We start from the raw sequence: 113,674 nt of genomic DNA, 5'->3' as shown, positions 1-113,674 counted from the left end.
TTTTCCACGAGGAAAGGTTAGCTGAGTTGTTTAATGCGGCGAGTTTAAGCGAAATGAAAAAAGGAAAAGCTCCGGTAGTAAGGGAGAGTGATTCTGTGGGAGCAAGAGTGAAGTACGAACTGCATCATAAGATGGGGTTGGCAGAGGGTGGGGATTTATATAATGCTGACAATATAAGTATTGTCACCCCTAAGGCGCATATTGAAATTCATAAAGGGCTTTGATGTGAAATCGATACAGGAAATGAGTGAAGAAAGTTTTCTTGAGTTTGTCAGAAAAATCTATAACTCAGGGTTTCGTACAGAAAAACAGCAAATTGCTGCCATTCTTGAGTTTAAGCGGCTGGTTGACCATCCTTCTGGCTCAGATTTGATCTACTACCCGGAAGAAGGTAAGGATGGGCCTGAGAAAGTTATAGTCGAGGTGAAGAAGTGGCGCTCCGCTAACGGTAAACCTGGTTTCAAAGATCAATAGAAACTCCCCCCCTATTGGCACTACCAGCCAATAGGGGCACGCTCAGGTTCAGTTTTCCTTCTTGTGCTCCGCGCCCGGCGTAATCACCTGCACACTCATCCGCGGCGTCGCCAGATCCAGTCCAGCTTCGTCCAGATGACGCTTGAGCGACAGGTTGAACGCCCGCGAAACTTCCCACTGTTTGATCGGCGCAGTCTTGAACCGCGCGCGAAGAATCGCGCTGCCGGACTCGAAGCTTTCCACGCCCTGGATCTCCAGCGGCGACCAGATGTTGCGCCGCTGCAGCGGGTCGGTGCGCATTTTCTGGCCGACTTCGCGCATCAGTTTGATCGCGTCGTCGATTTCCATGTTGTACGGCACCGCCACGCGGAAGATCGCGTAGCCGAATTCCCGCGAGTAGTTCTTGATGCTTTTGATTTCGCTGAACGGGATGGTGTGGACGATGCCGTCGATGTCGCGCAGGCGCACGGTGCGGATGGTCAGGCCTTCGACGGTGCCGAGGTGGCCGCCGACGTCGACGTAATCGTCGATGGCCAGTGAGTCTTCGATGATGATGAACAGGCCGGTGATCAGGTCCGCCACCAGCGACTGTGCACCGAAACCGATGGCCAGACCGATCACACCGGCACCGGCCAGCAGCGGGGTGACGTTCATGCCCATGTTCGCCAGGGCGACGATCAGCGCAATGATGAAAATCGCCACGAACAGCACGTTGCGGATCAGCGGCATCATCGTTTGTGCGCGGGCATTGGCCAGGCCTTTGCGCGAGCGGGTCAGGGCGTGATGCACGGCGGTGTCGGCGAGGATCCAGATCAGCCAGGAGAAAATCAGTGTGCCGATCAGGCTGAACAGTTTGACGCTGACGTCATGCCCTTCGCCCTCGGCAAAACCGATCAGCGACTTGCCCCACACGCGCAGGCCGAGTTCGATGAAGGTCAGCCACACCAACAGGTGGGCGAGGGTGTAGAAGAAGCTTTTCAGGCGTTCCGAATACAGCGCATGACGCTTCGGCCCGCGCTGCGGTTTGAGCGAGTGACGGCGGACGAGGCCGTTGATCACCATGCACATCACCAGCAGCACCGTGCAGATCAGCGACTGACGCAGGGCGGTGCTGGTGTCGCCGGCGGAGACGAAGGTGGCGAACAGCGAGATCTCGACCAGTACCAGCGCCGGCACGTACCAGAAGGTGCCGAGGATATCGATGGTGTCGCTGAGGGCGCGGCGGGTCAGGCGGCGGGACAACGGCTGGTTGCGGATCAGATGTGCGATCGGCCGGCGGAAACGCAGGATGAACAGACCGGTGAACAGCGCCGCGAGGACATTGGTGATGGTTGCGGTGGTGTGCGCCAGGTGCACGCCGAGGCCTTCGACCAGGCGCGGGTCACTCAGTGCTTCACCGAATGCGGCGAAGCTGCCGATCAGCCACAACGGACGGAACGCCTGATGCCGCAGGATGTACAGCGCCCGATGCCGGTGCGGGCCGTCGAGCAGCGAGAAGGCGATCACGCAGATCGCCGAGAAACAGGTGCCGACCACCAGCGCATAAGCCAGCACCATCGCCAGGCTCTTGCCCAATGACGAGGGCAGCGCATAGCTCATGTAAACGGTGATGACCAATGCGATCAGCCATGGGCCGAGCTTGCGCAGGGCGAAGCGCAGCATGTCGAGGGCCTTGGGGTGTTGCGGCAGTTCTTCGGTCAGGCCAAAGCGCATGCGCACCCGGTGACCGAGCCAGATCAGCGCGGCGGCGAGCAGGCTCCAGACCATCAGGATCACCGCGAAGCCGAAGATGATCGGCAGCCATTCGCTGGCCGGCAGCATCAGGGCGTCGAGTTCGTCCTTGGCCAGATCGAATTCATTGGACCAGCGGGTGAGCGGGCTGTCGGCACCGGAGAACTGCTGTTCGAAACTGGCCAGGGTGCCGCCGATCAGCCCCAGCACACCTTCTTCCGGTGAGGCCTGGGCTTTCTTGGTGACGTCGCGCAGCTTTTTCAGATCGGTCAGCAACTGGGCGCGTTGCTTGTCGTTTTCCAGCGACTTGATGACTTCATCCAGCGACTGCCCCAGCGGCTCTTGCGCCTCGGGCTGGGTCTTGGTGGTGTTGAGCAGGCCCGGCAAACCGGCCGCATGGGCAGGGGCCAGCGGCAGCAGCGTCATCAGGCAGACAAGGAACAGGCAGGGCAGAGCAAACAGACGAGCGAACACTAGGCGGTCAACCTCGCAAAGGGGCGAATTGAGCGAGTGTACGAGGCGGCCAGAATCAATGCGAGCCGGGCGCGGATTTATTCGTTGAGTTTGGCGAGGATCTTGTAGACCACGGTGGCCAGGATCATCAGCATGCCGACCCACATGGCAAAGACGCCGGCGTTCTTGTCGCGGAAGTTGAAGCCGATCGCCAGCAGGATCATCCCGCTCAGGATCGGAATGAGCATGGCGTGGAAGGAGGACATCGAAATCATGGAGACTGCCTTGTCGAAATGAATGATGTAAGTCTAGGTCGCTTTTGGCGGAGCGGTTCTGATGTGTATCAGAATTGAGTCAGTCCAATGATGAAATTGTGTTGTCTGGACTGCCGCTTTCGCGAGCAGGCTCGCTCCCACAGGTTGAAATGCATTCCAATGTGGGAGCGGGCTTGCTCGCGAAGCTTTTCAGCTTTTACGGCAATTCGCGACTGGCGTAGAACGCGCTCAGCACTTTGACCAGGTGCGCCAGGTCGTGGCTGCCGCACAGTTCGCGGATCGAGTGCATGGCGAAGGTCGGCAGGCCGATATCCACGGTGCGCACGCCCAGGTGGCTGGCGGTGATCGGGCCGATGGTCGAGCCGCAGCCCATGTCACTGCGCACCACGAAGCTCTGCACCGGTACTTCTTCGGCCATGCACAGGTGGCGGAAGAACCCGGCGGTTTCGCTGTTGGTGGCGTAGCGCTGGTTGCTGTTGACCTTGATCACCGGGCCGGCGTTGAGTTTCGGGCCGTGGTTGGCGTCGTGCTTCTCGGCGTAGTTCGGATGCACGCCGTGAGCGTTGTCGGCCGAGACCAGCAGCGATTTCTGGATGGTGCGGACGAACTCGTCACCTTCGGGCAGCAGACGACGCAGGGTCTGTTCGAGCATCGGGCCGTCGGCACCGCAGGCCGAGCAGGAGCCGACTTCTTCGTGGTCGTTGCACACCAGCACGCAGGTTTCTTCGGTGTCGGCGGTGAGCAGGGCTTGCAGGCCGGCGTAACACGACAGCAGGTTGTCCAGGCGCGCACCGGCGATGAAGTCGCCGTGCAGGCCGATGATCGCAGCGCTTTGGGTGTCGTAGAAGCTCAGTTCGTAATCCAGCACCACGTCGGCGTTCAGGCCATGTTCGCGGGCCAGTTGATCGGTCAGTACGGCGCGGAAGTCGACGCGCTCGTCACCGGCGAACTGCGCGAGGATCGGTGGCAGCTCGGTCTGCGCGTTGATTGCCCAACCCTGATTGGCTTCACGGTTGAGGTGAATCGCCAGGTTGGGAATGATCGCGATCGGTGCCTTGAAGTCGATCAGCTGGCTTTCGACCTTGCCGTCGCGACGGAAGGTGACGCGGCCGGCCAGCGACAGGTCGCGGTCGAACCACGGCGCGAGCAGCGCGCCGCCGTAGACTTCAACGCCCAGTTGCCAGAAACCCTGACGTTGCAGTTCCGGTTGAGGCTTGACCCGCAGGCAGGGGCTGTCGGTGTGGGCGCCGACCAGACGGATTCCGTCGTGCAGCGGCGAGTTGCGGCCCATTTTGATTGCGACGATCGAGGAGTCGTTACGGGTGACGTAGTAGCGGCCGTTGGCCTCGGTAGTCCACGGCTCGCGCTCGTCGAGGCGCACATAACCGGCGGCCTCCAGACGCTGGACAAGGCTGGCAGTGGCGTGGAACGGGGTAGGGGAGGCCTTGAGAAAGTCGATCAGGCCTTGGTTCAACTCTTCGCGCATAAGAAGCTCCAGACAGCAATGGGCGCGAGTTTAACGCATCGGCCCGGGAATTGAATCTGGACAGGATCGGGGTGGGAGCGGGCTTGCTCGCGAAAGCGGTGGGTCAGATGCAGATTTTTTGGATGACACACCGCTTTCGCGAGCAAGCCCGCTCCCACAGGGAGTGATGTGGATCAGCGGGCGGCTACGCGTTTTTTCAAATAGTTCATGATGACTTTTTCATCTTCCGGTTTATCCGGACGCGGCAACTGTTGCGGCCAAGACTTCTGGCTCAGCAGTTTTTTCTGCTGGCTCTCGTCCCAGCGCAGAATTTCCCGCGAGGCGCATTCCCACCATTCGTGCCGGCAAACGCTGTAGTACGGATCTTCCGGCGCAGCGCTGCCGTACAGCAGATCGCGACCGACCTTGCGCAACGCACCTTTTTGATTGCGCAGCTTCCATTTGATTTTCAATCGGCGCCAGGCCGACGGGAACGGTTTGACCCGTGGCACGTCGGTACACAGATCCACCAAGCGCTGGCTGAACTGCTCGCCGTGCTGGGAGAAGAAGTACGTCTGCATCGCGTGGAAGAAGCGTTTTTCCGCGAAGTAGTGGTAAACGTGTTTGCGCGCCTCTATCACCTGACGCTCGCGCATGGCGTACGACAGGGCGATCTGTTCGATGGTGTGGATTTCGAAGCCGCCGAGTGTCCATTCATCGATCAGCCGGATCGATTCCTCGAATAGAGCAGAATCACTGTCGGTCACGCCGCACAAGCCGCTGTTGTAGAGCTTGAAACCGTTATCCGGCGTCACACCATGCATGCGCAGATCGCGGCCGAGTTTCTGATAGTCGCTGCGCTGGTGCACATCTTTCCAGTTGTACTCGAAGCGATCCATCACCGAGCGGTTCGGCTCGATGAATTTGAACAGTTGGCTCGGGTGACGGGTGAACAGGGTGTCGGTGTCGACGAACAAGGTCTTTTCCGCCCACTGCATGCCGGCGGCGATGGCGCAGGCCTTGCGTCGGTGGTGATAGCCATGAGTGCCTTGCCAGCGGGTCTGGGTCGCTTCGTCCAGCAACACCGTGTCGACCGGCCAGCCGGCGTAGTCCTCGGGGCGATCGGTGAGAATCCTGATGGCCGGCCGGTCGCCGTTTTTGGCTTGGGACAGCGCGGTCAGGATGCTGAACTTGGCTTCGCGCCGGTATACATCCTGATTGCCGTAAACCAGGTAAAGCAGCTGATGACGAACTTTCTTGGGGGGTGTTACCAGGGAATCAATACAACTCATCCGAAAACAAAATCCTTGTACAAAAAAAAGCGCTGCCGCTCAGGCAACGCTTAAAACGGTGCCGGGCATTCGAAGCGCAGACGCTCGCCGGTTTGCGGGTGGGTGAAGCTCAGCATGCTCGCGTGCAGACACAGGCGAGGCCACGCCGCCAGGGCCTGTTCGTGGGCGTAGAGGCCGTCGCCCAGCAGCGGGTGACCGATGGACAGCATGTGTACGCGCAACTGGTGCGAGCGACCGGTAATCGGCGTCAGTTCCACGCGGCACCAATCGCCACAACGCTCAAGCACGCGCCAGAAGGTCAGTGCATGCTTGCCGAATTCGTGGTCGACCACGTGCCGCGGTTTGGTCGGCGGATCGTAGCGCAGCGGCAGGTCAATGCTGCCGCTGTCCAGTTCCGGCTGACCCCAGGCGAGGGCGGTGTAGGCTTTTTCGGTTTCACGATCATGAAACTGGCGGGACAGTTCGCGATGGGTATCGGGGTCCCGGGCCAACAGAATGATGCCGGAGGTTTCCCAGTCCAGGCGATGGACGATGCGCGCTTCGGGGTAGCCGTTTTCCTGCAGGCGAGTGATCAGGCAGTCCTTGTTGTCGTCGGCGCGACCGGGCACCGAGAGCAGCAACGTCGGTTTGTCGACCACCAGTACGGCGGCGTCCTGATGAATGATGCGGATGTTGGACAGCGGCATTAAAACAGCCTCGTAACAAATGCCAACGGCGGCTCAGGGCCATTCCGCAAGGGGAATGGCCCTGAGCCGCCGCCGTTCCTGCCGGATCGACTCAGCGATCTGGCAGGGTGATGTTGAGTTCCAGAATCGAGCAACTGCCCTGGCTTTCCAGTGCAACATGTACGTCGTCGTTACCGATGTTGACGTACTTGCGGATCACGTCGACCAGTTCCTTCTGCAAGGCTGGCAAGTAATCCGGCGTGCTGCGCTGGCCGCGCTCATGCGCCACGATGATCTGTAGACGCTCTTTCGCTACCGAGGCGGTACTTGGCTTTTTGTTGGCACGAAAGAAGTCAAAAAGGTTCATTACCTACCTCCAAACAGGCGCTCGAAGAATCCCTTCTTCGTAACATCGAGGAAACGATGTTCTTTTTCTTTGCCCAGCAGACGATCAACGGCATCGCTGTACGCCTGACCGGCATCGCTCTGGTCGTCGAGAATCACCGGGACGCCCGAGTTGGAAGCTTTCAGGACCGCTTGCGACTCAGGGATGACGCCCAGCAGGGTCACGGCCAGAATTTCCTTCACGTCTTCGACGCCCAGCATCTCGCCATCGCTGACGCGCTGCGGATTGTAACGGGTCAGCAGGAGGTGTTCCTTGATCGGCTCTTCGCCGTTTTCGGCGCGACGCGATTTGCTGGCCAACAGGCCCAGCATGCGGTCGGAGTCACGTACCGAGGACACTTCCGGGTTGGTCACGATGATCGCTTCGTCGGCGAAGTACATGGCCAGGTGCGCACCTTTCTCGATGCCCGCCGGGGAGTCGCAGACCACGAAGTCGAAGTCTTCCTTGAGCGCCATCAGGACTTTTTCCACGCCTTCGACGGTCAGCGCGTCTTTGTCGCGGGTCTGGCTGGCGGCCAGCACGTAGAGGTTTTCCAGGCGCTTGTCTTTGATCAGGGCCTGCTGCAGGTTGGCTTCGCCGTTGACCACGTTGACGAAGTCGTACACCACGCGACGCTCGCAACCCATGATCAGGTCGAGGTTACGCAAGCCCACGTCGAAGTCGACGATCACTGTTTTGTGGCCGCGCAGAGCGAGGCCGGTACCGATAGCGGCGCTGGTGGTGGTCTTACCCACACCACCCTTGCCGGATGTAACCACGAGAATCTTGGCCAAGGTGTTTCACCCCTAAGGAAGAAGGACTTTTTAGCCCCTGAAAAACATCTCTTGAAAACTACTGCAGTCGGACAGCCTTGGCTGGAGTTCGGCGCAAGTCGCACTTGCCGGGGGCAAACGCTCCTTGATCCTTTTTCCTACTTCGTTTGAGCCGTTTTCGCTACGTTTTAGAGATGCTTGGAAAATGCGGCAGTATCCGTTAAAGCCGAATGATGTTCAACACGTCGGCCGACAGGCTGACCTGTACACCGGAGCCCCACAGTGGATCGCGGCGCAAATCTTCGGAAACCTTGTAATGCCCGGCGATGGAGATCAGTTCAGCGCTCAATTGCTGACAGAAAATCCGCGCCTTGGTGTCGCCCTTGACACCGGCCAGCGCACGACCGCGCATCGGGCCGTATACATGGATGTTGCCATCGGCAAGAAGTTCCGCCCCCGGACTGACCGAGGAAACCACGACCAAATCGCCACCCTGGGCGTATATCTGTTGGCCACCACGTACTGGCGTGGTGATTACACGGGTCGGTTTGACGGTCGGCTCCGGCGGCTTTTCCGGCTTCTTTTTGACTTCCGGTTCCGGGGCTTCCAGCGGTCGTTCACGGGCGCCGGACGGCGGCAGCACCGGGATGTCGATGGCGATGGCGGCGGCGATGTCTTCGATGCGACTGGCGCGGATCGCCAGGGTACGCAGGCCATGCTGGCGGCACACGCGCATCAGACCGGGCAGATCGACCGCGCCTTCGCCCGGCGGCAGTTTGTCCAGCGCCAGGACCAGCGGGGCATTGCTGAAGAAGTTCGGGGCCTGGGCGACTTTGGCGGCCAGTTGCCGATCGAGGCTGTCGAGGTCGTTACGGGACAACTCCAGCACCGTAATGGCCAGCATGCTGCCCTTCAACTGGAACACAGGATCTTGATCTGGCGATTCGTTTTGGCTCATATCGGCATACAACGGCTTGTCACTAAAAGTGCCGAGACTTATAACGAGAACGCCCGCGAGCCGCAAGCCGGGTCGAACAATGTAGAATGCGCGGCCACTGAATTTACGGAAGCTTTAATGGATCGCCCGCGTTTTCGAAGAGCCTTTCTTTCTCCCCGCTTCTGGCCGCTCTGGTGCGGTCTGGGGTTGTTGTGGCTGGTCGTGCAGTTGCCGTATGCGGTTTTACTGACGATCGGTCGTATTCTGGGCGCATTGATGTATCGCGTGGCCGGCGACCGGCGGCGCATCGCCAAGCGCAATCTTGAACTGTGCTTCCCGGAAAAATCCGCCGCCGAGCGCAAACGCCTGCTCAAGGAAAACTTCGCCTCCACCGGCATTGCGTTTTTTGAAATGGCGATGAGTTGGTGGTGGTCGCGTGAGCGTCTGGCGAAGCTGGCCCACGTCGAAGGCCTGGAGCATCTGCAACAGGCCCAGCGTGAAGGCAAAGGCGTGATCCTCATGGCCGCGCACTTCACTACCCTGGAAATCGGTGCGGCGCTGCTCGGTCAGCAGCACACCATCGACGGCATGTACCGCGAGCACAAGAACCCGTTGTTCGACTTCGTCCAGCGTCGTGGCCGCGAACGGCACAACCTCGATTCGCTGGCGGTGGAGCGTGACGATGTGCGCGGCATGCTCAAGCTGCTGCGTTCGGGCCGGGCGATCTGGTACGCACCGGATCAGGACTACGGCGCCAAACAAAGCATCTTCGTGCCGTTGTTCGGCATTCAGGCGGCGACCGTGACCGCCACCACCAAGTTTGCCCGGCTGGGCAAGGCGCTGGTGGTGCCGTTCACTCAGGAACGTCTGGCCGACGGCAGCGGTTACAAACTGGTGATTCATCCGCCGCTGGAAGACTTCCCAGGTGAAACCGAAGAGGCCGACTGCATCCGCATCAACCAGTGGGTGGAAAGTGCGTTGCGCGCCTGCCCTGAGCAATACTTGTGGGCGCATCGCCGGTTCAAGAGCCGTCCACCGGGTGAGCCGAAGCTTTACCCTAAACGGCGCGGCTGATTCACTCACCCTTTCAAGCACCATGGAGCGTTGCGATGAGCCCAGCTGAACCGGTCACAGGTTTGATTCTTTCCGGCGGCGGGGCTCGGGCGGCGTATCAGGTGGGGGTGCTGGCGGCGATTGCCGAATTGCTGCCACTGGGTGCGGACAATCCGTTTCCGGTGATCGTCGGCACTTCGGCCGGGGCGATCAACGCGGTCAGCCTGGCCAGTGGCGCCACCGATTTTCGCGCGGCCATCGAACGCCTGACGCTGTTCTGGCAGGGCTTTCGCAGCCATCGGGTGCTGCGCAGCGACTGGCCGGGGGTGATCCGTCAGGCCAGCCGTTTCGTCAGTCACAGCCTGCTGGGTATGGGCCGCCACCTGCCGGTGGCGCTGCTCAACAGCTCGCCCTTACGCGATTTACTCAACGAAAAACTGCACATGTCCGGCATTGCCGAATCCATTGCCTGCGAGCAGTTGCATGCGGTGGCGGTGACCGCGTTCGGTTATGAGTCGGGGCAAGCCGTCACGTTCTATCAGGGCGGCGGCAAGATCGATGCATGGTTGCGGCATCGCCGTATCGGTGTGCCGACGCAGTTGTCGGTGGACCACTTGCTGGCCAGTTCAGCAATCCCGCTGTTGTTCGCCCCGGTGAAAATCGGCGAGGAATATTTCGGTGACGGCGCAGTCCGCCAATCGCCGCCGATCAGCCCGGCGCTGCACCTGGGCGCGAGCCGGGTGCTGGTGGTGGGCGTCAGCGGCAACCCGCGCGGTTTCGATCCTCAGCAACCGCTGGAGCGCTCCTACACCGGTCAGCAGCCCACTCTGGCGCAGATTGGCGGGCACCTGCTCAACAGCACGTTCATCGACAGCCTGGAGAGCGACATCGAGTTGCTGCAGCGTCTGAACCAGTTCAGTCACCTGATGCCCGAGGGCGTACCGACTCGTGAGTTGGGCGTGGCGCCGGTGGAGGTGCTGGTGATTGCGCCGAGTCAGCCGATCGATGAAATCGCGGCGCGGCATCGCCAGGAGTTGCCGGCGGCGTTGCGCCTGTTCCTGCGCGGCCCGGGTGCGACCAAGACCAGTGGGGCGGGGGTGTTGAGCTATCTGCTGTTCGAGGCGGGGTATTGCAGCGAGCTGATCGACCTGGGACGGCGCGATGCGTTGGCCAAGCGTGAAGAGTTGTGCCGGTTTCTGGGTATCAGCGAAGCGGTGGTGCCGGCCTGAGATTTGCGGTGCGGCCATTCGCGAGCAAGCCCGCTCCCACATTGGTTCTGTGTCGGTCACAAAACCAGTGTGGGAGCGGGCTTGCTCGCGAAGGCGTCCTTGCAGACGCCACTGATACCAGGATCAGAAGTGGAACTTCACCAGGAAGCTGGTCACGTTCTGATTGGTGGTAAAGCCACGGGAGTCTTCGATCCCGTACTTGTCTTTCCAGTAGTCGTACTCAACACCGACGTACAGCTGCTTCTCGCCAAAATGCAGGGCCTTGCCCAGGTCGTATTTGACCTGCGGGTTGAAGTGCAGGTTGGCGTGATACTCGCCCTTGTTGTTGACGTCGTTGTCGACCACCCAGTCCATGTAGCCGTCGATCAGCACGTTCGAGCTGCCGACCGGAATGGTGTAGGACCAGACCGGAGTGATCTGCCAGACGTTGTCACCCGGACGCGAGCTGTCGGTGTGGCGCTGGTAGAAGTTCAACTGGAAGTAGTCGAAACCCGGGATCGCCAGATCGAAACCAGGACCGATCAGGTACGACTCGACGTCGCCTTCACCGAACTCGTAAGTCATCGCCAGCAGCACGTCCTTGATCGGGCCGAATTCGATCTTCTGGTCCAGCACCTTGCCCAGCGAGATGCGTGGCTGGAACTCACCATAAGTGGTGTTCGGGCCGACGTTGGCGTCGTCCTTGCCGTTGTAGAAGATCTTGTCGACGAACAGGAAGTTATCCCCGTATTTCCAGGCGTCGGCGTGTTCGAAGGTGACGGTCTGCTGGATCGCCGGGTTGACCTTGAAGTCTTTGCCGTAGAGGTAGGTCAGGCTGTTGTTCTGCCATTGCAGCAGGCCATCGGCCATGGCCTGACCCCCGGCCAACATCGATCCCGCGAGCATCAGGCTGGTGCACATACGTTTCATTCGGTTGCTCCCAAAGTAGGTGTTCCACGTTTATTTTTTTAAGATCGGCGCTCTGGTGTGGCGCCTTTTTTCGTTGCTGCAAAAGTCATCCGATCGGTCAGCTTCGCTGGTGATAGCAAGAGCTGGGCCAAGGCTTTCAGAAAGCAAAAAAACGCCCGTTCGGCTGCTGAAAAACAGTCGATTGAGCGGGTTTTCGGGATGCCTCGGTACTGACCGGGGCCGGGATAAGTTGACTCTTCGGTCAGGAATTAAATCCGGGCTTTTTTTTAGACCGAATTCAAGAGGCCGCGGAGAATACTGACTCCTCGGCCAGGTCTCAAGTGCCCCGCAACAGAGCACCGACGACAGGTATGGGGCACGGTTGCGGGCCATCTTAGAAGTGCACCTTCACCAGCAGGCTGGCGGTGTTCTGGTTGGTGTCGAGGTTATGGCTGCTTTCGACTCCGTACTTGTTCTTCCAGTAGCTGTACTCGGTGCCGACGTACAGTTGCTTGTGGCTCCAGCCCAGGGCTTTGCCCAGGTCGTATTTGATCTGCGGATTGATGTGCAGGTTGGCGTGGTAGGTGCCGCGCGAGTTCTGGTCGTTGTCGACGACCCAGTCCAGATAGCCGTCGATCAGCAGATCGGAATTGCCCACGGGAACGCTGTACGACCAGCCCGGGGTGACCTGCCACACACCGTCTCCAGGGCGCGGGCCTTCGGTGTGGCGGCGGAAGATGTTCAGGGTCACGTAGTTGAAGCCGGGCACCTTGAGGTCGAAGCCGGGGCCGATCAGGTAGGCCTCGCTGTCGCCTTCGCCGTACTCGTAGGTCATCGCCAGCAGCACGTCCTTGATCGGGCCGAACTCGAGTTTCTGGTCGAAGATCTTGCCGAACGAGAAGCGCGGAGTGAATTCGCCGTAGTAGGTGTGCGGGCCTTTGTTGCGGTCGTCCTGGCCGTTGTAGAAGATCTTGTCGACGAACAGGAAGTTGTCGCCGTACTTCCATTTGTCAGCGTGCTCGAACGTCACCGTCTGCTGGATCGACGGGTTGATCGCGAAGTTCTTGCCGTACAGGTAGCTCAGGCTGTTGGTCTGCCACAGCAGTAAATCGCCGGCCATGGCCTGACTCGCGGCCAGCAGGCCGCCACTCAACAGAACGTTGGTTTGCGTGCGAATCATCTGTTGCTCCCTCTTGTTTTTATTTTTAAGGCGCAGAGCTGTTTGCTTGTCCCTGTGGGAGCGGGCTTGCTCGCGAAAGCGGTGTGTCATTCAACAGGGTTGGTGACTGACACGGCCTCTTCGCGAGCAAGCCCGCTCCCACAGGGTTAAATCGGTGTTGCTGTTAATGCTGATGCGCGTGGCAGTCGTTGATCGCTGCGCGTTCGGCGCCGCCGAGGATGTTGAACAGCAAGTTCAGGGTCAGCGCGCTGAGCGTGGCCATGGCGATGCCGCTATGGGTAATCGGGCTCATCCACATCGGCAAGTGCGCGAAGAACTCCGGACGCACCACCGGGATCAGGCCCATGCCGATGCTCACCGCCACCAGCAATTGATTACGACGGTCACCGATGTCGGCTTCCTGAAGAATCTTGATCCCGGTAGCCGCCACCATGCCGAACATCGCAATCGCTGCACCGCCAAGCACCGCCGGTGGAATCGACGCCACCAGGAACGCCGCTTTCGGCAGCAGGCTCAGCACGATCAGCAGACCACCGGCGACGATGGTCACCGAGCGGCAGCGCACGCCGGTCATCTGCACCAGGCCGATGTTCTGCGCGAACGAGGAGTGGGTGAAGGTGTTGAAGAACCCGGCAAAGAACGATGCAGCCGCGTCACACATCAAGCCGCGACGCAGCATGCGCGGGCAGACTTCCTGGCCGGTGATCTTGCCCAGCGCCAGGAACATGCCGGTGGACTCGACGAAGATGATCACCACCACCAGGCACATCGACAGGATCGGCGCGAGTTCGAATTTCGGCATGCCGAAGTGCAGCGGGGTGACGAACTGAACCCATGGCGCGCTGGCCATGCCGCTCAGGTCGACCATGCCGAGCGCGCCGCAAAGTACGTAGCCGAAACACATGCCGATCAGCACGGAAATATTCACCCAGAACCCGCGCATGAAGCGGTGGATCAACAGAATGGTCGCCAGCACCAGGGCGGCGATGGCCAGGTAAATCGGCGAGCCGAATTGCGCAGCGGCGGCGCCGCCACCGGCCCAGTTCACGGCCACGGGGAACAGCGACAGACCGATCGAGGTGATGACTGTGCCGGTCACTAGCGGCGGGAAGAAACGCACGACCTTGGACATGAACGGCGCGATGAGCATGCCGAAGAACCCGGCGGCGATGGTTGCACCGAAGATCCCTTGCAGACCGATACCGGGCATGCCGGCCATGGCGACCATGCTGCCGACGGCGGCGAAACTGGCGCCCATCATCACTGGCATGCGGATGCCCATCGGGCCGATACCCAGCGACTGGACGATGGTGGCGATACCGGCGACCAGCAGGTCGGCGTTGATCAGGAAGGCGATTTCTTCACGACTCAGGCCAGCGGCCTGTCCGATGATCAGCGGCACCGCGATGGCACCGCCGTACATCAGCAGAACATGTTGCAAACCGACCAGGATCAGTTGCAAAAGGGGCAAACGCTGAATGGCGGGTGCGTCGGGGATGCGCGCTTTGGACAGCTCGGACATGCAACACCTCGGATCTTTTTTATTCTTGTGATTAACAGCTGTTGGGTTGCTCACAGCTGTTTCTTTGCATCAGGTCTGTGGCGAGGGAGCTTGCTCCCGCTGGACTGCGCAGCATTCCCTGCTCTTCAGGCAAAGAGAGGGGCCGCTTCGCGACCCAGCGGGAGCAAGCTCCCTCGCCACAAAAGCCTGCTTTTACACAGGCTTTTGTCTGGCTCAGTTGGTCTGGGCTCCCTGCGCGATCCATGCACCGATCAGGTCACGTTCCTGCTGGGTCATCTGCGTGATGTTGCCCAGTGGCATGATCTGCGTGGTGATGGCTTGCGCCTGGATCCGCGCCGCGTTCTGGCGGATCTGCTCGGGGGTGTCGAACATCACACCGGCAGGTGCCGCGCTGAACAACGGGCTGGTCGGTTTGGCCGAATGGCAGACCGCGCAGCGTTCCTGGATCACGTTGTGCACCTTGTCGAACGCAGGGCCTGCGTTGGACGCTTGCGCCGGTGCCGCAGCAGGGGCTGCTGCTGGCGCTGCAGGTGCCGCCGCTTCAGCCGGTTTCGCGCCACCGCCCAGTGCCGTTTCCGGCAGTGGCTGGTACTCGATTTTCGCGGGTGCCTTGGCCACGTCCGGTGCGGTCGGCATCGGCGCAGGGCCGGTGACGTACGCCAGGGTGATCATGCCCACCGCTGCCACTGGCAGAGTCCAGGCAAACTTGTGGCTGTCGTGACGGGTGTTGAAGTAGTGACGTACCAACACCGCCAACACCGCGATCCCGGCCAGGATCAACCAGTTGTACTGGCTGCCGTAGGTGCTCGGGAAGTGGTTGCTGATCATGATGAACAGCACCGGCAGGGTGAAGTAGTTGTTGTGACGCGAACGCAGCAGGCCCTTGGCTGGCAGCGCCGGGTCCGGTGTGCGGTTCTCGGCGATGGCCGCGACCAGTGCACGTTGCGCCGGCATGATGATGCGGAACACGTTACCGACCATGATGGTGCCGATGATCGCGCCGACGTGCAGGTACGCACCACGACCGCTGAACACCTTGCTGAAGCCATACGCCGCGCCGATGATCAGCACGAACAGGATGAAGCCCAGCAGAGCAGGTTTTTTGCCCAGTGGCGAATCGCAGAGGAAGTCGTAGACGAACCAGCCAGCGATCAGCGAACCGATGCCGATGGCCACGCCTTCAGGGCCGGTCAGGCCGCTGCCGGGTGCTACAAGGTAGAGCACGGGGTTGGAGTAGAACACCACGCACAGCAGCGCGATCCCCGACATCCAGGTGAAGTAGGCTTCCCATTTGAACCAGTGCAGGTTCTCCGGCATCGACGGTGGGGCCAGTTTGTATTTTTCCAGGTGATAGATACCGCCGCCGTGGATTGCCCACAGATCACCGGCAAGACCGGTTTTCGGGTTGACGCGGTTGAGGTTGTTCTCCAGCCAGACGAAGTAGAACGACGCGCCGATCCAGGCCACGCCAGTGATCATGTGAACCCAGCGCACGCTCAGGTTCAGCCATTCCAACAGATGTGCTTCCACAGTCTTTACCTCTCGCCTGTCACCCTTGTTGTCGGGTGATCAGACCTTCTCTTATTGGTGGGGGGCGAGGATCAAACGCTCATCCTCTTTGAAAAAATGCTCATCGCAGTTATTGCCTGTGCCACTGCGATCAACCACCAGGAAGTCATCCCGCTTTTCGATCGTCAGCACCGGGTGGTGCCAGACGCCGCGATGGTAATTGATGCCCTGCCTGCCGTTGGTGACGAAGGCGCGGACCAAGCCTGATACAGGTTCATCGCCAAGTGGCGCGACCACGATCAGAAAGGGGTTGCCGAGCAGCGGAATGAAAGCCTGGCTGCCCAGCGGATGGCGTTCCAGCATGCTCACGGTCAGCGGCATGTCCTGCGCATCGGCGCGGAAGATGCTGATGATCGCGTTGTCCTCAGGCGTAGCGGTTTCGACCGTCGCCAGTTTGTGGAAGCGCATGGTCGAACCGTTGTTGATCATGAAGTGGTCGCTGCCGTCGGTTTCGATCACGTCACCGAAGGGGGCGAAGGCTTCTTTGGTCAGCGGTTCAATCGTTAGTGTGCGCATGCTGTTCTTTTCCGAATTCTGTGTTGTTCAACTTGTCAGTGCGTCTTGCGCGATCCCTGTAGGAGCTGGCGAAGCCTGCGATCTTTTGATTTGGCTTTTAAGATCAAGATCAAAAGATCGCAGCCTGCGGCAGCTCCTACAGACTCAGCATTACTTCGCGACCTTGCCCAAAACGCGCAGGCGACTCACACCACCATCCGGGAACACGTTCAGACGGATGTGGGTGATCGGGCCCAGTGCCTTGATCTGCTCGACGAAGGTGTGTTCGGCGTGCATTTCCAGCTTCTGGCTCGGCAGCAGTTCACGCCAGAACAGCGACTGGGTTTCGATCTGGCTGTCGGTGCCGCCCTTGACGAACGCGCCCTGGATCGAGCAGGTGTCCGGGTAGTTGCCCTTGAAGTGCAGGGTGTCGACGATGATTTTTTCGATCTCGCCCGGGTGGCCCAGCGCGACGATCACCCAGTCATTGCCCGGGGTACGACGACGTGCGGTTTCCCAGCCGTCGCCCATGTTGATGCCACGGCCCGGGTTGAGGATGTTGCTCATGCGGCCGAAGTGTTCGTCGGAGCAGGCGAGGGCGCGGCCACCGTTGAGGGCTGCAGCCAGGTCGACTTGCTCGTTGTCGCCAACAGCCGACCAGTCGCGGAACGGAATGCCGTACACGCGCAGACGGGCGACACCGCCGTCCGGGTAGATGTTGAAGCGCAGGTGGCTGAACGCTTGGTCGTTGCTGATTTCGTGGTAGTGGTGGCTGTTGCCTTGCAGCTCGACGGCCGACAGCACTTCAGTCCACTGGGTGTTTTCGTCCGGCTCGCCCGAGGCCAGGAAGCACGCTTCCAGCGAGGCCGATGGCGGGAAGTTGCCGGTGAAGAATGAGGTGTCGATGTCCACGCCTTTGATCGAGCCCGGTACGCCCAGACGGATCACCGCGCTGTCGTAGCCTTCAAAGCGCTTGCGACGCGATTCCCAGCCGTCCATCCACTTGCCGTTGTCGTCGAACACACCCTCCTTCCACACGGCCGGGGTCGGCTGAAACAGACGATTGGCGTCTGCGAACCAGTCATCGGTGACCGAAATGATTTTGGTGCCCAGACGGGCATCGGCCAGGTTGACGAACTTCTCGAAAGGTACGGCGTAAGCTTTCATTCTTCTTGTCTGCCTTTAATAAGTTGGCTGGGGATGCTTGCGAGGCCCTGGGCATTCTCCGCGTCTGACATGCTCGGGCCAGGCTTGCTAAAGAGTCAGTAAACGGAACAGGGCGATCTTGTTGATCTCCGCCAGCGCGCATTTGAATTCGGTGTCGACCGAGTTGTGAATGCGCGTTTCGAACGCCGCGAGGATCTGATGCCGGTTGCTGCCTTTTACCGCCATGATGAAGGGAAACTTGAACTTGGCCTTGTAGGCGTCGTTCAGCTCGGTGAAGCGCTGGAACTCTTCGGCCGTGCATTGGTGAATACCGGCGCCAGCCTGTTCATTGGTGCTGGCTTCGGTCAATTGGCCCTGGACGGCGGCTTTGCCGGCCAGGTCCGGGTGAGCGTTGATCAGTGCCAGTTGACTGGCGTGATCGGCGCTCAACAGGATGTCGCTCATGCGCTGGTGCAGGGTTTCGATCTCGTCGATCGAAGCGTCCGCGCCCAGGTCGTAGGCCTTCTCGGCCACCCATGGCGAATGTTCGTAGATGTCGGCGAAGGCTTTGACGAAGGCGTCGCGGCTCAGGGTCGACGGTTGCAGGGTTTGAAAGTGGCTCATTTGGCGGCCCCTTGGTACGGGTGGGTTGCGTGCCAGTGGCGTGCGATGTCGACGCGACGGCTGAACCACACCTGTTCATGACTTTTAGCGTATTCGATGAAGCGCTTGAGCGAGGCCAGACGCGCCGGACGGCCGATCAGGCGGCAGTGCAGACCGATCGAGAGCATCTTCGGCGCTTCGGCACCTTCGGCGTAGAGCACGTCGAATGCGTCTTTGAGGTATTCGAAGAAGTCGTCGCCCTTGTTGAAACCCTGAACTTGCGTGAAGCGCATGTCGTTGGTGTCGAGGGTGTACGGGATCACCAGGTGCGGCTTGCCGGTCGGGTTGTTCGGTTCCCAGTAGGGCAGGTCGTCGTCGTAGGTGTCACAGTCGTAGAGGAAACCACCTTCTTCCATCACCAGGCGACGGGTGTTCGGGCCGGTGCGGCCGGTGTACCAGCCCAGTGGGCGTTCGCCGGTGAGTTCGGTGAGGATGCGGATCGCTTCGAGCATGTGCTCGCGCTCCTGCGCCTCGTCCATGTACTGGTAGTCGATCCAGCGGTAGCCGTGGCTGCAGATCTCATGACCGGCTTCGACCATCGCGCGGATCACGTCCGGGTGGCGCTGGGCGGCCATGGCCACGGCGAAGATGGTCAGTGGAATGTCGAATTCCTTGAACAGTTTCAGGATCCGCCAGACGCCGGCGCGGCTGCCATACTCGTAAAGCGATTCCATGCTCATGTTGCGCGCGCCTTGCAGCGGCTGGGCAGCGACCATTTCCGAGAGGAAGGCTTCAGATTCTTTGTCGCCGTGCAGGATGTTGCGTTCGCCGCCTTCTTCGTAATTGAGCACGAACGACAGGGCGATGCGGGCATTGCCCGGCCAGTGTGGGTGAGGAGGGTTACTGCCGTAACCGATCAGGTCGCGTGGGTAGTCAGCGCTCACTGCAGTCTTCCTTCTTGTTCGTTGACAGGTTTGTGTAACGGCATGCACAGGCTGGCGTCACAGCGATGGGCTGATTGTATACAACTTTATTCTCAATTTGTAAGCCTGAATTTTCGCATTTTTCACCGACTGTCATCTTTTGCTGCTAATGGCGTAAACCTGCAAGAAACCTGCCTGATCAGTCAGCTAATGGCTGTGAGGTTCAATAGCCAGGCGCTTTAGGCGCAGATCCGCGGTAAACGCCCGAATGGCGGGGGTGATGCGAAAAATGTCGTTTTTATTGTGTACAATTTTTTTGAAAAGTGTCTTAATCAGTCGCTCGCCGCAACTTTTCGTGCTCCGAATCGGTGCGGTCTCCTTTTTACCTGACTTCGGGAGGCGCGAAGTCTGACTGCTCTTTGCGGCCAGGCGCGCAGAATCAATGGGACGTTTGACAACACACGTTTTGGACGCTGCACACGGTTGCCCGGGCAGCTCGATCAAGGTCGAGCTGTACCGCGTCGAAGGTTCGCACCTGGAATTGGTCGCCAGTGCGATAACCAACAGCGATGGCCGGGTCGATGCGCCGCTGCTGCAAGGCGATGACTACCGCACCGGGGTCTATCAGGTGCAGTTCCACGCTGGCGATTACTACCGCGCCCGTGGCGTTCAGTTGCCGGAACCGGCGTTCCTCGACGTGGTGGTGCTGCGTTTCGGCATCTCCGCCGAACAGGATCACTACCACGTACCACTGCTGATCTCGCCTTACAGCTATTCCACCTATCGGGGCAGCTGACCCCCAAGCAGCTGCCCCCACCGGGAAGCGACTGCGCATATAGCTTCTTTGGTCTTTCGCCCGCTCACACTGCGGGCTTTTTTTCGCCTGGAGGAAAGTGTTGTCTGATCTGACGCCTTCGCGAGCAAGCCCGCTCCCACATTTGCAATGCATTCCCTTGTGGGAGCGGGCTTGCTCGCGAAGCTTTTGCTGTCAGCGGCTCAACAGAGAAGCAGCCCCGGCACCGCTGAACAACCCGGCACTCACCCGATTGAACCAGCTCTGTCCCTTGCCGCTACGCAGATACTGCGCCGCACCATGCGCGCCCAACCCGTAAGCCAGTTTGCAGCACAGATCCAGCACCACCCACGTCGCAATCATGATCAGCAACTGCGGCAGGAACGGCTGTTGTGCGCTGAGGAACTGCGGCAGAAACGCGGCGAAGAACAGAATGTCTTTCGGATTGCTCGCACCCAGGACAAAGGCGCGCCCGAACAGTGTGCGAAAGCGTGGAACTGGTGCGGCTTGTGGCACTTCGGCACCGACCGCTGGCTGACGCGATTGCTGCCAGCTCTGCCAGGCGAGATAGAACAGGTACAGCGCGCCGACGATTTTCAGAGCGCTGAACAGTTGTTCCGACGCCAGCAGCAGGGCGCCCAGCCCCAGCGCCGAGGCACTGAGCAGGCAGATCGAGGCGATCACGCCGCCGAGAAATGCCGGGTAAGAGCGGCGCAAGCCGTAGTTCAGACTGTTGCTGATCATCAACAACGACAGCGGCCCCGGAATCAGGATCACCACCAATGCAGCGCCGCTGAACAGCAGCCAGGTTTCCAGACTCATCACTTTGCTCCTTTTTTTGTTGTACTCAAGAATGTGCAAAAGCCCCACCCGCGAGGGTGAGGCTGTTTTGACGCTTGAACCGCGTGACGCTTACAAGAAGATGAACTTGGCGATGAAGATCGCGCAGAGCACCCACAGGCTGACGGAAATTTCCTTGTGCTTGCCGGTGCCGGCCTTCAGCGCCACGTAGGTGATGAAGCCCAGCGCAATGCCATCGGCGACCGAGAAGGTCAGCGGCATCATGATCGCGGTGACAATCGCCGGGATGGCGTCAGTGGCCTCATCCCATTCGATGTGCGCCATGCCGCCCATCATCAGCATTGCGACATAAATCAGCGCACCGGCTGTGGCGTAAGCCGGAATCATGCCGGCCAGTGGCGCGAAAAACATCGCGGCTATAAATAGCACACCCACGGTGACTGCGGTAAGACCAGTCCGACCACCAGCTGCTACGCCAGCGGCACTTTCAACATAGCTGGTGACGGGAGGAACGCCGACCACCGCACCGAAGACGCTGGAGGCGCTGTCGGCTTTCATCGCGCGGGAAAGGTTTTCGATACGCCCGTCAGCGTTGACCAGATTGGCGCGCTGAGCCACGCCCATCAGGGTGCCGGCGGTGTCGAACATGTGTACGAAGAGGAAGGCCAGGACCACGCTGATCATGCTGACGTTGAACACACCGGCGATGTTCATCGCCATGAACGTAGGCGCCAGGCTTGGCGGGGTCGACATGATGCCCGAGTAGTGCACGATGCCCAGGCCCCAACCGGCCAGGGTCACGGTGATGATGCTGATGAGGATCGCGCCGAACACTTTGTGGTAGCTGAGGATCGCGATCATCAGGAAGCAGATCGCGGCGAGCAGCGGGCCGGGCTCGCGCAGGGAGCCGAGTTTGATCAGCGTCGCCGGGCTGTCGACGACGATGCCGGCGGTCTTCAGGCCGATCAGCCCGAGGAACAGACCGACACCGGCGCCCATCGCAAAGCGCAGGCTGACCGGGATGCTGTTGAGCAGCCATTCGCGAATCCGCGAGAAGGTCAGGATCATGAACAGCACGCCGGAGACGAATACCGCACCGAGCGCGGTTTCCCAGTTGTAGCCCATGGTGCCGACCACGGTGTAAGTGAAGAATGCGTTGAGGCCCATGCCCGGCGCCAGGCCCACCGGCCAGTTGGCGTACAGACCCATCAGCAGGCAGCCGAGCGCGGCGGCGATGCAGGTGGCGACGAAGGCTGCACCGTGATCGATCCCGGCATCGGCCATGATGTTCGGGTTGACGAAGATGATGTAGGCCATGGTGATGAAGGTTGTCAGACCGGCAATCAGCTCGGTCTTCACCGTGGTGCCATGCAAGCTGAGTTTGAAGATGCGCTCCAGCACGCCTGTGCGTAAGGGCGGCGAGAGTTCCAGCGTCGATGCTTCGGATTTGCGGCTTTCCACAGCGAGTACTCCTCAAGAGTTTTATTGTTATTTCCAGGGCCGGACCCATGAGGGGTGGCAGCAGCCCTTTGAGGCATACGCGAATTTGTTGACCATGCGGTCAGGAACTCGCACGCAGTGGATTATGCTTTTGTGTACAAATAAAGCAAATATTGTTTTTGGTTTTGTTTACGAAACGTCAGGCGATAGGGATATATCGTTTGTTCTGGCCCCTTCGGGAGCAAGCCCCCTCCCACAGTGGATCTCCAGTGGACCCCAATCATGGGTAACCAGCAGAACCCTGTGGGAGGGGGCTTGCTCCCGAAGAGGCCAGTCCAGTCAATCGAGAGGTGACTGAGTGTTCCCAAGCGCCATATTCACCGCCAGCCAGCCATTCACCGCCGCCTCCCCAGCCTCGGCAAACACCCGCTCGAGCAACTTCACTTGCTCGCGGCGCAACGCCTGCTCGAACTTCGCACCTTCCACGGTCAATTCCAGCAGACGCTTACGCTTGTCCGCCGCCGACGCCACGCTGTCCACCAGGTGCATTTCCTGCAGTTGGCGCAACGGCATGTTCAGCGCCTGTTTGCTTACGCCGAGCAATCCCAGCAACTCCTTCACACTCAAATTCGGATAACGCGCGATGAAAAATACAATCCGCTGATGCACCCGGGACAGACCGCGGCGCTCCAGCATTTCATCGGCCTTGGCGGTGAACGCCTGATAGCCGAAGAAAAACGCTTCCATCGCCTGTTGCTGGCTGGCGGGGCTTTTAAGGTCAAGCATGTTGACGTACTCGCTCAAGCTGTCGTAGTTTCGGTCAAGCAGTTTGACTCAAATCTCTCCAGCCTCGCTACCGGTGACTCCCATGGCTTTTTCCGAACGTGTCTCGCGCCTTAAAAGTTCTCTGATCCGTGAAATCCTCGCCGCCGCCCAGCGCCCGGAGGTGATGTCGTTCGCCGGTGGCCTGCCCGCCGAAGCCATGCTGCCGAATGTCGAATGGTCCGAGATGCCGCTGGCGCTGGGTCAGTACGGCATGAGCGAGGGCGAGCCGGCGCTGCGTGAAGCGCTGGCGGCGGAGGCGAGGGCCCTGGGCCTGGCGTGCGAGGCGAGTCAGGTGCTGGTGGTCAGCGGTTCCCAGCAGACCCTCGATCTGGCGGCCAAGTTGTACATCGACAAGGGCACCGAAATTCTTCTGGAGGCGCCGACCTACCTGGCCGCGCTACAGATCTTCCAGCTGTTCGGCGCCGAATGCCTGACCGTGCCGCAAGAATCCGATGGCCCCAATCTCGCTCAACTGCGCAGTCGCCTTGAGCAACATCGCCCGGCGTTCATCTACCTGATCCCGACGTTCCAGAACCCCTCCGCCGTGCGCTACAGCGAAGCCAAGCGCGCTGCCGTCGCCGCGTTGCTGGATGAATTCGGCGTGACCCTGATCGAAGACGAGCCGTACCGCGAATTGACTTTCGACGGCGGCAGCGCCAAACCGATTGCCGGGCGCCTGCACAAAGCCAGCTGGATCTACACCGGCACCGTATCGAAAACCCTGCTGCCGGGTTTGCGCGTCGGCTACCTGATCGCCAGTCCGGACCTGTTCCCGCATTTGCTCAAGCTCAAGCAATCGGCGGATCTGCACACCAACCGCATCGGCCAGTGGCAGGCGCTTCAGTGGATCGGCAGTGGAAAATATCAGCAGCACCTGAGCGAGTTGCGCGGCTTTTACCGACAGCGCCGGGATGCTTTCCAGTCAGCGCTGGAAACGCATTTCTCTGATCTGGCGCACTGGAACATGCCGCAGGGCGGGCTGTTTTTCTGGCTGACGCTAAAGCAACCGCTGGATACGCGAACGCTGCTCAACGCCGCGCTGGCCAGCGACGTAGCGTTCATGCCCGGTGAGCCGTTCTTTGCGGATCCGGACAACCATCACGGGCATCTGCGCCTGAACTTCAGCCACATCGATCCGGCGCGTCTGAATGAAGGGCTCAAGCGACTGGCGGCGGTGGTGCGCCAAGCCCAGGCAGCGTTAGCGGCGTAAGAGCGATCACTCTTTCTGCGCGGCGATGCTCGCCAACTCCTCGTTCGACCAGCCGCCACCCAGCGCCTTGATCAAGCCGACATTGGCGCTGAGCTGACGGGTCTGCACATCCAGCACACTGCTCTGCGCCTGCAGGGCGGTGGTCTGCGCCGACACCACATCCAGATAACCCACCGCCCCTTGACGATACTGGTCCAGCGCAAGGTTCTCCGACTGCTGCGCCGCGTCCGCCGCGTCGCGCTGATCCTTCAGTGCCGAGCCCAGGCCGGACACCAGCGACAGGTTGTCTTCCACTTGGGCGAACGCCGCCAGTACCACGCTGCGATAGTGCGCGCCGGCTTCGTCGGTGGCGGCCCGTGCTGCATCCAGTTCAGCCTGATGTGCGCCGCCATCGAAAATAGTGCCCAACAGCGAAGGGCCGATGACCCAGAAAAGATTGGGTGCGGAAAGCAGTTTGGCGTACTCGGCACTTTGAAAACCGGCCTGCGCGCTCAGGGTCAGGCTGGGATAGAACGCGGCCTTGGCCACGCCGATTTTCGCGTTGGCTTCAGCGGTGCGGCGCTCGGCGGCGGCGATGTCCGGGCGGCGCTGCAACAAGGTTGACGGCAACCCGACCGGCACTACCGGCAGGGTCACCGGATGAGTGCTCTCGGCGATGCTGAAGTCCGAGGCCGATGCGCCGACCAACGCGGCGATCGCATGTTCCAGCAAGGCCCGTTGCGCCTGGTTTTGCGTCAGCTGCGATTTGGTCGATGACAATTGCGTGCGGGCACGGGCCACGTCCAGTCCGGAGACGATGCCGCCGTCATGCAGGCCCTGCGTCAGGTTCAGGGCTTTCTCGAACGCCGCACCGGTTTCCTTCAGCAGGCGGGTTTGCTGATCCAGTCCGCGCAGGCGGATGTAGGTGTCGGCCAGTTGCGTCTGCAGGCTCAGGCGCGCCGAGGCCAGGTCAGCCTTCTGCGCCTGGGCTTCGTCCTTGCCGGCGGCGACCGTGTCGCGCACCCGGCCCCACAAATCCACCTCGTAATCGATCTCGGCCCCGAGCGTCACCGAGTTGTACTCATCCGGGCCGCCATTGCGCAGCGGCTTGTTGTCCGACTGGCGAATGCGCTGCGGCTGGGCATTGCCGGTGATGCTCGGAAACAGCCCGGCCTCGACCTGTTTGACGAACGCCTGCGCCTGGGCGTAATGCGCCAGCGCGGCGCTCAGGTCGGGGTTGTTGTGCAGCAATTGCTGTTGCAGCGCGTCGAGCTGCGGGTCGTTGTACATCCGCCACCAGCCATCGCGGTTCAACTGGTCGGAAGGCTGCGCCGTGGTCCACGGTGCGACCGTGTGAAACGGCGCGGCAACCGGCGTCGGTGGCACGTGGTAGGTGGGTGCCAGCGAACAGGCATTGAGCCCGAGCGCCGCGCCCAAAACCCACGCGGCGGTGCACAACGCCGAGCGCTCAGCCATTGTTTTTGTCTCCCTTGTCGGGCTGCACGATCTGCACGCTGTCATCGTCGGCGAGGCCGTCCGGCGGGGTATCGATCACTCGGTCACTGGCCAGCAGGCCGGAGCCGATCTCCACTGAATCTCCCAACTCGCGGGCAATGGTGATGGTCTTGAAGCGCACCTTGTCATTTGCATCCAGCGTCGCCACGCGCAAGCCGTGTTCGTCGTAGCGCAACGCACTGGCCGGCAGCCGCAAGGCGTTGACCTGCACCGGCAACTTGAACTCGACATTGGTGAAGCCGCCCGGGATCAGGCGTCCGCCGGGGTTATCCACCAGCAACTGAACCAGTGTCGTGCCGGAGGTGGCATTCACCGAGTCGGCGGTGGCGATGACCTTGGCCGGAAACTGCTCCTTCTGATATTCCGGCACGGTCAGATTGGCGCTGGTCCCCGCACGGACCAATGGCGAAAAATTCTGTGGTACCTGCACATAAACCCGCAAGCGGCTGACATCGGACACCACAAACAGCTCGGGACCGTTGCTGCCGCTGCCAGCGTTGATCAGCGCGCCGACATCGGTTTCGCGCGCGGTCACCACGCCATCGAACGGCGCTACCAGACGCTGAAAGCCTTTGGTTGCCACCAATCGGTCGACGTTGGCTTTTGCCGCCAGTACCTGCGCCTGCTTGGCGCTGAGGTCGCCGTTGCGTTGATCAACGTCCTGGCGCGACACCGAATCGGAGGCCAGCATCGCCTGCCAGCGCTTCGCCGTGGTCGCCGCCAGCGACTCGTTGGCCTGGGCGGTGGCGAGGTCGGCGCGGGCTTGCAGCAGTTGTTGATCAAGCTCCGGGGCATCGATTTCGGCGAGCAATTGACCGGCCTTGACCGGCGCACCGATGTCGAATTTCCATGACTTCAAATACCCGCTGACGCGGGCGAAAATCGAGGCGCGGGAGTACGCCTCCAGCCGTCCCGGCAGATTCAGCACCGGACCTTGCGGGGCGATGCTTGGCGAGATCAGCACCACGTTGGCCACGGCCTGTTTGTCGGTCCAGTCCTTGAGCGTGCGCGATTCGCTGACGCGCCAGATGATGCACGCGATGACGATCAACACCAGCACCAGCCCGGTCAATGCGATGCGCCACAGACTGTGCTTGCGCCGCTGGGGCGCAGGGGTGTCCGGGGCAATGTGCTCGTCAGTCATGTCAGGCGCCCTCCGGGGCAGGAGGCAGTGGCGCGTCAGCGGCCGGGGCCGGCTCGCGGGCGTCTCGGGCGTGAACAATGCTGAAAATGATCGGCACCAGGAACAACGTCGCCACCGTGGCAAAGGACAGCCCGCCGATCACCGCCCGACCCAGTGGCGCGTTTTGCTCGCCACCTTCTCCCAGGCTCAGGGCCATCGGGGTCATGCCAATGATCATCGCCAGCGCGGTCATCAGCACCGGGCGAAAACGGGTGAACCCGGCCTCCAGTGCCGAACTGACCGAGTCACCATGGGCATCGAGGCGCTCGCGGCAGAAACTGACCACCAGAATCGCGTTGGCGGTTGCCACCCCGATGCACATGATCGCCCCGGTCAGCGCCGGCACCGACAATGGCGTGTGGGTGAGAAACAGCATCCAGACAATCCCCGCCAGTGCCGCCGGCAACGCCATGAGAATCACGAACGGATCGAGCCACGACTGGAAGTTGACCACGATCACCAGATAGATCAGCACCACCGCGCCGAGCAAGCCGTAGAGCATGCCGTTGAACGCACTGTTCATGGTTTGCACCTGGCCTTGCAGGGCGACTTTCGAACCCTTCGGAACATCTTTGGCGTGGGCATTAATGATGTCCTGAATATCCGCCGCCACGGCGCCAAGGTCGCGGTCCTGAGTCGACGCGAAAATCTCCACCACCGGTTGCAATTCCGACTGGCTGAACACCGAATGGCTGTTGGTGCGCTCAAGCGTCGCCAGACCGCCGAGAATCTGCTGGTCATTGCCGGCGCCGGTCGGACTCAGTGGCAGGTTGTTCAGCGCTGACAGCGAGTCGAGGTTGTATTGCGGCGTCTGCATCACGATCGGATAAGAAATGCCGTTGGCGGTGTTGAGCCAGTACGTCGGCGCCACCTGACTCGAACCCGCGAGGTTGACCACCAGACTGTTGGTCACATCGCGTTCGGTGATGCCCACCAGTTGCGCGCGGGTGCGGTCGACGTTTACCTGAAAGGTTGGCAGTTGCTCGGATTGTTGCAGGCGCGCATCGGCCACTCCCGGGACTCGCCGGATCTCACGCAACAAGGTATTGGCGTAGGCGAAATTGGCGACTTGATTGCCGCCCTGGATCTGCAGGTCGATGGGCGCCGACGCACCGAAATTCAGGATCTGCCCGACGATATCCGCCGGTGGAAAGGAAAACACCAGACTGGGAAATTGCCTGGGCAGTTGCTCGCGAATCTGCCGCATATAGTCGGCGCTGGGGCGGTGACCGTCATTGAGCTTGATGTGGATGTCGCTGTCCTGCGAACCCACGGTGCCGGTGTTGTTGTAGGTGATGTTGATGCCGCTGATAGACAGGCCGATGTTGTCGACCACCGAGCCGAGATCGGCGGGTGGGATGATGCGGCGGATCGCGTTCTCGACGTCGTAAATCAGCTCGGCGGTCTTCTCTACGCGGGTGCCGACCGGCGCGCGTACATGCAGCAGGATCTGTCCCGCATCGACCGCCGGAAAAAAGTTGCGCCCCAGAAACGGCACGAGGGTAAACGACAAAAGCACGAAGCCGAAAAAGCACACAACGAAAATTCCCCGGTGGTGCAGGGTGGTTTCCAGCATCGCGTGGTAGCGATCGCGAACGGCCTCGAAGCGCTTCTCGAAACCGCGTTGAAAACGCACCAGCGGATTGCGCGAACGCTGATTGTGCGCTGCTTGTTCCTCCTTGGTGTGCGGCTTGAGCAGGTAGTTGGCCATGGTCGGCACCAGCGTCCGCGACAGCAGGAACGAAGCGATCATGGCGAACACCACCGCTTCGGCCATCGGCACGAACAGATAGCGGGCGATGCCTTCAAGGAAGAACATCGGCACGAACACGATGCAGATGCACAGCAGCGAAACGAAGGCCGGGGTGACGATTTGCGCGGCACCGTCGAGGATCGCGGTCTTCACCTCTTTACCCTGTTCCAGGTGCCAGTTGATGTTTTCGATGGTGACCGTCGCTTCATCCACCAGAATCCCCACTGCCAGGGCGAGGCCACCGAGGGTCATGATATTGAGGGTTTCGCCGAGGGCGGCGAGGGTCGCGATCGAGGCCAGAATCGACAGCGGAATCGACACGGCAATGATCATCGTCGAGCGCCAGCTGCCAAGGAACAGCAGAATCATCAGGCTGGTCAGGGCTGCCGCGATGATCCCTTCCTTGGCCACGCTGCTGATCGCCGCGCGGACGAACACTGACTGATCCTCGATGAACTCGATTTTCAGGTTGTCAGGCAGCGCAGCCTTGGAGTCGGCGAGTTTGTTGCGGATACCGTCGATCACGCCAAGGGTCGAGGCCGACCCGGTCTTGAGAATGGTCAGCAGCACCGAGCGGCTGCCGTTGACGTGAACGATGTTGGTTTGAGGGGGATTGCCGTCACGCACGGTCGCCACATCGCGAATCAGCACTGTGGTGCCGTTGGCGGTCTTGATCGGTAAATCCTGCAGGTCCTTGAAGTCCGTCGGCGCGTTGTTCAGCAGCAGCGGGTACTCATAGTCGCCGATTTTTTCGGTGCCCACCGGGGTGATCAGGTTCTGCGTGGCCAGTGCGTTGGCGACATCCTGCCCCGAGAGCCCGCGGGCCTGCATGGCGGCCGAGTCGAGGTCGATCTGGATCTGCCGGCTCTTGCCGCCGAACGGATAGGGGATGGCCGCTCCGGCGACAGTGGTCAGCATCAATCGCACGGTGTTCAGGCCGATATCGCCCAGTTGTTGTTCGCTCAGATTCTTGCCGGACAACGCCAGTTGAATGATCGGCACCGTCGAGGCGCTGTAGTTGAGGATCAGCGGCGGGGTGGTCGCCGGCGGCAACTGGCGCAGGATCGCTTGCGACACCGAAGTCACTTGCGCGTTGGCGTTGGTGATATTGACGTTGGGCTGGAAGAAAATCTTCACGATCCCGAAGCCGTTAAGCGACTGCGCCTCGATGTGGCGGATGTCGTTGACCGTGGTGGTCAATACGCGCTGGAACGGTGAGGTGATCCGTCCGGCCATTTGGTCGGGCGATAAACCGGTGAACTGCCAGATCACCGCGATCACCGGAATGCGGATCTCGGGAAAGATGTCGGTGGGCGTACGCAGCGCCGCCAGCGGACCGGCGATCAGGATCAGAATCGCCAGCACCACAAAGGTATACGGTTTTCCCAGCGCGATACGTACCAGTGCATGCATTGCGATTGTCCGGGCAACGGAGCGGACAGCGATACGAGCGAGGAACGGGCCGTGAGCGCTTGATCGACTGCCTGTCCGTGGGAGCGTGGGTGAGCCCGTATGGCAGGTGAATGCGCCTCTGGCTCTGCTTCTCGCAGAATAGACCGCCGTGACTGTGGCAGCCGGCAAATCGACCAACAGTAGATGAATATTTAGTTAGCTTGGTAAGCAATCAGGCGTGACCCGCCCCCTGTGGGAGCGAGCTTGCTCGCGAAGGCGTCGCTCAGGACACCGAAAATCATTCAGATAGCAGCAAACCGCTTATCCAGATAATCAATGATTACCTTGGACTCATACATCCAGGTCGTCTGCCCGTTCTCTTCAATGCGCAGGCACGGCACCTTGATCTTGCCACCCTGTTCCAGCAGCGTCTGGCGGTCATGCTCGTTGTTCTTCGCGTCCTTCAGTGCCACCGGCACGTTCAAGCGACGCAGGGTGCGGCGGGTTTTCACGCAGAACGGGCAGGCGTGGAACTGGTACAGCGTCAGGTCTTTGGCGGCCGAGTTGACCTGCGCCTGAACTTCGGCCGGACGCTGTTTCTTGCCCGGGCGGGTAATGAAGTCGATGAAGATGATCAGTTGGCCGAGGCCGACACGAAGCGCTTTGACGAACACGTTGAAAGCCTCACGGTGCAAAGAGAGAAGGGCGCGCAGCTTACCCGATTTTTTGCGGGCGAAAAAAAACCGGCGATGAATGCCGGTTTTCTTCGTGCCGCGAATTACTTGATCAGGCTGAGAAATTCGCTGCGGGTTGCCGCGTTTTCGCGGAACTCACCGAGCATCACCGAAGTGATCATCGACGAATTCTGTTTCTCGACACCGCGCATCATCATGCACATGTGCTTGGCCTCGATCACCACGGCCACGCCCAGCGCGCCGGTGACTTGCTGCACCGCATCGGCGATCTGGCGGCTGAGGTTTTCCTGAATCTGCAGGCGGCGGGCGTACATGTCGACGATCCGCGCGACCTTCGACAGGCCCAGCACCTTGCCGCTCGGGATATACGCAACGTGCGCCTTGCCGATGAACGGCAGCAGGTGGTGTTCGCACAACGAGTACAGCTCGATGTCCTTGACCAGCACCATTTCGCTGTTGTCGGAGCTGAACAGGGCACCGTTGGTGACCTCTTCGAGCGTCTGTTCATAACCGCGGCAGAGGTACTGCATGGCTTTGGCGGCACGCTTTGGCGTGTCGAGCAGGCCCTCGCGGGACACGTCCTCGCCCAGTTGGCCGAGAATCGCGGTGTAGTTCTGTTCCAGTGTCACAGGGGCTGATTCCATAAGGGTTTCAGAGGGGTACTGTTTCAGTCTGTACCAATTTTGTACCAATCAAGCTGTTTTCGAGTCTACCGAGTTCACCCCAATCAATGCTGGAGTTGATCCATCGGGCGTAAGTCGATAGCAACATCTGAACGCTATGACCGAGCTGAGTGGCAATAAACGCAGGGTTCATACCCGCCATGAGGCACATGGTAGCGTATGTGTGTCTGCAGTTGTATGGCCGGCGGGCGCGAATCCCCAATTCGGTCAATGCAGCCTGGAAGTATTTGTCGGGCGCGCTCGACCAGTGAATGAACTCGAAGTTCTTGATCAGTCTGCCTTTCACTGCGGTACCCAACACCGTGGGCAAGCACTGGATAGCCAGGCGTTTCACGCCTAGCGTCAGCTGTTCGGTATTGGCCACCGTTTTGCTCAGCATCAGCGACGTCATGCTATCAATGGCTGCATTTGTATCCGCCGTGATCAAGGTCGCCTGCGACTGCCTTGCCTTTGCTGATCTGCGCCTGTCAGTCCTACTCGATGCCACCGCCGGTACCGGTAACGGATCGAGGTCAGCCACCACCGTCAACGGCGGGGTGGTTCATGGCCTCGCAAGAGCCGAAATTGCCCCGACGCATGTTTGACGAATTATCGGCATCACCGATGACGGCGACCGGGGGCTCATCGCCCTCGCGGCCTGTCAGGCATACGCTAGAGAAGTCCCGTACCCGCGAACGGTCTCTAGAAGTCCAGCCAAGGCTGGTAGGGGGAGATGCACTTTTACTGTGATTTTTTGGAATGCGACCCACTTAAGTGTGATAATGACCGACCCATGCGACTTCGATGATTCATCCGCCGCACTCGGCGTCACTCGTTAATCACCACAATGGAATCTAAGTAAATGCAGAAAAACTATGTGGGCGGGATACAGGCCCTACGGTTACTTGCTTGTTTCTTTGTTCTTTTCCAGCACGTGACATTTTTTACCTGTTACTTTAAAGGAATAGACTATCAGCCGTTTCTGATGATTAACTTTGGTCGTATGGGTGTTAGTTTGTTTTTTGTGATATCTGGCTATGTCATGGGGATGTGTCTGGATCAAGGTAAGATGTTTCTTTGGAATCGAATTGCACGAGTATATCCGCCCTACTGGTTGGCCATAGTTATTAGTTGGTTGGTTTTGGTTCCGCTTGGTGTTGATTGGGCTTTTGATTTCAGGTCTGCGTTACTACTGCCTACACTGCAAGTAAATAATAGCTATAAAATTCCATACTGGACACTCTGTTATGAGATGGCGTTTTATGTGCTTGTATTTACGCTGATGCTGATGAGAGTATCTCGCAAGAATATGTTGTGGTTCTGCGCTGCTTGGCTATCTTTGATTGTCGTTGTTGATGCCTATAAGGTTATTGGTGACATCGATACCGCACAGGCTTTTGCACCGGTTGCTCAGCCGGGGTGGGGGATCCTGATAACGCCTTATCCGATCTTTTTTATCGCTGGATTGGTTGCTTCGATTGGCGGGTCTTCAAGATTTGAACGAATCCCACCTGTTTACCTGGTTTTGATTGCAATTTGCACTTGGGCAGTGAGCAATAATATGAAACTTCCCTCGCCTGGTCCGATGTTTATTATGCAGTCATTCAGCTTTGTCTGTTTGATTGCTGCTTCGAAGCAGATAAATTTCCCTTCGATCGTTACTCGGTTGGGAGATTATTCGTACGGTATTTATCTTGTTCATATGATAATCATAGGCGCTTTGATTGCCCTGTTTAAAGCCCGTAATGTGGAAATGCGATTCTCTGGGGTTTTTGCGATTTTTATGCTGTGCTCAATTATTGGTGGCTGCGCCTTTGGTTGGTTTGAGCGCAAGCTTCATACCCGTTTTATTAAACGGTTATTTAGAAACGAGCCCGTAAAGCCTGTTGCTCAATCGTTGAATGCGCAGTAGCCCCGCCATTTTTCTCGTCTGCCGTTCACCGGCAGGCGGTGAGTCGTAGATTTGGGCTTATAACTGGATTAATTCGGCGGGAGTGCTGAAAGTGTTGCCGATCTTCGCTGCGACGATAGCGCGGCATGCGGCAATCGCTCGGGTTTCGCCGGGTAGGCGCCGATACCCCCAGAGCAGATAACGTCTGCAATGGCGATCGTGAATAGGGGGGGGCGACTGGCAAATACATCCGCAACTCAGGAGGCAGTCGTGGCCGGCAAGCCAGTCGACTCCTCCCGGTTCTACCCGACCGACCCTAACGATCTGTTATGGCCTCTGGTCTACGGTTGTGCAGGGTGGGCGATCGTCCCCGACCATAGGTCGAGACTTGTCTATTGCATTCGACCTGCCCACTTACTTACATCTGATTACCGTTTGGCAAGGTCTATGGAGCGCAACAGCACGTCAATTACTTCGTTCTGCTCGTTATGTGTCAATCCCACCCATAACGGCAGACGGATGAGTCGCGCAGGTAGCGTTTCGGTGACATCCAGCGCGTCGTGCGCACGCCCCAAAGCGCGACCCGCCGGCGCCGTGTGCAGCGGCACATAGTGGAATACTGCACCGATACCATACTGCTTCATGCGTTGGAGGACTGCGTCGCGATCCACATCCGCGGCGAGAAGCACGTAGTACATATGTCCGTTATGCGTGCAAGTGTCGGGCACGATCGGGCGGCGCAGGATGCCAGCCGCCTCGGCGGCCTCCAGGCACTCATGATAATAGTGCCACGACGAGAGGCGCTCTCTCCCGATGCGGTCGGACTGCTCCAGTTGCGCCCACAAAAAAGCCGCTGTCAGTTCGCCAGGCAGAAACGACGAGCCGACCTCCTGCCATGTGTACTTGTCGACCTCGCCACGAAAAAAGCGGCTCCGGTCCGTACCCTTCTCACGGATGATCTCGGCGCGCAGTACGCTCTCCGGCTTTTTGACGAGCAGCGCACCGCCCTCGCCGGAGATCACATTTTTGGTTTCGTGAAAGCTGTACGTGCCAAAATCGCCGATACTGCCGAGTTGCTTTCCTCGATATGTAGACGTTACGCCTTGCGCCGCGTCCTCTATCACGAGGATGTTGTGACGCCGCGCGATTGCGAGGATCGAGTCCATCTCGCAACTAACGCCCGCATAGTGCACCGGCACAATCGCACGCGTGCGCGGCGTGATCGCGGCCTCAATGAGACGCTCGTCGAGATTTAGGGTATCCGCGCGAATATCGACAAACACCGGCACACCGCCGCGCAATACGAACGCATTTGCGGTCGATACGAATGTATAGGACGGCATGATGATTTCGTCGCCGGGCCTAATTCCTGCGAGTATGGCGCTCATCTCTAGCGCTGCCGTGCATGAATGCGTGAGCAGCGCTCGCGCGACGCCCGTGCGCGCTTCGAGCCATGCATGGCAGCGTTTTGTATATGCTCCATCGCCCGCGAATTGCAGATTTGCGTGCGCGTCGGAGATGTAGGCAAGTTCTTGCCCTGTCATATACGGCTTATTGAACGGGATGTGGATCATATCTTCCTTGCAATGAGAAAACGTGAACCGCCCACCGGGAGATCGAGGCCCGCGCGGATCATCCGCGCTTCGGCCACCATTGCCGCGCCGAGCAGGCGGTTCAACCACGGTGCGACACTGAGTTCTGCTCCAGCTGCTTCAGCATCGACGCCGCGACGGCTGAACCTCGACAGCATCATCAGAGGCAACAGCATTGCGACGAAAGATGTGCTACGGACGATCGAGAATCCCGCGGCGCGCACCTTCGCGTGCAGATCGGCGGCCGCGTAGCGGCGCACATGACATGCGTACTCGTCGGTGGCACTCCACAGCCACTGATGTTGAGGCACGGTCAGCAGCAGATGACCACCCGGTCTTAGCGAGGCGTATGCCTGGCTCAGCACCGTTTCGTCCTCCACGATGTGTTCGAGCACATCGAACATTCCGATCGCGCCGAACTCGCCAGAGAACGGAATGTCACGTGCGTCCATTTGCATAAAGCCAGCGCCGGGCAGACGGTTTGCTGCGAACGAAAGCCCTGCCGAAAAAATCTCGCTACCTGCGACGCGTGCTTGCGGAAAAGCCGCGGCGAGCGCGGTTAGCACATAGCCGGTGCCACAGCCCACCTCAAGAAACGAGCCAAAGTCGCGCGCATAGCGGCGTAGCGCCCAAATGATCAGCCGATTACGAGCTTCGAACCAGAAGTTACCGGCTTCGACCGCAGCGAGCTCGGCAAAGTGGCTTGCCTTGAAGCCAGGGCTTTCCGCACTCAGTGCTGGCGCATATGTCGGCAGCCCATTCTCCAGTGCCGGCTGCCAGCGGCAGGCCGGGCAGGCCATATCGCTGACTGGGTACAACGTGTCGCAACTGAGGCACCGCTTCACGGGTTGCTCCTGGTGATCGGGTCTGGACGAGGAAACACAAGAAACTTGAATGTGACGAACAAGAAGCCCGCAACCACTAGTATCGCCACGGCCTGCACAACTCGATATGGAAAGTGCAGGTGGTCAGCGAAGATCGAGAGAATCAAATAGTTCAGCAGATATCCGCATGCATGAGCGCCGAAGTACTTGACTGCCGGCCCACCGATGCGGCCGCGGTGACCGAATGTCCAGTTGCGATTGCTCCAGAATCCGACGCTCGCGCCCACAACATAAAGCACCGTCATTGCTACCTTCGGCTCCATACCGAGCCAGGTGATCAATAGAAACAGGAGATAGCCGCCTAAATTCACGGCCCCACCGACGAGGCCATAACGAAGCAACTGGGCGAGCGACGCGCGCGATTGTGATGTCATCACGTACTCACACCTGATCGCAGACGGTTACAGCTGTTGCCGGATCGAGTGTGCGTAGCCGCCGCGCCGGCGCGCCAACGTAGACGCTGAGGTCTTGCGTGTCGCGATTGATCATCGACTGGGCGCCAATCAGGGTATCGTCGCCGATGCGCCTGCCTTGCATCACCACGGCTGAGAAGCCGATGAAGTTGCGAGCACCGATCGTGACATTGCCGCCGAGCGTCGCGTTGGCGGCGATGAAATTGTGATCGCCGATTTTGCTGTCGTGGCACAGGGTGGCGTTCGACCAGATTACGTTATTCGAGCCGAGCTTCACGCCCGTCTCGATGACAGCGCCAGGCATGACAATAACGTTATCCCCGATAACCGCATCGGCGGCGATCCACGCGGTCGGATGCATTAGATTGGCAAGTGGGTAGCCGCATTGTTTGATCGAGCGATATACGCATTCCCTTGCCAACATGCTTCGATAGCCAACTGCAACGAACACCATCGCGTCAGCGGGTGCGAAGCGATTGCACACTGTTTGCCAGCCGAGTAATGGTATGCCGTCGAGCTCTAAGATTCCGTCGGGCAGATACGATTCGTCGACTGTAAATGCGTGAACCTGCATGCCGAGATCGTTTGTTGCGTAGCGGTACACCAGTTGTGCAAACGGTCCCGCGCCGAAGATGATCAATCCTGCCATTCGCGCTCCCTGTACGATTCATCACTCGCAGGTGGGGCGTGAACGCGGTTGTCATGATAAATGGCTCTAACCAGCGAAGTCGGTCGCCTCTTCACCTCGAGGAAGATCTTGGATATGTAGATTCCGACCACGCCAATCGAGAAGATAATGACGCCGCCGATCAGAAACAGCGCGGCCATTAGTGACGTCCACCCGAGAAACACATGCCCCCAGAACAGCTTTCGCGCGAGGAGGTAGAGAATCACTGTCGTCGCGATACCTGACGAAAGCAGGCCCAGGTAGAAGATCCCGGTAAGCGGCTTGCTGCTGAACGACGTGATCGCGTCGATTGCCATCGTTAACTTCTTGCGAAAGGTGTACGACGAGTTGCCATCGAATATTTTTGTCGCAACGATGCGCTTCTGTCTGAATCCCGCATCTTTCCAGACTGCGGGAAGAAACAGTTCCGTTTCACCGTACTGCAGCAGAGCGCTCACATAGCTGCGTTTCATGAGCCGCGAGACGATATCGCGATCTGATACCTGCACCGGCGAGAGCGCGTTGAACACTTTGTAAAAGAAGTCGCTGGTGAGGGCTTTTGCAAACGGAAGTGTCTTCTTCTCGAGTTCGCCTACCACCACATCGGTTTCCGGGTCCTCGTCCATCTCGTGCCAGAAGTGGCCAAGATTCTCCGGTTCTTCCTCGAGATCGACGTCGATTACGAAAACACGCTCGCCGCTTGCGTAGCGCATGCCGGTGATCAGGGCGCGATGCTGACCGACGTTGCGCGCGAGATCGATCACCCTGACGCGGGAATCAGATTTGCACAACCGGCGCGCCAATTCGAGTGAGTCGTCGGGAGATGCATCGTTGACAAACACAATCTCAAAAGACGATGTGAGTTTTTGCGCATCAGCGACAATGCGGCGATAGAACTCGTCGATGTAGCGTGCCGACCGATAAAGGCTGGTCACCACGGAGAGTTTCAACATCATCGGGTCCTCATAAAGGCTGCATGCTCGGGACCTGTATTGAAAAGCAGGTCGAGTATGCTCACGCCGTGCGCGAACGGTGGAAAGAGCTGCGTGTATTCCGGATAACCGTCATAGTGCATCCATTCCACGCGCGTACCTGCATTGGTAAACAGTGTTTCGTCGAGATAATCACTGGCGGCTGGCCCGGACAGATAAACATCCGCGCCCGCCTGCTGGCAGATGCCCACGAGCCGCTCGACGCGGTCACCTTCAAGCACATAGTCTCTGGATGAAGTAATGTGCGTTGCAATATCGAGCGTCGCGCAGATCTTGCGAATAAAAAACTCATTAATGTCCGACAGTAGCTCGAATGCACCGGCTTCGCTGTACCACGCTTCCACGATTGCAGCATGTTTTTCGAAATGACGCGCACGCGAGTAATTGCCAGCGATCGTCTTCCAGTGCCGTGCTGCCCAACGAGAATCGACTACTCGCGTCTCGCTGATCTTCTGTCCGAGTCGGTCCTGGCGGACGGGAATCGTCAGCCATTGCACGCCGGTTTGGGTTTTGATGCGATTACGATTGCGCCAGTCATTCTTTGTGTACTGTACCTCGTCGTACAGGATGAACTCGTCAACTGATCGGATCAGATCGAAGTAACCTTTCCACGGTACGTAGTTCGACTGGAGAATGGCGACTTTTTTGGTCATTGTCGTTCCGCCACTGCAGGCACGACTGGCGCACGTCGGCGCCTCCATCGCGCGAGCGCGCTACGTGCGAGCACAATAAAGTAGATCGCGTACACGACACGCAGGAGGTAGAAGTAGCGGTTCTCGACGTGTGCAATTGCCATACTGAGTGATACCGAACAGAACGCGGTGATTACCAGTACCGCGAGCCACGGCTGGCCAGACGCAATCGAGGCAAAAGACAGGATCGCAACCAGTAGAAATGCGATCACGGTGCCGGTGATCTCGGCACTTGTATAGTCGATTATCGGCGCCAATGCGTCGGCCGGCGGCTGTCCCGAGTAAACCGCCCAGTAGAATTTGGAAAGGCCGATCCAGAACTTTGTGGCGAAATATTGAATCTCTGGAACCTGCGCTGCAAGCTTCGAGAAATAAACAACCGGTGTCGGCTCCATGTACACGGCCAGTTCGACATAGGGCTGACGATTGGCTGGATCGAATACGGCCATAGCGCGCAAGTCGTATAGCCACGGCACACCTGAGTGCAGATAAACCCACAAGATTTGCACAAAACCCAGCGATGTACCGCAACAAAAACAGATGAGTGGTGGAAGTGCGGATTTAATATCGCGCCTGCTGATCAGGGCAAGCCATAGTGGCACGATCAACACCGCGCTTACTGCGAAATTCTGCTTCATCAGGATCGAGGCGCCAAGCAGTATCCCTGCCACGAGCGCCTTGCCTTTCGTTGGGTTAAGTCCATCAGCGCTTAAAAAACAAAATGACAGCAGAAATAGCGTCAGACTTTGAAGGTCGGACAGACGCACTGAGATGTAGCCGATTGAGAACAGTGTGATCAGAATCACCAGCGAAACATCGCCGATAAGTGGTCGTCTCTGTACATCCGGCGGCAAAGCGCCGTTCTCGAAGTTGGAGAATCGCCGCAGAAGCGTGAGGCCAGCGTAGATCAGCAGCACAAAGAACAGCAGATTCTGGAACAGAGTGATATAGCTCACCAGAATTGGATCATTCGTGAACAGCAACGGGATGGCGTAGTAAAGCACAATGCCGATGGGGCGATAGGCGTGATAACAGGTAGCGCCTGGGTCATCGCTGCCTAGGAGGAAATGCGCACACCCGGTAGCCACTTCAAGATACTGGGGTGCATCCCCGATTGAAGGAAAATCCATGCTCAGCTCTGATACGGGGCGAATCCGCGAGGTTAATCTAAAGTGTTGAAATTTACAACAAATGCCAACGGCGTCTCGGGGTGGCCAGGGAGCTAATCAGGGAAAGACTATCAAAATCAAAATCGTGGCTTGAACTGGCGTAAGTCGCCTAGGTAATGGGCAGTTCATCCGTTGAATGTCATCGTTCCAGATGACCGTGTGCAGGTCTGGATACAAGTGACCGTTACTGCCCCGCATCGTTGTGGGCGGTGTGACTCCGCGTGCGGGACAGCGAAGCAAGATCGCGCAACAATTTTCGTATCAAGAACCGTGTTTGGCCATGATTGGACAGGCACTGTTTTTGTCCCGGTTCTTGATTTTATTGTTCCTGATAACTAATTGGATACCTCGAAATCTCGGTGTAATTCTGTTCCAGGGACATGAAACTACCTGTGGGGATTTTCGCAAAGGGCAAGGGTACGGTGGCGGACACGACCCTGCAAGTTCGGTGTAACGCGATTATTCGTCGCGGCCTTCCATCATGGTGCGTTTGAGCATCACGTAAACCGCACCGGCACCGCCATGTTTCGCCTGGCACGAGGTGAAACCAAGCACTTGCGGATGCTGGCGCAGCCAGGTGTTGACGTGGCTTTTGATCATCGGCCGCTTGCCGTCCAGGCGCACGGCCTTGCCGTGGGTGACGCGCACGCAGCGGATTTCGAATTTGGTCGCTTCGGCGAGAAAGGCCCAGAGAGTTTCCCGGGCCTTCTCTACGTTCATGCCGTGCAGGTCGAGGCTGCCTTCGAACGGGATCTGGCCGATCTTGAGCTTGCGCATCTGGCTTTCCTGCACCCCGTCGCGGGCCCACATCAACTCGTCTTCGGGGCCGACGTCGATCACGAACTGATCGGACAGGCCATCCACGGTGGTGGTGTCGGTGCGCACGGTGGCGGACTGGCGCAGCTTGGCGATCCGCGCGCGGTCAGCCTTGGGTTTGCCGGTGTCGGCGCGGTCGTGCTTGATCGGCTTGACGCCTTGGATCGCACTTTTGAACAGGGAAAAATCGTCGTCTTGCATGTCAGCCTCCGCGAAGGGCGGCCAGTTTACCCAAGTCGAAACAAAACGGCCCGGCAAAAAGCCAGGCCATCACCTCAGTCGTGTTTTTTCATCAGGTGCGGGGACATGTTCAGTTCCCGCGATTGCCGGGCGCGACGCCGGCATCGACGCCACAGCGCCACGCCGAAGTACAGGAACAACAAACCGACCGCCAGAATGATCGCCGAACCCGTCGGCGTGGCATTCAAGTCGCCGAGCGCCGGCGGGCGCCCCAGCAGGCTGGCGGCACCGGCCATCGCCAGCAGCACACCGAACGTCGCCAGAATGGCGGCGATCGCTGCGCCGAATCGAAAACGCCAGTTGCTTTGGCCTTTGGGCCGCAAGCGGCGTGCGTCAAATCCATCGGATAACTTCATTCCGACCTTCCTCAATGGGTATCGGCCCTTCGACCGGGAGTTGACCGGGTTGTTCCTGAGGCTAAGGCAATTGAAGCAAATGCGAGGCTTTTGCGGATGAGCGGCGCGGTGAGCCGCTCATCAGAGCAGATCAGATCAGATCTTGAGTCAGGGCGAGGGTGGCGAAGTTGTCGGCCATGATCGCCATTTCCGCTTCCTGCACCACGGCGGCGCTGAGCACGCGGCCCTTGAACGGCAGGTCACGGGTGGCGCAGGCGTCTTCGACCAGGGTGCAACGGAAGCCCAGGTTCTTCGCCGCGCGCACGGTGGTGCTGACGCTGGAATGGCTCATGAAGCCGCAGACGATCAGGTCCAGCGAACCGAGATTTTGCAGGCGATCAAGCAGCTCGGTGCCATGGAACGCGCTCGGCAGCAGTTTGCCGATGATGGTTTCATCGCCCTGTGGCTCAAGGCCGGGGATGAACTCGCCACGTTCGCCTTGCGGGTCGAACAGGCCACCGACGGTGCCGAGATGACGCACGTGCACGATCGGCCGACCGGCTGCACGGGCCGCGGCGACCAGTTGTTTGATGTTCGCGACGGCCGCGTCCATGCCGCTCAGGGCCAGCGGGCCACTGAGGTACTCTTTCTGGGCATCGATGATGACCACGGTGGCATGGCTCAGGGTGGCCGCTGCGTAACCGCGGCCGCTGAGTTGAAACATCGTTTTTGGAACGGACATTCGGGGCTCCTTGGGGTGGGGCTTTTGCGGCATTGTCCTCTGGCTGAGCGGTTCTGTGAACCGCTACCATCGTAGGCGCCGTCGTTACTGGCCTGCAGCCTTGTCAAGTTACACGTTCTGTTCAATAGCTGATGCAAAAATCAGAAAAGTCCTACTGTCGCTCCGCTGATTTTCCTGCGTCGTCGGCGGGCGTTTTGGCTGGTAGAATCGTCAGTCGTTTTTTCTGGAGTTCTGCCCCGTGATCACTTCCCGACTTCGTACCCTGCGCGACCACATCCGTTGGGCCGTCAGCCGCTTCCATGGGGAGGATCTGTTTTTCGGTCATGGCACCGACAACGCCTGGGATGAAGCCCGGCAACTGGTGCTGGGTGCCCTGCACCTGCCGTGGGAAATTGCCGACAGCTACCTCGATTGTGCGCTGGAAGACGACGAACTGGTCAACCTGCAACGCCTGCTCAAGCGCCGCATTGAAGAGCGCATCCCGACGGCGTACCTGCTGGGCGAGGCGTGGTTCTGCGGCATGTCGTTCATCGTCGATGAGCGCGTGCTGATCCCGCGTTCGCCGATTGGCGAACTGATCGAAAATCGCTTTGCACCGTGGATCGGCGACGAGCCTGCGCGGATTCTCGACCTGTGCACCGGTTCCGGTTGCATCGGCATTGCCTGCGCCTACGAATTCCAGAACGCCGAAGTGGTGCTGGCGGATCTGTCGTTCGAAGCGCTGGAAGTGGCCAATCAGAACATCGAGCGTCATGGCGTCGATGAGCGCGTTTATACCGTGCAGGGCGATGGTTTCGATGGTTTGCCGGGGCAGCGTTTTGACCTGATCGTGTCGAACCCGCCGTACGTTGACGCGGAAGATTTCGCCGACATGCCGGATGAATACCAGCACGAACCGGAGCTGGGCCTGGCCTGCGGTGATGACGGTCTGAGCCTGGTACGGCGGATGCTCGCCGAAGCGGCCGATCACCTGACCGAGAAGGGTTTGTTGATCGTTGAAGTGGGCAACAGCCAGGTGCACGTCGAGGCGCTGTACCCGGAAGTCGACTTCGCCTGGCTCGAATTCGAGCGCGGCGGGCATGGCGTGTTCATGCTGACGGCGGAGCAGTGCCGCGAGCATCAGGCGCTGTTCGCTTCTCGCGTTTGACCTGACTGACTTCTGTGGCGAGGGAGCTTGCTCCCGCTGGTCTGCGAAGCAGACCCAAAATATGCAATGACGGTGCACCAGACATACCGCATGCGCATGTTTTACGACTGCTTCGCAGCCGAGCGGGAGCAAGCTCCCTCGCCACAGGTCATCGCTGATTTCAGCGGTGCGTAGCAATCCAGATCAGCAACCCCGCCTGAAACACCGCAAACGCCACCAGACAGGTAATGGTGAAGCGCAACCCGGCGTCTTCACGCTTGAACTTGCTGACTTTGTCTTCCTGCTTCTTCAGCTTCACTTCCTGCTCGGCCAGGTTCTGCTCGGCCTGTTGCAGCATTTGCGCCGCTTCAAGAATCTCGACAATCTGCAGCTTTTCGCTGTTCCAGTCGCCCAGCAAGTCACCGACTTGCACCTCTTTGACGCTACCCTTCAGATGCTGGGCATCGGCGTACACCACATCAAAACCATGCACGCGCAAGAAGTGATCGCGACGCAGGCGGGTGTCTTCGTTCAGCGCGTCCTTGTTGTTCAAGTCCATGCCGTCGACGGTGTAGGCGGGCCAGCGCTTTTTCGCCCAGTTGATGCCTTGCGCGGCCATGAAACGACCGATGCCACGGTTCAGCGGTTCGATCTGCAAGCCGCTGTCCGGGCCGAAATGCACACGTTTGCTGGTGTGATTGACCCACACGTCGAGCTGGTTCTGCTCCTTGCGCACGCGTTGGCCGGGCAGTTTGATCGCCATGCGCATCAGGCTGTGTTCTTTGCTGTTGCGCTCGGCATAGCCGAATTCGACAAAGCGCAGCGGCCGGCCACCGGTGTTGCGGTCGGTCTGCAGCGGGGCCAGGCGGAGCATCTTGTGGTGCTCGACGCTGACGTCCGCCCATGGCAGCTCGACCGCTGGCGGTGCGTCTTTTTCAGCGGTGGTGTCGGGTGAAGTCGGGGTATCAGTCATAACGGCGAGATCCTGTCCAAGCCCTGCTTGTCGCCAGCCGGTACGCTGGCGACAAAGGCTTATCGGCCGTTTTTTCCAGGACTGGAGGGCAAAAAGCCCTTAACGGGTGCGAAGTCCGTCAATAAATTCGATGAGTTTGCCGCCCAGCTCCGCTGCCAGTGGCAAATTCGGGTCCTTGTACGAGGCCAATTGCCGCTTCACGTCGGCGGGAACGATGCGCATGACATGGTTCATCCCTTCGATCACCACCAGTTGGGCCTCGGGTCTGGCGGCTTTCAGTGCCTGCGCATCGCCCACGCCGACCTGCATATCGTGGGTGCCCTGAATGATCAGCGCCGGCATTTTCAGTTGCGCGAAGGCCTTGGCCGGATCCTGGCGAAACAGGGAAATCAGGTAAGGCTGCACACTCGGACGGAAAATCGCTTGAAGCGGCGCCGGCACGTTGTCGTCGGTGTGGCCGGCCTTGAGGCTGTCGAGAATTTCATTGCTGCGCAGCATCAACGGCGGTGGCAGGCTGCGCGCCAGTTGCTCGCGGATCACCTGATCCACCGGGCGGGCGCTGCCGGACAGCGAAATCAGCGCGGCGGCGTCGGCACGGGGGGCGGCGAGGGTGGCAATCAGTGCGCCTTCGCTGTGCCCGAGCAGAATCAATGGGCCGAAACGCGGATCGCTTTTCAGCTTCTGGCTCCAGGCCACCGCATCGTTGACGTAGGCTTCCACCGACAGATTGCGCTCGTCGGGCGTGGCCGCCAGGCTTGCGGCGACCCCGCGCTTGTCGTAGCGCACGCTGGCGATGTTGTGTTTGGCCAGCACCCAGGCCAGTCGCTTGAGGCTGTCATTGCGCCCGCCATCGGGATTGTTGCCGTCACGATCCGTCGGACCGGAACCCGCAAGGATCAGGACAACCGGCACCGGGTTGTCGGATTTTGGCAGCAGCAGCGAGCCGAAAAGTTCTCCGCTGCCGGTCTCCAGAGAGATCGGTCTTTGCAGGACAGTCGCGTGGGCAAAACCGGTAAACAGGGTAAGACTCAAGATCAGAACTCGCAGCATCATCACGCCATCATTCGCCAAGGTGCGGGTTGGACTCACCAACACCACTAAGGTTCGAGGATGAACTAGTCGGTTAGCCTGCGTATACTGGCGCGCATCATGAATTTGGGTTTGATTTCACGGAGCGTCCTGCATGTCCGGCAATACCTACGGCAAGTTGTTCACTGTCACCACCGCTGGCGAAAGCCATGGTCCGGCGTTGGTCGCCATTGTCGACGGCTGCCCGCCGGGCCTGGAGATCTCCCTTGAAGACCTGCAGCGCGACCTCGATCGCCGCAAGCCGGGCACCAGCCGCCACACCACCCAGCGCCAGGAAGCCGACGAAGTCGAAATCCTTTCCGGCGTGTTCGAGGGGCGCACCACTGGTTGCTCGATCGGTCTGCTGATCCGCAACACCGACCAGAAGTCCAAGGACTACTCGGCGATCAAGGATCTGTTCCGCCCGGCACACGCCGACTACACCTACCACCACAAATACGGTGAGCGCGATTACCGCGGCGGCGGTCGCAGCTCGGCGCGGGAAACCGCGATGCGCGTGGCGGCCGGGGCGATTGCGAAGAAATTCCTCGCCACCCAGGGCATCGTCATCCGTGGCTACATGAGCCAGCTCGGCCCGATCGAAATCCCGTTCAAGACCTGGGATTCGGTGGAAGAGAACGCCTTCTTCAGCCCGGATCCGGACAAGGTTCCGGAGCTGGAAGCCTACATGGACCAGTTGCGCCGTGATCAGGACTCGGTCGGCGCCAAGATAACGGTGGTCGCCGAAGGCGTGATGCCGGGTCTCGGCGAGCCGATCTTCGACCGCCTCGACGCTGAACTGGCCCATGCGCTGATGAGCATCAACGCAGTGAAAGGCGTGGAAATCGGCGCCGGTTTCGCCTGCGTCGCCCAACGCGGCACCGAGCATCGCGATGAACTGACCCCGGAAGGTTTCCTCAGCAACAACGCTGGCGGCATCCTCGGCGGCATTTCGTCCGGTCAGCCGATCGTCGCGCATCTGGCGCTCAAGCCAACGTCGAGCATCACCACTCCGGGCCGTTCGATCGACATCCACGGCAATCCGGTCGACGTGATCACCAAGGGCCGTCACGATCCGTGCGTCGGCATCCGTGCCACGCCGATCGCCGAAGCGATGATGGCCATCGTGCTGATGGACCACTTGCTGCGTCATCGTGGGCAAAACGCCGACGTGCGCGTCAGCACCCCGGTACTGGGCCAGCTTTGATGGCGGGTTCTGAAGCCGTCGCGGCATAACGGGCGTGGCGGCGCTCCCGTACTGGCGGCTGTCCAGTTTCTATCTGTTCTATTTCGCCTTGCTTGGTTCGACAGCGCCGTTTCTGGCGTTGTACTTCGATCACCTCGGCTTCAGCCCTGCGCGGATCGGCGAACTGGTGGCGATTCCGATGCTGATGCGCTGCGTGGCGCCGAATATCTGGGGCTGGCTCGGCGACTACACCGGCAAACGCCTGGCCATCGTGCGCTTCGGCGCGGTGTGCACGTTGCTGACGTTCTCGCTGATTTTCGTCAGCAAAACCTACGCCTGGCTGGCGATGGTCATGGCCCTGCACGCGTTCTTCTGGCACGCGGTGCTGCCACAGTTCGAAGTCATCACCCTCGCGCACTTGCAGGGGCAGACCTCGCGCTACAGCCAGATTCGCCTGTGGGGCTCGATCGGTTTCATCATCACCGTGGTCGCGCTTGGCCGTTTGTTCGAATGGCTGAGCCTCGACATCTACCCGGCGGCGCTGGTGCTGATCATGGCCGGCATCGTCCTCAGCAGTTTGTGGGTGCCGAATGCGCAACCACCGCAAGGTAACCGGCCGAGCGGGGAAGGGTTCCTCAAGCAGCTGCGCAGCCCCGGTGTGCTGGCGTTTTACGCCTGCGTCGCGCTGATGCAGATGAGCCACGGCCCGTATTACACCTTTCTGACCTTGCACCTTGAACACCTCGGTTACAGCCGTGGCGTGATCGGCATGCTCTGGGCCGTGGGCGTGGTCGCCGAAGTGCTGATGTTCATGGCGATGAGCCGGATTCTCGCGCGGTTTTCATTGCGCCGCGTGCTGATGGCGAGTTTTCTGCTGGCGGCGTTGCGCTGGTTACTGCTAGGTTCGTTCGCCGAATTCCTCTGGGTGCTGTTGTTCGCCCAGGTGTTGCACGCGGCGACCTTCGGCAGCTTTCATGCCGCTGCCATCGCGTTCGTGCAACGTAGCTTCGGTGCGCGTCAGCAAGGTCAGGGTCAGGCGCTATATGCGGCGCTGGCCGGCACCGGTGGCGCGTTGGGTGCGTTGTATTCCGGTTACAGCTGGAATGCCCTCGGCGCGACATTGACCTTTAGTATTGCCAGTCTCGCGGCGCTCGCTGCTGCCGTTATCATTGCCACACGTATGCAAGAGGACAGGCCATGAGCCTTACGCGTGAACAGCTCGCCCAGCAGATCGTCGACGCCGGGCGTTTTCTTTATGGTCGCGGCTGGTCGCCGGCCACCAGCAGCAATTACTCGACGCGTCTGTCGCCGAGCGAAGCGCTGCTGACCGTGTCCGGCAAGCACAAGGGCCAGTTGGGCCTGGACGACGTGCTCGCCACGGATTTGTCCGGCAACAGCCTGGAACCGGACAAAAAGCCCTCCGCCGAAACTCTGCTGCACACTCAGCTGTATCGCTGGCGCCCGGAGATCGGCGCGGTGCTGCACACCCATTCGGTGAATGCCACGGTGCTGTCGCGCCTGACGCCGGAAGACTTCATCGAGTTCGAAGACTACGAGCTGCAAAAAGCCTTCAGCGGCATCTCCACCCACGAGTCCCGGGTGCGCGTGCCGATTTTCGACAACGATCAGGACATTGCGCGCCTCGCCGCCAAGGTGCAGCCTTGGCTCGACGCCCATCCCGATTGCGTCGGTTACCTGATTCGCGGCCACGGCCTCTACACCTGGGGTGCGCAGATGAGCGATGCCCTGCGGCAGATCGAGGCCTTTGAATTCCTGTTTGAATGCGAGTTGAAAACCCGCAGCGTCATGAACCGCCAAGGCTGACTTCACCAGAAGCCGCCCATTCGCCTGATGAAATGCACTGCCCGACCGGTCTGCAAGAGCCGGACGGCAAGGCCGATACCGAGGAATTGCCCATGAGCAGCCTGTCCGTCTATCACGTTTCCAGCCCTGACATTCCGAACAAGGTGCTGACCCATTTCGAAGACATCGCCTCGACGCTCGCCGAGCAGGGCGTACGCTTCGACCGCTGGCAAGCCGCGGCGAAGATCCAGCCCGGCGCCAGTCAGGAAGAGGTGATCAGCGCCTATCAGGAGCAGATCGACAAACTGATGACCGAGCGCGGTTACATCACCGTCGATGTGATCAGCCTCAACAGCGACCACCCGCAAAAAGCCGAACTGCGCGCCAAGTTCCTTGAAGAACACCGCCATGGCGAAGACGAAGTGCGCTTTTTCGTCGCCGGCCGTGGGCTGTTCACCCTGCACATCGACGATTACGTCTACGCGGTGCTGTGCGAGAAGAACGACCTGATCTCGGTGCCGGCCGGTACCAAGCACTGGTTCGACATGGGCGAGCACCCGCACTTCGTGGCGATTCGTCTGTTCAACAACCCGGAAGGCTGGGTCGCCAACTTCACCGGCGAAGACATCGCCGGGCGCTTCCCGCGTATGGAGGACTGAGCCGATGTCGATCAAAGTCATCCTCACCGACATCGAAGGCACCACCAGCGCGGTGAGTTTCGTCTTCGACGTGCTGTTCCCCTACGCCGCCAAACATCTGCCGGACTTCGTGCGGCAGAACGCCGAGCGCGCCGATGTCGCCGAGCAGATCGCCGCCGTGGGTCGTGAAAGCAACGAGCCGCAGGCCGATGTTGAACGGGTGGTGGAAATTCTCCTGAGCTGGATCGCCGAAGACCGCAAGGCCACGCCGCTGAAAGCGCTGCAAGGCATGGTCTGGGAGCAGGGCTATCAGGCCGGGCAGTTGAAAGGCCACGTCTACCCGGACGCCGTTGAAGCGCTCAAGCAATGGCATCAGGCCGGTTATCAACTGTTTGTGTATTCGTCGGGTTCGATCCAGGCGCAGAAGCTGATTTTCGGCTGCTCCGAAGCGGGGGATCTGACGCCGCTGTTCAGCGGGTATTTCGATACCACGTCGGGGCCCAAGCGTGAGGCGCAGTCTTACACCAACATTCAACAGGCGATTGGCGTCGAATCGCAGGACATTCTGTTTCTGTCCGACATCGTGCAGGAACTCGACGCCGCGCAAGCGGCAGGTCTGCAAACCTGTGGCTTGGCCCGCGAGGGTGGGGAGCTGGAAGGGCATGTGACGGTGGACAGCTTTACCGCGATCGAGCCTGAAGCCTTCTAAACACACATAACTCTAATGTGGGAGCGGGCTTGCTCGCGAAGGCGGTGTGTCAGACAAGGTCAATTTGTCAGACAGACCGCTTTCGCGAGCAAGCCCGCTCCCACATGGGTCAGCCATAAAAACAGGCCGCGCAGTGAAAACTGCCCGGCCTTTTTTTATCCAAAAAAGCTGTTTAAAGCTTCGAATCAGTTACAGCGAGTGATACGTCGGCAGTGCAAAACGCTGCTGGCTCTGCAGCATCGCAATCTGCGGCAGTTCGCTGGCTTCTTCAGCCAGGTCACGACGAATCGCGCTGATCGCCCACGACAGTTGGTCGGCGTTGTGCATTTGCTGATATGTCAGGGCGCGCTTGAACACTTTGCCTTCACTGCTGCGCAAGGTCAGCAAGATCCCGCCATCGGGACGTGGCGCAGTGGTGACGTTGAAGTTGGAGAACAGCGAGGTAAATTTTTCTTGGATAAGGCTCATGTCTTTCAGCTCCGTATGCACTTGAATGGCAAGCATGCAAAGGAGATTGCAGTGATTGTGCCAGCACCCTGAAAAAATAAAATCCTTATAAATCAATAGTTTAAAAATCGTGAAATCTGCAAGGGTCGTGCAATCTGCATGAATGGCCATCGTGCATCCTGCATTTTGCGGGATCGTCACGGATTAAACGGAACCAAACGGCAAAGGCGCAATCACCGCCGCCAGATGTGACAGGGCGGATACAAAACATTGCAAAAACCGCGTGTACAGGCCGAGAAGCGCTGACGTATTTTCGGACTCGACCTTGCCCACAACGCAGGTCATGCCCACAGCCCGAACAATAAAAAACGGCCAACCAGGCCGACCGGGGAGCTGCCATGAGTCACGCGCCGAGCGACACGATTACCTGGGGCATGATGCTCCGCAAACTGCCGACGATCGCCAAAGCCATCCCAAGGGTGGTCAAAGGCATGAAAGTCGCCAATGTCACGGATCCGACCCAACCGTGTGGCCTCGGCTGGACCTTCGAGCAGGCGACGCTGCGTAACCCCGAAGGCCTGGCGATCTTGCAGGACAGCGTCTTGCTGACCTATGCGCAGGTCAACCAGTGGGCCAACAGGATTGCCCACTATCTGAGCGCGCAGGGGATCGGCAAGGGTGATGTGGTGGCGGTGTTCATCGAAAACCGCCCGGAACTGCTGGTGACCATTCTGGCGCTGGCCAAGGTCGGTGCGGTCAGTGCGCTGCTCAATACTTCGCAGACCCGCGATACGCTGATCCACAGCATAAATCTGGTGGCGCCGGTGGCGGTTGTCCTTGGTGAGGAGCTGCAGCCGGCGTTTGCCGCGATCCGCGAGCAAGTGTCGATCCCGGCGCAACGCACCTGGTTTATCGCCGACCGTGACACTTACAGCCAGCCCGGTATTGCTCCCGAGGGCTACATCAACCTGATCAGCGCCAGCGCCGAAGCGCCCGGTGACAACCCGGCCAGCAGCGGCGAAGTGTTCTTCAACGATCCGTGCTTTTACATCTACACCTCCGGCACTACCGGCCTGCCCAAGGCCGGGGTGTTCAAGCACGGCCGCTGGATGCGCAGCTCGGCCAGCTTCGGCATGATTGCCCTGAACATGACCCCCGAAGACGTCGTCTACTGCACCTTGCCGCTGTACCACGCCACCGGGCTCTGTGTGTGCTGGGGCTCGGCGATCAACGGTGCTTCGGGGTTCGCGATTCGCCGCAAGTTCAGCGCCAGCCAGTTCTGGCCTGATGTGCGTCGCTATAACGCGACCACCCTCGGGTATGTCGGGGAATTGTGCCGCTATCTGGTCGATCAACCGGCCAGCGCCGAGGACAGCCGTCACCGGGTGCGCAAGATGATCGGCAACGGTTTGCGCCCCGGCGCCTGGGCCGAGTTCAAGACCCGGTTTGCCGTCGAGCACATCTGTGAGCTGTACGCGGCGAGCGACGGCAATATCGGCTTCAGCAATATCCTCAACTTCGACAACACCATCGGTTTCTCGCTGATGGCCTGGGAGCTGGTGGCGTACGACCACGACAGCGGGCAGCCGCTGCGCAGCGCCGACGGGTTCATGCGCAAGGTCGGCAAAGGCGAGCAGGGCTTGCTGCTCGCGCGGATTGACGAAAAAGCTCCGCTGGATGGCTACACCGATCCGCAGAAAACCGCCAAGGTGGTGCTGCACGACGTGTTCAGCAAGGGCGACCGCTATTTCAATACCGGCGACCTGCTGCGCAATATCGGTTTTGGCCATGCGCAATTCGTCGATCGGCTCGGCGATACCTATCGCTGGAAGGGCGAGAACGTTTCGACCACCGAGGTAGAAAACCTGTTGCTGCAACATCCACACATTTCCGAGGCAGTCGCTTACGGCGTGGAAGTGCGCAACACCAACGGTCGCGCCGGGATGGCCGCAATCACGCCCGCCGAATCCCTGGCGACCCTGGATTTCGCCGAATTGCTGGCGTTCGCCCGTCAGCGCATGCCGGCCTATGCGGTGCCGCTGTTTCTGCGGGTGAAGGTGAAAATGGAAACTACCGGGACTTTCAAATACCAAAAGACCCGACTGAAAAACGAAGGCTTCGACCCCGGCCAGACGGGCGATGACCCGATCTACGCCTGGCTGCCCGGCACCCAGACTTACGTGCAGGTGACAGATCAGGTGTTGACCGATATTCATCAGGGCAAGTACCGCTATTGAGATTGGCTATGGCACGTCTTGAGAAAAAGGGGGTGACAGCTATCGTCGCGCTCGGGAAACTGTCGGCTTTGCGATCAACCGAAAGTGGAGTTACCCCATGTCTGACCAAAGCCGCCAGATGACCCCTGAAGAAGCTGCCGAATTCACCGAGCAGGTTTTCAACAAGGCACGCGACGGTGATGCGCTGATGCTCGATCGGCTGATCGGCGCCGGTTTGCCGGTGAACCTGAAAAACAGCAAGGGCGACACGCTGTTGATGCTCGCCAGCTACTACGGCCACGTCGACGCGGTGCAGGTGCTGCTCAAACACAAGGCCGACCCGGAGCTGCGTAACGGCAACGGCCAGAGCCCGATTGCCGGCGCCGCGTTCAAGGGCGATCTGGCCGTGGTCAAGGCGCTGGTGGAAGCGGGCGCCGAGATCGAAGGTTCGTCCTTCGATGGCCGCACCGCGCTGATGATGGCGGCGATGTTCAATCGCGTGGAAATCGTCGATTACCTGATCAGCAAGGGAGCGGATCCGAAGGCCAAGGATGCCAACGGCATCACCGCGCTGGATGCGGCCCGCACCATGGGCGCGGTCGATACCACGGCGCAGCTGGAAAAACTGCTGGCCTGAGGACTGTCGAGACTCTGTGGCGAGGGAGCTTGCTCCCGCCCCAGTGCGCAGCGCCGGCAAAAATGCTGAGCCCACTGTTTTTCGGGCCGCTTTGCACCCCAGCGGGAGCAAGCTCCCTCGCCACAGGTGTCGGATGCGCCACGGAATGCGCTATCCTCCGCGCCCTCGAATTCAACCTTCCACAGGATCCGCCCCCATGAAAGCCGCACTCGTCGAACTCATCAGCAAAATCAGCTCCGGCTGCATGGGCGAGGACGAGATCCTGAATGTGGCCGACGAAGCCGCGCAGGCCTACGCCGATGCCGAAGCCTTTCTGGCGGCCAACCCGGACATCAACTACGACGACACCTTCCCGATCCCGCTGGGCGAGTGGGTCGTGGTCGGCAGTCTGCCGGAAACCGTGTTGTTCCAGGCCGACACCTACGTTGACCTGTTCGCGCAGATCGTTGCCTCGTTCGGCCCGGGCGTGGATTTCAACCTCAAGCCCAAACAACTGGCCAAGACCGAGGCGCTGACCGCGCTTAACCGCATCCAGGTGCAGATGAGCAGCCTGAACAAGGAAAACGGCGGTTACACGTTGATGAACTTCAGCCAGTTGCTCGACGACGAGCTGCAAGTGGTGCTGGTCTACGGCAACGACATGCCGCGAGTGCTGGAACTGTGCGCCGAAGTCGGTATCGCTGCCGCGCCGTCGCTGGAAGCGTTGAAGGTCGCCGTTCACATTTGAACGCAATAAAAGGGAACCCTGCGCGCGACCGTCTATCCTAAAAGTGCATGCCACTACTCTGGAGCGACACCATGGGTTCCACGTTCAACGGTCTGATTGGCCTGATCATCCTTGCCCTCGACATCTGGGCCATCATCAACGTGCTGAAAAGCGGCGCCGAGACCGGGATGAAAATCCTCTGGGTCCTGCTGATCATCCTCCTGCCGGTGCTGGGCCTGATCATCTGGGCAATTGCCGGGCCGCGGGGCAATGTGCGGATCTGACGCTTTCCCGAAAACACGCTGATCCCCTGTGGGAGCGGGCTTGCTCGCGAAGGCGATTGTTCAGTCGAAACACAGGTTGAATGACACTCCGCTTTCGCGAGCAAGCCCGCTCCCACATTGGTCTTGCGTTAGCTTCAGAGTGTGCCCTGTCGGAGGAAGGTTCGACCTGTCATCTTCGGCAACGTAGAATGCGCGCCTTTCCCGGGCAATCGTCCCCCACGATTGACGCCCGCGCATTCATCGGAGCACTTGACCATGACCGTCACCAAGACCAGCGAGTACCTGGAAACCCTCTACGAAGGCTACGGCCAGCGTTTTCGCATGGAAAAACTGCTGCACGAAGTGCGCACCGAACACCAGCACCTGGTGATCTTCCAGAACCCGCGCATGGGTCGGGTAATGGCGCTGGACGGCGTGATTCAGACCACCGAAGCCGATGAATTCATCTACCACGAAATGCTCACCCACGTGCCGATCCTCGCCCACGGCACCGCCAAGCGCGTGCTGATCATCGGCGGTGGCGACGGTGGCATGCTGCGCGAAGTGACCAAACACGCGAGCGTCGAGCACATCACCATGGTCGAGATCGACGGCACCGTGGTCGACATGTGCAAGGAATTCCTGCCGAACCACTCCAAGGGCGCCTACGACGACCCACGGCTGAACCTGGTGATCGACGACGGCATGCGTTTCGTCGCCACCACCACGGAAAAATTCGACGTGATCATTTCCGACTCCACCGACCCGATCGGCCCGGGCGAAGTGCTGTTCTCGGAGAACTTCTACCAGGCGTGCCACCGCTGCCTGAACGAAGGCGGGATCCTCGTGACTCAGAACGGCACGCCGTTCATGCAGATCGATGAAGTCAAAACCACTGCCGGCCGCCTGCGCAGCCTGTTCCCGGACTGGCACTTCTATCAGGCGGCCGTGCCGACCTACATCGGCGGTTCGATGACTTTCGCCTGGGGCTCGACCAATCCGGCCTACCGCAAGCTGAGCCGTGAAACCCTGCAACAGCGCTTCATCGGCAGCGGCATCGTCACCCGCTACTACAACCCGGAAATCCACATCGGCGCGTTCGCGTTGCCACAGTACGTGCTGCAGGCGATCAACAAGCCAAGCAACGACTGACGCACTATTCCCGGATCGGTGGTAGATCCCCTGTGGTGAGGGGATTTATCCCCGACCGGCTGCGCAGCAGTCGTAAAATCGGCAGACGCGTTGGAACTGACACTACGCGTTCGCTCAATTCAGGGACGCTTCGCGCCCCATCGGGGATGAATCCCCTCGCCACACAAGCCTGTTTCCCCATCGGTTAATTTTTTTTCATGTTCGTCTGCTGCAATCCTTTTGAACGATCAATCTCGCCAAAAGTCGAGATAGAAGTAAGCCCATTTGCGGGTTTGATCGAGGAGGCACCGATGCAAAAGTGGAAAGTCACTTTCGTGGACGATCATGGTGAAATTGTCGATGAGGTGTTCGAGCGCGCGGAATGCCCCAGCGACGACGAGGCTGCACGCCTGATCAAGGAACGGCTCCTGCCGGTGGCCGCCGAACTGGATATGAATGATCTGGAAGGGCGAACCCCGGATGCAGGTGCGAAAAATCTGAAAGCCCAGAACAGCATCGAAATCCGCAGCATCACTCCAATCTGAAATTCTTCCTGTCACTTGAAGTACCAGGCCTTGGCAGCGCCTCTGTCTTGGGGCTACTCTGCAAGCGAGATCAGCGAAACAATCGCTAAGGTCTGGTCTTGTCAGCTACATGCTTGTTTCCCGCCGGCAACCCTGTTGCCGATGCACTTCGGCCTGTAAGGCCCGGGGCGGGAATACGGAAAGTCTATCCATCTATGCGAGGGGGACGTTTCATGAGCACAGCCTATCAAGAAGACATCAGCAGCAACGTACTGCGCCGCATGAAAGAAGGCGGTTTCGACTTTTCCCGGTTCCATCCCATCGAGTTCTACGCCATTTTCCCGGACGAGGAGCGGGCGCGCAGGGCGGCAGGTAAATTCCGTGGTGAATCCATCAATGCCCAGGTCAGTGCGCGCGACGATGGCGCCTGGTCGCTGGAACTGAGCAAAGTGATGTACGCAACGTATGACGACATTGGCGATTTCGAGCAGGGATTTTCTGCCGTGGTCGAGCCGCTGGGCGGCATCATCGAGGGCTGGGGCGTGAAGCAGGAGGTGCGCAATCGCTATCGTCTTAACTGATTCAGCGCAACTATTGTCGAGCAACGGCTGACCTTCGGGTCGGCCGTTGTCGTTTCCGGCCCTGAGAATGCTCTGGCAAAACCCTGAAACAAGAATCCCGGGCAAAAAAAAGCCACCGGAGAGGGTGGCTAAAAGGGAAGACCGATAAGGAGAGGAAACCGGTCAGGGTTACGGCCTGCGGGGACTGCGCTGGCAGTCCGGATCAGTTGGGCTGAAGCCTTCAACAAGGAAGTTTTCAGCGGATGCGCCGATTATCCGCAGCCCGACCCACGCAGTGAAATCAACTCTGACTATGCTGGTAATAGGCGACAGCACTGCGTCGCAATGAGGCGGGGGCAATCAGCTTGGGGCATTTGTCGCACAGGAATGGTGCGGTGCTTGCGGCGTGATTATCCAAGCGATTGAAATCAAAGCGTTTATGCCGATGGCACGGGCCTTGCGAAGGCCTGTAGGTCCGGGTGACAAGGAGTACGGCATGATCCGCACCTATTTTGATGAAATGTACGATGTCGGCGGCCAGGTCCGCCCGCATTACCGGGAGTTCGCCCGCTGGCTGGCCGACACGCCTGACGAGTTGCTGGCACAACGGCGACGTGAGGCCGATCTGCTGTTCCACCGGGCGGGAATCACCTTTACGCTCTATGGGGACGAGCAGGGCACCGAGCGCCTGATTCCTTTCGACACCATTCCGCGCAGCATTCCCGCCAGCGAGTGGCGGATCGTCGAGCGTGGCTGCATTCAGCGGGTCAAGGCGTTGAACATGTTCCTCGCCGATCTCTATCACGAGCAGCGCATCATCAAGGCCGGGATCATCCCCGCCGAACAGGTGCTGGCCAACGAGCAGTATCAGTTGGCGATGCAGGGCCTGGATCTGCACCGCGACATCTATTCGCACATCTCCGGCGTCGATCTGGTGCGCGATGGCGACGGCACTTACTACGTGCTCGAAGACAACCTGCGCACGCCGAGCGGCGTCAGCTACATGCTCGAAGACCGCAAGATGATGATGCGCCTGTTCCCGGAGCTGTTCGCCGCCCAGCGCATTGCCCCCATCGACCACTACCCGAACCTGTTGCTCGACACGCTGAAGAGTTCCAGCCCGATCGATGACCCGAGTGTGGTGGTGCTGACGCCGGGGCGCTTTAACAGTGCGTTCTTCGAACATGCCTTTCTGGCGCGGGAAATGGGCGTTGAACTGGTAGAGGGCGCCGATCTGTTCGTGCGCGACGACAAGGTCTTCATGCGCACCACCGACGGGCCGAAAGCGGTGGACGTGATTTATCGCCGTCTCGATGACGCGTTCCTCGATCCATTGGCGTTCAATCCTGATTCGATGCTCGGTGTACCGGGACTGTTGTCGTCGTATCGCTCGGGCAACGTGGTGCTGGCCAATGCCATCGGTACCGGGGTTGCGGATGACAAGTCGGTGTACCCGTTTGTCACCGAGATGATCCGTTTCTACCTCGACGAAGAACCGATTCTGAAGAACGTGCCGACCTGGCAGTGCCGCAACCCCTCTGAACTTTCCCACGTACTGGCCAATCTTCCGGATCTGGTCGTCAAGGAGACTCAGGGCTCCGGCGGTTACGGGATGCTGGTGGGGCCGGCGTCGACGACGGCGGAAATCGATGCGTTCCGCGAGCGGATCAAAGCCAAGCCTCACGCGTATATCGCGCAGCCAACGCTGTCGCTGTCGACCTGTCCGACCTTTGTCGAAAACGGCATTGCGCCGCGCCATATCGACCTGCGTCCATTTGTGCTGTCGGGCCGCGAAACCCGGGTTGTGCCCGGTGGTTTGACCCGTGTCGCCCTGCGCGAAGGCTCCCTGGTAGTGAACTCCTCCCAGGGTGGCGGAACCAAGGACACCTGGGTGGTCGAGGATTGAAGGAAGCTTGCCATGTTAAGTAGAACTGCCTCGGATCTGTACTGGATGTCGCGTTACCTGGAGCGGGCGGAAAATCTCGCACGGATGCTCGATGTCAGCTATTCGCTGTCGCTGATGCCGCAGGACGGTCGCGGCGACGGTCTGCACGAACTGGCCATGCCGCTGTTGATCACCGGCACCCTCGACGATTACCTGGAGCGTCACGGCGAACTGCACGCCGAACGCCTGCTGCACTTTTTCGCCCTTGATGCGGCCAACCCGGCCAGCATCTACAGCTGCCTCGGTGCGGCACGGGCCAGTGCGCATGCGGTGCGCGGGCGGATCACCGCGGACATGTGGGAAAACATCAACGCCACCTGGCTGGAGATTCGCGGCATTGCCGAACAGGGCCTCAGCCGCTACGGCATGAGCCGTTTCTGCGAGTGGATCAAGGAGCGCTCGCACCTGTTCCGTGGCGCCTCGTACGGCACGATCATGCGCAACGATGCGTTCCGCTTCATTCGTCTGGGGACGTTTATTGAGCGTGCGGATAACACGCTGCGCCTGCTCGATGCGCGCTATGAAATGGCTGGCGATCAGGCCGAGGCCGTCAGTGACGGCACCGCCCACGCCTACTATCAATGGAGTGCACTGCTGCGGGCGTTGTCGTCGTTCGAGGCCTACACCGAGATCTACCGCGACGCACCCGGCGCCCGGCATGTCGCCGAGCTGTTGCTGTTGCGCGCCGATGTCCCGCGTTCGTTGCGCGCCTGCACCGAGGAAATCGACCAGATCCTCGCCCAGTTGCCGGGCGCCAACGGCCGTCCGGCACAACGCCTGGCCGCTGAGATGGACGCGCGGCTGCGTTACACCGGCATCAACGAAATCCTCGCCGAAGGCCTGCACGCCTGGCTCACCGAATTCATCCCGCTGGTGCGCCAGTTGGGCAACGCGATTCACAGTTCATACCTGGAGGCTGCATGAGACTTTCCATTAGCCACGAGACCACCTATCACTATGAAGATCAGGTGCGGGCGAGCATCCAGTATCTGCGCCTGACCCCGCACGACAGCGAGCGTCAGCACGTGTTGAGCTGGCAGCTCGACTTGCCGCGCCCGGTGCGCGCCCAGCTCGATCCGTTCGGCAATATTCTGCATGTGCTGACCATGGACGAGCCGCACGAAGCGATCATCATCGGCGCCCGGGGGCAGGTCGATATCGACGAATTGCGTGAGGCCGAGCATGAGAGCCAGTCGGCGCTGCCGTTCTTGCGCTTTACCCGTTTGACCGAGGCGGACGAGGCGCTACGGGCGTTCGCGGCAAGATCCTGCAAGCAGCGGCGTGATCGCACGGCGCTGATCGATCTGATGCATGGCTTGAATCAGCACATGACCTACACGCCGGGCTCGACCGAAGTCGACACCAGCGCCGCCGAAGCCTTCGCCGGGCGCGCCGGGGTTTGCCAGGATCACACCCATGCATTTCTGGCGTGCGCACGCAGCCTGGGGATTCCGTCGCGTTATGTGTCGGGTTATCTGTACAGCGAGGACGCCGAGCACCTGGCCAGTCACGCCTGGGCCGAAGCGTGGCTGGATGACGCCTGGTACAGCTTTGATGTGACCAACCAATTGGCCCGACCGGAGCGGCACTTGAAACTGGCGGTGGGCCTGGATTATCTGGACGCCTGCCCGGTACGCGGCATGCGCCGGGGCGGCGGGAGTGAGCAGATGCATGCGAAGGTGTTCGTGTCGCCGACGCCGGTTATCTCCGTGCAACAACAATAACGGGTTCACACGTAACCCTTGTAGGAGTGAGCCTGCTCGCGATAGCGGTCGTCAGTTGAAGGATCAGTGACTGACACTCCGCTATCGCGAGCAGGCTCACTCCTACAGGGGAATGTCGTCAGGGCTTAACCTTGCGCCCAGCCATGTGTTGCAAATAGCCGATCAACAACTGCAAATCCCTCTCCGGCAACACATCCGCGGAAAACCCTGGCATCTTCGCCTGAGGCCACTGGCGCAAGCTCTGTGGATCGCGAATGTAGCGCTTGAGGAAATCGGCGCCGAAATACTCTGTGGGGTTATACGGAATGTTCAGGTCCGGCCCAAATTGCGCGTCCCCCGCGCCGTTCAGGCGATGACAAGCCAGGCAGTTTTTCTGAAACAGGGCAAAACCCTGATTCACCGGGTCATCCGCTTTCAGCTTGGGATCCGGCAGCAGCGCGGGGAAACGCTCGGCCACCGGCGCCATGCGCTTGATGCTCGCTACTTCGAACGGCCATTGCTCCGGGCTGATGTTGCCGGCCTGCGGGTCGGTCCACACCAGATAGAACGGCCCGGCGCTGTGCTTGCCTTCCGACAGCGGCGGCCACGGCTGCGCCGGGTCCTCAATCGCCAGCCACGCCCGCGCCCCTTTGCTGTTGAGCAGCGGTGCAGCACTCAATTCTGCGGCAAAACCGTCCAGCGCCACGGCTTGCAAGTGATCGTCGGGCTTGATGCCTGTGAGCAGCGCCGCCACAGGCACGACGCGATAAGTCATGTCCTTCTTGTAGGACACATCGTTCTTGATGGTGAGGGTTTGCACCTGCGGATGCTTGAGCAATTCCTCGGTCTGCCAGGTGCGACTATTCGCGCCCAGCTCCAGCGTGAGCTGCGCCGCAGACAAGGGCATGCTCAGCAGCAAGGCCCAGAACGCAATGAGCGTTTTCAAATGTTCGCCGTCCATGTCGTGGAAGTGCACAAAGGTTGGCACAGCCAGGCTGGCCCGGGTAGCGGGCCAGTCACATTTTCATTGGCGATAACGGGCGCCTGCCGCTTGAGTCAGCCAATCACCTTGGTCAGATTGGGCAAAATCAACAACAGCGTCGTGGCGAAAAGAATGAGTCCTGCTTGACGAACTTTCGGTTGTTTGAACATGGCTTGACCGCCTTTTTTGTTATTTCCTGATGTTTGCCTGCATATCCATGACGGCAAACGCTGCACTTCCTGTTGAAGGACGTCGGCCCCGGCAAAACCCGACGACCCTGACGTACATGTACTACCTTAGAGGCCGCGTCACGCTTGGCTTAGATCCATTTCATATGTATTAGCTGCCGTTTGCGATAAAAAACGCATGAGGCGTATTGCCAGCTTCTTCGCCGCCCGCTTGCTAGACAACTCGCTGACCTGAACCGGTTCACCTGAGGGTGGATGACCGTCCGTCTGAGCGTGCGCGTCAACGTCATTGAGCGCTGTGGTCATTGAATCCATGAGCGCTCGGGCCAACAGTGACACTACGAATTTCACTCACCGCACAGGTTCGAGGACGTCATGACCCAAGCTTTGATTTTCGATGCGTTACGCACGCCCCGCGGCAAAGGCAAGGCCGACGGCGCGTTGCACAGCGTCAAACCGGTGAATCTGGTCGCCGGGTTGTTGACCGCGCTGCAAAGCCGCACGGCGCTGGACACCAGTCAGGTCGATGACGTCGTGCTCGGCTGCGTCACGCCCATCGGTGATCAAGGCTCCGACATCGCCAAGACAGCGGTGCAGGTGGCCGACTGGGACGTCAGCGTGGCCGGCGTGCAGATCAACCGTTTTTGCGCCTCGGGTCTGGAAGCGGTCAACCTCGGCGCGATGAAAGTGCGCTCGGGCTTCGAGGATCTGGTGGTGGTCGGTGGCGTCGAGTCGATGTCGCGGGTGCCGATGGGCAGCGATGGCGGCGCCTGGGCACTGGACCCGCAGACCAACTTGCACAGCCACTTTACTCCGCAGGGCGTCGGCGCCGACCTGATCGCCACCCTTGAAGGCTTCAGCCGCCACGACGTCGATGCCTACGCGTTGCACTCGCAACACAAGGCTGCGCGGGCGCGGGCTGACGGTTCGTTCAACAAGTCGCTGGTGCCGGTGCAGGATCAGAACGGCATCATCCTGCTCGACCACGACGAATTCATTCGCGCCGAATCGACGATGGAAGGCCTGGGCAAACTCAAGCCGAGTTTCGAAATGATCGGCCAGATGGGCTTTGATGCCACAGCGCTGCGGGTTTACAGCCACGTCGAGCGGATCAACCACGTGCACACGCCGGGCAACAGCTCCGGGATCGTCGACGGTGCGGCACTGATGTTGATCGGCTCCGAAGCCAAGGGCCGCGCGCTGGGCCTGCAACCGCGGGCGCGCATCGTCGCCACGGCGGTCACCAGCACCGACCCGACGATCATGCTCACCGGCCCGGCGCCGGCCACGCGCAAGGCTCTGGCCAAGGCGGGTCTGCGGGTGGAAGACATCGACCTGTTCGAGGTCAACGAGGCGTTTGCCTCAGTGGTGTTGAAGTTCATCAAGGACATGGCGGTGGACCCGGACAAGGTCAACGTCAACGGCGGCTCGATTGCCATGGGCCATCCGCTGGGCGCCACCGGTTGCGCGATCCTCGGCACCCTGCTCGATGAACTGGAAGCCCGGCGTCTGCGCTACGGCCTGGCGACGCTGTGTGTCGGCGGCGGCATGGGCATTGCCACCATCATCGAACGCCTCTGAGCCCCGAATTCAAGGAACCTTGTTATGAGCGAAGCCATTCGTTACGAAAAAGGCCAGGACGGCATTGTCGTCCTCACCATCGACATGCCGGGCCAGAGCGCCAACACCATGAACGCCGTGTACCGCGAGGCCATGGGCGCTTGCGTTGCGCGGCTGGTGGCGGAAAAAGACAGCATCGCCGGGGTGATCATCACCTCGGCGAAGAAAACCTTCTTTGCCGGCGGCGACCTCAATGAGCTGATCAAGGTCGGCAAACCCGAAGCCAAAGCCTTCTATGACATGGTGCTGAGCCTCAAAGCGCAATTGCGCACTTTGGAAACCCTCGGCAAACCGGTGGTTGCGGCGATCAACGGCGCGGCGCTTGGCGGTGGCTGGGAAATCTGTCTGGCCTGCCATCACCGGGTGGCGCTGGACGATGCGGCGGTGCAACTCGGTCTGCCTGAAGTGACGCTGGGCCTGTTGCCGGGTGGTGGCGGGGTGGTGCGCATGGTGCGCATGCTCGGCATCGAAAAGGCACTGCCGTACCTGCTCGAAGGCAAGAAGGTGCGCCCGCAACAAGCGTTGCAGGCCGGTTTGATTGATGAGCTGGCGGCGGATCGTGACGAGTTGCTGGCCAAGGCTCGCGCGTGGATTGTTGCCAACCCGAGCGCGGTGCAGCGTTGGGACGTGAAGGGCTATCAGATCCCCGGCGGCACACCGTCGAATCCGAAAGTCGCGCAAATGCTGGCGATTGCGCCGTCGATCCTGCGCAGTAAAACCCAGGGCACGTTGCCGGCTCCGGAGAAAATCCTCTGCGCGGCGGTGGAGGGCGCGCAGGTCGATTTCGACACCGCACACCTGATCGAAACCCGTTACTTCACCGAACTGACCACCGGGCAGATCTCGAAAAACCTGATCGGCACCTTCTGGTTCCAGCTCAATGAGATCAACGCCGGTGGCTCGCGTCCTCAAGGATTCGCGCCTTACGTCACGCGCAAGGTCGGCGTGCTCGGTGCGGGCATGATGGGTGCCGGGATCGCTTTCGTCAGCGCCTCGGCCGGCATCGACGTAGTGCTCAAGGACATCAATCTGGCGGCGGCCGATAAGGGCAAGGCTCATTCGGCGGCGCTGCTCGACAAGAAAGTCGCCCGTGGGCAGATGACGGCTGAAAAACGCGAGGCGGTGCTGGCGCGGATTCAGACCAGCGAAAGCGATGCCGATCTGGCGGGTTGCGACCTGATCATCGAAGCGGTGTTCGAGGATCGTGAACTCAAGGCGACGGTCTCGTCGGCAGCGCAAAAAATAGTGGGTTCTGATGCAGTGATTGCCTCCAACACTTCAACCTTGCCGATCACTGGACTGGCGACCGCAGTACCCGATCAGAGCAAATTCATCGGCCTGCATTTCTTCAGTCCGGTGGACAAAATGCCGCTGGTGGAAATCATCAAAGGCGCGCAGACCAGCGCTGAAACCCTGGCTCGGGGTTTCGACTTCGTTCTGCAGATCAAGAAAACCCCGATCGTGGTCAACGACAGTCGTGGCTTCTTTACCTCGCGGGTGTTCGGCACCTTCACCAATGAAGGCATCGCCATGCTCGGCGAGGGCGTGAGCGCGCCGATGATCGAGACCGAAGCGCGCAAGGCCGGGATGCCGGTCGGGCCTCTGGCGATCTCCGACGAAGTTTCCCTCAGCCTGATGAGCCATATCCGTCAACAAACGGCCAAAGACCTGCAAGCGGAAGGGAAACCGCTGATAGAACACCCGGCCTTCGCCGTGATTGACTTGCTGCTCAACGAATACAAGCGTCCGGGCAAAGCCGCCGGCGGTGGATTCTACGATTACCCGGCGGGTGGTCAGAAGCATCTGTGGCCGGAGTTGAAGACGCGCTTCGAGAAGGCCGACGGGCAGATTTCACCCAAGGATGTGCGTGATCGTCTGCTGTTCGTGCAGGCCCTCGAAACCGTGCGCTGTGTAGAGGAGGGCGTGCTGACCTCGACGGCGGATGCCAACGTCGGCTCGATCTTCGGCATCGGTTTTGCGCCTTGGACCGGCGGTGCGTTGCAGTTCATCAATCAGTACGGGGTGCAGGACTTCGTCGCGCGCGCGCAGTATCTGGCCGAGCAGTACGGCGAGCGCTTTGCACCACCGGCGCTGCTGTTGGAAAAAGCCGCGAAAGGCGCGCTGTTTTAAGTGATTGGGTGAACGCTGCGGGGCTTGCCTTGCCGGGGTGTTTCAAGGCAGGCTCTGGGGTGTTCATTATTCCCATCACGTGTCAGGTATTTTTTATGTCGCTACGCATCTGCATTCTGGAAACCGACATCCTGCGTCCGGAACTGGTCGATCAATATCAGGGTTACGGGCAGATGTTTCAGCGCCTGTTCTCGCAGCAACCGATTGCTGCCGAGTTCACCGTGTACAACGTGATGCAGGGCGAATACCCCAGCGACGATCAGACCTTCGATGCGTACCTGGTTACCGGCAGCAAGGCCGATTCGTTCGGCACCGACCCGTGGATCCAGACCCTCAAGCAATACCTGCTGACCCGCTACGAGCGTGGCGACAAACTGCTCGGCGTGTGCTTCGGCCATCAATTACTGGCGCTGCTGCTGGGTGGCAAGAGCGAGCGTGCCACTCAGGGCTGGGGCGTCGGCACCCACAACTACAAACTGGCGGCGAAGGCGCCGTGGATGAGCCCGGTGCGTGAAGAGCTGACGCTGCTGATCAGTCACCAGGATCAAGTGACGGCGCTGCCGGAAAACGCCACGGTGATCGCCTCCAGCGATTTCTGTCCGTTTGCTGCGTATCACATCAACGATCAGGTGCTGTGCTTCCAGGGCCACCCGGAATTCATTCACGACTATTCGCGGGCGCTGCTGGACCTGCGTCAGGACGCGTTGGGTTCGCAGATCTACTCGAAAGGTGTGGCCAGCCTGGAGCAGGAGCACCATGGCACCACGGTAGCGGAGTGGATGATGCGGTTTGTGGCGCACAAGCCAGAGGCCGAAGCGATTTAAGACCTGACATTTACCTATGTGGCGAGGGAGCTTGCTCCCGCTCGGATGCGCAGCAGCCGTAATTTACGGCAACTTGATGTCTGTATGGGCGCGCTTCGCACCCCAGCGGGAGCAAGCTCCCTCGCCACAGGACTACAACCATCCCGACTTCTTGAAACTCGCCCACAAACTTACACACCCCACCGTGATAAACCCCAGCACGGCGAAATAGCCGTAGTGCCAGCTCAGCTCCGGCATGTTCTGGAAGTTCATCCCGTAAATCCCCGCCACCGCCGTCGGGAACGCCAGAATCGCCGCCCACGCGGCAAACTTGCGCTGCACCACGCTCTGCCGCGAGGCCTCAAGCAGCACGCCGATCTCGATGGTCTGGCTGGCAATGTCCGCCAGCGTGGTCAAGTCTTCCATCTGCCGCGTGACGTGAATCTGCACATCGCGGAAGTACGGGCGCATGTTCTTGTCGATGAACGGGAAACTCAGCTTCTGCAGTTCTTCACCGATTTCGACCATTGGTGCCGCATACCGGCGCAGACGCACGACATCGCGGCGCAAGCCATGGAGTTTCTGAATGTCACGCTCATTCAACGCGCTACAGAGCACGTTGCGCTCGAGCTCATCGATCTCGGCGTGGATCGCTTCCCCCACCGGCTGGTAGTTCTCGATCACGAAATCAAGCAGCGCATACAGTACGAAATCTTCCCCATGCTCCAGCAGCAACGGACGCGCCTCACAGCGTTGGCGGACATGGGCGTAGGACGCCGAGTGACCGTTGCGGGCGGTGATGATGTAACCCTTGCCGGCGAAGATGTGGGTCTCGATGAACTGCAGCACGCCGTTCTCACGGATCGGCGAATAGGTGACGATGAACAGCGCATCGCCAAAGGTTTCCAGTTTCGGCCGGCTGTGTTTTTCCAACGCATCTTCGATGGCCAGTTCGTGCAGGTTGAACTGGCGTTGCAGGTTGGCCAACTCCTGAGCGTCCGGCTCCTCAAGGCCAATCCAGACGAAATGGCCGGGCTTGGCGGCCCACGCGGCGCCTTCATCGAGAGCGATATTGGAGACTTTCTTACCCTCGCTGTATACCGCAGCAGCAACAACTCGACCCATGGTAGTGATTCACTTCTTCTTGGCAGATGGCGGGGAATTCAACGGCGTCAGCTTAGCCGTGTGCTGCTTGAGAGTCAGTGAAATCTGCACAGTTCACCCGGCAAAAGAAAACCCGCACAAGGCGGGTTTGTTTTTCACGCAGCTTGCAGCTGCTGATCCATCGCGGCGATACATTCGCGCATCTGTTCGCGGCACTGGGACATGAGCATGGGCATGTCATCCATGGTCAGTCCTGCTGTAGGAATCGCCGGCAGCGAGCGTATGAGGATTTTCCCGCTGCGCCAGCTGTTCAGGCGCATGTGCTTGATGTAGCTGCTGACGCACACCGGCACGATCGGCACTCCGGCGGCGATTGCCATCTGGAACGCGCCTTTTTTGAACGGCAGCAGTTCTTCACCAAGGTTGCGCGTGCCTTCCGGGAATACCCAGATCGAGGTGTCCTCGTGTTGCAGGGTGTGGGTCGTGGTAAGCATCGACTTGCGTGCCTTTTGCGCGTTCCCACGATCGATCAACACGTTGCCCGCGAGCCAAAACAGTTGCCCGAACAGCGGCACCCATTTCAGGCTTTTCTTGCCGATGCACACGGTCCGGCGCGGTACCACGTTGCCGAACACGAACAGGTCGTAGTTGGACTGATGATTGGCGACGATCACGCAGCTGTCGGGCTTGTTCATCAATGGGCCGACGTCGGCCTTTACCCGCAAGCGCAAAATGCACATGGCTGGAAGCGCGTAGAGGCGGGCGCAGAGACGACTGTTGTCCGGGTTGAAGGGACGGCACAGACCAAGGATCACTCCCAGCACACCGGCCAGGACAAAGTGCAAGCCCATCAACAACATACGCAACAAAAACAGCATTTTCAGGGCCTGCCTGGACAAAAGGTGGCGCAGTGTACGGATGTGCACTGTTTTCGGCAATTGCTGCTATAGAGTCCGGAGATAGGCGATGTTTAAGCGCATGTTTCCGAGTTGATCGTCAGACGCGTCCTAGAGCTGTCGGCGGATGATCAACCGAACACGCAAGAAAAAGCCCGACACGACGGTCGGGCTTTTCTTCGGCTCGGGAAGCGTGGGCTCAGCCGAGGTGCTCCTGATCCTGGATGATCGCGTTGTCGAGGGCTTCAAGCAGCGCCTTGCGCACTTTGAGCTTGGTGTTCTTGTGCGCGTTCATGTTGATTTTCTTCAACTGACGCGCCGCCGCCAGCGCAGCGCCTTGCAGCTCTTCGGCAGACACCACCTTGTCGAGGAAGCCGGCATCCACTGCGCTCTTGGGATCAAACATCTCGCCGTTGATCACCGAGCGGTGGAACGCCGAACGGCGTAGGCGATCACGCGCCAGTTCGATGCCGGCGTGGTGCATGGTCATACCGATCTGCACTTCGTTCAGACCGATGCTGAACGGGCCGTCGACACCAATGCGGTAGTCGGCGGACAACAGAATGAATGCGCCCTTGGCAACGGCATGGCCCGGGCAGGCCACGATCACCGGGAACGGGTGGGAGAGCAGGCGACGGGCGAGGGTCGAACCAGCAGTTACCAGTGCCACGGCTTCTTTAGGGCCGGCGGTCATCACCTTCAAGTCATAGCCGCCAGACAGAATCCCCGGCTGACCGGTAATGATCACAATGGCACGATCAGTCACCGCCTGATCCAGCGCCGCGTTGAACGCTGCAATCACGTCCGGGGAAATGGCATTGACCTTGCCGTTGTTCAAGGTCAGGGTCGCGATACCGTCTTCGAGGTGGTAGGCAATCAACTCACTCATGACGCTATTCCTTGTAAGAAAGATGGGCAGACGTTACCCACCGCCGTAGGCCAGGTAAAGCGCTGTGACTGACTCGCTGGTCACCCTTGACCGCCCGATGCGCCGCAGCGCACCACATGGCTGACACCTTTGCGTCTATATAGAAGGGCCGCGCCCACCGAAGATTGGCCGGATCGCCATGGCCGATTGCTGACGGAAACGACTTTTTCTCTTAACCGCATGAAAATTCTGAAAAAAAGTTTGCCATCAGAAAAGCTTTCGACTACATTAGCGCGCCTCGACAGACAGAACATGTTTGAAGAGATACGGTGAAGTGTCCGAGTGGCTTAAGGAGCACGCCTGGAAAGTGTGTATACAGGAAACTGTATCGAGAGTTCGAATCTCTCCTTCACCGCCAAATTTGAAACGACTAAACCCCTGAAAACGTTAAAGTTTTCAGGGGTTTTGTGTTTTTAGAGGGTCAAAAAAGGTTCATATGGGAACATCTATGGGAACACTGGCTGCTGGATTGCCTGCGTTCTAACCCCGTTACGGGGCTTGGTTACCGCCAAGTGGCTGCAAGCCAGGGCGTGTTGCGTCATGCCGATGACTCTGGGTCGTCCTCACTTATCCACATGCCGTAATGCTGTCAGATCATGTTCGTGCTGGTGTGGCCCATCTGCTCAGCATCCAATTTAGTAAAATGACCTCCTTGGCAGGTAGTTAAATAATATCGGTGCTCCGTTTGAGGCTAGCGCTGTGAGCGAACTACAGGAGCGGAGGCGAGAGGCAGCTTGCGAATGGCTGCTACGAGATGTTCTCCGCTTTGTATACACTCAGGAATACGATTTAGCTCCTAAGAGCCTATCCAATTTTTGCTTTTTTCTGATGTTGTTTTCGCTGTCGCTCGATTATTCACCGAGAGGGTAGGCTCGGGCAAGGCAGAGCTTATGCACGAACTTGAGCAATAAGAGTCAGAAACCCATCCGCGCCGCCCACCAGTCTTCAATTCTATTCTTTCTTAGCTTGTTCTATAGTGTCGGTCTTATTGTTTCTGAACTTTGATCTTTGAGGTTTTGCACAAGTTTTTTATTTCTGACGCATTCATCAACGATAAAATGGTATTTGTTCTTTTCATTTTTTATTGCCCTAATGAAAAGCTTGTCTGACAGGATGGCGATTCTAACATTTTCCTGAGGGTTTATGCCGCACGACTCTCCACGGACGTTGAAGGTTGCGGTAATGAATTCTGCTGATATATCTCTAAAGGCTTCAAGTAGCGGTTTGGCTTGAGACACAGGGGAGAAGTAAAAGACTAGTGTTACTAGGTTTGTTATTATCGTTAAGTCGAAAATAAATCTGCTTGTTGAGAATATTGATGGGTAACCATTTGATGTCTCAACTTTTTTCATGTTAAGAATATAAGCCAATTTATCTCTGCGCGAATCACAGAATGACTTGATTAAGTAGTATGCTAGAATTATTGCGCAGAAGATACTGGTGGATATTAATGCAAGAATTACAATGACGCATATCTTAAGTAGAGCTTGTGCTGTTGGTAGGTCTCCAGCTTTTACTGCTGTAATTGATGTGATCGTCCCGTCAACATAAATGCTCGCCAAGTAACTAAGTGTTATTCCGGTGGCGCTCGCAAACCATGCGATAAATTTTGCGTTTTTTATAACGTAGGTTCTAATTTTTTCGTCGAGATAAATGGCTAATATGAGTGCTGGAATCTGAATTGCTATAATTAAAAGGCTGTTTTTTGATGTGAGCAATACGTGCGCAGTCTGACTGACCAATGCAAGAAATAATACATATCCAGCGTAATCGTATTTTGTAAGGCCTTGCCAGAATGTATTGGTGTACTCCCATCTGTTTTCCTTTTTATGAGCGGCTCGGCCTAATAGTATTGGCATTATTACGTATATGGATAGTAGTAGCGTGATTAGCATTTTTTGTACCAAGGTTTTTTAAGTGTGTCGTCATGACAAGGCATAACTTTAATTTTTATAGCGTTCTAATCTCTCCTTCACTGCCAAATTTAAAACGACTAAACCACTGAAAACGTTAGAGTTTTCAGGGGGGGGTGTGTTAAGAGGGGCAAAAAATGCCCATATGGGAACATCCATGGGAGGACAGGCTGCTGGAGTGCTTACGCTCTAACGCCGTTACGGGGCTTCGTTATCACCCGGTGGATGCAAGCCCAATGCGTGTTGAAGCACGTAGCTAATGTCCGTGCCGTCTTCGTCGATCCGAATGCTTTAGTGCTATCAGCTCATGTTCGCGCTGGTGCGGCCGCCTGCTCTGCGGTCCAGTCAAGCGAGGCCGCTCCGGTGGGAAGCAACTGTCTGGCGTTGGTGTGGCAGCATTGGCTAGGATCACAAATAAAGAACGCAAGCAGCTCTCAGGTGTTTTTTGAGGCACCTATCTCTCGCGACTAAGCCGCTGACGTGTGGCTGGCTGCTCATGGTGTTCAGGATTTCGGAGTGGAGCCTGTGCTTGCGGACTGTCTTTCTGTCTAGGTCGACGATATCTATTGTGTCCATGGACTTGCGCCTGTTAGAAGCGTCAAGCCTACGCAGATCGTGTCGAACGTATTGTTATAACCGTCAAGGTACGTAATTGCTCAAAGCTTATATGAAGGACGTTTACTCCAAATTGATTTCGCGGTATCCGTGATTTCCACAAAGGACTTTGCAAAGTCCGCGGGATCCATTTCTCCAAGTTTGTAAGCTTCTATTTGACCTCCGTACGGATAGTCTAGGAGTATCTGGTTGTTAATCGCTTTAATTTTTGTATCTTGGTGTTGGAATATTCTTGTGTCTTTTAGGTATTCTTTAATTTTTGTTATGAGTTTTTCGTGTGAGACGCTGTTGTTTGTAATTTCTGAGGTGTGAGGTGTGTTTTTGTTGGGGGAGCTATAGTTTTTCTGTGAGTAATAGCCAAGGCTGGAGTCTAAGTACTCTTTGTACTTTTCGTTTTCGTTGTTTAGATGTGTAATTTCACTACGCTGAAGCGCAGTCATGGTTTCAAGTTCTTGAATTTTCGCAGCCAGGTCTTTTTCTCGAGGGATAATTGCATTCGATTCTTCCGTCAGCTGATGTACTGATAATTTTAGTATTTCAATTTCGCTGTCTTTTCTTTTTGTTTGCTCTTCAAATTCTATTTGTATTTGGACGGCGGCCTTTCTGATCTTTCTTGCTTCATCTCGGGTGATCGGCGTTTCATCATCAATCTTTTGTTGGATTTCCTTTAATTTCTTTCTATTGGTCCGAGATATTTCATAAATTTTGGCTGCTGGGTACGGGTAAACTAAAATTATTGCAAGGGTTGCCAAAAGAGGAAAAAAGACTCCTTTTAGCATGTGGTCTTGAACTGAGGAGAAAAGATTGAACTCGATATAGGTTATCTTCTCTGGTGCTGTAAGAGATGAGAATAATATCAATATCAATTTGTAGTTTATCAAACACCATGAAATAAGAAATGATCCTAGGAGTGGGCTTGTTACGCGCTCATATAGTTGGGCTTTTATAGTGGTTGTTATGTCGTCTAACATGTTTATTGATTCTTTTCGGTTGTAAGAGGATAGTAGCCTGAGGCTATCATAATTTTCCTAACTCCGTCCGACAAGTACAAAACTCAATTTTAGTTTCTCGGGTATGTCCTGCAAGGCCAAATTTTAAATTACTAGCCACCCTGAAAACGTTAAAGTTTTTTAGGGTGGCAAAATGGTTTGTATGGGGACATCCATGGGAATACGGACTGCTGAATTGCCCGTGTTCGAACCCGGTTTTACGGGGTTTTTTCACCATCTGGTGGCTGAATACTCAAGGCGTGCTGCAGTATCCCAATGACGTCCGGGCCGTCCTCGTTGATCCACATACCGTAGTGCTGACGGATCATGTTCGCGCTGGTGTGGCCCATCTGCTCCGCAATCCAGTCGACCGATGCCACGCCGGTAGTCAGCAACTGACTGGCATAGGTGTGGCGACACTGGCCAGGCCCACGATACCGAACGCCGGCCGCTTTCAAGTGCGCTTTGAAGAACCTGTCCCTCACGACAAAGTCGCTGACGTGTGGCAGGCCGCTCTTGGTGTTGAGGAATACGAAGTGCAGCTTGTGCTTGCGGACTGTCTTGTTGTCCCGCTCGACGACGTCGACCGTGTCCACCGTCTTGAGTTGGTTGATCGCGTCCAGTTTGCGAAGAGCATCCCAGGCGGGTTCCAGCAGACGCACCTTACGCGTAGAGCGCCGGGTTTTCGTCACGCGATAGGCCCCCCGCACCTTGGATCGGCGGAAGGTCACCGTCCCTTGTTTCAGATCGACATCCTCCCAGGCCAGCGCAATGGTCTCCGACACCCGTGGGCCTGCCCAAATCATGAATTGCACCATCAGCAGTTCCTGGGTGCGTTGGTGGGTGTCTCCAGGATCTGCTTGATTTCCGCCCTAGTGAATGGGTCGGGTGCTTCTGGATCGGGAAGGCGTACGAACAGCCCCTCTGTGGGATCGTGCGCGACCTTCTTCCGTGTGCGGTAGAGCCTGAACACCTGGCGCACATTGCTGATGATGTCGCGGATGGTCTTGTTCTTCAGGCGCTTCGACAGCGGCCCCTGAATCCACTCTTGCAGGTCCAGGTGGTCAATCTGGTCGATCTGAATGTCACCCCAACGCGGCCGCACGTGAACCTCAGCCTTGTTCTTGTACCCACGGAAAGAGGTCGCTGCCACGCTGTTGCTCTTGATCGTCAGCCACAGGTTCAGGTAATGCCCAAAGCTGTTCTCGGCGAGCTTGGTCGACTCGGGAAAATGCCGGCGGTAATCGAAGGTACCGGCCTGTATCTCGTATTCGATCACTGTCACCAGACGCTTTGCATGCTCCCGGTTTGCCGGTGTGTTGCCACCGGGCACCAGTTCGCGGCACAGCTCACCATTGAAACGGAAATAGACCCGCACCGAATTGCCACGGGCCTCTGTACAACTCGACGTTGTCCAGATCCGCCGACGCGGTCAGCGGGACAAACATGCCGCCGTATTTGGCTGCGATGTAGTCCGGCAGGAACGTCGTTCCTGCGACCTGTTCGAGACGATGAATGTGGTCGTCGCTCAGCGGTCGGCTGCCGGCGTTTTCATAAGCCTGGTTGTCGAACTTTTTGAGTGGCATTCCCAAGTCAGCAGCGGCGTAGATGCGGCCTCCCTGATAGGCGCCGATCACTGCACTGACTACGTCTTTCCTGTTGGCTAGAACTGGACGTTTCATCTTCTGGTTTCCTCCCTGAGCCAACGGGCTTAGTTTTCAATCACGCCGTCTTTGATACCGAGCAGTACAGCGGCGCGATGAGACTCGCCCCGCAGACATTTCTTCTGTCCGTTCAGCACGGCATACACCGTAGAAGGCGTGAGGTTGTGTTGATCGGCCCAATCCTTGGCAGATAGACCTTGATGCGCGAGGCGCTCGCGGGCGCCTTGGCACGCTTGCTCCGTGGGGTATCCGTTCGGCATAGTCTCGTTTCGTGTGATTTCGTGTGATGACAGGCGAAATATTTCCCATTATTGTGGGAATATCAAATCGCTATGGAGACATTTGTGGGGATTGGTGATCGCCTGAAAGAAGAACGCGAACGGTTGGGCTTCAATCAAACCGATTTCGCAGCGAAGGCTGGTGCCTCAAAAAACAGCCAATACAACTACGAGAAGGGCGAACGTAGCCCCGATGCGACCTATCTAGCCGCAGTGGCTGAGAAGGGAGTCGACGTGTTGTATGTGGTGACCGGTGAGCGCAAGCCCACAACGGTCGAAAGCATCAGTCCCGACACGGCAAAATTTCTTGAGTTCTATCAGCGCGTCACAGACTTGGATCGAGAGGTGCTGCTTCGTATGGTTTCGGCTTTTGCAAAAGCCGCGAGCATTGATGGGAAAAAAGAGAACGACTGACCTGGGCAATGACTGCTCAGGGGTGTAGGCGCAACACGCCGGCCACGATGGCCGGCTTTTTCATGGATATAGAAAGGAGCGGTTCGAATGGCTTTGAAGCCCTGTAAGTCTTGCAAACACAAAGTAGATATTTCAGCGAAGGTTTGCCCCAGCTGTGGCGTTGCCGATCCGGGAGTCACCCTGGGCCAGAAGATCGGCGGGTTTGTCATTCTGGTAATCATCATCGCTGTGACAGTGTCGATGTGCTCTCGGGGTAACAAAGACGAGCCTGTCGAAAAGGTAACGCAGAGCGTTGCGACCAAGGCTTACACGATCACTAAAGACGATTTCCAAGAGGGACGACCTCGTAAAGTTGAAGTCGTCTTACCCAAGCGTGTAAGTGATGCGGAGCTGTCTGAAGTAGCCAAGGCCGTTCGCGGTGATACGAAGTCGAAGCCCAAGACGACATTCATCGGCTTTAGGATCGAAGGCCAAAACGACAAGGCGTACTGGGCTAATGCCAGTTTTGATCCTGACTACAAAAGCTCCCTCATCGGCCTTAGCGCGCAGGACTATCAGAGCCTGCAAACTCTCGACCTGAAGGCTTACCCAGACAAGGTAGGCAGTTGGTTACGGGATGGTGCACTTGGCCATGTGATGGTTCTGTACAAGCGAAACGGCAAATACGCTATCGACTCAATTTTCCCTAACGGTGGGAAAAATACAGAGAGCTATCAGGCGAAGAAACTGCCTGATGGTGGGCTGCGTCTGGATGAGCCTGAAAACAGCTTCGGCGAGTACTACGTGGTCGACGCAAAGGGAAACTTGCAAGGATGGGGTGAGAATGGTGCCTACATGACGCTGCCACCTCGTACGCCAGTGCTGTAAGGCTTAGGCAACTGCTACTTACATTTCCAACGTGGTGCATAGGTCCGGAAGCAGCCATGTGGGAGGCGACACCCATTTACTCCAGCCCCAAATGATTTGGTGGGGCTGTGGCACAGAAAAACGTGCTGAGAATGGGTGACTCCCGGGCGGTTCAGGTGCTGCGAAAAGTGCCCCGCCCATTACAAGGAAATGGAGTACGCATGATGGAAAACCTTACCCCTTTGGAGCACCTCTTTTTGCAGCTTCTGGCGAAGCTGGATGACCAGCAGCGACAGGATGTGCTGAGAATCATGGAGGCGTTTGTGCAGTCATCGAAGTAAGGCTCCGTGCAAAGACGCTCCGGCATTACGCTGGAGCTTCTGCCGAAATCCCCATTCTCTTTTCGTTTAAGAAAATGAAGCGGAAGTCGACAAAGTGACAGTAAGGGGCGTTCCGACGAAGCATTTGTCAAAGAGTTTGTCTGCGTGCTCACGCTGCGCGGATGCTTCTAAAAATGGATTCCCCACAATCAGAACACATGGAAAAGGAAGGATCTGTGAGCGTTGATAACGAAATAAAATCTGCAAAGCGGTTGTGGCGTACTGGACTGATCATCGTGATCGTGAGTTCTGTATTCATCCTGGCCTCGGTTGTGCTTTCACTTTACGACTACGCCGATATCCAAGGATGGGAGCGCCTCAAGGGCTTTCTAAACTCCATCTACAGGGAAACTCAGTTTCCGATTCTGAGCAATATCTGGAGTATTGCAGCTCGCCCGTACTTCTTTGAGCCTCTGAACCTTCACAACCTCTGGTTTTTTGGTGAAGCTGCGATTTGTATGGTCGGCTTGGCGATGATGGGTGTTGCTAACAAAAACCTCAGAGATATTGCCGACGCTGCTTTTAAGGCAAAGCAGCAGCATCGCCAGGATCAGTTCCAGCAGAAAGAGCAGGAAAAGCTGAAGGAACGAGAGAAGGAAAAAGAAAAAGAAAAAGAAAAAGATCTTTCATGACCGCCTGAAGCGTAAGTCCGGTTAATGCCGGGCTTACACTTTTTCTGCTTGCATTCGTTCCATTCCCGATCAACCGCCCGTTTCGCCGTTTTCTCCGTGGCATACAGCCACCGCAATCGTCGTGGCTTACTCTGATCCCCCGCGGTTACTGTCTTTTCTTTCCCGCTTTTTTGGTCGCGGTAATGCGCGATGATTCCCGTGAAGTCTCCCTTGTTCTCCTCCGCCAGATCCTCAACAGTGTCCTCCGGCAGCTTGCTCTCCAGCTCCAGGCTGACGGTGTATCCGTTATCCGCACTAAGCGTGTGCTGCACGTTCCCGCCATACCAAATGATTTCGTCGATCTCAGGTTTCACACCTTCCAGCGTATAGGTCAGCTCAGGTATCAGATCCGATCTGCCCATCGCCAGGGAATAGCTGAGCGTCGCGCTGCCGCGTTGTAGGCGGTTGAACTCGGCCCGAGCGGCGCGCAGGGCAGTCTGTCGATCGCTGTAGGTGTGGCGCAGATCCTTGAGGTTCTCACCGCCGCCGGCGATGGCCTCCTGTTTCTTCGCGCTGTTCACATCGTTAAAATAGGCGCGCACACCGTCGTAGCTGTCGCGGTCTGCTTGCAGGTAGCGGTGCTGGTCGCCGTCGGCGCGGGTAAGCGTTATGTGGGGCAGCTCGGCGCCGCTGGCGGTCTTGCTACCGCCTGCGGGCAGGCACAGCAGGCAACCGGCTTTGACGGTGACCACGGCGTCGAACTCTTCGCCGACGCGGCTGATCAGGTTGGCGTCGGATTCGTTAGCCTGGTCCAGTTGCAGGATGGGCAAGCCGTCGAGCGCGCCGGCGATGGTCGCGGTTAAGCCATTGCCCAGAGCGATGTCACCCAGCACGTCGCCAAGTGTGGTGTTGCTCCAGCTACGTTCGCGCTTGGTCTTCAGACCTTTGCGCAGGTCGGCCGAGCGGGCGCGGATGCTCAGTACGTCGGGGGAGCCGGAGTGTTCGGTTTCATCGACGGTGTAGGTGCCTTTGTCGACCAGTCCGGTATCACTCCAGCCCAACCACAACCGAACCACCGCGCCCTTGGGCGGGATGGCGAGCAGTCCGTCGTGGTCGCTGAGGGTGATGCTCAGTTGATCGGCCTCGATGCCGCGATTGTCGGTGAGGTCGAGGCTCATCAGGCGCGGGCTGATCAGTTGTGCAATGTCGTTGCCGTCGACGGTGATGCGGAACGCCGGCACCGGGTAAGCGGCTTCACGCTTGTAGCGCTCGATGGTCTTGTCCAGAAAACCGGTGACACGGGAGAGGGCGGCATCGATCACAGCAGCGCCCTCAGGGCTACCACGGCAATTTCTACTTCGATGAGTTCTTCTGGACGTTCAAGTTCGAGGAGCTGAACAAGGTCGCCTCGGGCATGGCGATGCACAAGAAGTGGCGCAAGACCTACTTCTCGACGCCGTCGAGCATGGCTCACGAGGCGTACACCTTCTGGACGGGCGAGCGCTTCAACAAGGGCAAGCCGGCTGCGCAGCACACGAAGGTGGATGTGTCCCACGGAACGCTCCAGCAGGGGCGGTTCTGCGAGGATCGATTGTGGCGGCAGATCGTCACGATCCTTGAAGCGGAGCGGGGCGGTTGCGACCTCTTTGACATTGAAGAGCTGCGCCGCGAATACAGTCCCGAGGCGTTCGCCAACCTGCTGATGTGCGAGTTCGTCGACGATGGCGCGAGCATCTTCCCGCTGACCCTGTTGCAGTCGTGCATGGTGGACAGCTGGGTCGAATGGGCAGAGGACTACAAACCCTTCGCCATACGCCCGTTCGGCGATCGTCAGGTCTGGATTGGTTACGACCCGGCCGAGACGGGCGACTGTTCCGGCATGGTGGTGGTCGCGCCACCGCTGGTACCGGGCGGCAAGTTCCGCATCCTCGAACGCCACCAGTTCCGTGGCATGGACTTCGCCGCGCAGGCCGCGTTCATCAAGAGCGTCTGCGATCGCTACTGGGTGACCTACATCGGGATCGACGTCACCGGCCTGGGCAGCGGTGTGGCCCAGCTGGTGCGCCAGTTCTTCCCGGCGGTGACCACCTTCAGCTACTCGCCTGAAGTCAAAACCCGCCTGGTACTCAAGGCCTACGACGTGATCCACAAGGGCCGGCTCGAATTCGATGCCGGCTGGACCGACATGGCCCAGTCGCTGATGGCGATCCGCAAGACCGTCACCGCCGGCGGACGCCAGTACACCTACACCGCCGGCCGCAACGACAACACCGGCCACGCCGACCTGGCTTGGGCGCTCTTTCACGCATTGCATCACGAACCGCTTGAGGGGCAGACGACTGCCAACACCGGGCGTATGGAGATTTATTGATGACTGAACAAATGGCCAACCAGACGTTGCCGGCGACGACACCCGCCACTGGCGCGGGAACTCAGGTGTTTTCCTTCGGTGAGCCGACGCCGGTGCTGGGTGGCCGTGAGGTCTTCGATTACCTGGAGTGCTGGTTTAACGGGCGGTGGTATGAGCCGCCTCTGTCGCTAGACGGGCTGGCCCGGTCGGTGGGGGCGAGTGTGCATCTGCATTCCGGGTTGATGTTCAAGCGCAATTTGTTGAGCAAGACGTTTATCCCGCATCCACTGCTGTCGCGGGCTTCGTTTGAGCAGTTTTCGTTGGACTTCCTGTGCCTGGGCAATGGCTACCTTGAGGGGCGTCGCTCGCGGTTGGGCGGGGTACGCAAATTGGAAACACCGTTGGCCAAGTACATGCGTGTTGGGCCGGAAGGGCAGTTTTACCAGGTGCGGGGGTGGAAGGATGAACACGCCTTTGAAGCGGACAGTATTTTTCACCTGCGGGAGGCGGATCTGCATCAGGAGATTTATGGGCTGCCGGAGTGGATCAGCGCTTTGCAGTCGGCGTTGTTGAATGAGTCGGCGACGTTGTTTCGGCGGAAATATTACGAGAACGGGAGCCATGCCGGGTTCATCTTGTACATGACAGATGCGGCGCAGACGGAGGCGGATATTGATGCGTTGCGTAAGGCACTGAAGGAATCGAAGGGGCCAGGCAATTTTCGGAATTTGTTCGTCTACTCGCCGACCGGCAAGAAGGACGGGATCCAGCTGATCCCCGTCAGCGAGGTCGCGGCGAAGGATGAATTCAACTCGATCAAGAATCAGACGCGGGATGACGTATTGGCCAGTCTGCGGATTCCGCCGCAGTTGATGGGGATCGTTCCGCAGAACGCTGGCGGGTTTGGATCGATTCGGGAGGCAGCGCAGATTTACGCGGCCAATGAGCTGGAGCCGATTCAGACGCGGATGATGCAGTTGAATTATTGGATAGGCGAGGAAGTAATTAAGTTCAAAAACTATGAGCTATTAGGAGATAATTGAAAATAATTATTCTATTGGTCTTGAGTGGTCTCATGCGCTTTGGTAAGTTGCTTTTTTTGTTGGATATAGTCTTCGAGTGCTATTAAATTTTGAAGTACGGGAAGTAGCAGATTTTTAGCTTTCTTGTAGTAGGATCGCCCTTGGGTTGTGTCGGTGCATAGTAAGCTGACATGAGCGAAATTAGCCTTTATGTTTTTTTCGTTATCTTCGCAGACTGGGCTGTGAAAAATATTAAAAGCTTGAATGTCATCGTGTTTTATCGAGGCCGCCTCACCGCAAAGAAAACGCGAAATATGAGGGGATTTTCTTTCCTCGGGATTTTTGGCTGATTGAGATTCTGCCCTTTCTGTTAAAGTCTCAATTGATAATAAATTTTCGGAATCAAGACTGTAGCCTCTATGCTGCAAGTCTTCGGTACTAATGGCTGCAGGAATAACCTTTCCATCAATTATATGCTGCGGGGCGAAATTGAGTCGCAAAAGATGGTGTTGGTGATCAAGTTTATATTCCATTATTTTGTTGTCCTTAAGCTTTTTGAAGATGTTGGAAAACCTTTAATGGTAACTCAGCGTCAATGCTGTAGTTGTCGCCAAAAAACTCTTCCCCGTCCTCCGTTTTTGCATAAAACGAAAAAGACCCATCTCCATAGAACCCTAGGTCCAAAGTTATATGGCTAGTTTCCCAGAAAAAGCTCACCTCGCCATCGGTTGCGGGGCTAATGATAGGTTCAATTATTGACGGGGCGGTGAGTATCCTCAACGCAAATTCCTCCGCCTCGCATATTGACCGTTCATCTGGTTTTCTGGACTCATAGCCAGCCCAGCCATCCGTCAGCTGCTTAAAGCTGGCTAACGTGCTCAGTGCTCGGTGCATGATTCCTCCTTCAAGCATCCCTGCTGATGTGTCAGGAGTATGTACCGTTTTCTCACGGTTGCAAGCGGAGGTTGTCGGGGTGATACGAAGATTCTCCGAGCTATTCGTTGCGATTATGCGAGGTTTCCATCCCCTCACACGAATAGCAGGGCTTCTTGGAGGAAAATCGTACGACACTGGCATCGGTGTGCTACAAAAGAGCAATGCCGGTGATGAGGAAGTAGTAATACTTTGCATTATCCGCACATTCGTGCTTTTGGTGCTAGCTGGAACTCGATGAAGATTGTTTGTATTAATCATAAGAAGGCTCCAACACAGCGAGCCCTCTATCGCTCAGGCAATCAAAAAATATCTTTTTGTTTACAGTGTGCAGTGAAGCTAAGTCTTTGCTTGCGGACGCGATAAAGTCAGTCAAAGATGTAGTCTCGATCTGGCGAATTGAATCGATATCAATCAGTAGCCCGGATCGGGGCTCGCCAGTTTCTAGTATCTGAGCGTCTACTCTGCCAATTATTTGTAACAGATTTATCGCCCCGCTTTCCAATATCTCAGTTTGGAGATTGACTTTTGATAAGTCGATTCCTCTGCCGCCGATAGAGAGTCGGGCATTCAAATAATCAGCCGTGTTTTGCATTAGTTCACTTGGCAATACGTCAGTGTATTTTAGCGAATAACGGATAACCGGCCCAACCAAGTTTATAGAATTGACCGTGTTTAAGGTTTTTAATATCTGCTCCTCAAAAGACGACCATCCAAGGTAAGGGTATAGGCATGAAACTTGGACGGATTTGTCACTGATGGAGATTACATAATTATCTATCTTTAGTCTTATTAGAGGCAAGTACTTTAAATTTGGATCTTCATTCCTAAGTTGCGCTGGTATTTCCGCATGTGGCATGCGTTCGATAGAACCACCTCCCCACTTACTATAAAGATGCCCTGGCAATATGGTCGATAAGGGAATATCAGTTTCAAATCGAATCTCAAAAGCAACATCCACCAAAGGTCCTTTTAGAAGCTTTGTTGGGAGTTTTGAACTCATTGATAGTCTCACTCTATTGCTACGCGTCCCGCGTAGAAAATTCAAATGATCCGGGTGGCCGGAATCTTCCATGCCATCGCCCTGACTCTAGTTCCGAAGAGGTCGAATTGCCACCACGGGCGCGCTGAAGCATACGCAATCGGCACTCAATTGACTATTGTGCAGTACAAGCGGTTGTGAACGTAAATATCTCTTTTTAATGGGGGCGTTAACAATGGAGGCCTTTGATCAATAATGGCGCGCGCAGTCGTCCCCCCACCTCGCCTGCGGGCTAAATGGGTCTTTTTTTCCGCACTCCTGCGATCCGCTGAGTGCAGCCACGGCTGGGCTTTGTGATGGTCAATGAATGACACAAAAAGCCTGCGAATCCCTGCGAAGGGTAGGGCACCCGATGCATTTCCCCTGGCTCGTTTGTTCGTCAGACATGAGGCGCCGTCAGGCGCTGATTTTTAGGAGCGCAGTCGGAAAAGAGTAATGTGGTAACTCGGGTATCGGTAGATCGCTGGAAGCCCCGTATTCATTGGCTTTACTGGATTACTTCAGCAAGTAATTTTGAGTAATGAAAAAGGTAATGTGAGCGTAAGTGACTGATTTATAAGGGGTGAATAAATAAAAAAATTACCTCCTTAGAAGGTAATAACCTTACCTATACATTACTTAAAAATTACCTCGTGCCAATCCCTCGCAGGCCAGTTAAATCAAGGCTCTCAGGTCGGTCTATTGATTGAGTTACCGAAATTACCTTTTTCCGATGCCGTTCCTGAAAAAACGGGTATCCCTCTCTGGCCCTTTGGGTGTTCGACTGCCCCGCAAATTCATGGGACTGCCATGGGAACGCTTGCGCGCTAACTATCGCCCTGAAACCCTTATAAACCGGGGGCCGACTTCGCGAAAATCGCAATCGGGCGGTTTCTGGCATCTGGATTTTAATCCGTCACGGAAGACATGTGTGCAAGTGCTCAGCCTGATTTGCCATAGCGGATTACAATCGCCGCTTTATCCGTAGAAAAAAGGACTGTTCCCATGATCATCTCCACCACTCACGCCATCGAAGGCCGACAGATCACCGCGTACCTGGACATTGTCAGCGCGGAGTCGGTGCAGGGTGTCAATGTGATCCGTGACCTATTTGCCGGCATGCGCGACTTTTTTGGCGGGCGCTCTCAGACGCTCGAGCGTGCATTGAAAGAGGCGCGGGTTCAGGCGACTGACGAGATCAAGGAGCGGGCGCGGGCGTTGCAGGCGGATGCGGTGGTCGGGCTGGATTTCGAGATCAGCATGCCAGCGGGCAAGGGCGGTATGGTTGTCGTGTTCGCGACGGGCACGGCGGTCAAGTTGCGTTGATGCAGTCGCCGTTTTCAAGCGAGCCCATTCAGATGATGAATGGGCTTTTTGCTTTTTGCCTTCGGTCAGCCCTGTGGCTTGAGGATGACAAGCCCATGGGCGTCATAGGTCAGTGGCGTATCGATCGCTACCAGCGGCGGGGTGCCGGTGGAGGGCGTCGGATCGGCGGGCTGACTCGGGTGGTAGATGACGCCAGGGGTCAGAATCGGTTTGTCCGGGTAGGTGATGGTGATGTCGCCTGAAGCGAGCTTTTCCTTGAATTTTTCACCGGCGGCTTTGCCGGCAGCGATTTGTTCGTCCGTGAGTTTTACGACCGGCATTTCCGGGAATCCGTTGATTTTCATGTTCTCTCCTTGAGATTCATTTGTAGGCAAGAGGGCAACGGCCTGTCGCCGGGAATCTTTAGCGCTATGAGACCGATGGCTCGTTCCGGTGTTGAAAGGATGTAGGCCATTCGTCGGGCATCAGTCGATCTGAACCACAAGTCCAGTAATGACCGGCTAGTCTCAAAAGTCTTGGAGGTCGATATTTTTTCAGGCAAAAGGCTTTGCCGGTATCGATCTATTACGAAGGGGAGAGGCTATGACTGATCCGTATATCGAAGACGATGGTGCCGAATTTTCATTCAACAACTGCGTCCGCTGCGGCCAGACGGAGTATCAGGCGGGCTTTGGCGAGGATCCGGTTCAGACCGGCAAGATCAAGTCCACCGCGCCCAAGGGGCCGAAAGCCAAGTTTCTTCCGAAGGTCTCGGCACGATCAAGAAAGTGATAGATGACAGAACGACCCCGTCTATGAACGGGGTTTTTTATGCCCGATGTTTATGTAGGGAAATCTCCTACAAGCGACGGGGTAAATTCTGAATTTTTTCACAAACTTTTCACGTCCACAGACGTAGGGTGAAGCCATCCGTTAGAAAGCAAGTCTCCAGCCCGTCTCCCCAGCGGGCTTTTTTTTGCCTGCGATAAAACCTTTTGCGAAATCGCTGTCAAATCGGCGCCAAGTGCGCGGCGGCAGCTGAATTCTCTGGACTTCAGCGCGTCGGCAGCATTCAATCTCGGCCCCTTTTGATCTCCCTATTTTTGAGGTTTTTTCATGCGTCTAACATTGCCTGCTCTGGTTCTGGGGCTTCTGGTTGCTCAAGGTGCGGTCGCCGGTGAAGGCACTGCTGCACTCGGCGGCGGACTGGGTGGCGCGCTGGGTAATGTGGTCGGTCAGAAAATGGGCGGCAGCACGGGCGCAGCGATTGGTGCCGGTGTTGCAGGCGCGGCCGGCAGTGCCATGGCAGCCGGCAAGGGCAGCCGGACCAAAGCAGCTATCGGCGGTGGTGTTGGCGCGGCCGGTGGTTCGGTGATCGGCAACAGCCTGGGCGGCAGAAATGGCGCGACCATTGGCGCAGGCCTTGGTGGCGCTGCGGGTGGTGCGGTGGGCACCAACCTGTCCAAAGGTCACAAGCGCCACTGATACCGAGCGCTTGTCAGAAAAAGCTCGGCTCGATGCCGGGCTTTTTCATGGCTGAACGTTTTCCCGGAAAACCTCTCAAAGTTGACACGAGCCCCTGTGGGCATACCGTCCCGATTCGGGAACTGTGAGGTTCAAATGCGTTTGTCATTGTCTGCACTGTTTTTCGGATTACTGGTCGCTCAAGGCGCGATGGCCGCCGGCGATGGCAGCGCCGCCGTCGGTGGCGGACTTGGCGGTGTGCTCGGGAATGTGGTCGGTGGCCAGCTCGGCGGCAGCACCGGTGCGGCGGTCGGCGCAGGTGTAGGCGGCGCGGCGGGTGGCGCGGTCGGAGCGAATAAACACAATCGCACTGAAGCCGCCATCGGCGGTGGCCTCGGCGCAGCCGGCGGCTCAGTGGTCGGCAACAGCTTGGGCGGCTCCACCGGTTCCGCCATTGGTGCCGGATTGGGCGGCGCGGCCGGTGGTGCGGTGGGTAACAATCTGGGTGGCGACGGCGGGAAGGGGCATTCCGGCGGTGGCCACAAGCACAACAAGTACAAACATAAAAACCGCCACCATTGATTGAATACCGAAAACAAACCCGGCCTCGCGCCGGGTTTTTTGTGTCTGGCGGCCGGACTCTGGAACGATTGGCTGTAGGACTTTTCGAACGTTATACAACCCACAAGCTGCAGAGGTTTGCCATGACTCCCGAAACAGAAGGCAAGGAAGAAAAAGGCCCGAGCGGTCTGCCGTTTATCAATGATCCTGGGAACGAGGATCCGGGGTCGTTGATGGATGATGCGACGGTGCCGTTGAATGATGCGGATGAGGCGGATATGGAGTATGAAGAGGATGAGGATGAGCAATAAGTTGTCTTGATAGTCGAGCGCGGTAGCGCACTGAATTTCAATATCCGGGGCCTGTACTTCAGGCCCTTTGATTCGGATCGGTTTGCTCGCGAGGTCAAGGTCGATAAAACAGTCTCACTGATTCTGATGAGAAGTGAATGGCGCACCCTAAGTCGTGCAGTTCATATTGAATTTCATCCGTTATTTCACCGCGGCGTTCGATTTCTTGTTCCGCCAAAGTCTTAAAATTCCGCGTGAAAGAGGTGCGCGGACTTTTCGGGGGATCAAAAAAGAAGTAGGGAAAGCAGGCGTTAGCTGTAGGGCGTTTCGCTAAATATCAGCGAGTCATTCCACGGGCTAAACATTGCCCGTTGCTCAATGTCCACTGGCCTCGCTATGCTGCTGAACCCATTAATCAGATCCGCGCCGCGGCGCCAGTTGCGCCGCCCGGGATGTTTTTGATAACGGATCCGATGATGAATGCACCGATGAAGGCGTTTGGCCCGATCAAGGCCGTGATTTTCGACATGGACGGTCTGCTGCTGGACACCGAAGGCATCTACACCGAGGTCACCTCGCTCATCGCCGAGCGTTACGGGCGGACTTTCGACTGGAGCATCAAACAGAACATCATCGGTCGCGGGGCCAATGATCTGGCGAACTACGTGGTGCAGGCGCTGGATCTGCCGATCAGCGCCGAAGAGTTTCTGGTGATCCGCGAGCCACTGATGCGTGAGCGCTTTCCCAAGGCCCAGGCGATGCCGGGCGCGGAGGAGCTGATTCGCCACCTCAAGGCGCACAACATTCCGATCGCCGTAGGCACCAGTTCGTCGCGGCAGTCGTTCGGCCAGAAAACCACCTTGCACCGTGACTGGTTTGCGCTGTTCGATTTCATCGTCACGGCGGATGACCCGGAAGTCAGCGCGGCGAAACCGGCGCCGGACATCTTCCTCACCGCTGCCCGGCGTCTGGGTGTTGCACCTGAAGATTGTCTGGTGTTCGAGGATTCGCCGTTTGGCGTCACAGCAGCCAAAGCGGCGGGGATGACCGCCATTGCGATTCCGGATGCAGCCATGGCTGATGAAAAATACGCGCATGCCGACGGGATTCTGCGCACGCTCAAGGCGTTCACCCCGAGTGCCTGCGGTTTGCCAGCGCTGGATTGGGCTTGATCAGCCGATAAGCACGCATGAAAAACGCCGCCCTCTGCAAAGAGGCGCGGCGTTTTTTGTACCCGGGATTCAGCGCAATCAGGCGCCAAAACCACCGTCGATGGTCAGGCTGGCACCGGTGATGTAACCGGCCTCCGGGCCTACCAGATAAGCGACGAAACCGGCGATTTCATCGGCGGTGCCGTAACGGCCCACCGCCATCAGCGGGATCAGGCTCTCGGCGAATTCGCCATGGGCCGGGTTCATGTCAGTGTCGACCGGGCCGGGTTGCACGTTGTTGATGGTGATGCCGCGCGGGCCGAGGTCGCGGGCCAGGCCTTTGGTCAGACCGACCAGGGCCGATTTGCTCATCGCGTACACACCGCCACCGCCGAAGGGCATGCGGTCGGCGTTGGTGCTGCCGATGTTGACGATGCGCGAGCCTTCGCCCATGTGCTTGGCGGCTTCCTGAGAAGCGATGAACACGCTGCGCACGTTAATCGCCAGGGTCTGGTCGAAGTCTTCCAGTTTGAAATCTTCCAGCGGTGCGATGGCCAGGACCCCAGCGTTGTTCACCAGAATATCCAGGCGGCCAAAGGCTTCGACGGTGGCGCTGACGGCGTTGCGGATAGCGGCTTCATCGGCGCTGTCGGCCTTGATCGCCAAAGCTTTGCCGCCGGTGGCGGTGATGCTGTTCTGCAACTCTTCGGCCTTGGCGGTGGAGCTGACGTAGGTGAAAGCGACAGCGGCGCCTTCAGCAGCCAGACGTTTGACGATGGCGGCGCCGATGCCGCGGGAACCGCCTTGAATCAGAGCGACTTTGCCGCTGAGGTGTTGAGTGGTCATGTTCGATCTCCAGAGAATTCAAGGCAGGGTGCCTTGTTGTTGGAGCCGAGTATCGGCCTCGCATCGACAACCGTGTAGACCATGATTGCTATAGTCTGTGTAAACCAGAAGTTTATAGTGGCGATCATGGAAACTTTCAGCAGTATCGAATGCTTCGTGCGCAGCGCCGAAGTCGGCAGCTTTGCCGAAGCCGCCCGGCGCTTGAGCCTGACCCCGGCCGCCGTTGGCAAGAGTGTGGCGAAGCTCGAGGTGCGGCTCGGTGTACGGCTGTTCCAGCGTAGTACACGCAGCCTGACCCTGACCGAGGCCGGTCAGCTGTTTTTGAGTCAGGTCAGCGGCAGTCTGACGACGATTCAGAATGCGGTGGCCAATCTTTCGAGTGTGGAAGGACTGCCGGCGGGCACGTTGAAAGTCAGCATGGGCACGGTGTTCGGGCGTTTGTACGTTGTGCCGCTACTGCAAGAGTTTCTTCGTCGGTTTCCGGCGATCAACCCGGACTGGCATTTTGATAACCGTCAGGTCGATTTGATTGGGCAGGGTTTCGATGCAGCGATTGGCGGGGGATTTGAGTTGCCTCAAGGCGTCGTCGCACGCAAATTGACACCCGCGCATCGCGTGTTGGTGGCGTCTGCGGACTATCTGCAACAGCACGAGGCGATCGCCGAGCCGGATGACCTGCAACATCACGATGGCATCCTGATTCGTTCGCCGCAAACCGGTCGGGTGCGCTCCTGGCAGTTGATCAGTGGCGGCAGTCAGCTCTGTCAGCCCTTGATCCTCAAGACGCGCATGACCATGAGTGACTCCGAAGCCGCCTGCGCCACGGCAGCACAGGGGTTGGGGATCGCACTGGTGAGCATGCCGTTTGCTGTGGGTTATCTCGAGGCGGGCACCTTGCAGCGCGTGCTGCCGGACTGGTACATCGATGACGGCAACATTTCGATCTATTACGCCGAGCATAAATTGTTGCCGGGCAAGACTCGGGCGTTTGTCGATTTTGTGATTGAGCAGTTTGCGCAGCAGGGGTTGGCTCGGCGGTTCAGTGCTTTCTGAGCAAGACGTGGCACCGAGTTGACCCATTCGCGAGCAAGCCCGCTCCCACATTGGATTTGTGAACGCCACAGATCCAATGTGGGAGCGGGCTTGCTCGCGAAGGATACGACTCGGTATTCGTCTGTGAACTCAGCGAGCAAACCGCTCCGCCCAGCCAATAATCTGCTTCGGCCGTGGTGTCGCGTAAGTCCGCACTTTGGACGTCGACAACCTCAGCCGCACCAGCGATTCAGCAATGGTCACCGCTGCCGTCACGCCATCCACCACCGGCACTCCGGTGCGGCGACGAATCTGTTCATCCAGCCCGGCCATGCCGCCGCAGCCCAGACAAATCACTTCGGCCTTGTCCTGGGTCACCGCCAGTTCCGCCTGCTGCACGATGGCTTCCAGTGCCCGTTGCGGTTCATGTTCCAGCTCCAGCACCGCCAGGCCACTGGCTCGCACCGACGCGCAGCGATCCCACAGGCCCGACAACTTCAGCCGATCCTCGATCAGCGGCACGGTGCGATCCAGCGTGGTCACCACTGAATAGGCGTGGCCGAGAAACATCGCGGTGCTGGCGGCGGCGTCGGTGATGTCCACCACTGGCACGTTGAGCAATTCCTGCAAGCCTTCGCGACCGTGTTCGCCATAGCCGGCCTGAATCACCGCGTCGAACGGTTGATCGTAGGACATCACCCGATCCATCACGGCGATGGCCGCCAGATAACTTTCGAAATTGCCTTCCACCGAATCGGCGCCGAAGAACGGCGTCAGGCCGACGATTTCCGTACCCGGGGCAGCGACCGCTTGCGCCGAGCGGGCGATGGCCTGGGTGATGGATTCGGTGGTGTTGACGTTGACCACAAGAATACGCATGGGAAGTCCTTATTGCGGGCAGTTCAGCGGCCCAAATCCGGGCCGCAAGGAAGTTAATGGCTGACGTTGTCGACGGCGATCGATTCGCCGTTGACGTCGGCGTAGTGCGGTTGGCGTTTGGCGATGATCAGGTAGAGCATCGCGGCAATGCCGGCGCCCACCAGCCAGGAGAACGGCGAGATGCTGTGGAAGCCCGGCACCAGCGCCAGGACGATGGCGATCAACGCTGCCGGAATGAACGCCGCCACGGCACGGAAATTCACTCCACGGCTGTAGTAATAAGCGCCGTTGGGATCTTCGCTGTACAACTGCGGGACGTTGATCCGGCCTCTGCGGATCAACCAGTAGTCGACCATGATCACCCCGTACAACGGGCCGAGCAGGGCGCCGAGGCCGGAGAGGAAATACACGATCACCAGCGGGCTGTTATAGAGGTTCCACGGCAGGATCAGCACGGCGATGGTCGCGCTGATCAGCCCGGCGCGGCGGAAGGTCAGGTACTTCGGCGCCAGGTTGCTGAGGACGAACGCCGGGGCGACGAAGTTGGCCATGATGTTCACCGCCACGGTGACGATCAGGAACGCCAGGCAACCCAGTACCAGGAAAAACGTGTTGGGGATCGAAGCGATGATTTCGGTCGGGCTTTCGATGATTCGCCCATTGATTTGAAATTGCGCACCGCAAAGCAGGACGGTGATGGTGGCGAACACCAGAATGTTCACCGGCAGGCCCCAGAAGTTGCCGATCTTGATGGTCTTGCGGCACGGCGAGGAGCGGGCGAAGTCGCAGAAATTGAGGATCAGCGTGCCGTAGATCGCCAGCCACAAGGCGCCGCCGGCAAAGATGTTGCGCCACATCTCGCCACCGCTCAGCGGTTCGCGGATCGACCAGGCAATCGTGGCGTTGGCCTGGGTGTACATCCACGCGGCGAGGGCGGCGACGGTCAGCAGAATCACCGGGCCGGCAAAAGCCTCGTAACGGCGAACCATTTCCATGCCGTAGGCGAGAATCGCCAGCTGCACGAACCAGATCGCCACGAAACACACCCAGCCCAGCGACGACAGGCCGAGGATCGAGTTGTGGTCGTAATCGGCGAAACCGGGGTGAATCGCTGTCAGCAGCACGCGAAACACCACCGACGCCAGATACGTCTGAATCCCGAACCAGGCGATGGCGATCACCGCGCGGATCAATGCCGGAATCTGCGCGCCGTGGATGCCGAAACTGATCCGGCTGATCACCGGAAACGGCACCCCGGTTTTCTGCCCCATGTAGCCGGACAGGTTCATGAAGAAGTACACCAGCGCCGCGCCGATCCCCAGCGACAGGAGAATCTGCCAGCCCCCCAGGCCCAGCGCGTACAGACCGATGGCGAACGAGTAGTTGGCGATGTTGTGCACATCGTTGGTCCACAGGGCAAAAATGCTGTACTTGCCCCAACGCCGACCCTCGGCCTTGGTCGGCGCCAGATCGCGGTTGTGCAGACGGGGGCTCAGTTGTAACTGTTCAGTCAGACCATCGTGGGGCAATGGCTGGTCGAGGGCAGAGGCGGGCAGATTCAGCGCGATGTTGTTGGAGAGACTTGTACGCATTCCGGCAGGCTCCTGATGGGCGGGGCCGCGATGACTGTGCATGAGCGCTCAGGCTCGACAAATCTTCGTCGCGGCCAGCAGACATCACTGGTTACGGGGCATCTGCAGCCTGTACGGGATAGGGCGCTTCAGGCTTGCGGATCGAAAGTGTGGATTGATGTTTTGCAGTTTTGTATACAAAACATGTATGCACTAAAGCCAGATCTGTGCCAGTTAGCGGTCTATGGAGCGCGCTGCTCATTTCGAAAAGTTATCGAAGAATGCTAAGTGCTTGAAAGTAAGCGGTTATAAATTGACCAATTGAACAGGTATTTATTTTTTACGGGGGATTTTGCGGAGGAGGCAAAGCAGAGGGGCGTTCAGCAGGGATGTAACTTTTCAGGGCGCGAAAACAAAAAGTGCACACATAAATGGCACCGATGGTGACATTCGTGTGTACACATTTTTTTCATGGCACCACAAAGCAAATGTGGGAGCGGGCTTGCTCGCGAAGGCGTTTTACCAATCAACAAATCCGGTGACTGACAGACCGCTTTCGCGAGCAAGCCCGCTCCCACAGGGGACATCATTGGGGCGGAGATTTACGCCTTGCTGATGATATTCCCCGCATGCAGCCCGCATTCTTTCTGCGTCGCCTCTTCCCACCACCAGCGGCCTTCGCGCTCGTGCTGGTTTGGCAGGACCGGACGAGTGCACGGTTCGCAACCGATGCTGATGAAGCCGCGTTCATGCAGGCTGTTGTACGGCAGCTCAAGCATGCGGATGTAGCCCCAGATCTCTTCGCTGGTCATCTGTGCCAGCGGGTTGAATTTGTACAGGGTGCGCTCGGGCGTGGAGAACGCGGTGTCGATTTCCAGCACCGCCACGGCGCTGCGGGTACCCGGGCTCTGGTCGCGGCGCTGGCCGGTGGCCCAGGCTTTGACACCGGACAGTTTGCGGCGCAGTGGTTCGATCTTGCGGATGCCGCAGCATTCGCCATGGCCATCTTTATAGAAACTGAACAGGCCTTTTTCCTTCACGAACGGTTCCAGCTTTGTGTAGTCCGGCGACACCAGTTCTATATCGATCTTGTAGTGCTCACGCACTTGATCGATGAAGCGATAGGTTTCCGGGTGCAGGCGGCCGGTGTCGAGGCTGAACACCTTGACGTTCTTGTTCAGCTTCCAGGCCATGTCCACCAGCACCACATCCTCGGCGCCACTGAAAGATATCCACAACTCGTCACCGAACTCGGCGAAGGCGAGTTTCAGGATGTCCTGGGCGGATTTGTTGGCATAGGTCGTGGCGAGTTCCACGACATCGAACGTTGGGCTCATCAGGGCGGCTTCCTACAGGTCGGTGGCGCTGGGCGCTCTATATGGCGGCGATGTTAACAAAAAGCGGCGGGGTAGAGTGTGCCTGCTGCGTTGCGTGGTCGCGGGGGAGTCGCTAGAGTTCGGGCTCGCTCGACTCAATAATCACTACAAACGGGAGTGTCTTGTGGAAATTGCTTGCCTGGATCTTGAAGGGGTACTGGTACCGGAAATCTGGATCGCCTTTGCCGAAAAAACCGGAATCGAATCCCTCAAGGCCACCACCCGGGACATTCCCGATTACGACGTGTTGATGAAGCAGCGTCTGCGCATCCTCGACGAGCATGGCCTGAAGCTCTCGGACATTCAGGAAGTGATCGCCACCCTCAAGCCGCTGGACGGCGCGGTGGAATTCGTTGACTGGCTGCGCGAGCGCTTCCAGGTAGTGATTCTCTCGGACACTTTCTACGAATTTTCCCAGCCGCTGATGCGTCAACTGGGCTTTCCGACCTTGCTATGCCATCGCCTGATCACTGATGACAGCGGCCGGGTGACCAGCTATCAATTGCGTCAGAAAGATCCCAAGCGTCAGTCGGTGCTGGCGTTCAAGAGCCTGTATTACCGAGTGATTGCGGCGGGCGATTCGTATAACGACACAAGCATGCTGGGCGAGGCGGATGCGGGGATTCTGTTCCATGCGCCGGACAACGTGATTCGCGAGTTCCCGCAGTTTCCGGCGGTGCACAGCTTTGCCGAGCTGAAGCAGGAATTCCTCAAGGCCTCGAACCGGGATTTGAGTTTGTAATTACAACATTGTGGTGAGGGAGCTTGCTCCCGCTCGGCTGCGCAGCAGTCGTAAGATTTTGGGGAGCGCTTCGCACTCCAGCGGGAGCAAGCTCCCTCGCCACAAAAACTTATAGGTTTTGCAGGGTATCGAGCAGAACCTTCACTTTGGTAATCGACTCCTGATACTCCGCCTGCCAATCCGAGTCGGCCACGATCCCGCCACCACCCCAGCAGCACACCTGCCCATCCTTGACCAACAGACTGCGAATCGCGATGGAGCTGTCCATCTCGCCGCGTACGTCCAGATAAAGCAACGAGCCGCAATACAACCCGCGCCGGGTTGGTTCCAGTTCATCGATGATCTGCATCGCGCGAATCTTCGGTGCGCCGGTGATCGAGCCACCGGGGAAGCTGCCGGCGATCAGGTCCAGTGCGTCGCGATCCTCGGCCAGTTCACCGGTCACGCTGCTGACCAGATGATGCACATTCGGATAGCTTTCCAGACTGAACAGCTCCGGCACCCGCACCGAGCCGATGCGACAAGTGCGGCCGAGGTCGTTGCGCAGCAGGTCGACGATCATCAGGTTCTCCGCGCGATCCTTGGGGCTGGCCAGCAGTTCGGCGGCGTTGGCCGCGTCTTCGGCGGGCGTCAGGCCACGCGGGCGGGTGCCCTTGATCGGGCGGGTTTCCACTTGTCGTTGGCTGACTCTGACGAAACGCTCCGGCGACAAACTCAACACTGCGTCGCCGTCGGGCAGGCTCTGGAAGCCGGAAAACGGCGTCGGGCAGGCCTCGCGCAACGCGCAATAGGCCAGCCACGGGTCGCCCTGACACGGCGCACGGAAACGCTGGGCGAAGTTGACCTGATAGCAGTCGCCGGCCTGAATGTATTGATGAATGCGTTCCAGCGCCTGGCGATAGTCATCGGCCGACAGGTCGGCGGTCATCGGCGTGTTCAGCTTGAACGGCGTCAGCGTCGCTGAGGTCGGCTGGCTGAACAGTGCGATCAGCCGTTGCCGTTCGCTGGCGGCCAGTGACGGGTGAAATACCAGTTGGCTGGTGGCGGTCTGGTGATCGCTGATCAGCGCCCAGTCGTACAGACCGAACCGCGCGTCGGGCAATTGCAGATCATCCCGAGCCTGGCTCGGCAGGTGTTCCAGATGCCGACCGAAGTCGTAGCTCAGATAGCCGATCAGGCCGCCGGCGAACGGCAGTTGATATTCCGCAGGCAATTGCGCTTCGCCCAGACGGCTCAGATTATCCCGCAGGCGTTGCAGGAACAGGCTGCCGCTTTCGTCGGGCAACACCGCCAGTTGTTCCAGCGGCCAGGCGCTGAGCAGGTCATAACGGCCACGGTCGGCACTCGGCCGGCCGCTGTCGAGCAGCACGGCGCCGGGCGCATGGCGGATAGCCGCGAAGTAGTCGGCGGGGTTGGCGCGGTAGGGCAGCGGGTGTACGGAACAGGTCAACATGGGCGGGGCAGATCGGCCATCGAGGCGGGGTGGGGATTGTAGTCCTCTGGGGGGATTGCTCCTAGAGGGGATGTCGGGGATGAGCAGATTGGGGCAGGGTTGAGTCTTGTGGTGGCGGTAAGTCCGCTATCGCGAGCAGGCTCACTCCTACAATTTGGAATGCGTTCCCCTGTAGGAGTGAGCCTGCTCGCGATGGCCGCGCCTCGGTGCCTGATCAGCCCTCGACCGCCGGAATATGCCCAAACATCTCCTGAGTAAACGCCACCCGTTCTTCAACTGACTCCGTCACCCCACGCGCCTTCAGCGCTTCCAGATGTGCCTCGACCGCGTGCGTACGTTGGGTCAGTCCGCAATCGTTGGCAATCTGGATATTCAGCCCCGGTCGCGCATTCAGCTCGAGAATCAGCGGGCCTTTTTCCTGGTCCAGTACCATGTCCACGCCGATGTAACCCAGCCCGCACAGCTCGTAGCAGCCGGCGGCGAGTTTCATGAAACCATCCCAGTAGGGCAGTTGCACGCCGTCCACCGCGTTGGTGGTGTCGGGGTGTTTGTTGATGATGTTGTTCAGCCAGGTACCGCGCAGGGTCAGGCCGGTGGCCAGATCGACACCGACACCGATGGCGCCCTGGTGCAGGTTGGCCTTGCCGCCGGACTGACGGGTCGGCAGGCGCAGCATGGCCATCACCGGGTAGCCCATCAGCACGATGATACGGATGTCCGGCACGCCTTCGTAGCTGATGCTCTTGAAGATCTGATCCGGGGTCACCCGGTATTCGATCAGTGCGCGGTCGCGGTGACCGCCCAGCGAATACAGGCCGGTGAGGATGCTCGAGATGTGATGCTCGAGTTCTTCGTGGGCGAGGATCTTGCCCGAGACCGTGCGATAGCGGCCCTCGAAGCGGTCGGCGATGACGATGATGCCGTCACCGCCGGCGCCCTGGGCGGGCTTGATCACGAAGTCGTTGTGCCCGCCGATGATCGCGTCGAGCTTGTCGATTTCCTTCTCCGTGGAGATCACGCCGTACAGCTCCGGCACGTGAATGCCGGCAGCGATGGCGCGTTCCTTGGTGATGATCTTGTCATCGACGATCGGGTACAGACTGCGCTTGTTGTACTTGAGCACGTAGTCGGCGTTACGCCGATTGATGCCCATGATGCCCCGGGCTTCCAGCGCCTTCCAGGTCTTCCAGAAACCGAACATCAGGCGTCAGCCTTCTTCAGGAAAGCCTTGAAACGCACGAGTTCGGTCAGGCGATAACCGCGATAGCGACCCATGGCCAGCATGAAACCCACCAGAATCAGCAGAATCGCCGGGAAGGTGAACACGAAGTACACCAGCTCCGGCACGGTCATGATCAGGTGCGCCAGCGAGGCGGCGAACAGGGTGCCAATCGCCACTTTCATGGCATGGCTGGCGCCGCGTTCTTCCCAGGTGATCGACAGGCGTTCGATGGTCATGGTCAGAATCACCATCGGGAACAGCGCCACCGACAGACCGCGCTCCAGACCCAGCTTGTGGCTGAACAGACTGATGGCGGCAATCAGCACCACCACGAAGGTCAACACCACCGACAGACGCGGCAGCATTTGCAGCTTCAGGTGTTCCAGGTACGAACGTAATGACAGGCCCAGCGCGGTGATCACGGTAAACAGCAGGATGCCGAAGCCCAATTGCGTTTCGCGGAAGGCCAGGGCGATCAGCACCGGGGTGAAGGTGCCGAGGGTCTGCAGGCCGATCAGGTTACGCAGGATCAGGATCACCAGCACGCCGATCGGGATCATCACCATGATCATGAACGTCTGCTGGGTCTGCAGCGGCAGGCCATACAGCGAGTATTCGAGGAAGTTGGCGTCAGTGTTTTCGTCGGTCAGCTTGGCCAGACGAATCGCGTTCATCTCGCTGTTGTTCAGGCTGAAGGTCACGTTGGCTTTCTTCGCGCCCTCGATGGTGATCAGGTTTTCATCACCGGTCCACCACAGCAGGCGGTCGGTCGGCAGGCCTTGCTCGCCGGTTTCCGGGTTGAAGTACAGCCAGTCGTTGCCGTTGAAACTGCGCAGCCACAGTTCCGGGGTTTGCGGTTGATCGGCGACGAGGCGGATGGTGTGGACTTTTTCTACCGGCACGTGAGCGATGGACAGCAGCAGCTCGACGATTTTCGCTTTATGCGCGGTCGACGGGTCGCCGGCCAGCAGCAGTTTGACGTTGTCATCGTTGGCGTTGTTGACGCGTTTGATCGCTTCGCCGATGAAGGTTTCGACGTCGGCCGAGTGCTGGCGGATCGGCGCGAGCAAGGCTTCGGCGGCGATTTTTTCCGGGCCTTCGATAGCGATGCTGTCGCGGAAGGTCGGGCCTTTGATCTTGGATTTTTCTGCGGTGTAGCGTTTGGTCAGCACCAGACGGTAATAAAGGGTCTGGTTGCCCTTGGCCCGGCGCGCCGACCAGGTGACCTTGCGGTTGCCGTCAACGCGGTTCACGGCAACGCCGTAGTTATTGGAGATGAAGCTTTCGTTGAGGCTGACGTAATCGCGGCTCAGCGGTGGCACGAACATCTGCACCTTCACCGGGTCCTTGGTACTGGCGACGAACTCGACTTTGGCGTCGATATTCCACAGGTCGTCGGTGGCGTCTTCGGTCACCGGAATGCCGAGCACGAAAATCTGATAGGCCGTAACCGAAACGCCCAGGAGCACCAGAATGGTGATCAGGATTTTCAGGTGGAAGGTTAGAGAACGCATGGAAATTACTCGGCGGTATGAGCGGCGATGGTGCAGGCGGGTTTGCCGGCAGCGTATTTAAGACTGGGGTCGACCAGCGCATCGAAGCGTTTCAGCGCTTCGGAGCCGATCAAAAGCGGGTATTGGAACGCACTACGGTCGGTCAGGTTCACTTCGATGCTGCGCAGCGCCGTGCCCATGCAGATATCCAGTTCGATCACCGGGCGGGCCGTGTATTGCTTGCCTTCTTCCGGGTCGTAGTCGCCGGCGCGGCGCTTGATCTTGCTGACGCGGGCCAGCGGCCGCTCGATCGGGTGCGAATGCGCAGCGTCGATCGCCAGGTAGAAGCGCACCCAGGACTCGCCGTTACGTTTGAAGCGTTTGATGTCGCGGGCACTCAGCGAGGCGGTCTTGGCGCCGGTGTCGAGTTTGGCCGCGACTTCCAGATTGATGCCATCAAGCGCTGCATATTCGTTGAGGCCGTACACGGTTTTTTCCCCCGCCGTGGCGAGGCCGGGCAGGCAAAACAGCGCAAAAAATGTGGGGAAGGGCTTGAGTCTCATAAATCCTGGTGCGCAGCGTTCCGTTTTCGGTTCAGGTTCCTGGCAAAACTGCGCAAGCTCCTTCGTGTGCCTATCAGCTTTTTATGACAAGCCGTACAAAAGGCCAGCAAATGCGGGCGGCATTCTAGCACGGTGGTTTTATGGCGCCAGCGCCCGCACCGGTCTATAACCCTTGGGGTAGTCAAGGAGGTTTATTAGACGATTGTCGACAATGCGTATTTATCCTTTGACTGATGTGGGCGAATTGGCTAGTTTTTGCCGCATTGGATTTAAAGGTGTCGACAATATGCTGGATCAACTCGATCCCCCGGTCATCAGCGGCGACGATTCCGAGACGCTCTCGGAAAACGTCTTCCGGCGCATCCAGGCGGCCATCGTCAAGGGCGAGATTGCCCCGGGCAGCAAGATCTCCGAGCCCGAGCTGGCGCGCACCTACGGCATCAGTCGCGGACCACTACGCGAAGCCATCCACCGACTCGAAGGCCAGCGTCTGCTGGTGCGCGTACCGCATGTCGGCGCGCGGGTGGTGTCGCTCAGTCACGCCGAATTGCTCGAACTCTACGAAATCCGCGAATCCCTTGAAGGCATGGCCTGTCGGCTGGCGGCCGAGCGCATGAGCGTCGAAGACATCGACGAATTGCGCCGGGTGTTGGAAACCCACGAGCGCGACGCCGCGTTCCAGGCCGGTGTCGGCTACTACCAGCAGGAAGGCGATTTCGACTTTCACTACCGGATCATCCAGGGCAGCGGCAACCGCACCCTGACCCAGATGCTCTGCGGCGAGCTGTATCAACTGGTGCGCATGTACCGCATCCAGTTTTCCACCACGCCGAACCGGCCGCGTCAGGCCTTCGCCGAACACCACCGGATTCTCGATGCTATCGCCGACCGTGACGGGGAGCTCGCGGAATTGCTGATGCGCCGTCACATCGGCGCCTCGAAACGCAACATCGCCCGTCATTACCAGGACGGCGCCGACAATAAGACAGCCACTGAACGAGGTGAGTCATGAGTTCCAAGCAGAACACTCCAGGCCAGCGTTTCCGCGATGCGGTCGCCAGCGAGCATCCATTGCAGGTGGTCGGCGCGATCAACGCCAACCACGCGCTGCTGGCCAAGCGCGCCGGGTTCAAGGCGATCTACCTGTCCGGTGGCGGGGTGGCCGCAGGCTCGCTCGGCGTGCCGGACCTGGGCATCACCGGCCTGGATGACGTGCTGACCGACGTGCGGCGCATCACCGACGTCTGCGACCTGCCGCTGCTGGTGGACGTCGACACCGGTTTCGGCGCCTCGGCGTTCAACGTGGCGCGCACCGTGAAGTCGATGATCAAGTTCGGCGCCGCGGCGATTCACATCGAAGACCAGGTCGGCGCCAAGCGCTGCGGCCACCGTCCGAACAAGGAAATCGTTACCCAGCAGGAAATGGTCGACCGCATCAAAGCCGCGGTCGATGCCCGCACCGACGACAGCTTCGTGATCATGGCGCGGACTGACGCGCTGGCGGTTGAAGGTCTGGAATCGGCACTGGATCGCGCCGCCGCGTGCATCGAGGCCGGCGCCGACATGATCTTCCCGGAAGCCATCACTGAACTTGAGATGTACAAGCTGTTCGCCAACCGGGTGAAGGCGCCGATCCTCGCCAACATCACCGAGTTCGGCTCGACGCCGCTGTACACCACCGAGCAGTTGGCCGACGCCGACGTGTCGCTGGTGCTGTACCCGCTGTCGGCGTTCCGCGCGATGAACAAGGCCGCGGAAAACGTCTACACCGCGATCCGTCGCGACGGCACCCAGCAGAATGTCATCGACACCATGCAGACGCGCATGGAGCTTTACGATCGCATCGACTACCACACCTTCGAGCAGAAGCTCGATGCGTTGTTTGCACAGAAGAAAGGCTGAATTAAACCCTGTGGGAGCGGGCTTGCTCGCGAAGACGGACTGATATCCAACATTGATGTCGACTGATCCAGCGCTTTCGCGAGCAAGCCCGCTCCCACACGTTTCCCCTACAAATTCAAGAAAATTGGAGACAGCAATGGCCGAAGCAAAAGTACTCAGTGGCGCCGGGCTCCGGGGCCAGGTTGCCGGGCAAACCGCACTGTCCACCGTGGGCCAGGCCGGTGCCGGGCTGACCTATCGCGGCTACGACGTGCGTGAACTGGCAGCAGACGCGCAGTTCGAAGAAGTGGCTTATCTGCTGCTGTACGGCGAGCTGCCGACCCAGGCACAACTCGACGCCTACCAGCAAAAGCTGAGCAAGCTGCGCGACCTGCCGCAAGCACTGAAAGAAGTCCTGGAACGCATCCCCGCCGACGCCCATCCGATGGACGTGATGCGCACCGGTTGCTCGTTCCTCGGCAACCTCGAGCCGGAGAAAGACTTCTCCGAACAGCGCGACAAGACTGACCGTCTGCTGGCCGCATTCCCGGCGATCATGTGCTACTGGTATCGCTTCAGCCACGACGGCAAACGCATCAACTGCGTCAGCGACGAGCCAACCATCGGCGGTCACTTCCTGCACCTGCTGCACGACAAGAAGCCGAGCGAACTGCACGTCAAAGTGATGAACGTGTCGCTGATTCTTTACGCCGAACACGAATTCAACGCCTCGACCTTCACCGCGCGGGTTTGTGCATCGACCCTGTCTGATCTGTATTCCTGCGTCACGGCGGCCATCGGCTCGCTGCGCGGCCCGTTGCATGGCGGCGCCAACGAAGCGGCGATGGAAATGATCGAGCGCTTCTCGTCGCCGGAAGAGGCGATCAAAGGCACCCTCGGCATGCTCGAGCGCAAGGACAAGATCATGGGCTTCGGTCACGCGATCTATAAGGACAGCGATCCGCGTAACGAGGTGATCAAGGGCTGGTCGAAAAAACTCGCGGACGAAGTCGGGGACAAGGTGTTGTTTCCGGTTTCCGAAGCCATCGACAAGACCATGTGGGAGCAGAAAAAACTATTCCCCAATGCCGACTTCTACCATGCCTCGGCGTACCACTTCATGGGCATCCCGACCAAGCTGTTCACGCCGATCTTCGTCTGCTCGCGCCTGACCGGCTGGGCCGCGCACGTGTTCGAACAGCGCGCCAACAACCGCATCATCCGTCCAAGCGCCGAGTACATCGGCGTTGAGCAGCGCAAGTTCGTGCCAATCGAACGTCGCTGAATGGTGGACCTGCCACCCGGGTAACTGGATAAACCGGGAACCAATGTGGGAGCGGGCTTGCACGCGAATGCGGTGTATCAGTCGACAAATCCGTTGAATGACACTCCGCCTTCGGGAGCAAGCCCCCTCCCACAGTTGACCGAGTCCACTTCAGTGCCGGTGTCGGCCCCACCCTTTGAAACTACCGTGACCCGAGTCCTGACCCGATGAACACAGAATTCCGCAAAAACCTGCCCGGCAGTTCCCTGGATTATTTCGACGTCCGTGCGGCGGTCGAGGCGATTCAGCCCGGCAGCTACGACACCCTGCCGTATACCTCCCGCGTGCTGGCGGAAAACCTCGTGCGTCGCTGCGACCCGGCCACGCTCACCGATTCGCTGAAACAGCTGATCGAGCGCAAGCGCGACCTCGACTTCCCGTGGTTCCCGGCGCGCGTGGTGTGCCACGACATTCTCGGCCAGACCGCACTGGTCGATCTCGCCGGCCTGCGCGATGCGATTGCCCAGCAGGGCGGTGACCCGGCGCAGGTCAATCCGGTGGTGCCGACGCAACTGATCGTCGACCACTCGCTGGCGGTAGAAGCGGGCGGTTTCGACAAGCAGGCCTTCGAGAAGAACCGCGCCATCGAAGACCGCCGTAACGAAGACCGTTTCCACTTCATCAACTGGACCAAAAAAGCCTTCAAGAACGTCGACGTGATCCCGCCAGGCAACGGCATCATGCACCAGATCAACCTGGAGAAAATGTCTCCGGTGATTCAGGTGCGCGACGGCGTGGCATTCCCCGACACCTGCGTCGGCACCGACAGCCACACCCCGCATGTCGATGCGTTGGGCGTGATCGCCATCGGTGTGGGCGGCCTCGAAGCCGAGAGCGTGATGCTCGGCCGCGCCTCGTGGATGCGCCTGCCGGAAAGCGTCGGCGTCGAACTGACCGGCAAGCTGCAACCGGGCATCACCGCCACCGACATGGTGCTGGCGCTGACCGAATACCTGCGCAAACAGAAAGTCGTCGGCGCCTGGCTGGAGTTCTTCGGCGAAGGCGCGTCCGCGCTGACCCTCGGCGACCGCGCGACCATCTCCAACATGGCCCCGGAATACGGCGCCACGGCCGCGATGTTCTACATCGATCAACAGACCATCGATTACCTGAAACTCACCGGTCGCGAAGACCAGCAAGTGCAGCTGGTTGAGCAGTACGCCAGGCTCAACGGCCTGTGGGCCGACAGCCTGAAAGGCGCGCAATACGAGCGTGGCCTGACTTTCGATCTGTCGTCGGTGGTGCGCAACATGGCCGGCCCGAGTAATCCGCACGCCCGTGTGGCGGTAGCGGATCTGGCGGCCAAAGGCATCTCCGGGCAGTGGGATGACGTGCCGGGGCAGATGCCCGACGGCGCGGTGATCATCGCCGCCATCACCAGTTGCACCAACACCAGCAACCCGCGCAACGTGATCGCCGCCGGCCTCTTGGCGCGCAATGCCAACAAGCTTGGCCTGACCCGCAAGCCGTGGGTCAAATCCTCGCTGGCGCCGGGTTCGAAAACCGTGGCGCTGTACCTCGATGAAGCGGGGCTGACCACCGAGCTGGAGCAACTTGGTTTCGGTGTCGTCGCGTTTGCCTGCACCACCTGCAATGGCATGTCCGGCGCACTTGATCCGGTGATTCAGCAAGAGATCATCGACCGCGATCTGTATGCGACTGCCGTGCTTTCCGGCAACCGCAACTTCGACGGCCGCATCCACCCCTACGCCAAGCAGGCATTCCTCGCGTCGCCGCCGCTGGTGGTCGCTTACGCCATCGCCGGCACCATCCGTTTCGACATTGAGAAGGATGTGCTGGGCGTGGTCGACGGCAAGGAAATCCGCCTGAAAGACATCTGGCCGAGCGATGAAGAAATCGATGCGGTGGTGAAGTCGTCGGTGAAGCCTGAGCAGTTCCGGCAGGTCTACATCCCGATGTTCGCTGTCCACGAAGACACTGGCCCGAAAGTCACGCCGCTGTACGACTGGCGCGAGATGAGTACCTACATCCGCCGTCCGCCGTATTGGGAAGGTGCGCTGGCCGGCGCGCGGCCGCTCAAGGGCATGCGCCCGCTGGCGGTGCTCCCGGACAACATCACCACCGATCACCTGTCGCCCTCGAACGCGATCATGCTCGACAGCGCCGCCGGTGAATATCTGGCGAAAATGGGCCTGCCGGAAGAGGACTTCAACTCCTACGCCACGCACCGTGGCGACCACTTGACCGCGCAGCGCGCCACCTTCGCCAACCCGAAACTGTTCAACGAAATGGTCGTGGAAAACGGCAAGGTCAAACAGGGCTCGCTGGCCCGTGTGGAGCCGGAAGGCAAAGTGATGCGCATGTGGGAAGCCATCGAAACCTACATGGAGCGCAAGCAGCCGCTGATCATCATTGCCGGCGCCGACTACGGTCAGGGCTCGTCCCGCGACTGGGCGGCGAAGGGCGTGCGGCTGGCGGGCGTCGAAGCGATCGTCGCCGAAGGTTTCGAGCGCATCCACCGTACCAATCTGGTGGGCATGGGCGTATTGCCGCTGGAGTTCAAACCGGGCACTGACCGGCACACGCTGGCCATCGACGGCAGCGAAACCTACGACGTGATCGGCGCCCGCACCCCGCGCGCCGATCTGACGCTGGTGATCCACCGCAAGAACGGCGAGCGCGTTGAAGTACCGGTGACCTGCCGTCTGGATACCGCTGAAGAAGTGTCGATCTACGAGGCCGGCGGCGTGTTGCAGCGCTTCGCCCAGGACTTCCTCGAAGAGTCGGCGGTTGCCGTTTAAATCAACTGATGTAGGCATGGGGTTTCACGCCCATGCCTTCGGTAAGGAGCATCATGGCTCACGCACCACAAATCAAAATCCCCGCCACCTACATGCGCGGCGGCACCAGCAAAGGCGTGTTCTTCAGCCTCAAGGATCTGCCCGAAGCCGCGCAGACTCCCGGCCCGGCCCGCGATGCCTTGCTGCTGCGGGTAATCGGCAGCCCCGACCCCTACGACAAACAGATCGACGGCATGGGCGGTGCCACTTCGAGCACCAGCAAAACCGTGATCCTGTCGAAAAGCAGCAGGGCCGATCACGACGTCGATTACCTGTTCGGTCAGGTCTCCATCGACAAGCCGTTCGTGGACTGGAGCGGCAATTGCGGCAACCTCTCGGCGGCGGTCGGTTCGTTCGCCATCAGCAACGGTCTGGTGGATGCCAGCCGCATTCCGCACAACGGTGTGGCGGTGGTGCGCGTATGGCAGGCCAACATCGGCAAGACCATCATCGCCCACGTGCCGATCAGCAACGGCGAAGTGCAGGAAACCGGTGATTTCGAACTCGACGGCGTGACCTTTCCGGCCGCCGAAGTGCAACTGGAGTTCATGGACCCGGCAGCGGAAGAAGAGGGCGGCGGCGGTTCGATGTTCCCCACCGGTAACCTGATCGACGAGCTGGAAGTGCCGGGTGTCGGCACGTTCAAGGCGACCATGATCAACGCCGGGATTCCGACGATTTTCGTCAACGCCGCAGACATCGGCTACACCGGCACCGAGCTTCAGAGCGCGATCAACGGCGATCCGAAAGCGCTGCAGATGTTCGAAACCATCCGCGCCTACGGTGCATTACGCATGGGGCTGATTGCGAATCTGGACGAAGCGGCCAAGCGACAGCACACGCCGAAAGTCGCGTTCGTTGCCAGGCCTGCGGATTACGTGGCGTCCAGCGGCAAGGCGATTGCCGCCGGTGATGTGGATCTGCTGGTGCGCGCATTGTCGATGGGCAAATTGCACCACGCGATGATGGGCACGGCGGCGGTGGCAATCGGCACAGCGGCAGCGATCTCCGGGACTCTGGTCAATCTCGCGGCGGGCGGTGTCGAACGCAACGCGGTGCGCTTCGGCCATCCGTCCGGGACGCTGCGCGTAGGCGCCGAGGCCAGCCTGGAAAACGGTGAGTGGGTGGTGAAAAAAGCCATCATGAGCCGCAGTGCACGCGTCCTCATGGAAGGCTACGTACGCATCCCCGGCGACGCCTTCTGACCCAACACCGAACAGAACTGTGGGAGCGGGCTTGCTCGCGAAAGCGGCGCACCAGGCAATAGAGATGTCGACTGACACGACGCCTTCGCGAGCAAGCCCGCTCCCACAGTGGATTGCATTTCAACCGGGATAATCAATCCGCAAAGTAATGCTCGTGTGCCAGGCGATACTTTCTGACACTACACCGAACAAAAACTGTGGGAGCGGGCTTGCTCGCGAAAGGGGCGTATCAGGCAACAGAGATATCGACTGACACGACGCCTTCGCGAGCAAGCCCGCTCCCACAATGGATTGCATTTCAACCGGGATAATCAATCCGCAAAGTAATGCTCGTGTGCCAGGCGATACTTTCTGACACTACACCGAACAAAAACTGTGGGAGCGGGCTTGCTCGCGAAAGCGGCGCACCAGGCAATAGAGATGTCGACTGACACGACGCCTTCGCGAGCAAGCCCGCTCCCACAGTGAATTGCATTTCAACCGGGATAATCAATCCGCAAAGTAATGCTCGTGTGCCAGGCGATACTTTCTGACACTACACCGACCAAAAACTGTGGGAGCGGGCTTGCTCGCGAAAGCGGCGCACCAGGCAATAGAGATGTCGACTGACAAGACGCCTTCGCGAGCAAGCCCGCTCCCACAGTGGATTGCATTTCAACCGGGATAATCAATCCGTAAAGTAATGCTCGTGTGCCAGGCGATACTTTCTGACACTACACCGACCAAAAACTGTGGGAGCGGCGCACCAGGCAATAGAGATGTCGACTGACAAGACGCCTTCGCGAGCAAGCCCGCTCCCACAATGGATCATTGCAACCTGACATCTCCCACAGTGAATTGCATTTCAATCATAAGAAAAATTAGTCCTGAACCGAGGTCCCATCAACGAACCACTGCAAGAGTGAATCGAACATGAGCGCCAACGTCGACCTGAACAACCGTCCCGACTACGACCGTGTCCTGCAGGACATCGCCGATTACGTCCTCACCTTCAACATCGAATCTGACGAAGCCCTCGATACCGCCCGCAATTGTCTGATGGACACGTTGGGCTGTGGCCTGCTGGCGTTGCGGTTTCCCGAGTGCACCAAACACCTTGGCCCACTCGTCGAAGGCACCGTGGTGCCGTTCGGGGCGCGGGTGCCGGGCACTTCCTATCGCCTCGACCCGGTGAAAGCCGCGTGGGACATCGGCTGCATCGTGCGCTGGCTCGACTACAACGACACCTGGCTCGCCGCCGAGTGGGGGCATCCGTCGGACAACCTTGGCGGAATTCTCGCGGTGGCCGATCACCTGTCGCAAAAACGCGTTGCCAATGGTGAGAAACCGCTGACGATTCGCGATGTACTTGAAGCGATGATCATGGCCCACGAAATTCAAGGCGTGATCGCGCTGGAAAATTCCTTCAATCGCGTCGGCCTCGACCACGTGCTGCTGGTGAAAGTCGCTTCGACCGCCGTCACCGCCAAACTGATGGGGGCCAATCGCGAGCAGCTGCTGTCGGCGTTGTCCCATGCGTTTGCCGACGGTCAGGCGCTGCGCACCTATCGCCATGCACCGAACGCCGGGTCGCGCAAGTCATGGGCGGCGGGGGATGCGACCAGTCGTGGCGTGCGTCTGGCCGACATCGCCCTGCGTGGCGAGATGGGTATTCCCGGGGTGTTGACGGCCAGGCAGTGGGGCTTCTATGACGTGTCGTTCAGCCACACCAACAATGATCTGGCGCTCAAGCCCGAAGGCAAACGTGCCTTCAGTTTCTCGCGGCCCTACGGCAGTTACGTGATGGAAAACGTGCTGTTCAAGATCAGCTTCCCCGCCGAATTCCATGCGCAAACGGCGTGCGAAGCGGCGGTGACCCTGCATCCGTTGGTGCGCAACCGCTTGCATGAAATCGACCGCATCGTCATCACCACCCACGAGTCGGCGATTCGCATCATTTCCAAGGTCGGACCGCTGGCCAACGCCGCCGACCGCGACCACTGCCTTCAGTACATGACCGCCGTGCCGCTGGCATTCGGCAATCTGGTGGCCGAGCAATACGAGGACGATTTCCACGCTGCGCACCCGATCATCGATGTGTTGCGCGAGAAGATGGTCATCGTCGAAGACCCGCGTTTCACCCGCGAGTATCTGGAGGCCGACAAGCGCTCGATTGCCAACGCGGTGCAGGTGTTTTTCAAGGACGGATCGAGCACCGAGAACGTGGTGGTGGAATACCCGATCGGCCACCGTCGCCGCCGCGCCGATGGCATCCCGTTGCTGGAGGACAAGTTCAAGGCCAACCTGGCGACGCGTTTCACCGGCCAGCGCAGCAACGAGATCTTCACCCTGTGCAAGGATCAGCAAGCGCTCGAAGCCACGCCGGTCAATCGCTTTGTCGACCTGTTCGTGATCTAGGCCAACGCCAGAGGTGTCGCGGGCTACAGGCTGCCCTCGACATCCTCCAGGCTGAAGGTTTCGGTGTGGTCGTCGTAGGAGAAAATCTCCGCATAACGACCCCAGGCGATCACCACTTCCAGGGTTCTCTCGACGAACGCTTCGGTCAGCGAGTCCTGCAGTTCCTGCTCGAAACGCACCCGTGGCGCGCGGTGACCATTGCGCTCCAGTAGTACCTGACGGATGCGCGCGGCCAGCGGTACGTGGCGAATCAGATGTTCGGCGAACAGGGTTTTGCGTTCCTGGGTGCCGTAGTCGGCGAACAGTTTGCCGGCGTCGGTCAGGGTGATGTCGGCGCCTTTGAGTTCAGCGAAACCGAGGTGCTCGATCATCTCGGCCACGGGGAACAGGTCATCGACTTCCAGCAGACGCCGTTCGGCCACGGTGGGCAGGCCGGCGTGGCCGTTGTAGGGTTCGGCGGCGATGGTTTCGATCAGACCGGCCATCAGGTTGGTCGAGACCTCAGGCAGCGGACTGCTCATTTTCAGCTCGGGCTTGCCGACGCTGGCATCGGCGCTGCGCCGGTCAGTCATCTGCGCGTAAATGTCGTCGACCATCTGCCGGAAAGCCGGATCCAGGCGGTTGCGTGGATGGGCGAACGGCACTTTGATTTCCGCCACCACCCGGCCCGGGTTGGACGACAACACCAGAATACGGTCGCACATCAGCACGGCTTCTTCGATGTTGTGGGTGACGATCAGGATCGACTTGATCGGCAGTTGCTTGCCGCTCCACAGGTCCAGCAGATCCGTGCGCAGGGTTTCGGCGGTCAGTACGTCCAGTGCCGAAAAGGGTTCGTCCATCAGCAACAGGGTCGGGTTGACCACCAGCGCGCGCGCGAAGCCCACGCGCTGGCGCATGCCGCCGGACAACTCGCGCGGGTAGGCGTTTTCGAAACCGTCGAGGCCGATCAGGTCGATCGCCGCCAGCGCCCGTTTACGCGCAGCCTTGCGTTCGACCTGCAAGGCTTGCAGGCCGGCCTCGACGTTTTCCAGCACCGTCAGCCACGGGAACAGGGCAAAGGTCTGGAACACCATCGCCACACCTTCGGCCGGGCCGTGCAGCGGCTGGCCGTTGTACAGGACATCGCCCGATGACGGTTCGATCAGGCCGGCAATGATCCGCAGCAAGGTGGATTTGCCGGAGCCGGAGCGGCCGAGCATGCCGACGATCTCGCCTTCGCGCAGGGTCAGATCGACCCCGCTGAGCACTTGCAGTTCTTCCTTGCCCTTGCCAAACACCCGGTTCACATCGCTGAGCGAGTAGATTTCGGGGCTGGCGGCGGTTTGTTCGGTATAGGTATTCATCGCAGCGAGTCCCATCAGTTCAGGCGCAGTTTGTTTTCGGCCACGGCGTACATCGGTCGCCAGACCAGACGATTGAAGGCCACGACAAAGATCGCCATGACCACCACGCCGAGGGTGATTTTCGGAAAATCTCCGGCGGCGGTGGTCTGGGCGATATAGGCCCCGAGACCGTGGGCAACGACTTTGTCCTGCCCCCAGGAGACGAATTCGGAGACGATGCTGGCGTTCCACGCACCGCCCGAGGCGGTAATGGCGCCGGTCACGTAGTACGGGAAAATGCCCGGCAGCATGACCTTGCGCCACCACAACCAGCCGCGAATGCGGAAGTTGGCGGCGGCCTCCTTGTAGTCATTGGGGAAGGCGCTGGCCCCGGCGATCACGTTGAACAGGATGTACCACTGCGTGCCGAGCACGATCAGCGGGCTGAGCCAGATGTCCGGGTTCAACTGGTAGCGCAGGATCACGATGACGAACACCGGGAACAGCAGGTTCGCCGGAAACGCCGCGAGGAACTGCGCCAGCGGCTGGATCTTTTCCGCCAGCGCCGGACGCAGGCCGATCATCACTCCCAGCGGCACCCAGATCAGCGAAGCAATGAGAATCAGACCGGCCACTCGCAGCAAGGTAAAGAACCCCAGCAGCAATACATGGCCGACCTCGGCGAGCGTCACTTCTGTGCCGACATACAGGACGATGTGATAAAGCGCATAAGCCGTCAGCAGCGCGATCAAGGTGCCCCAGATCCAATCGATCATTTTCGATCTGCTCGGGTTGTCCGCGCTGAGGGTGTGGCGCGCCGCGCGCGGCAGGTTCAAGCGCATGTTGCCCAGCCGGCTGATGGCGCGGCTGAACGGGCGCAGCAGGCGCTGGATCAATCGGGTGCGCTGGATCAGGTTCAGTACCCAGGATTCGGGCGCGGCGGTCTGCGAGGCGGTGTTTTCCATGCGGAACTTGTCGGCCCAGGCCACCAACGGGCGGAACAGGAACTGGTCGTAGATCAGGATCACCACGATCATCGTCAGAATCACGTAACCCACCGCGTGCAGGTCTTTCTGCGCGATGGCCATGGCCAGATACGAGCCGATACCCGGCAGGGTGATGGTCTGGTCCCCCACCGTGATTGCTTCCGACGCCACCACGAAGAACCAGCCGCCGGACATGCTCATCATCATGTTCCACACCAGCCCGGGCATGGCGAAAGGCACGTCGAGTTTCCAGAAACTCTGCCAGCCGGACAGTTGCAGGTTGGTCGACACCTCCACCAGATCCCGCGGCAGCATGCGCAGCGACTGGTAGAAGCTGAAGGTCATGTTCCACGCCTGACTGGTGAAAATCGCAAAGATCGCGGCGAATTCCGCCCCGAGTACCCGGCCGGGAAACATCAGCAAAAAGAAGGTCACAGTGAAGGAGATGTAGCCCAGCACTGGCACCGATTGCAGGATATCCAGCACCGGCACCAGCAGTTTTTCGGCGCGCCGACTTTTCGCGGCCAGGGTGCCGTAAAGCAGGGTGAACACCAGTGCCGCGACCATCGCCGCGAGCATGCGCAGGGTGGTGCGCATGGCGTATTCCGGCAGGTTGCTCGGGTCGAGAGAGATCACCTCGCTCTGCAAGGTGGCGATCGGTGCCCAGGTTTCCCGGGCGGTGATCGAGAAAAACAGCAAGAAGCCGATCACCAGCGGCATGGCGATCAGGTCCCAGCGATTGGGCAGCAAGCGCCGGGTCGTGGCCGGGATGTAATGACGGAACACTTTCTTCATACGCAGTGATTCCAGCGGTGTCCAAAGGGGGCGCGGCAGTCTGAGCGTAGCTTCTGTCTGCACGACCCACCGAGAATGAGCGGATGCTCGTTCTTCAGGTTCAAGTGGGAGGTGAATGTTGCGGGCCCGCTGAATTCATCAGGCCAGGAGGGCTGGCGCATCCGGTTTGGGAACCGGATGCGCTGCTTGCGCGGATTGTATATTTCCAGATGTTACAAAGACGTAAAGACAGTGTCTGTTTTAAGTGAAGAAATTTTCATCCGGTAAATGCCCGTCCGCCTAGGCGAAACGCAGGATTACCCGGCGATTGTTGCGGCTTTTCTTCTCGATTTTTTCGCAATACACCCGGCCGATTTCCCGGGTGTTGTGCACATGGGTGCCACCACAGGGCTGGATGTCGACGCCGCTGACCTCGACCATGCGCAATTCACCCTGAATGACGGGCGGCTTGACCGTCTTGCTGCCGCTTTTCTCCAGCAGCGTGGGGTATTCCGAGGCCGGCATCGACAGCACATTGACCGTGCAGGCCTGTTCGATCAGCGCGTTGAGGTCGCGGGTGATGCTGTCCTTGTCGAGGGTCATTTCCGGCAGATCGAAATCCAGTCGGCCCTTGTCGGCGCTGATGCTGCACCCGGTGACCGGCGCATTGATCAGCGCACCGAGCAGATGCAGGCAGGTATGCATCTTCATGTGCTGATAGCGCCGCTCCCAGTCGAGACTGGCGTTGACCAATGCGCCGGTACACAGCTGCGGCGGGCACTCCTGCACCTGATGCCAGATGATCGACGGCAGCAGGGGATCGCGCACCGTTCCGGTGACTTCGATCCGCGTGCCATCCACCAGACTGAAATGCCCGGTGTCACCCGGTTGCCCGCCACCGGTTGGGTAGAAAAGGGTGTGTTCCAGCACGACGGCCTGATCGACCACAGCGATGACTCGGGCACCAAAGGCGCGCCGGTAGGGTTCGCTGTTAAACAGGCTGAGGGTTTCCATGGTGTGTACCGACATTTGAACCTCCGATGTTCAAAGTTGAGTGGTGTGTGAGCCCTGTGCTCACCTCGGGTCGTGGGTTTCAGCGTTTGAGCGGTAGCTTGGTGATCGCGAAACCGGCGAGCAGGATTGCCGAGTACAGCATCAGGTCCCGCGAGATCGGCGTGCCTTCGTACCAGGCGCCGATGAGCAGGGCGAATACCGGGAAGATGATGAACACGAACGACAGCAGCACCGGGCTCAGGCGTTTGAGCAGGATGAAATACACGATAAAGCCGCCCACTGACGCCACCAGTCCGAGGTACAGCAGAGCGCCCCATGAGCGCGCGGTCACGTCCTTGAATACCGGTGCTTCCACGTTCAAGCCGACAATAAATAACATCAGCCCGGCGATGCCGATCGGCAGGGTGTTGTAGGTGATCACGCTGATCGCGCTGCCGTGCTTTTTGGTCACCACGTAGCACAGCGCATGCAGGATCGCTGCGCACAGAATCGCCAGCACGCCGAGCCATTCCGCCTGATCCAGATGCAGGCCCTGGCTGCGAATGATCATGAACAGACTGGCGAAACCGATGGCGATACCGAGCATCTGTGTGGGGAGGATTTTCTCGCGCAGAAACAGCGCGGAAAAAATCAGGATAAACACCGGCATGCAACTGAACAGCAGTGCTGTCAGACCGGACGAAACGTGCATCTCGCCGTAGTTGAGCAGGTAGTACGGCAGGCTGAAGTACGACAGCGTGACGAACACGAAAAACCAACGGCTCTGTCGCGGGAACAGCAGCGGTTCCCTGCGCAGTGCGGCGAAGCTCAGGAACAGCGGAAAGGCGATCAGAAAGCGCAGGCCCGCGGCGGTCAGTGGCGGCACGCTTTCCACGGCAATCTTGATCCCCAGCCACGTAGTGCCCCAGCTCAGGCAGACGATCAGAAACAAGGTGCTGGTGAGCAGTCCGGCGAGCCAGGGTTTGCTGATGTTCAGCGGTGCGCTGATGGCAGTCGACATGCTTGGTGCTCCGCAGCAAAAGAATTGACCCGGTTGTTGAAAAGGGCTATCCCTGATTGAACCTGTTTTCCGCACGCTATTCGGGGCGACAATGACTGTCAAAGTAAGTATTGCCATGGTGTCAATCCTCCGCGACGGCCTCGCCAACGGGGTGGGGGTGAAGTACAAGCGCCTGGCGGATGCGGTGCAGCAGGCCATCGCCGAAGGCGTGATTGCGGCGGGAGCGAAATTGCCGCCGCACCGGCTGTTGGCCGATAGCCTGGGCGTGACCATCGGCACCATCAGTCGCGCCTATGGCGAACTGGAGCGGGTCGGTCTGGTGGTGGCCCGGGTCGGCGATGGCACTTATGTGCGTGAGCGCGGGATGGAGCGGCCGCAGGACAAGGGCTTTCGCAATGTCAGCGATGAGCCGCGCGCCTGTTTCGACATGAGCCGCAATCAGCCGATCCCCGGGCAGGAAGCGGCATTCATGAGCCAGACCCTGCACAGCCTCGCCAGTGATCCGCGCGGCTTGCAGCAGTTGACCGGTTACACCGTCGAAAGCGGTTTGCTGCAGCATCGGCAGGCGGGGGCGCGCTGGTTGAGTCATGGCGCGTTTCAGCCGCACGCCGATCAGGTGTTGTGCGTCAATGGCGGCCAGCATGGCTTGCTGTGCGCCTTGATGGGCCTGCTCAAGGCCGGCGACACGTTGGTTACCGAGCATCTGACTTACCCGGGGCTGATCAGCGTCGCACGCCAGTTGGGGATCAAACTCATCGGTGTTGCGATGGATGACGAAGGGCTGCTGCCGGCAGCGCTGGACGACATCTGTCGGCAGCATCGCGTCTCGGCGCTGTACTGCACGCCGACGATTCAGAACCCGACGGCGGCAGTCATGTCGGTGCCACGGCGTGAGGCGATTGCCGACATCTGTCGCCAACACAATCTGCTGATTTTCGAAGACGACGCACATGCGGTGCTGGCCCGCCAGCGACCGTTGCCGCTGAGCCATTTCGCCGCCGAGCGCGCGGTGTTGATCGGCAGTCTGAGCAAGGCCGTTTCAGCCGGTCTGCGGGTCGGTTATCTGCATGCACCGCAAGCGCTAATCGGGCGCCTGAGTGCGGCTATTCGTGGCACCTGCTGGATGGCCAATCCGCTGGCGATGGAGTTGGCGAGCCGCTGGATCGACAACGGCATGGCCGAGCGTTTGCTGGATGAGCAGATCAGCGAAATCGGCCGACGCAAGGCGCTGGTCGCGCCGGTGTTGGCGGGGCTCAATTACAAGGCGGATGCGCATAGCCCGCACTTCTGGATCGAGGTGCCGGAGCTGTGGCGCGCCTCGCAGATTGCGGCGGAGCTGAAGGAAAACAACTACCTGGTGGCCACCGCCGAGGCCTTTGCGGTCGGGCATGCGGCGGTGCCGCAGTTCATTCGAGCGAGTGTGTGCAATGCGGTGGGAGATGACCGGTTGTTGCTGTCCGGCTTCGAGGCTTTGGCGCGGGCATTAACGGAAACCGTGTAATCGTTCTTCGCGAGCAAGCCCGCTCCCACAGGCGATCGCATTCCAACTGGAGGAACTCGATCAACCTGTGGGAGCGGGCTTGCTCGCGAAGGCGTCAGAACAGACGCCAAAAATCTATTTGAACCGCCGCTCCACGCCTTTCTCCACCAGAATCTTCGCCGAAATCTCTTCCACCGAAAAATGCGTGGAGTTGATGTGCGGGATGTTCTCGCGGCGGAACAGGTTTTCCACTTCACGCACTTCGAATTCGCACTGGGCGTAGCTCGAATAACGGCTGTTGGGCTTGCGCTCGTTGCGGATCGCGGTGAGGCGATCCGGGTCGATGGTCAGGCCGAACAGCTTGTGCTGATGGGCGCGCAGGGCGGTCGGCAGGGTCAGGCGCTCCATGTCGTCTTCGGTCAGCGGGTAGTTGGCCGCGCGAATGCCGAATTGCATCGCCATGTACAGGCACGTCGGC

107 protein-coding genes, 1 tRNA gene and 5 pseudogenes (2 of these 113 only partly in view) are annotated in these 113,674 nt (G+C 58.9%); 48 read left to right on the top strand and 65 right to left on the bottom strand.

The window, feature by feature from the left end; genetic code table 11:
- Positions 1–224 carry the 3' portion of an S-type pyocin domain-containing protein gene (locus JFU48_RS28125; RefSeq protein ID WP_201138336.1) on the top strand. The gene continues 1,723 nt to the left of window position 1, outside the view, so 224 of the gene's 1,947 nt are visible here — the last part of the coding sequence; its start codon lies off the left edge, out of view; it ends in the stop codon at positions 222–224.
- 19 nt (positions 225–243) lie between these two features.
- On the top strand, positions 244–474 hold the full coding sequence (locus tag JFU48_RS28120; RefSeq protein WP_201138335.1) for a bacteriocin immunity protein: 231 nt from the start codon (positions 244–246) through the stop codon (positions 472–474).
- A 48-nt stretch (positions 475–522) separates the two neighbouring features.
- On the opposite strand, the gene JFU48_RS28115 is transcribed toward JFU48_RS28120, so the two are convergent.
- The 8 genes from JFU48_RS28115 to minC form a co-directional block, all read right to left on the bottom strand.
- Complete coding sequence (locus tag JFU48_RS28115) at positions 523–2,679, bottom strand: mechanosensitive ion channel domain-containing protein (RefSeq protein ID WP_201138334.1); 2,157 nt, start codon at positions 2,677–2,679, stop codon at positions 523–525.
- 77 nt (positions 2,680–2,756) lie between these two features.
- Complete coding sequence (locus JFU48_RS28110; protein WP_007965354.1) at positions 2,757–2,933, bottom strand: hypothetical protein; 177 nt, start codon at positions 2,931–2,933, stop codon at positions 2,757–2,759.
- A 196-nt stretch (positions 2,934–3,129) separates the two neighbouring features.
- Positions 3,130–4,419, bottom strand: coding sequence for a M18 family aminopeptidase (locus JFU48_RS28105; RefSeq protein WP_003223140.1), 1,290 nt, complete (start codon positions 4,417–4,419; stop codon positions 3,130–3,132).
- A gap of 173 nt (positions 4,420–4,592) precedes the next feature.
- Positions 4,593–5,690, bottom strand: coding sequence for a hypothetical protein (locus JFU48_RS28100; RefSeq protein WP_201138333.1), 1,098 nt, complete (start codon positions 5,688–5,690; stop codon positions 4,593–4,595).
- A 50-nt stretch (positions 5,691–5,740) separates the two neighbouring features.
- Entirely contained in the window at positions 5,741–6,376 is a 636-nt protein-coding gene (locus JFU48_RS28095; RefSeq protein WP_003223144.1) for an RluA family pseudouridine synthase, read from the bottom strand.
- A 91-nt stretch (positions 6,377–6,467) separates the two neighbouring features.
- The gene (gene minE, locus JFU48_RS28090; RefSeq protein WP_003223146.1) at positions 6,468–6,722 is read right to left on the bottom strand and encodes a cell division topological specificity factor MinE; all 255 of its coding nucleotides are present in this window, start codon (positions 6,720–6,722) and stop codon (positions 6,468–6,470) included.
- Positions 6,722–7,534, bottom strand: coding sequence for a septum site-determining protein MinD (gene minD / locus JFU48_RS28085; RefSeq protein WP_003223148.1), 813 nt, complete (start codon positions 7,532–7,534; stop codon positions 6,722–6,724). The genes minE and minD overlap by 1 nt, the downstream gene beginning before the upstream one ends.
- Positions 7,535–7,733: 199 nt before the next feature.
- Complete coding sequence (minC, locus tag JFU48_RS28080) at positions 7,734–8,471, bottom strand: septum site-determining protein MinC (protein WP_045122352.1); 738 nt, start codon at positions 8,469–8,471, stop codon at positions 7,734–7,736.
- A 117-nt stretch (positions 8,472–8,588) separates the two neighbouring features.
- Here minC and JFU48_RS28075 point away from each other — a divergent pair, with 117 nt between their 5' ends.
- Positions 8,589–9,524: a lipid A biosynthesis lauroyl acyltransferase gene (locus JFU48_RS28075; RefSeq protein ID WP_103485989.1), complete on the top strand. Its 936-nt coding sequence runs from the start codon at positions 8,589–8,591 to the stop codon at positions 9,522–9,524.
- A 35-nt stretch (positions 9,525–9,559) separates the two neighbouring features.
- A complete protein-coding gene (locus tag JFU48_RS28070) occupies positions 9,560–10,732 on the top strand; it encodes a patatin-like phospholipase family protein (RefSeq protein ID WP_201138332.1) in 1,173 nt (390 codons plus the stop codon).
- A 123-nt stretch (positions 10,733–10,855) separates the two neighbouring features.
- On the opposite strand, the gene JFU48_RS28065 is transcribed toward JFU48_RS28070, so the two are convergent.
- From JFU48_RS28065 to puuE, 8 genes are all read right to left on the bottom strand, one after another.
- Positions 10,856–11,641 (bottom strand): outer membrane protein OmpK, encoded by a 786-nt coding sequence (locus JFU48_RS28065; RefSeq protein ID WP_003223156.1) that lies wholly within the window; start codon positions 11,639–11,641, stop codon positions 10,856–10,858.
- A gap of 373 nt (positions 11,642–12,014) precedes the next feature.
- Positions 12,015–12,800, bottom strand: a complete 786-nt coding sequence (locus JFU48_RS28060; protein WP_201138331.1) for an outer membrane protein OmpK — start codon at positions 12,798–12,800, stop codon at positions 12,015–12,017.
- Between the two features lie 163 nt (positions 12,801–12,963).
- Positions 12,964–14,322, bottom strand: a complete 1,359-nt coding sequence (locus JFU48_RS28055; RefSeq protein ID WP_201138330.1) for a nucleobase:cation symporter-2 family protein — start codon at positions 14,320–14,322, stop codon at positions 12,964–12,966.
- A 213-nt stretch (positions 14,323–14,535) separates the two neighbouring features.
- Positions 14,536–15,852, bottom strand: coding sequence for a urate hydroxylase PuuD (locus JFU48_RS28050; RefSeq protein ID WP_201138329.1), 1,317 nt, complete (start codon positions 15,850–15,852; stop codon positions 14,536–14,538).
- Positions 15,853–15,903: 51 nt separating this feature from the next.
- Positions 15,904–16,407, bottom strand: a complete 504-nt coding sequence (locus JFU48_RS28045; RefSeq protein WP_007960046.1) for an ureidoglycolate lyase — start codon at positions 16,405–16,407, stop codon at positions 15,904–15,906.
- A 150-nt stretch (positions 16,408–16,557) separates the two neighbouring features.
- Positions 16,558–17,553 (bottom strand): allantoicase, encoded by a 996-nt coding sequence (gene alc / locus JFU48_RS28040; protein ID WP_003223166.1) that lies wholly within the window; start codon positions 17,551–17,553, stop codon positions 16,558–16,560.
- Between the two features lie 87 nt (positions 17,554–17,640).
- A complete protein-coding gene (uraD, locus tag JFU48_RS28035; protein WP_201138328.1) occupies positions 17,641–18,156 on the bottom strand; it encodes a 2-oxo-4-hydroxy-4-carboxy-5-ureidoimidazoline decarboxylase in 516 nt (171 codons plus the stop codon).
- The gene (puuE, locus tag JFU48_RS28030) at positions 18,153–19,079 is read right to left on the bottom strand and encodes an allantoinase PuuE (protein WP_003223169.1); all 927 of its coding nucleotides are present in this window, start codon (positions 19,077–19,079) and stop codon (positions 18,153–18,155) included. The genes uraD and puuE overlap by 4 nt, the downstream gene beginning before the upstream one ends.
- Before the next feature lie 421 nt (positions 19,080–19,500).
- Here puuE and uraH point away from each other — a divergent pair, with 421 nt between their 5' ends.
- A complete protein-coding gene (uraH, locus tag JFU48_RS28025; RefSeq protein ID WP_003223171.1) occupies positions 19,501–19,854 on the top strand; it encodes a hydroxyisourate hydrolase in 354 nt (117 codons plus the stop codon).
- Positions 19,855–20,046: 192 nt separating this feature from the next.
- Here the strand turns inward: uraH and JFU48_RS28020 are convergent, their stop codons facing one another.
- From JFU48_RS28020 to JFU48_RS28010, 3 genes are all read right to left on the bottom strand, one after another.
- Positions 20,047–20,673 (bottom strand): LysE family translocator, encoded by a 627-nt coding sequence (locus tag JFU48_RS28020; protein ID WP_201138327.1) that lies wholly within the window; start codon positions 20,671–20,673, stop codon positions 20,047–20,049.
- A 90-nt stretch (positions 20,674–20,763) separates the two neighbouring features.
- On the bottom strand, positions 20,764–22,113 hold the full coding sequence (locus tag JFU48_RS28015; RefSeq protein WP_201138326.1) for an NCS2 family permease: 1,350 nt from the start codon (positions 22,111–22,113) through the stop codon (positions 20,764–20,766).
- 318 nt (positions 22,114–22,431) lie between these two features.
- The gene (locus JFU48_RS28010) at positions 22,432–22,878 is read right to left on the bottom strand and encodes a MarR family winged helix-turn-helix transcriptional regulator (protein ID WP_045122353.1); all 447 of its coding nucleotides are present in this window, start codon (positions 22,876–22,878) and stop codon (positions 22,432–22,434) included.
- An 82-nt stretch (positions 22,879–22,960) separates the two neighbouring features.
- On the opposite strand from JFU48_RS28010, the gene JFU48_RS28005 reads away from it, so the two are divergent.
- The gene (locus JFU48_RS28005) at positions 22,961–24,127 is read left to right on the top strand and encodes an aminotransferase-like domain-containing protein (protein WP_201138325.1); all 1,167 of its coding nucleotides are present in this window, start codon (positions 22,961–22,963) and stop codon (positions 24,125–24,127) included.
- Between the two features lie 6 nt (positions 24,128–24,133).
- On the opposite strand, the gene JFU48_RS28000 is transcribed toward JFU48_RS28005, so the two are convergent.
- The 6 genes and pseudogenes from JFU48_RS28000 to JFU48_RS27975 form a co-directional block, all read right to left on the bottom strand.
- On the bottom strand, positions 24,134–25,582 hold the full coding sequence (locus JFU48_RS28000; protein ID WP_201138324.1) for an efflux transporter outer membrane subunit: 1,449 nt from the start codon (positions 25,580–25,582) through the stop codon (positions 24,134–24,136).
- Positions 25,575–26,765, bottom strand: a complete 1,191-nt coding sequence (locus tag JFU48_RS27995) for an efflux RND transporter periplasmic adaptor subunit (RefSeq protein ID WP_201138323.1) — start codon at positions 26,763–26,765, stop codon at positions 25,575–25,577. Before JFU48_RS27995 ends, JFU48_RS28000 begins: the two co-directional genes overlap by 8 nt.
- 1 nt (position 26,766) lies before the next feature.
- Positions 26,767–29,970, bottom strand: a complete 3,204-nt coding sequence (locus JFU48_RS27990) for an efflux RND transporter permease subunit (RefSeq protein ID WP_201138322.1) — start codon at positions 29,968–29,970, stop codon at positions 26,767–26,769.
- 281 nt (positions 29,971–30,251) lie between these two features.
- Positions 30,252–30,623: a glutathione S-transferase N-terminal domain-containing protein gene (locus JFU48_RS27985; RefSeq protein ID WP_003223187.1), complete on the bottom strand. Its 372-nt coding sequence runs from the start codon at positions 30,621–30,623 to the stop codon at positions 30,252–30,254.
- A 104-nt stretch (positions 30,624–30,727) separates the two neighbouring features.
- Positions 30,728–31,273 (bottom strand): GTP cyclohydrolase I FolE, encoded by a 546-nt coding sequence (gene folE, locus JFU48_RS27980; RefSeq protein ID WP_010456659.1) that lies wholly within the window; start codon positions 31,271–31,273, stop codon positions 30,728–30,730.
- 22 nt (positions 31,274–31,295) lie between these two features.
- Positions 31,296–31,595 (bottom strand): annotated as a pseudogene (locus JFU48_RS27975) (site-specific integrase); the annotation flags it as partial.
- Between the two features lie 147 nt (positions 31,596–31,742).
- Between JFU48_RS27975 and JFU48_RS30145 the strand changes: the two are divergent.
- Positions 31,743–32,001 (top strand): annotated as a pseudogene (locus JFU48_RS30145) (lysis protein); the annotation flags it as partial.
- Between the two features lie 167 nt (positions 32,002–32,168).
- Positions 32,169–33,218, top strand: a complete 1,050-nt coding sequence (locus JFU48_RS27970; protein WP_201138321.1) for an acyltransferase family protein — start codon at positions 32,169–32,171, stop codon at positions 33,216–33,218.
- A 407-nt stretch (positions 33,219–33,625) separates the two neighbouring features.
- On the opposite strand, the gene rffA is transcribed toward JFU48_RS27970, so the two are convergent.
- From rffA to JFU48_RS27920, 10 genes are all read right to left on the bottom strand, one after another.
- On the bottom strand, positions 33,626–34,771 hold the full coding sequence (gene rffA, locus JFU48_RS27965; protein ID WP_201138320.1) for a dTDP-4-amino-4,6-dideoxygalactose transaminase: 1,146 nt from the start codon (positions 34,769–34,771) through the stop codon (positions 33,626–33,628).
- The gene (locus JFU48_RS27960; RefSeq protein ID WP_201138319.1) at positions 34,768–35,634 is read right to left on the bottom strand and encodes a class I SAM-dependent methyltransferase; all 867 of its coding nucleotides are present in this window, start codon (positions 35,632–35,634) and stop codon (positions 34,768–34,770) included. Before JFU48_RS27960 ends, rffA begins: the two co-directional genes overlap by 4 nt.
- Positions 35,631–36,047 carry a GtrA family protein gene (locus JFU48_RS27955; RefSeq protein WP_242486765.1) on the bottom strand — a complete coding sequence of 139 codons (417 nt, stop codon included), beginning with the start codon at positions 36,045–36,047 and terminating at the stop codon, positions 35,631–35,633. The genes JFU48_RS27960 and JFU48_RS27955 overlap by 4 nt, the downstream gene beginning before the upstream one ends.
- A 7-nt stretch (positions 36,048–36,054) precedes the next feature.
- Positions 36,055–36,735 (bottom strand): acetyltransferase, encoded by a 681-nt coding sequence (locus JFU48_RS27950; protein WP_201138317.1) that lies wholly within the window; start codon positions 36,733–36,735, stop codon positions 36,055–36,057.
- Positions 36,723–37,706, bottom strand: coding sequence for a glycosyltransferase family 2 protein (locus tag JFU48_RS27945; protein WP_201138316.1), 984 nt, complete (start codon positions 37,704–37,706; stop codon positions 36,723–36,725). Before JFU48_RS27945 ends, JFU48_RS27950 begins: the two co-directional genes overlap by 13 nt.
- Entirely contained in the window at positions 37,706–38,398 is a 693-nt protein-coding gene (locus JFU48_RS27940; RefSeq protein WP_201138315.1) for a WbqC family protein, read from the bottom strand. The genes JFU48_RS27945 and JFU48_RS27940 overlap by 1 nt, the downstream gene beginning before the upstream one ends.
- Positions 38,395–39,567 carry a hypothetical protein gene (locus tag JFU48_RS27935; protein WP_201138314.1) on the bottom strand — a complete coding sequence of 391 codons (1,173 nt, stop codon included), beginning with the start codon at positions 39,565–39,567 and terminating at the stop codon, positions 38,395–38,397. Before JFU48_RS27935 ends, JFU48_RS27940 begins: the two co-directional genes overlap by 4 nt.
- 498 nt (positions 39,568–40,065) lie before the next feature.
- The gene (locus JFU48_RS27930) at positions 40,066–40,623 is read right to left on the bottom strand and encodes a Smr/MutS family protein (RefSeq protein ID WP_003223189.1); all 558 of its coding nucleotides are present in this window, start codon (positions 40,621–40,623) and stop codon (positions 40,066–40,068) included.
- A 74-nt stretch (positions 40,624–40,697) separates the two neighbouring features.
- Entirely contained in the window at positions 40,698–41,018 is a 321-nt protein-coding gene (locus JFU48_RS27925) for a hypothetical protein (RefSeq protein ID WP_003223191.1), read from the bottom strand.
- A 130-nt stretch (positions 41,019–41,148) separates the two neighbouring features.
- Positions 41,149–41,739, bottom strand: coding sequence for a cysteine hydrolase family protein (locus JFU48_RS27920; protein WP_003223193.1), 591 nt, complete (start codon positions 41,737–41,739; stop codon positions 41,149–41,151).
- 238 nt (positions 41,740–41,977) lie between these two features.
- Here JFU48_RS27920 and prmB point away from each other — a divergent pair, with 238 nt between their 5' ends.
- A complete protein-coding gene (prmB, locus tag JFU48_RS27915; RefSeq protein WP_201138313.1) occupies positions 41,978–42,886 on the top strand; it encodes a 50S ribosomal protein L3 N(5)-glutamine methyltransferase in 909 nt (302 codons plus the stop codon).
- A gap of 160 nt (positions 42,887–43,046) precedes the next feature.
- Here prmB and JFU48_RS27910 read toward each other — a convergent pair whose 3' ends face one another.
- Positions 43,047–43,838, bottom strand: coding sequence for a hypothetical protein (locus tag JFU48_RS27910; RefSeq protein WP_003223198.1), 792 nt, complete (start codon positions 43,836–43,838; stop codon positions 43,047–43,049).
- A gap of 99 nt (positions 43,839–43,937) precedes the next feature.
- Entirely contained in the window at positions 43,938–44,891 is a 954-nt protein-coding gene (locus JFU48_RS27905; protein ID WP_201138312.1) for an alpha/beta hydrolase, read from the bottom strand.
- A gap of 130 nt (positions 44,892–45,021) precedes the next feature.
- Between JFU48_RS27905 and aroC the strand changes: the two genes are divergently transcribed.
- The 5 genes from aroC to mtnC all read left to right on the top strand — a co-directional run bounded on the left by aroC (position 45,022) and on the right by mtnC (position 49,242).
- Positions 45,022–46,113 carry a chorismate synthase gene (aroC, locus tag JFU48_RS27900; protein ID WP_003223202.1) on the top strand — a complete coding sequence of 364 codons (1,092 nt, stop codon included), beginning with the start codon at positions 45,022–45,024 and terminating at the stop codon, positions 46,111–46,113.
- 34 nt (positions 46,114–46,147) lie between these two features.
- Complete coding sequence (locus JFU48_RS27895) at positions 46,148–47,293, top strand: MFS transporter (RefSeq protein ID WP_003223203.1); 1,146 nt, start codon at positions 46,148–46,150, stop codon at positions 47,291–47,293.
- Positions 47,290–47,916 carry a methylthioribulose 1-phosphate dehydratase gene (locus tag JFU48_RS27890; RefSeq protein ID WP_201138311.1) on the top strand — a complete coding sequence of 209 codons (627 nt, stop codon included), beginning with the start codon at positions 47,290–47,292 and terminating at the stop codon, positions 47,914–47,916. Before JFU48_RS27895 ends, JFU48_RS27890 begins: the two co-directional genes overlap by 4 nt.
- A 92-nt stretch (positions 47,917–48,008) precedes the next feature.
- Positions 48,009–48,554, top strand: coding sequence for a 1,2-dihydroxy-3-keto-5-methylthiopentene dioxygenase (locus JFU48_RS27885; RefSeq protein WP_201138310.1), 546 nt, complete (start codon positions 48,009–48,011; stop codon positions 48,552–48,554).
- A gap of 4 nt (positions 48,555–48,558) precedes the next feature.
- Complete coding sequence (gene mtnC, locus JFU48_RS27880) at positions 48,559–49,242, top strand: acireductone synthase (RefSeq protein WP_201138309.1); 684 nt, start codon at positions 48,559–48,561, stop codon at positions 49,240–49,242.
- 189 nt (positions 49,243–49,431) lie between these two features.
- Here mtnC and JFU48_RS27875 read toward each other — a convergent pair whose 3' ends face one another.
- Entirely contained in the window at positions 49,432–49,710 is a 279-nt protein-coding gene (locus JFU48_RS27875; RefSeq protein ID WP_027613327.1) for a DUF3509 domain-containing protein, read from the bottom strand.
- Positions 49,711–50,087: 377 nt separating this feature from the next.
- Between JFU48_RS27875 and JFU48_RS27870 the strand changes: the two genes are divergently transcribed.
- The 10 genes from JFU48_RS27870 to JFU48_RS27825 all read left to right on the top strand — a co-directional run bounded on the left by JFU48_RS27870 (position 50,088) and on the right by JFU48_RS27825 (position 59,395).
- On the top strand, positions 50,088–51,926 hold the full coding sequence (locus JFU48_RS27870) for a long-chain-acyl-CoA synthetase (RefSeq protein WP_201138308.1): 1,839 nt from the start codon (positions 50,088–50,090) through the stop codon (positions 51,924–51,926).
- 97 nt (positions 51,927–52,023) lie between these two features.
- Positions 52,024–52,542 carry an ankyrin repeat domain-containing protein gene (locus JFU48_RS27865; RefSeq protein WP_201138307.1) on the top strand — a complete coding sequence of 173 codons (519 nt, stop codon included), beginning with the start codon at positions 52,024–52,026 and terminating at the stop codon, positions 52,540–52,542.
- 196 nt (positions 52,543–52,738) lie between these two features.
- On the top strand, positions 52,739–53,269 hold the full coding sequence (locus tag JFU48_RS27860) for a hypothetical protein (RefSeq protein ID WP_201138306.1): 531 nt from the start codon (positions 52,739–52,741) through the stop codon (positions 53,267–53,269).
- 71 nt (positions 53,270–53,340) lie between these two features.
- Complete coding sequence (locus JFU48_RS27855) at positions 53,341–53,532, top strand: PLDc N-terminal domain-containing protein (RefSeq protein WP_003223221.1); 192 nt, start codon at positions 53,341–53,343, stop codon at positions 53,530–53,532.
- 255 nt (positions 53,533–53,787) lie between these two features.
- On the top strand, positions 53,788–54,663 hold the full coding sequence (speE, locus tag JFU48_RS27850) for a polyamine aminopropyltransferase (protein WP_041068886.1): 876 nt from the start codon (positions 53,788–53,790) through the stop codon (positions 54,661–54,663).
- Between the two features lie 290 nt (positions 54,664–54,953).
- On the top strand, positions 54,954–55,187 hold the full coding sequence (locus tag JFU48_RS27845; RefSeq protein ID WP_003223224.1) for a hypothetical protein: 234 nt from the start codon (positions 54,954–54,956) through the stop codon (positions 55,185–55,187).
- Positions 55,188–55,399: 212 nt separating this feature from the next.
- Positions 55,400–55,747, top strand: coding sequence for a ribonuclease E inhibitor RraB (locus JFU48_RS27840; protein WP_003223226.1), 348 nt, complete (start codon positions 55,400–55,402; stop codon positions 55,745–55,747).
- A 475-nt stretch (positions 55,748–56,222) separates the two neighbouring features.
- The gene (locus JFU48_RS27835; RefSeq protein ID WP_003223227.1) at positions 56,223–57,632 is read left to right on the top strand and encodes a circularly permuted type 2 ATP-grasp protein; all 1,410 of its coding nucleotides are present in this window, start codon (positions 56,223–56,225) and stop codon (positions 57,630–57,632) included.
- 12 nt (positions 57,633–57,644) lie between these two features.
- Positions 57,645–58,595 carry an alpha-E domain-containing protein gene (locus tag JFU48_RS27830; RefSeq protein WP_007960702.1) on the top strand — a complete coding sequence of 317 codons (951 nt, stop codon included), beginning with the start codon at positions 57,645–57,647 and terminating at the stop codon, positions 58,593–58,595.
- Positions 58,592–59,395, top strand: a complete 804-nt coding sequence (locus JFU48_RS27825; protein ID WP_045122354.1) for a transglutaminase family protein — start codon at positions 58,592–58,594, stop codon at positions 59,393–59,395. Before JFU48_RS27830 ends, JFU48_RS27825 begins: the two co-directional genes overlap by 4 nt.
- Positions 59,396–59,513: 118 nt before the next feature.
- Here JFU48_RS27825 and JFU48_RS27820 read toward each other — a convergent pair whose 3' ends face one another.
- Positions 59,514–60,335, bottom strand: coding sequence for a c-type cytochrome (locus JFU48_RS27820; protein ID WP_201138548.1), 822 nt, complete (start codon positions 60,333–60,335; stop codon positions 59,514–59,516).
- Between the two features lie 584 nt (positions 60,336–60,919).
- Here JFU48_RS27820 and JFU48_RS27815 point away from each other — a divergent pair.
- The 3 genes from JFU48_RS27815 (at position 60,920) to JFU48_RS27805 (ending at position 65,118) form a co-directional block, all read left to right on the top strand.
- A complete protein-coding gene (locus JFU48_RS27815; RefSeq protein ID WP_045122355.1) occupies positions 60,920–62,125 on the top strand; it encodes an acetyl-CoA C-acetyltransferase in 1,206 nt (401 codons plus the stop codon).
- Positions 62,126–62,149: 24 nt separating this feature from the next.
- Positions 62,150–64,294: a 3-hydroxyacyl-CoA dehydrogenase NAD-binding domain-containing protein gene (locus JFU48_RS27810; RefSeq protein ID WP_201138305.1), complete on the top strand. Its 2,145-nt coding sequence runs from the start codon at positions 62,150–62,152 to the stop codon at positions 64,292–64,294.
- A 95-nt stretch (positions 64,295–64,389) separates the two neighbouring features.
- Positions 64,390–65,118: an amidotransferase gene (locus JFU48_RS27805; protein WP_201138304.1), complete on the top strand. Its 729-nt coding sequence runs from the start codon at positions 64,390–64,392 to the stop codon at positions 65,116–65,118.
- Between the two features lie 132 nt (positions 65,119–65,250).
- On the opposite strand, the gene JFU48_RS27800 is transcribed toward JFU48_RS27805, so the two are convergent.
- The 3 genes from JFU48_RS27800 to JFU48_RS27790 form a co-directional block, all read right to left on the bottom strand.
- Positions 65,251–66,222, bottom strand: a complete 972-nt coding sequence (locus JFU48_RS27800; RefSeq protein WP_003223238.1) for a magnesium and cobalt transport protein CorA — start codon at positions 66,220–66,222, stop codon at positions 65,251–65,253.
- 134 nt (positions 66,223–66,356) lie between these two features.
- Positions 66,357–67,079 (bottom strand): lysophospholipid acyltransferase family protein, encoded by a 723-nt coding sequence (locus tag JFU48_RS27795; RefSeq protein WP_201138303.1) that lies wholly within the window; start codon positions 67,077–67,079, stop codon positions 66,357–66,359.
- Between the two features lie 217 nt (positions 67,080–67,296).
- The gene (locus JFU48_RS27790) at positions 67,297–67,986 is read right to left on the bottom strand and encodes a crotonase/enoyl-CoA hydratase family protein (protein WP_103521258.1); all 690 of its coding nucleotides are present in this window, start codon (positions 67,984–67,986) and stop codon (positions 67,297–67,299) included.
- Positions 67,987–68,293: 307 nt separating this feature from the next.
- Here JFU48_RS27790 and JFU48_RS27785 point away from each other — a divergent pair.
- Positions 68,294–68,383: transfer RNA gene (locus tag JFU48_RS27785), tRNA-Ser, on the top strand.
- A gap of 613 nt (positions 68,384–68,996) precedes the next feature.
- Here the strand turns inward: JFU48_RS27785 and JFU48_RS27780 are convergent.
- From JFU48_RS27780 to JFU48_RS27760, 5 genes and pseudogenes are all read right to left on the bottom strand, one after another.
- Positions 68,997–69,920: a hypothetical protein gene (locus tag JFU48_RS27780; RefSeq protein ID WP_201138302.1), complete on the bottom strand. Its 924-nt coding sequence runs from the start codon at positions 69,918–69,920 to the stop codon at positions 68,997–68,999.
- A gap of 674 nt (positions 69,921–70,594) precedes the next feature.
- Positions 70,595–71,524, bottom strand: a complete 930-nt coding sequence (locus tag JFU48_RS27775) for a hypothetical protein (protein WP_201138301.1) — start codon at positions 71,522–71,524, stop codon at positions 70,595–70,597.
- A 236-nt stretch (positions 71,525–71,760) separates the two neighbouring features.
- Positions 71,761–72,962, bottom strand: a pseudogene (locus JFU48_RS27770) (Arm DNA-binding domain-containing protein).
- A pseudogene (locus tag JFU48_RS27765) lies at positions 72,940–73,224 on the bottom strand (YmfL family putative regulatory protein); the annotation flags it as partial. The pseudogenes JFU48_RS27770 and JFU48_RS27765, both read right to left, overlap by 23 nt.
- 29 nt (positions 73,225–73,253) lie before the next feature.
- On the bottom strand, positions 73,254–73,466 hold the full coding sequence (locus tag JFU48_RS27760; RefSeq protein WP_150694802.1) for a DNA-binding protein: 213 nt from the start codon (positions 73,464–73,466) through the stop codon (positions 73,254–73,256).
- An 84-nt stretch (positions 73,467–73,550) separates the two neighbouring features.
- On the opposite strand from JFU48_RS27760, the gene JFU48_RS27755 reads away from it, so the two are divergent.
- The 3 genes from JFU48_RS27755 (at position 73,551) to JFU48_RS27745 (ending at position 75,756) form a co-directional block, all read left to right on the top strand.
- Positions 73,551–73,898, top strand: a complete 348-nt coding sequence (locus JFU48_RS27755; RefSeq protein ID WP_201138300.1) for a helix-turn-helix domain-containing protein — start codon at positions 73,551–73,553, stop codon at positions 73,896–73,898.
- Positions 73,899–73,985: 87 nt separating this feature from the next.
- Complete coding sequence (locus JFU48_RS27750) at positions 73,986–74,765, top strand: zinc ribbon domain-containing protein (RefSeq protein ID WP_201138299.1); 780 nt, start codon at positions 73,986–73,988, stop codon at positions 74,763–74,765.
- A 535-nt stretch (positions 74,766–75,300) separates the two neighbouring features.
- Positions 75,301–75,756 (top strand): hypothetical protein, encoded by a 456-nt coding sequence (locus JFU48_RS27745; RefSeq protein ID WP_201138298.1) that lies wholly within the window; start codon positions 75,301–75,303, stop codon positions 75,754–75,756.
- On the opposite strand, the gene JFU48_RS27740 is transcribed toward JFU48_RS27745, so the two are convergent.
- The gene (locus JFU48_RS27740; protein WP_342216067.1) at positions 75,675–77,057 is read right to left on the bottom strand and encodes a phage late control D family protein; all 1,383 of its coding nucleotides are present in this window, start codon (positions 77,055–77,057) and stop codon (positions 75,675–75,677) included. The two genes, JFU48_RS27745 and JFU48_RS27740, sit on opposite strands and share 82 nt — an antisense overlap.
- An 11-nt stretch (positions 77,058–77,068) precedes the next feature.
- Here JFU48_RS27740 and JFU48_RS27735 point away from each other — a divergent pair.
- Both JFU48_RS27735 and JFU48_RS27730 read left to right on the top strand, forming a co-directional pair.
- Positions 77,069–78,106: pseudogene (locus JFU48_RS27735) on the top strand (phage terminase large subunit family protein); the annotation flags it as partial.
- Positions 78,107–78,117: 11 nt separating this feature from the next.
- Entirely contained in the window at positions 78,118–79,128 is a 1,011-nt protein-coding gene (locus JFU48_RS27730) for a phage portal protein (RefSeq protein WP_201138547.1), read from the top strand.
- A gap of 11 nt (positions 79,129–79,139) precedes the next feature.
- Here JFU48_RS27730 and JFU48_RS27725 read toward each other — a convergent pair whose 3' ends face one another.
- The 3 genes from JFU48_RS27725 to JFU48_RS27715 all read right to left on the bottom strand — a co-directional run bounded on the left by JFU48_RS27725 (position 79,140) and on the right by JFU48_RS27715 (position 81,043).
- The gene (locus JFU48_RS27725; protein ID WP_201138297.1) at positions 79,140–79,640 is read right to left on the bottom strand and encodes a hypothetical protein; all 501 of its coding nucleotides are present in this window, start codon (positions 79,638–79,640) and stop codon (positions 79,140–79,142) included.
- 13 nt (positions 79,641–79,653) lie between these two features.
- Positions 79,654–80,001 carry a hypothetical protein gene (locus JFU48_RS27720; RefSeq protein WP_201138296.1) on the bottom strand — a complete coding sequence of 116 codons (348 nt, stop codon included), beginning with the start codon at positions 79,999–80,001 and terminating at the stop codon, positions 79,654–79,656.
- A 292-nt stretch (positions 80,002–80,293) separates the two neighbouring features.
- Complete coding sequence (locus tag JFU48_RS27715) at positions 80,294–81,043, bottom strand: TIGR04255 family protein (RefSeq protein WP_201138295.1); 750 nt, start codon at positions 81,041–81,043, stop codon at positions 80,294–80,296.
- 1,023 nt (positions 81,044–82,066) lie between these two features.
- Here JFU48_RS27715 and JFU48_RS27710 point away from each other — a divergent pair.
- Entirely contained in the window at positions 82,067–82,387 is a 321-nt protein-coding gene (locus tag JFU48_RS27710; protein WP_007960724.1) for a YbjQ family protein, read from the top strand.
- A gap of 65 nt (positions 82,388–82,452) precedes the next feature.
- Here JFU48_RS27710 and JFU48_RS27705 read toward each other — a convergent pair whose 3' ends face one another.
- Positions 82,453–82,731, bottom strand: a complete 279-nt coding sequence (locus JFU48_RS27705) for a hypothetical protein (RefSeq protein ID WP_064586734.1) — start codon at positions 82,729–82,731, stop codon at positions 82,453–82,455.
- Positions 82,732–82,969: 238 nt separating this feature from the next.
- On the opposite strand from JFU48_RS27705, the gene JFU48_RS27700 reads away from it, so the two are divergent.
- From JFU48_RS27700 to JFU48_RS27680, 5 genes are all read left to right on the top strand, one after another.
- The gene (locus tag JFU48_RS27700; protein ID WP_103521257.1) at positions 82,970–83,158 is read left to right on the top strand and encodes a hypothetical protein; all 189 of its coding nucleotides are present in this window, start codon (positions 82,970–82,972) and stop codon (positions 83,156–83,158) included.
- 324 nt (positions 83,159–83,482) lie between these two features.
- Positions 83,483–83,851 (top strand): hypothetical protein, encoded by a 369-nt coding sequence (locus tag JFU48_RS27695; RefSeq protein ID WP_045122356.1) that lies wholly within the window; start codon positions 83,483–83,485, stop codon positions 83,849–83,851.
- Positions 83,852–83,986: 135 nt separating this feature from the next.
- Positions 83,987–84,412: a YMGG-like glycine zipper-containing protein gene (locus JFU48_RS27690; RefSeq protein WP_103485841.1), complete on the top strand. Its 426-nt coding sequence runs from the start codon at positions 83,987–83,989 to the stop codon at positions 84,410–84,412.
- A gap of 122 nt (positions 84,413–84,534) precedes the next feature.
- Positions 84,535–84,702 carry a hypothetical protein gene (locus JFU48_RS27685; protein ID WP_003223252.1) on the top strand — a complete coding sequence of 56 codons (168 nt, stop codon included), beginning with the start codon at positions 84,535–84,537 and terminating at the stop codon, positions 84,700–84,702.
- A 455-nt stretch (positions 84,703–85,157) separates the two neighbouring features.
- Positions 85,158–85,853, top strand: a complete 696-nt coding sequence (locus JFU48_RS27680) for an HAD-IA family hydrolase (protein WP_201138294.1) — start codon at positions 85,158–85,160, stop codon at positions 85,851–85,853.
- Between the two features lie 78 nt (positions 85,854–85,931).
- Here JFU48_RS27680 and JFU48_RS27675 read toward each other — a convergent pair whose 3' ends face one another.
- Positions 85,932–86,678 (bottom strand): 3-oxoacyl-ACP reductase family protein, encoded by a 747-nt coding sequence (locus tag JFU48_RS27675; RefSeq protein ID WP_003223256.1) that lies wholly within the window; start codon positions 86,676–86,678, stop codon positions 85,932–85,934.
- A 126-nt stretch (positions 86,679–86,804) separates the two neighbouring features.
- Between JFU48_RS27675 and JFU48_RS27670 the strand changes: the two genes are divergently transcribed.
- Entirely contained in the window at positions 86,805–87,731 is a 927-nt protein-coding gene (locus JFU48_RS27670; protein WP_201138293.1) for a LysR family transcriptional regulator, read from the top strand.
- Positions 87,732–87,860: 129 nt separating this feature from the next.
- Here the strand turns inward: JFU48_RS27670 and JFU48_RS27665 are convergent, their stop codons facing one another.
- The 3 genes from JFU48_RS27665 to JFU48_RS27655 form a co-directional block, all read right to left on the bottom strand.
- Positions 87,861–88,589 (bottom strand): aspartate/glutamate racemase family protein, encoded by a 729-nt coding sequence (locus JFU48_RS27665; protein WP_003223258.1) that lies wholly within the window; start codon positions 88,587–88,589, stop codon positions 87,861–87,863.
- A gap of 53 nt (positions 88,590–88,642) precedes the next feature.
- Positions 88,643–90,181 carry an NCS1 family nucleobase:cation symporter-1 gene (locus JFU48_RS27660; protein ID WP_201138292.1) on the bottom strand — a complete coding sequence of 513 codons (1,539 nt, stop codon included), beginning with the start codon at positions 90,179–90,181 and terminating at the stop codon, positions 88,643–88,645.
- A 581-nt stretch (positions 90,182–90,762) separates the two neighbouring features.
- Positions 90,763–91,497: a phosphoadenylyl-sulfate reductase gene (locus JFU48_RS27655; protein WP_003223260.1), complete on the bottom strand. Its 735-nt coding sequence runs from the start codon at positions 91,495–91,497 to the stop codon at positions 90,763–90,765.
- A 163-nt stretch (positions 91,498–91,660) separates the two neighbouring features.
- On the opposite strand from JFU48_RS27655, the gene thrH reads away from it, so the two are divergent.
- Positions 91,661–92,278, top strand: a complete 618-nt coding sequence (thrH, locus tag JFU48_RS27650; RefSeq protein ID WP_003223261.1) for a bifunctional phosphoserine phosphatase/homoserine phosphotransferase ThrH — start codon at positions 91,661–91,663, stop codon at positions 92,276–92,278.
- A gap of 109 nt (positions 92,279–92,387) precedes the next feature.
- On the opposite strand, the gene pabB is transcribed toward thrH, so the two are convergent.
- From pabB to rloA, 4 genes are all read right to left on the bottom strand, one after another.
- Positions 92,388–93,731 (bottom strand): aminodeoxychorismate synthase component I, encoded by a 1,344-nt coding sequence (gene pabB, locus JFU48_RS27645; RefSeq protein ID WP_003223263.1) that lies wholly within the window; start codon positions 93,729–93,731, stop codon positions 92,388–92,390.
- A gap of 214 nt (positions 93,732–93,945) precedes the next feature.
- The gene (locus tag JFU48_RS27640; protein WP_123463668.1) at positions 93,946–94,932 is read right to left on the bottom strand and encodes an alpha-L-glutamate ligase-like protein; all 987 of its coding nucleotides are present in this window, start codon (positions 94,930–94,932) and stop codon (positions 93,946–93,948) included.
- The gene (gene rloB / locus JFU48_RS27635; protein WP_003223266.1) at positions 94,932–96,467 is read right to left on the bottom strand and encodes an osmotic stress tolerance membrane protein RloB; all 1,536 of its coding nucleotides are present in this window, start codon (positions 96,465–96,467) and stop codon (positions 94,932–94,934) included. Before rloB ends, JFU48_RS27640 begins: the two co-directional genes overlap by 1 nt.
- Before the next feature lie 5 nt (positions 96,468–96,472).
- Positions 96,473–97,009 (bottom strand): retropepsin-like aspartic peptidase RloA, encoded by a 537-nt coding sequence (rloA, locus tag JFU48_RS27630; protein WP_103484623.1) that lies wholly within the window; start codon positions 97,007–97,009, stop codon positions 96,473–96,475.
- 289 nt (positions 97,010–97,298) lie between these two features.
- Here rloA and JFU48_RS27625 point away from each other — a divergent pair, with 289 nt between their 5' ends.
- From JFU48_RS27625 to prpD, 6 genes are all read left to right on the top strand, one after another.
- Entirely contained in the window at positions 97,299–98,021 is a 723-nt protein-coding gene (locus JFU48_RS27625) for a GntR family transcriptional regulator (protein WP_174377155.1), read from the top strand.
- Complete coding sequence (prpB, locus tag JFU48_RS27620) at positions 98,018–98,911, top strand: methylisocitrate lyase (protein ID WP_103521141.1); 894 nt, start codon at positions 98,018–98,020, stop codon at positions 98,909–98,911. The genes JFU48_RS27625 and prpB overlap by 4 nt, the downstream gene beginning before the upstream one ends.
- Positions 98,912–99,047: 136 nt before the next feature.
- Positions 99,048–100,175: a bifunctional 2-methylcitrate synthase/citrate synthase gene (gene prpC, locus JFU48_RS27615; protein WP_003223270.1), complete on the top strand. Its 1,128-nt coding sequence runs from the start codon at positions 99,048–99,050 to the stop codon at positions 100,173–100,175.
- Positions 100,176–100,381: 206 nt separating this feature from the next.
- Entirely contained in the window at positions 100,382–102,976 is a 2,595-nt protein-coding gene (acnD, locus tag JFU48_RS27610) for a Fe/S-dependent 2-methylisocitrate dehydratase AcnD (protein WP_201138291.1), read from the top strand.
- 53 nt (positions 102,977–103,029) lie between these two features.
- On the top strand, positions 103,030–104,220 hold the full coding sequence (gene prpF / locus JFU48_RS27605; protein ID WP_201138290.1) for a 2-methylaconitate cis-trans isomerase PrpF: 1,191 nt from the start codon (positions 103,030–103,032) through the stop codon (positions 104,218–104,220).
- A 912-nt stretch (positions 104,221–105,132) separates the two neighbouring features.
- Positions 105,133–106,617 (top strand): 2-methylcitrate dehydratase, encoded by a 1,485-nt coding sequence (gene prpD, locus JFU48_RS27600; protein WP_201138289.1) that lies wholly within the window; start codon positions 105,133–105,135, stop codon positions 106,615–106,617.
- A 23-nt stretch (positions 106,618–106,640) separates the two neighbouring features.
- Here the strand turns inward: prpD and JFU48_RS27595 are convergent, their stop codons facing one another.
- From JFU48_RS27595 to JFU48_RS27580, 4 genes are all read right to left on the bottom strand, one after another.
- The gene (locus tag JFU48_RS27595) at positions 106,641–107,963 is read right to left on the bottom strand and encodes an ABC transporter ATP-binding protein (RefSeq protein WP_103484626.1); all 1,323 of its coding nucleotides are present in this window, start codon (positions 107,961–107,963) and stop codon (positions 106,641–106,643) included.
- A 14-nt stretch (positions 107,964–107,977) separates the two neighbouring features.
- Positions 107,978–109,723, bottom strand: a complete 1,746-nt coding sequence (locus tag JFU48_RS27590) for an ABC transporter permease (protein WP_201138288.1) — start codon at positions 109,721–109,723, stop codon at positions 107,978–107,980.
- A 279-nt stretch (positions 109,724–110,002) separates the two neighbouring features.
- Positions 110,003–110,731, bottom strand: coding sequence for an alanyl-tRNA editing protein (locus JFU48_RS27585; RefSeq protein ID WP_103521146.1), 729 nt, complete (start codon positions 110,729–110,731; stop codon positions 110,003–110,005).
- Between the two features lie 64 nt (positions 110,732–110,795).
- On the bottom strand, positions 110,796–111,716 hold the full coding sequence (locus JFU48_RS27580; protein WP_201138287.1) for a DMT family transporter: 921 nt from the start codon (positions 111,714–111,716) through the stop codon (positions 110,796–110,798).
- 91 nt (positions 111,717–111,807) lie between these two features.
- On the opposite strand from JFU48_RS27580, the gene JFU48_RS27575 reads away from it, so the two are divergent.
- Positions 111,808–113,217: an aminotransferase-like domain-containing protein gene (locus tag JFU48_RS27575; protein WP_201138286.1), complete on the top strand. Its 1,410-nt coding sequence runs from the start codon at positions 111,808–111,810 to the stop codon at positions 113,215–113,217.
- A 114-nt stretch (positions 113,218–113,331) separates the two neighbouring features.
- Here the strand turns inward: JFU48_RS27575 and ppsR are convergent, their stop codons facing one another.
- Positions 113,332–113,674, bottom strand: the final stretch of a protein-coding gene (gene ppsR / locus JFU48_RS27570) for a posphoenolpyruvate synthetase regulatory kinase/phosphorylase PpsR (RefSeq protein WP_003223283.1). It continues 476 nt past the right edge of the window; 343 of the gene's 819 nt are visible here — the last part of the coding sequence; its start codon lies off the right edge, out of view — the gene reads right to left on this strand; the stop codon is at positions 113,332–113,334.

It is taken from the genome of Pseudomonas sp. TH49, from assembly GCF_016650625.1.
Lineage (GTDB): Bacteria > Pseudomonadota > Gammaproteobacteria > Pseudomonadales > Pseudomonadaceae > Aquipseudomonas > Aquipseudomonas fluorescens_H.
This window is presented reverse-complemented; position numbering and strand designations above follow the sequence as displayed.

What these genes read in the sequence shown, in the direction of transcription:
- JFU48_RS28120 (WP_201138335.1), top strand. Translation starts at nt 244, where the DNA reads ATGAGTGAAGAAAGTTTTCTTGAGTTTGTCAGAAAAATCTATAACTCA.
- JFU48_RS28110 (WP_007965354.1), bottom strand. Translation starts at nt 2,933, where the DNA reads ATGATTTCGATGTCCTCCTTCCACGCCATGCTCATTCCGATCCTGAGC.
- JFU48_RS28105 (WP_003223140.1), bottom strand. Translation starts at nt 4,419, where the DNA reads ATGCGCGAAGAGTTGAACCAAGGCCTGATCGACTTTCTCAAGGCCTCC.
- JFU48_RS28100 (WP_201138333.1), bottom strand. Translation starts at nt 5,690, where the DNA reads ATGAGTTGTATTGATTCCCTGGTAACACCCCCCAAGAAAGTTCGTCAT.
- JFU48_RS28095 (WP_003223144.1), bottom strand. Translation starts at nt 6,376, where the DNA reads ATGCCGCTGTCCAACATCCGCATCATTCATCAGGACGCCGCCGTACTG.
- minE (WP_003223146.1), bottom strand. Translation starts at nt 6,722, where the DNA reads ATGAACCTTTTTGACTTCTTTCGTGCCAACAAAAAGCCAAGTACCGCC.
- minC (WP_045122352.1), bottom strand. Translation starts at nt 8,471, where the DNA reads ATGAGCCAAAACGAATCGCCAGATCAAGATCCTGTGTTCCAGTTGAAG.
- JFU48_RS28075 (WP_103485989.1), top strand. Translation starts at nt 8,589, where the DNA reads ATGGATCGCCCGCGTTTTCGAAGAGCCTTTCTTTCTCCCCGCTTCTGG.
- JFU48_RS28070 (WP_201138332.1), top strand. Translation starts at nt 9,560, where the DNA reads ATGAGCCCAGCTGAACCGGTCACAGGTTTGATTCTTTCCGGCGGCGGG.
- JFU48_RS28065 (WP_003223156.1), bottom strand. Translation starts at nt 11,641, where the DNA reads ATGAAACGTATGTGCACCAGCCTGATGCTCGCGGGATCGATGTTGGCC.
- JFU48_RS28060 (WP_201138331.1), bottom strand. Translation starts at nt 12,800, where the DNA reads ATGATTCGCACGCAAACCAACGTTCTGTTGAGTGGCGGCCTGCTGGCC.
- JFU48_RS28055 (WP_201138330.1), bottom strand. Translation starts at nt 14,322, where the DNA reads ATGTCCGAGCTGTCCAAAGCGCGCATCCCCGACGCACCCGCCATTCAG.
- JFU48_RS28045 (WP_007960046.1), bottom strand. Translation starts at nt 16,407, where the DNA reads ATGCGCACACTAACGATTGAACCGCTGACCAAAGAAGCCTTCGCCCCC.
- alc (WP_003223166.1), bottom strand. Translation starts at nt 17,553, where the DNA reads ATGAAAGCTTACGCCGTACCTTTCGAGAAGTTCGTCAACCTGGCCGAT.
- uraD (WP_201138328.1), bottom strand. Translation starts at nt 18,156, where the DNA reads ATGAGCCACTTTCAAACCCTGCAACCGTCGACCCTGAGCCGCGACGCC.
- uraH (WP_003223171.1), top strand. Translation starts at nt 19,501, where the DNA reads ATGGGACGTTTGACAACACACGTTTTGGACGCTGCACACGGTTGCCCG.
- JFU48_RS28020 (WP_201138327.1), bottom strand. Translation starts at nt 20,673, where the DNA reads ATGAGTCTGGAAACCTGGCTGCTGTTCAGCGGCGCTGCATTGGTGGTG.
- JFU48_RS28010 (WP_045122353.1), bottom strand. Translation starts at nt 22,878, where the DNA reads ATGCTTGACCTTAAAAGCCCCGCCAGCCAGCAACAGGCGATGGAAGCG.
- JFU48_RS28005 (WP_201138325.1), top strand. Translation starts at nt 22,961, where the DNA reads ATGGCTTTTTCCGAACGTGTCTCGCGCCTTAAAAGTTCTCTGATCCGT.
- JFU48_RS28000 (WP_201138324.1), bottom strand. Translation starts at nt 25,582, where the DNA reads ATGGCTGAGCGCTCGGCGTTGTGCACCGCCGCGTGGGTTTTGGGCGCG.
- JFU48_RS27995 (WP_201138323.1), bottom strand. Translation starts at nt 26,765, where the DNA reads ATGACTGACGAGCACATTGCCCCGGACACCCCTGCGCCCCAGCGGCGC.
- JFU48_RS27990 (WP_201138322.1), bottom strand. Translation starts at nt 29,970, where the DNA reads ATGCATGCACTGGTACGTATCGCGCTGGGAAAACCGTATACCTTTGTG.
- JFU48_RS27970 (WP_201138321.1), top strand. Translation starts at nt 32,169, where the DNA reads ATGCAGAAAAACTATGTGGGCGGGATACAGGCCCTACGGTTACTTGCT.
- rffA (WP_201138320.1), bottom strand. Translation starts at nt 34,771, where the DNA reads ATGATCCACATCCCGTTCAATAAGCCGTATATGACAGGGCAAGAACTT.
- JFU48_RS27955 (WP_242486765.1), bottom strand. Translation starts at nt 36,047, where the DNA reads ATGACATCACAATCGCGCGCGTCGCTCGCCCAGTTGCTTCGTTATGGC.
- JFU48_RS27950 (WP_201138317.1), bottom strand. Translation starts at nt 36,735, where the DNA reads ATGGCAGGATTGATCATCTTCGGCGCGGGACCGTTTGCACAACTGGTG.
- JFU48_RS27945 (WP_201138316.1), bottom strand. Translation starts at nt 37,706, where the DNA reads ATGTTGAAACTCTCCGTGGTGACCAGCCTTTATCGGTCGGCACGCTAC.
- JFU48_RS27940 (WP_201138315.1), bottom strand. Translation starts at nt 38,398, where the DNA reads ATGACCAAAAAAGTCGCCATTCTCCAGTCGAACTACGTACCGTGGAAA.
- JFU48_RS27935 (WP_201138314.1), bottom strand. Translation starts at nt 39,567, where the DNA reads ATGGATTTTCCTTCAATCGGGGATGCACCCCAGTATCTTGAAGTGGCT.
- JFU48_RS27930 (WP_003223189.1), bottom strand. Translation starts at nt 40,623, where the DNA reads ATGCAAGACGACGATTTTTCCCTGTTCAAAAGTGCGATCCAAGGCGTC.
- JFU48_RS27925 (WP_003223191.1), bottom strand. Translation starts at nt 41,018, where the DNA reads ATGAAGTTATCCGATGGATTTGACGCACGCCGCTTGCGGCCCAAAGGC.
- JFU48_RS27920 (WP_003223193.1), bottom strand. Translation starts at nt 41,739, where the DNA reads ATGTCCGTTCCAAAAACGATGTTTCAACTCAGCGGCCGCGGTTACGCA.
- JFU48_RS27910 (WP_003223198.1), bottom strand. Translation starts at nt 43,838, where the DNA reads ATGACTGATACCCCGACTTCACCCGACACCACCGCTGAAAAAGACGCA.
- JFU48_RS27905 (WP_201138312.1), bottom strand. Translation starts at nt 44,891, where the DNA reads ATGATGCTGCGAGTTCTGATCTTGAGTCTTACCCTGTTTACCGGTTTT.
- aroC (WP_003223202.1), top strand. Translation starts at nt 45,022, where the DNA reads ATGTCCGGCAATACCTACGGCAAGTTGTTCACTGTCACCACCGCTGGC.
- JFU48_RS27890 (WP_201138311.1), top strand. Translation starts at nt 47,290, where the DNA reads ATGAGCCTTACGCGTGAACAGCTCGCCCAGCAGATCGTCGACGCCGGG.
- JFU48_RS27885 (WP_201138310.1), top strand. Translation starts at nt 48,009, where the DNA reads ATGAGCAGCCTGTCCGTCTATCACGTTTCCAGCCCTGACATTCCGAAC.
- mtnC (WP_201138309.1), top strand. Translation starts at nt 48,559, where the DNA reads ATGTCGATCAAAGTCATCCTCACCGACATCGAAGGCACCACCAGCGCG.
- JFU48_RS27875 (WP_027613327.1), bottom strand. Translation starts at nt 49,710, where the DNA reads ATGAGCCTTATCCAAGAAAAATTTACCTCGCTGTTCTCCAACTTCAAC.
- JFU48_RS27870 (WP_201138308.1), top strand. Translation starts at nt 50,088, where the DNA reads ATGAGTCACGCGCCGAGCGACACGATTACCTGGGGCATGATGCTCCGC.
- JFU48_RS27865 (WP_201138307.1), top strand. Translation starts at nt 52,024, where the DNA reads ATGTCTGACCAAAGCCGCCAGATGACCCCTGAAGAAGCTGCCGAATTC.
- JFU48_RS27860 (WP_201138306.1), top strand. Translation starts at nt 52,739, where the DNA reads ATGAAAGCCGCACTCGTCGAACTCATCAGCAAAATCAGCTCCGGCTGC.
- JFU48_RS27855 (WP_003223221.1), top strand. Translation starts at nt 53,341, where the DNA reads ATGGGTTCCACGTTCAACGGTCTGATTGGCCTGATCATCCTTGCCCTC.
- speE (WP_041068886.1), top strand. Translation starts at nt 53,788, where the DNA reads ATGACCGTCACCAAGACCAGCGAGTACCTGGAAACCCTCTACGAAGGC.
- JFU48_RS27845 (WP_003223224.1), top strand. Translation starts at nt 54,954, where the DNA reads ATGCAAAAGTGGAAAGTCACTTTCGTGGACGATCATGGTGAAATTGTC.
- JFU48_RS27840 (WP_003223226.1), top strand. Translation starts at nt 55,400, where the DNA reads ATGAGCACAGCCTATCAAGAAGACATCAGCAGCAACGTACTGCGCCGC.
- JFU48_RS27835 (WP_003223227.1), top strand. Translation starts at nt 56,223, where the DNA reads ATGATCCGCACCTATTTTGATGAAATGTACGATGTCGGCGGCCAGGTC.
- JFU48_RS27830 (WP_007960702.1), top strand. Translation starts at nt 57,645, where the DNA reads ATGTTAAGTAGAACTGCCTCGGATCTGTACTGGATGTCGCGTTACCTG.
- JFU48_RS27825 (WP_045122354.1), top strand. Translation starts at nt 58,592, where the DNA reads ATGAGACTTTCCATTAGCCACGAGACCACCTATCACTATGAAGATCAG.
- JFU48_RS27820 (WP_201138548.1), bottom strand. Translation starts at nt 60,335, where the DNA reads ATGGACGGCGAACATTTGAAAACGCTCATTGCGTTCTGGGCCTTGCTG.
- JFU48_RS27815 (WP_045122355.1), top strand. Translation starts at nt 60,920, where the DNA reads ATGACCCAAGCTTTGATTTTCGATGCGTTACGCACGCCCCGCGGCAAA.
- JFU48_RS27810 (WP_201138305.1), top strand. Translation starts at nt 62,150, where the DNA reads ATGAGCGAAGCCATTCGTTACGAAAAAGGCCAGGACGGCATTGTCGTC.
- JFU48_RS27805 (WP_201138304.1), top strand. Translation starts at nt 64,390, where the DNA reads ATGTCGCTACGCATCTGCATTCTGGAAACCGACATCCTGCGTCCGGAA.
- JFU48_RS27800 (WP_003223238.1), bottom strand. Translation starts at nt 66,222, where the DNA reads ATGGGTCGAGTTGTTGCTGCTGCGGTATACAGCGAGGGTAAGAAAGTC.
- JFU48_RS27795 (WP_201138303.1), bottom strand. Translation starts at nt 67,079, where the DNA reads ATGCTGTTTTTGTTGCGTATGTTGTTGATGGGCTTGCACTTTGTCCTG.
- JFU48_RS27790 (WP_103521258.1), bottom strand. Translation starts at nt 67,986, where the DNA reads ATGAGTGAGTTGATTGCCTACCACCTCGAAGACGGTATCGCGACCCTG.
- JFU48_RS27780 (WP_201138302.1), bottom strand. Translation starts at nt 69,920, where the DNA reads ATGCTAATCACGCTACTACTATCCATATACGTAATAATGCCAATACTA.
- JFU48_RS27775 (WP_201138301.1), bottom strand. Translation starts at nt 71,524, where the DNA reads ATGTTAGACGACATAACAACCACTATAAAAGCCCAACTATATGAGCGC.
- JFU48_RS27760 (WP_150694802.1), bottom strand. Translation starts at nt 73,466, where the DNA reads ATGCCGAACGGATACCCCACGGAGCAAGCGTGCCAAGGCGCCCGCGAG.
- JFU48_RS27750 (WP_201138299.1), top strand. Translation starts at nt 73,986, where the DNA reads ATGGCTTTGAAGCCCTGTAAGTCTTGCAAACACAAAGTAGATATTTCA.
- JFU48_RS27730 (WP_201138547.1), top strand. Translation starts at nt 78,118, where the DNA reads ATGGCCAACCAGACGTTGCCGGCGACGACACCCGCCACTGGCGCGGGA.
- JFU48_RS27725 (WP_201138297.1), bottom strand. Translation starts at nt 79,640, where the DNA reads ATGGAATATAAACTTGATCACCAACACCATCTTTTGCGACTCAATTTC.
- JFU48_RS27720 (WP_201138296.1), bottom strand. Translation starts at nt 80,001, where the DNA reads ATGCACCGAGCACTGAGCACGTTAGCCAGCTTTAAGCAGCTGACGGAT.
- JFU48_RS27715 (WP_201138295.1), bottom strand. Translation starts at nt 81,043, where the DNA reads ATGAGTTCAAAACTCCCAACAAAGCTTCTAAAAGGACCTTTGGTGGAT.
- JFU48_RS27710 (WP_007960724.1), top strand. Translation starts at nt 82,067, where the DNA reads ATGATCATCTCCACCACTCACGCCATCGAAGGCCGACAGATCACCGCG.
- JFU48_RS27705 (WP_064586734.1), bottom strand. Translation starts at nt 82,731, where the DNA reads ATGAAAATCAACGGATTCCCGGAAATGCCGGTCGTAAAACTCACGGAC.
- JFU48_RS27700 (WP_103521257.1), top strand. Translation starts at nt 82,970, where the DNA reads ATGACTGATCCGTATATCGAAGACGATGGTGCCGAATTTTCATTCAAC.
- JFU48_RS27695 (WP_045122356.1), top strand. Translation starts at nt 83,483, where the DNA reads ATGCGTCTAACATTGCCTGCTCTGGTTCTGGGGCTTCTGGTTGCTCAA.
- JFU48_RS27690 (WP_103485841.1), top strand. Translation starts at nt 83,987, where the DNA reads ATGCGTTTGTCATTGTCTGCACTGTTTTTCGGATTACTGGTCGCTCAA.
- JFU48_RS27685 (WP_003223252.1), top strand. Translation starts at nt 84,535, where the DNA reads ATGACTCCCGAAACAGAAGGCAAGGAAGAAAAAGGCCCGAGCGGTCTG.
- JFU48_RS27680 (WP_201138294.1), top strand. Translation starts at nt 85,158, where the DNA reads ATGAATGCACCGATGAAGGCGTTTGGCCCGATCAAGGCCGTGATTTTC.
- JFU48_RS27675 (WP_003223256.1), bottom strand. Translation starts at nt 86,678, where the DNA reads ATGACCACTCAACACCTCAGCGGCAAAGTCGCTCTGATTCAAGGCGGT.
- JFU48_RS27670 (WP_201138293.1), top strand. Translation starts at nt 86,805, where the DNA reads ATGGAAACTTTCAGCAGTATCGAATGCTTCGTGCGCAGCGCCGAAGTC.
- JFU48_RS27665 (WP_003223258.1), bottom strand. Translation starts at nt 88,589, where the DNA reads ATGCGTATTCTTGTGGTCAACGTCAACACCACCGAATCCATCACCCAG.
- JFU48_RS27660 (WP_201138292.1), bottom strand. Translation starts at nt 90,181, where the DNA reads ATGCGTACAAGTCTCTCCAACAACATCGCGCTGAATCTGCCCGCCTCT.
- JFU48_RS27655 (WP_003223260.1), bottom strand. Translation starts at nt 91,497, where the DNA reads ATGAGCCCAACGTTCGATGTCGTGGAACTCGCCACGACCTATGCCAAC.
- pabB (WP_003223263.1), bottom strand. Translation starts at nt 93,731, where the DNA reads ATGTTGACCTGTTCCGTACACCCGCTGCCCTACCGCGCCAACCCCGCC.
- JFU48_RS27640 (WP_123463668.1), bottom strand. Translation starts at nt 94,932, where the DNA reads ATGTTCGGTTTCTGGAAGACCTGGAAGGCGCTGGAAGCCCGGGGCATC.
- rloB (WP_003223266.1), bottom strand. Translation starts at nt 96,467, where the DNA reads ATGCGTTCTCTAACCTTCCACCTGAAAATCCTGATCACCATTCTGGTG.
- rloA (WP_103484623.1), bottom strand. Translation starts at nt 97,009, where the DNA reads ATGAGACTCAAGCCCTTCCCCACATTTTTTGCGCTGTTTTGCCTGCCC.
- prpB (WP_103521141.1), top strand. Translation starts at nt 98,018, where the DNA reads ATGAGTTCCAAGCAGAACACTCCAGGCCAGCGTTTCCGCGATGCGGTC.
- prpC (WP_003223270.1), top strand. Translation starts at nt 99,048, where the DNA reads ATGGCCGAAGCAAAAGTACTCAGTGGCGCCGGGCTCCGGGGCCAGGTT.
- acnD (WP_201138291.1), top strand. Translation starts at nt 100,382, where the DNA reads ATGAACACAGAATTCCGCAAAAACCTGCCCGGCAGTTCCCTGGATTAT.
- prpF (WP_201138290.1), top strand. Translation starts at nt 103,030, where the DNA reads ATGGCTCACGCACCACAAATCAAAATCCCCGCCACCTACATGCGCGGC.
- prpD (WP_201138289.1), top strand. Translation starts at nt 105,133, where the DNA reads ATGAGCGCCAACGTCGACCTGAACAACCGTCCCGACTACGACCGTGTC.
- JFU48_RS27595 (WP_103484626.1), bottom strand. Translation starts at nt 107,963, where the DNA reads ATGAATACCTATACCGAACAAACCGCCGCCAGCCCCGAAATCTACTCG.
- JFU48_RS27590 (WP_201138288.1), bottom strand. Translation starts at nt 109,723, where the DNA reads ATGAAGAAAGTGTTCCGTCATTACATCCCGGCCACGACCCGGCGCTTG.
- JFU48_RS27585 (WP_103521146.1), bottom strand. Translation starts at nt 110,731, where the DNA reads ATGTCGGTACACACCATGGAAACCCTCAGCCTGTTTAACAGCGAACCC.
- JFU48_RS27580 (WP_201138287.1), bottom strand. Translation starts at nt 111,716, where the DNA reads ATGTCGACTGCCATCAGCGCACCGCTGAACATCAGCAAACCCTGGCTC.
- JFU48_RS27575 (WP_201138286.1), top strand. Translation starts at nt 111,808, where the DNA reads ATGACTGTCAAAGTAAGTATTGCCATGGTGTCAATCCTCCGCGACGGC.